105 protein-coding genes, 1 tRNA gene and 1 pseudogene (1 of these 107 only partly in view) are annotated in these 114,001 nt (G+C 60.4%); 44 read left to right on the top strand and 63 right to left on the bottom strand.

All coding sequences use genetic code 11. The annotated features are described in order from the left end of the window. Positions 1-540, top strand: a 540-nt coding sequence (locus NCS28_RS14360) for a plasmid partitioning protein RepB C-terminal domain-containing protein (protein ID WP_284504851.1), incomplete at its 5' end; no start/stop codon positions are given. Positions 541-634: 94 nt separating this feature from the next. Here the strand turns inward: NCS28_RS14360 and NCS28_RS14355 are convergent. After that, the gene (locus tag NCS28_RS14355; protein ID WP_250514420.1) at positions 635-1,333 is read right to left on the bottom strand and encodes a hypothetical protein; all 699 of its coding nucleotides are present in this window, start codon (positions 1,331-1,333) and stop codon (positions 635-637) included. Between the two features lie 175 nt (positions 1,334-1,508). On the opposite strand from NCS28_RS14355, the gene NCS28_RS14350 reads away from it, so the two are divergent. From NCS28_RS14350 to NCS28_RS14340, 4 genes are all read left to right on the top strand, one after another. After that, the gene (locus NCS28_RS14350) at positions 1,509-1,859 is read left to right on the top strand and encodes a hypothetical protein (RefSeq protein WP_250514419.1); all 351 of its coding nucleotides are present in this window, start codon (positions 1,509-1,511) and stop codon (positions 1,857-1,859) included. A 307-nt stretch (positions 1,860-2,166) separates the two neighbouring features. Further along, positions 2,167-2,697 carry a DUF6471 domain-containing protein gene (locus NCS28_RS14345; RefSeq protein ID WP_284504850.1) on the top strand — a complete coding sequence of 177 codons (531 nt, stop codon included), beginning with the start codon at positions 2,167-2,169 and terminating at the stop codon, positions 2,695-2,697. Between the two features lie 422 nt (positions 2,698-3,119). After that, the gene (locus NCS28_RS33190) at positions 3,120-3,491 is read left to right on the top strand and encodes a BPSL0761 family protein (RefSeq protein ID WP_350029785.1); all 372 of its coding nucleotides are present in this window, start codon (positions 3,120-3,122) and stop codon (positions 3,489-3,491) included. 114 nt (positions 3,492-3,605) lie between these two features. After that, positions 3,606-4,148 carry a hypothetical protein gene (locus NCS28_RS14340; RefSeq protein WP_250514417.1) on the top strand — a complete coding sequence of 181 codons (543 nt, stop codon included), beginning with the start codon at positions 3,606-3,608 and terminating at the stop codon, positions 4,146-4,148. Between the two features lie 189 nt (positions 4,149-4,337). Here the strand turns inward: NCS28_RS14340 and NCS28_RS14335 are convergent, their stop codons facing one another. Beyond that, positions 4,338-4,673 (bottom strand): hypothetical protein, encoded by a 336-nt coding sequence (locus NCS28_RS14335; protein ID WP_250514416.1) that lies wholly within the window; start codon positions 4,671-4,673, stop codon positions 4,338-4,340. A 996-nt stretch (positions 4,674-5,669) separates the two neighbouring features. On the opposite strand from NCS28_RS14335, the gene NCS28_RS14330 reads away from it, so the two are divergent. Further along, positions 5,670-6,773, top strand: coding sequence for a hypothetical protein (locus NCS28_RS14330; RefSeq protein ID WP_250514415.1), 1,104 nt, complete (start codon positions 5,670-5,672; stop codon positions 6,771-6,773). Positions 6,774-7,013: 240 nt separating this feature from the next. On the opposite strand, the gene NCS28_RS14325 is transcribed toward NCS28_RS14330, so the two are convergent. From NCS28_RS14325 to NCS28_RS14310, 4 genes are read right to left on the bottom strand one after another with little or no spacing between them, the layout of a single operon-like run. Further along, positions 7,014-8,885, bottom strand: coding sequence for a TniQ family protein (locus NCS28_RS14325; RefSeq protein ID WP_250514414.1), 1,872 nt, complete (start codon positions 8,883-8,885; stop codon positions 7,014-7,016). Then, positions 8,882-9,868, bottom strand: coding sequence for a TniB family NTP-binding protein (locus NCS28_RS14320; RefSeq protein WP_250514413.1), 987 nt, complete (start codon positions 9,866-9,868; stop codon positions 8,882-8,884). Before NCS28_RS14320 ends, NCS28_RS14325 begins: the two co-directional genes overlap by 4 nt. After that, positions 9,865-11,898 carry a TnsB C-terminal domain-containing protein gene (locus tag NCS28_RS14315; protein ID WP_250514412.1) on the bottom strand — a complete coding sequence of 678 codons (2,034 nt, stop codon included), beginning with the start codon at positions 11,896-11,898 and terminating at the stop codon, positions 9,865-9,867. The genes NCS28_RS14320 and NCS28_RS14315 overlap by 4 nt, the downstream gene beginning before the upstream one ends. Continuing rightward, positions 11,895-12,665, bottom strand: a complete 771-nt coding sequence (locus tag NCS28_RS14310) for a hypothetical protein (RefSeq protein ID WP_250514411.1) — start codon at positions 12,663-12,665, stop codon at positions 11,895-11,897. The genes NCS28_RS14315 and NCS28_RS14310 overlap by 4 nt, the downstream gene beginning before the upstream one ends. A gap of 247 nt (positions 12,666-12,912) precedes the next feature. On the opposite strand from NCS28_RS14310, the gene NCS28_RS14305 reads away from it, so the two are divergent. Further along, positions 12,913-13,203, top strand: a complete 291-nt coding sequence (locus NCS28_RS14305) for a DUF6471 domain-containing protein (protein ID WP_250514410.1) — start codon at positions 12,913-12,915, stop codon at positions 13,201-13,203. Positions 13,204-13,579: 376 nt separating this feature from the next. Here NCS28_RS14305 and NCS28_RS14300 read toward each other — a convergent pair whose 3' ends face one another. Next, on the bottom strand, positions 13,580-15,319 hold the full coding sequence (locus tag NCS28_RS14300) for a hypothetical protein (protein ID WP_250514409.1): 1,740 nt from the start codon (positions 15,317-15,319) through the stop codon (positions 13,580-13,582). Positions 15,320-15,323: 4 nt separating this feature from the next. Further along, entirely contained in the window at positions 15,324-17,870 is a 2,547-nt protein-coding gene (locus tag NCS28_RS14295) for a phospholipase D-like domain-containing protein (protein ID WP_250514408.1), read from the bottom strand. 53 nt (positions 17,871-17,923) lie between these two features. On the opposite strand from NCS28_RS14295, the gene NCS28_RS14290 reads away from it, so the two are divergent. Next, the gene (locus NCS28_RS14290) at positions 17,924-18,142 is read left to right on the top strand and encodes a hypothetical protein (RefSeq protein WP_250514407.1); all 219 of its coding nucleotides are present in this window, start codon (positions 17,924-17,926) and stop codon (positions 18,140-18,142) included. Between the two features lie 192 nt (positions 18,143-18,334). Here the strand turns inward: NCS28_RS14290 and NCS28_RS14285 are convergent, their stop codons facing one another. The 5 genes from NCS28_RS14285 to NCS28_RS14265 are packed head-to-tail and all read right to left on the bottom strand — an operon-like array spanning position 18,335 to position 22,869. Then, positions 18,335-18,895: a Pycsar system effector family protein gene (locus NCS28_RS14285; RefSeq protein ID WP_250514406.1), complete on the bottom strand. Its 561-nt coding sequence runs from the start codon at positions 18,893-18,895 to the stop codon at positions 18,335-18,337. After that, entirely contained in the window at positions 18,849-19,547 is a 699-nt protein-coding gene (locus NCS28_RS14280) for an adenylate/guanylate cyclase domain-containing protein (RefSeq protein ID WP_250514405.1), read from the bottom strand. Before NCS28_RS14280 ends, NCS28_RS14285 begins: the two co-directional genes overlap by 47 nt. Positions 19,548-19,587: 40 nt before the next feature. Next, positions 19,588-20,499: a TIR domain-containing protein gene (locus NCS28_RS14275; RefSeq protein ID WP_250514404.1), complete on the bottom strand. Its 912-nt coding sequence runs from the start codon at positions 20,497-20,499 to the stop codon at positions 19,588-19,590. An 11-nt stretch (positions 20,500-20,510) separates the two neighbouring features. Beyond that, a complete protein-coding gene (locus NCS28_RS14270) occupies positions 20,511-21,332 on the bottom strand; it encodes an E2 domain-containing protein (protein ID WP_250514403.1) in 822 nt (273 codons plus the stop codon). 10 nt (positions 21,333-21,342) lie between these two features. Further along, positions 21,343-22,869, bottom strand: a complete 1,527-nt coding sequence (locus NCS28_RS14265; protein WP_250514402.1) for a nucleotidyl cyclase domain-containing protein — start codon at positions 22,867-22,869, stop codon at positions 21,343-21,345. 109 nt (positions 22,870-22,978) lie between these two features. Here NCS28_RS14265 and NCS28_RS14260 point away from each other — a divergent pair, with 109 nt between their 5' ends. The 11 genes from NCS28_RS14260 to brxL all read left to right on the top strand — a co-directional run bounded on the left by NCS28_RS14260 (position 22,979) and on the right by brxL (position 41,287). After that, the gene (locus tag NCS28_RS14260) at positions 22,979-23,854 is read left to right on the top strand and encodes a BrxR family helix-turn-helix transcriptional regulator (RefSeq protein WP_250514401.1); all 876 of its coding nucleotides are present in this window, start codon (positions 22,979-22,981) and stop codon (positions 23,852-23,854) included. A 194-nt stretch (positions 23,855-24,048) separates the two neighbouring features. Further along, the gene (locus tag NCS28_RS14255) at positions 24,049-24,261 is read left to right on the top strand and encodes a hypothetical protein (RefSeq protein WP_250514400.1); all 213 of its coding nucleotides are present in this window, start codon (positions 24,049-24,051) and stop codon (positions 24,259-24,261) included. Further along, positions 24,254-25,054 (top strand): hypothetical protein, encoded by an 801-nt coding sequence (locus NCS28_RS14250; RefSeq protein ID WP_250514399.1) that lies wholly within the window; start codon positions 24,254-24,256, stop codon positions 25,052-25,054. Before NCS28_RS14255 ends, NCS28_RS14250 begins: the two co-directional genes overlap by 8 nt. Continuing rightward, entirely contained in the window at positions 25,044-25,607 is a 564-nt protein-coding gene (locus tag NCS28_RS14245) for a BREX protein BrxB domain-containing protein (protein WP_250514398.1), read from the top strand. Before NCS28_RS14250 ends, NCS28_RS14245 begins: the two co-directional genes overlap by 11 nt. A gap of 34 nt (positions 25,608-25,641) precedes the next feature. Beyond that, entirely contained in the window at positions 25,642-29,103 is a 3,462-nt protein-coding gene (brxC, locus tag NCS28_RS14240) for a BREX system P-loop protein BrxC (protein ID WP_250514397.1), read from the top strand. A gap of 88 nt (positions 29,104-29,191) precedes the next feature. After that, entirely contained in the window at positions 29,192-32,569 is a 3,378-nt protein-coding gene (locus tag NCS28_RS14235) for an Eco57I restriction-modification methylase domain-containing protein (protein ID WP_250514396.1), read from the top strand. A 2-nt stretch (positions 32,570-32,571) separates the two neighbouring features. Then, positions 32,572-33,690, top strand: coding sequence for a hypothetical protein (locus tag NCS28_RS14230; protein WP_250514395.1), 1,119 nt, complete (start codon positions 32,572-32,574; stop codon positions 33,688-33,690). Further along, entirely contained in the window at positions 33,687-35,000 is a 1,314-nt protein-coding gene (locus NCS28_RS14225) for a hypothetical protein (RefSeq protein WP_250514394.1), read from the top strand. Before NCS28_RS14230 ends, NCS28_RS14225 begins: the two co-directional genes overlap by 4 nt. Before the next feature lie 4 nt (positions 35,001-35,004). Next, positions 35,005-36,831, top strand: coding sequence for an Hsp70 family protein (locus tag NCS28_RS14220; protein WP_250514393.1), 1,827 nt, complete (start codon positions 35,005-35,007; stop codon positions 36,829-36,831). Next, entirely contained in the window at positions 36,828-39,164 is a 2,337-nt protein-coding gene (pglZ, locus tag NCS28_RS14215) for a BREX-1 system phosphatase PglZ type B (protein WP_250514392.1), read from the top strand. The genes NCS28_RS14220 and pglZ overlap by 4 nt, the downstream gene beginning before the upstream one ends. 77 nt (positions 39,165-39,241) lie before the next feature. Next, positions 39,242-41,287, top strand: coding sequence for a protease Lon-related BREX system protein BrxL (gene brxL, locus NCS28_RS14210; protein WP_250514391.1), 2,046 nt, complete (start codon positions 39,242-39,244; stop codon positions 41,285-41,287). Between the two features lie 192 nt (positions 41,288-41,479). On the opposite strand, the gene gyrB is transcribed toward brxL, so the two are convergent. The 3 genes from gyrB to dnaA form a co-directional block, all read right to left on the bottom strand. Then, a complete protein-coding gene (gene gyrB / locus NCS28_RS14205; protein ID WP_250514390.1) occupies positions 41,480-43,963 on the bottom strand; it encodes a DNA topoisomerase (ATP-hydrolyzing) subunit B in 2,484 nt (827 codons plus the stop codon). 113 nt (positions 43,964-44,076) lie between these two features. Further along, positions 44,077-45,180, bottom strand: a complete 1,104-nt coding sequence (gene dnaN, locus NCS28_RS14200) for a DNA polymerase III subunit beta (protein ID WP_250514389.1) — start codon at positions 45,178-45,180, stop codon at positions 44,077-44,079. Between the two features lie 265 nt (positions 45,181-45,445). Then, positions 45,446-47,020 (bottom strand): chromosomal replication initiator protein DnaA, encoded by a 1,575-nt coding sequence (dnaA, locus tag NCS28_RS14195; RefSeq protein WP_250514388.1) that lies wholly within the window; start codon positions 47,018-47,020, stop codon positions 45,446-45,448. A gap of 405 nt (positions 47,021-47,425) precedes the next feature. On the opposite strand from dnaA, the gene rpmH reads away from it, so the two are divergent. From rpmH to yidC, 4 genes are read left to right on the top strand one after another with little or no spacing between them, the layout of a single operon-like run. Next, entirely contained in the window at positions 47,426-47,560 is a 135-nt protein-coding gene (rpmH, locus tag NCS28_RS14190; protein WP_004198824.1) for a 50S ribosomal protein L34, read from the top strand. Between the two features lie 23 nt (positions 47,561-47,583). Beyond that, the gene (gene rnpA, locus NCS28_RS14185; RefSeq protein WP_502801188.1) at positions 47,584-48,108 is read left to right on the top strand and encodes a ribonuclease P protein component; all 525 of its coding nucleotides are present in this window, start codon (positions 47,584-47,586) and stop codon (positions 48,106-48,108) included. Between the two features lie 59 nt (positions 48,109-48,167). Continuing rightward, a complete protein-coding gene (yidD, locus tag NCS28_RS14180) occupies positions 48,168-48,485 on the top strand; it encodes a membrane protein insertion efficiency factor YidD (protein ID WP_250514432.1) in 318 nt (105 codons plus the stop codon). Between the two features lie 8 nt (positions 48,486-48,493). Beyond that, positions 48,494-50,164 (top strand): membrane protein insertase YidC, encoded by a 1,671-nt coding sequence (yidC, locus tag NCS28_RS14175; RefSeq protein ID WP_250514387.1) that lies wholly within the window; start codon positions 48,494-48,496, stop codon positions 50,162-50,164. Between the two features lie 70 nt (positions 50,165-50,234). Here yidC and NCS28_RS14170 read toward each other — a convergent pair whose 3' ends face one another. Continuing rightward, positions 50,235-50,651, bottom strand: a complete 417-nt coding sequence (locus NCS28_RS14170; RefSeq protein WP_250514386.1) for a transcriptional regulator — start codon at positions 50,649-50,651, stop codon at positions 50,235-50,237. 311 nt (positions 50,652-50,962) lie between these two features. On the opposite strand from NCS28_RS14170, the gene mnmE reads away from it, so the two are divergent. Together mnmE and NCS28_RS14160 are read left to right on the top strand one after the other, a co-directional pair. After that, complete coding sequence (mnmE, locus tag NCS28_RS14165; RefSeq protein WP_250514385.1) at positions 50,963-52,351, top strand: tRNA uridine-5-carboxymethylaminomethyl(34) synthesis GTPase MnmE; 1,389 nt, start codon at positions 50,963-50,965, stop codon at positions 52,349-52,351. Between the two features lie 274 nt (positions 52,352-52,625). Continuing rightward, entirely contained in the window at positions 52,626-53,762 is a 1,137-nt protein-coding gene (locus NCS28_RS14160; protein ID WP_250514384.1) for a sensor histidine kinase, read from the top strand. 58 nt (positions 53,763-53,820) lie between these two features. On the opposite strand, the gene NCS28_RS14155 is transcribed toward NCS28_RS14160, so the two are convergent. Then, positions 53,821-54,297, bottom strand: coding sequence for an SgcJ/EcaC family oxidoreductase (locus NCS28_RS14155; protein ID WP_250514383.1), 477 nt, complete (start codon positions 54,295-54,297; stop codon positions 53,821-53,823). Then, on the bottom strand, positions 54,294-54,920 hold the full coding sequence (locus NCS28_RS14150; protein WP_250514382.1) for a LysE family translocator: 627 nt from the start codon (positions 54,918-54,920) through the stop codon (positions 54,294-54,296). Before NCS28_RS14150 ends, NCS28_RS14155 begins: the two co-directional genes overlap by 4 nt. A gap of 386 nt (positions 54,921-55,306) precedes the next feature. On the opposite strand from NCS28_RS14150, the gene sap1 reads away from it, so the two are divergent. Then, complete coding sequence (sap1, locus tag NCS28_RS14145) at positions 55,307-55,651, top strand: surface attachment protein Sap1 (protein ID WP_250514381.1); 345 nt, start codon at positions 55,307-55,309, stop codon at positions 55,649-55,651. A gap of 230 nt (positions 55,652-55,881) precedes the next feature. After that, on the top strand, positions 55,882-56,433 hold the full coding sequence (locus tag NCS28_RS14140) for a YaeQ family protein (RefSeq protein WP_250514380.1): 552 nt from the start codon (positions 55,882-55,884) through the stop codon (positions 56,431-56,433). Between the two features lie 19 nt (positions 56,434-56,452). Here NCS28_RS14140 and NCS28_RS14135 read toward each other — a convergent pair whose 3' ends face one another. Continuing rightward, positions 56,453-56,860 (bottom strand): VOC family protein, encoded by a 408-nt coding sequence (locus NCS28_RS14135; RefSeq protein ID WP_250514379.1) that lies wholly within the window; start codon positions 56,858-56,860, stop codon positions 56,453-56,455. 250 nt (positions 56,861-57,110) lie between these two features. On the opposite strand from NCS28_RS14135, the pseudogene NCS28_RS14130 reads away from it, so the two are divergent. Beyond that, a pseudogene (locus NCS28_RS14130) lies at positions 57,111-58,040 on the top strand (tyrosine-type recombinase/integrase); the annotation flags it as partial. Between the two features lie 929 nt (positions 58,041-58,969). Here NCS28_RS14130 and NCS28_RS14125 read toward each other — a convergent pair. From NCS28_RS14125 to NCS28_RS14065, 13 genes are all read right to left on the bottom strand, one after another. Continuing rightward, entirely contained in the window at positions 58,970-59,785 is an 816-nt protein-coding gene (locus NCS28_RS14125; RefSeq protein WP_250514378.1) for an HNH endonuclease, read from the bottom strand. A gap of 143 nt (positions 59,786-59,928) precedes the next feature. After that, the gene (locus NCS28_RS14120) at positions 59,929-60,357 is read right to left on the bottom strand and encodes a very short patch repair endonuclease (protein ID WP_284504848.1); all 429 of its coding nucleotides are present in this window, start codon (positions 60,355-60,357) and stop codon (positions 59,929-59,931) included. 24 nt (positions 60,358-60,381) lie between these two features. Next, positions 60,382-63,285, bottom strand: coding sequence for an ATP-dependent helicase (locus NCS28_RS14115; protein ID WP_250514377.1), 2,904 nt, complete (start codon positions 63,283-63,285; stop codon positions 60,382-60,384). After that, positions 63,233-64,339, bottom strand: coding sequence for a DNA cytosine methyltransferase (locus NCS28_RS14110; protein ID WP_250514376.1), 1,107 nt, complete (start codon positions 64,337-64,339; stop codon positions 63,233-63,235). The genes NCS28_RS14115 and NCS28_RS14110 overlap by 53 nt, the downstream gene beginning before the upstream one ends. Positions 64,340-64,386: 47 nt before the next feature. Further along, a complete protein-coding gene (locus tag NCS28_RS14105) occupies positions 64,387-66,153 on the bottom strand; it encodes an ATP-dependent nuclease (protein WP_250514375.1) in 1,767 nt (588 codons plus the stop codon). Between the two features lie 482 nt (positions 66,154-66,635). Beyond that, entirely contained in the window at positions 66,636-67,157 is a 522-nt protein-coding gene (locus NCS28_RS14100) for a hypothetical protein (protein ID WP_250514374.1), read from the bottom strand. A 39-nt stretch (positions 67,158-67,196) separates the two neighbouring features. Further along, a complete protein-coding gene (locus tag NCS28_RS14095) occupies positions 67,197-67,427 on the bottom strand; it encodes a type I toxin-antitoxin system ptaRNA1 family toxin (protein WP_250514373.1) in 231 nt (76 codons plus the stop codon). A 67-nt stretch (positions 67,428-67,494) separates the two neighbouring features. Further along, the gene (gene trbL / locus NCS28_RS14090) at positions 67,495-68,916 is read right to left on the bottom strand and encodes a P-type conjugative transfer protein TrbL (protein WP_502801190.1); all 1,422 of its coding nucleotides are present in this window, start codon (positions 68,914-68,916) and stop codon (positions 67,495-67,497) included. 23 nt (positions 68,917-68,939) lie between these two features. Further along, positions 68,940-69,128 (bottom strand): hypothetical protein, encoded by a 189-nt coding sequence (locus tag NCS28_RS14085; protein ID WP_250514371.1) that lies wholly within the window; start codon positions 69,126-69,128, stop codon positions 68,940-68,942. Between the two features lie 10 nt (positions 69,129-69,138). Continuing rightward, positions 69,139-69,915 carry a P-type conjugative transfer protein TrbJ gene (gene trbJ / locus NCS28_RS14080; RefSeq protein WP_284504847.1) on the bottom strand — a complete coding sequence of 259 codons (777 nt, stop codon included), beginning with the start codon at positions 69,913-69,915 and terminating at the stop codon, positions 69,139-69,141. Positions 69,916-69,999: 84 nt separating this feature from the next. Continuing rightward, positions 70,000-70,362 (bottom strand): conjugal transfer transcriptional regulator TraJ, encoded by a 363-nt coding sequence (traJ, locus tag NCS28_RS14075; protein WP_133792381.1) that lies wholly within the window; start codon positions 70,360-70,362, stop codon positions 70,000-70,002. 339 nt (positions 70,363-70,701) lie between these two features. Beyond that, positions 70,702-70,941, bottom strand: coding sequence for a TraK family protein (locus NCS28_RS14070; RefSeq protein ID WP_250514370.1), 240 nt, complete (start codon positions 70,939-70,941; stop codon positions 70,702-70,704). Between the two features lie 188 nt (positions 70,942-71,129). Continuing rightward, positions 71,130-71,414 carry a hypothetical protein gene (locus tag NCS28_RS14065; RefSeq protein ID WP_250514369.1) on the bottom strand — a complete coding sequence of 95 codons (285 nt, stop codon included), beginning with the start codon at positions 71,412-71,414 and terminating at the stop codon, positions 71,130-71,132. Between the two features lie 258 nt (positions 71,415-71,672). Between NCS28_RS14065 and NCS28_RS14060 the strand changes: the two genes are divergently transcribed. Further along, positions 71,673-72,227 carry a hypothetical protein gene (locus NCS28_RS14060; protein WP_250514368.1) on the top strand — a complete coding sequence of 185 codons (555 nt, stop codon included), beginning with the start codon at positions 71,673-71,675 and terminating at the stop codon, positions 72,225-72,227. Between the two features lie 413 nt (positions 72,228-72,640). Here NCS28_RS14060 and NCS28_RS14055 read toward each other — a convergent pair whose 3' ends face one another. The 6 genes from NCS28_RS14055 to NCS28_RS14030 form a co-directional block, all read right to left on the bottom strand. Continuing rightward, on the bottom strand, positions 72,641-73,660 hold the full coding sequence (locus NCS28_RS14055) for a replication initiator protein A (RefSeq protein ID WP_250514367.1): 1,020 nt from the start codon (positions 73,658-73,660) through the stop codon (positions 72,641-72,643). A gap of 638 nt (positions 73,661-74,298) precedes the next feature. After that, positions 74,299-74,374: transfer RNA gene (locus tag NCS28_RS14050), tRNA-Ala, on the bottom strand. A 66-nt stretch (positions 74,375-74,440) separates the two neighbouring features. Further along, on the bottom strand, positions 74,441-74,785 hold the full coding sequence (locus NCS28_RS14045; protein ID WP_250514366.1) for a c-type cytochrome: 345 nt from the start codon (positions 74,783-74,785) through the stop codon (positions 74,441-74,443). Then, positions 74,782-75,588 carry a BON domain-containing protein gene (locus NCS28_RS14040; protein WP_250514365.1) on the bottom strand — a complete coding sequence of 269 codons (807 nt, stop codon included), beginning with the start codon at positions 75,586-75,588 and terminating at the stop codon, positions 74,782-74,784. Before NCS28_RS14040 ends, NCS28_RS14045 begins: the two co-directional genes overlap by 4 nt. 23 nt (positions 75,589-75,611) lie before the next feature. After that, entirely contained in the window at positions 75,612-76,199 is a 588-nt protein-coding gene (locus NCS28_RS14035; protein ID WP_250514364.1) for a phosphoheptose isomerase, read from the bottom strand. 103 nt (positions 76,200-76,302) lie between these two features. Next, positions 76,303-76,656, bottom strand: a complete 354-nt coding sequence (locus tag NCS28_RS14030) for a YraN family protein (protein ID WP_250514363.1) — start codon at positions 76,654-76,656, stop codon at positions 76,303-76,305. An 80-nt stretch (positions 76,657-76,736) separates the two neighbouring features. On the opposite strand from NCS28_RS14030, the gene rsmI reads away from it, so the two are divergent. Continuing rightward, positions 76,737-77,627: a 16S rRNA (cytidine(1402)-2'-O)-methyltransferase gene (gene rsmI / locus NCS28_RS14025; RefSeq protein ID WP_250514430.1), complete on the top strand. Its 891-nt coding sequence runs from the start codon at positions 76,737-76,739 to the stop codon at positions 77,625-77,627. Between the two features lie 54 nt (positions 77,628-77,681). Here the strand turns inward: rsmI and NCS28_RS14020 are convergent, their stop codons facing one another. Continuing rightward, positions 77,682-78,290, bottom strand: a complete 609-nt coding sequence (locus NCS28_RS14020) for a septal ring lytic transglycosylase RlpA family protein (protein WP_250514362.1) — start codon at positions 78,288-78,290, stop codon at positions 77,682-77,684. Between the two features lie 663 nt (positions 78,291-78,953). On the opposite strand from NCS28_RS14020, the gene NCS28_RS14015 reads away from it, so the two are divergent. The 3 genes from NCS28_RS14015 (at position 78,954) to NCS28_RS14005 (ending at position 80,785) form a co-directional block, all read left to right on the top strand. Then, on the top strand, positions 78,954-79,598 hold the full coding sequence (locus NCS28_RS14015) for an MBL fold metallo-hydrolase (RefSeq protein ID WP_250514361.1): 645 nt from the start codon (positions 78,954-78,956) through the stop codon (positions 79,596-79,598). After that, entirely contained in the window at positions 79,595-80,209 is a 615-nt protein-coding gene (locus NCS28_RS14010; RefSeq protein ID WP_250514360.1) for a 3'-5' exonuclease family protein, read from the top strand. The genes NCS28_RS14015 and NCS28_RS14010 overlap by 4 nt, the downstream gene beginning before the upstream one ends. 117 nt (positions 80,210-80,326) lie before the next feature. Then, positions 80,327-80,785 carry an Lrp/AsnC family transcriptional regulator gene (locus tag NCS28_RS14005; protein WP_008352298.1) on the top strand — a complete coding sequence of 153 codons (459 nt, stop codon included), beginning with the start codon at positions 80,327-80,329 and terminating at the stop codon, positions 80,783-80,785. A 7-nt stretch (positions 80,786-80,792) separates the two neighbouring features. Here the strand turns inward: NCS28_RS14005 and NCS28_RS14000 are convergent, their stop codons facing one another. From NCS28_RS14000 to NCS28_RS13990, 3 genes are all read right to left on the bottom strand, one after another. Next, positions 80,793-81,980, bottom strand: coding sequence for a cation diffusion facilitator family transporter (locus NCS28_RS14000; RefSeq protein WP_250514429.1), 1,188 nt, complete (start codon positions 81,978-81,980; stop codon positions 80,793-80,795). A 144-nt stretch (positions 81,981-82,124) separates the two neighbouring features. Further along, a complete protein-coding gene (locus NCS28_RS13995) occupies positions 82,125-82,427 on the bottom strand; it encodes an H-NS histone family protein (protein ID WP_061158677.1) in 303 nt (100 codons plus the stop codon). 358 nt (positions 82,428-82,785) lie between these two features. Further along, positions 82,786-83,466 carry a HugZ family pyridoxamine 5'-phosphate oxidase gene (locus NCS28_RS13990; RefSeq protein WP_250514359.1) on the bottom strand — a complete coding sequence of 227 codons (681 nt, stop codon included), beginning with the start codon at positions 83,464-83,466 and terminating at the stop codon, positions 82,786-82,788. A gap of 154 nt (positions 83,467-83,620) precedes the next feature. On the opposite strand from NCS28_RS13990, the gene NCS28_RS13985 reads away from it, so the two are divergent. Then, positions 83,621-84,844, top strand: coding sequence for an MFS transporter (locus NCS28_RS13985; protein WP_250514358.1), 1,224 nt, complete (start codon positions 83,621-83,623; stop codon positions 84,842-84,844). A gap of 54 nt (positions 84,845-84,898) precedes the next feature. On the opposite strand, the gene NCS28_RS13980 is transcribed toward NCS28_RS13985, so the two are convergent. Further along, positions 84,899-86,044: a branched-chain amino acid ABC transporter substrate-binding protein gene (locus NCS28_RS13980; RefSeq protein ID WP_250477250.1), complete on the bottom strand. Its 1,146-nt coding sequence runs from the start codon at positions 86,042-86,044 to the stop codon at positions 84,899-84,901. Positions 86,045-86,586: 542 nt separating this feature from the next. Between NCS28_RS13980 and NCS28_RS13975 the strand changes: the two genes are divergently transcribed. Beyond that, entirely contained in the window at positions 86,587-87,291 is a 705-nt protein-coding gene (locus tag NCS28_RS13975) for a dienelactone hydrolase family protein (RefSeq protein WP_250514357.1), read from the top strand. A 42-nt stretch (positions 87,292-87,333) separates the two neighbouring features. Here NCS28_RS13975 and NCS28_RS13970 read toward each other — a convergent pair whose 3' ends face one another. Both NCS28_RS13970 and NCS28_RS13965 read right to left on the bottom strand, forming a co-directional pair. Further along, on the bottom strand, positions 87,334-87,516 hold the full coding sequence (locus tag NCS28_RS13970; RefSeq protein WP_016346751.1) for a hypothetical protein: 183 nt from the start codon (positions 87,514-87,516) through the stop codon (positions 87,334-87,336). A gap of 217 nt (positions 87,517-87,733) precedes the next feature. Continuing rightward, positions 87,734-88,996 (bottom strand): MFS transporter, encoded by a 1,263-nt coding sequence (locus tag NCS28_RS13965; RefSeq protein WP_250514356.1) that lies wholly within the window; start codon positions 88,994-88,996, stop codon positions 87,734-87,736. A gap of 322 nt (positions 88,997-89,318) precedes the next feature. Here NCS28_RS13965 and NCS28_RS13960 point away from each other — a divergent pair, with 322 nt between their 5' ends. The 3 genes from NCS28_RS13960 to NCS28_RS13950 all read left to right on the top strand — a co-directional run bounded on the left by NCS28_RS13960 (position 89,319) and on the right by NCS28_RS13950 (position 91,528). After that, positions 89,319-89,531, top strand: coding sequence for a hypothetical protein (locus tag NCS28_RS13960; RefSeq protein WP_008352308.1), 213 nt, complete (start codon positions 89,319-89,321; stop codon positions 89,529-89,531). A gap of 61 nt (positions 89,532-89,592) precedes the next feature. Next, positions 89,593-90,624, top strand: coding sequence for a serine/threonine protein kinase (locus tag NCS28_RS13955; protein ID WP_250514355.1), 1,032 nt, complete (start codon positions 89,593-89,595; stop codon positions 90,622-90,624). A gap of 175 nt (positions 90,625-90,799) precedes the next feature. Continuing rightward, the gene (locus NCS28_RS13950) at positions 90,800-91,528 is read left to right on the top strand and encodes a PepSY-associated TM helix domain-containing protein (RefSeq protein ID WP_250514354.1); all 729 of its coding nucleotides are present in this window, start codon (positions 90,800-90,802) and stop codon (positions 91,526-91,528) included. A gap of 7 nt (positions 91,529-91,535) precedes the next feature. Here the strand turns inward: NCS28_RS13950 and NCS28_RS13945 are convergent, their stop codons facing one another. The 14 genes from NCS28_RS13945 to mgrA all read right to left on the bottom strand — a co-directional run bounded on the left by NCS28_RS13945 (position 91,536) and on the right by mgrA (position 106,272). Further along, positions 91,536-92,762, bottom strand: a complete 1,227-nt coding sequence (locus tag NCS28_RS13945) for a PepSY-associated TM helix domain-containing protein (protein WP_250514353.1) — start codon at positions 92,760-92,762, stop codon at positions 91,536-91,538. Between the two features lie 95 nt (positions 92,763-92,857). Next, complete coding sequence (locus tag NCS28_RS13940) at positions 92,858-93,877, bottom strand: XdhC family protein (protein ID WP_250514352.1); 1,020 nt, start codon at positions 93,875-93,877, stop codon at positions 92,858-92,860. Further along, the gene (locus tag NCS28_RS13935) at positions 93,850-94,401 is read right to left on the bottom strand and encodes an SRPBCC family protein (protein WP_250514351.1); all 552 of its coding nucleotides are present in this window, start codon (positions 94,399-94,401) and stop codon (positions 93,850-93,852) included. Before NCS28_RS13935 ends, NCS28_RS13940 begins: the two co-directional genes overlap by 28 nt. After that, on the bottom strand, positions 94,392-95,582 hold the full coding sequence (locus tag NCS28_RS13930; RefSeq protein ID WP_502801187.1) for a vWA domain-containing protein: 1,191 nt from the start codon (positions 95,580-95,582) through the stop codon (positions 94,392-94,394). Before NCS28_RS13930 ends, NCS28_RS13935 begins: the two co-directional genes overlap by 10 nt. After that, positions 95,579-96,472 carry an AAA family ATPase gene (locus NCS28_RS13925; RefSeq protein ID WP_250514349.1) on the bottom strand — a complete coding sequence of 298 codons (894 nt, stop codon included), beginning with the start codon at positions 96,470-96,472 and terminating at the stop codon, positions 95,579-95,581. The genes NCS28_RS13930 and NCS28_RS13925 overlap by 4 nt, the downstream gene beginning before the upstream one ends. Positions 96,473-96,477: 5 nt before the next feature. After that, positions 96,478-97,278, bottom strand: coding sequence for an FAD binding domain-containing protein (locus tag NCS28_RS13920; RefSeq protein WP_250514348.1), 801 nt, complete (start codon positions 97,276-97,278; stop codon positions 96,478-96,480). A 12-nt stretch (positions 97,279-97,290) separates the two neighbouring features. After that, positions 97,291-99,672 (bottom strand): xanthine dehydrogenase family protein molybdopterin-binding subunit, encoded by a 2,382-nt coding sequence (locus NCS28_RS13915; RefSeq protein WP_250514347.1) that lies wholly within the window; start codon positions 99,670-99,672, stop codon positions 97,291-97,293. 55 nt (positions 99,673-99,727) lie between these two features. Beyond that, positions 99,728-100,204, bottom strand: coding sequence for a (2Fe-2S)-binding protein (locus tag NCS28_RS13910; RefSeq protein ID WP_250514346.1), 477 nt, complete (start codon positions 100,202-100,204; stop codon positions 99,728-99,730). A 278-nt stretch (positions 100,205-100,482) separates the two neighbouring features. Further along, positions 100,483-101,928 carry a branched-chain amino acid transporter BcaP gene (gene bcaP, locus NCS28_RS13905; protein ID WP_284504846.1) on the bottom strand — a complete coding sequence of 482 codons (1,446 nt, stop codon included), beginning with the start codon at positions 101,926-101,928 and terminating at the stop codon, positions 100,483-100,485. Between the two features lie 157 nt (positions 101,929-102,085). Then, positions 102,086-102,739: a response regulator transcription factor RqpR gene (gene rqpR, locus NCS28_RS13900; RefSeq protein WP_250514345.1), complete on the bottom strand. Its 654-nt coding sequence runs from the start codon at positions 102,737-102,739 to the stop codon at positions 102,086-102,088. An 11-nt stretch (positions 102,740-102,750) separates the two neighbouring features. Beyond that, positions 102,751-103,623 (bottom strand): sensor histidine kinase, encoded by an 873-nt coding sequence (locus NCS28_RS13895; protein WP_250514344.1) that lies wholly within the window; start codon positions 103,621-103,623, stop codon positions 102,751-102,753. Between the two features lie 346 nt (positions 103,624-103,969). Further along, positions 103,970-104,740, bottom strand: coding sequence for a ferredoxin--NADP reductase (locus NCS28_RS13890; RefSeq protein ID WP_250514343.1), 771 nt, complete (start codon positions 104,738-104,740; stop codon positions 103,970-103,972). A 105-nt stretch (positions 104,741-104,845) separates the two neighbouring features. Next, positions 104,846-105,049 (bottom strand): hypothetical protein, encoded by a 204-nt coding sequence (locus NCS28_RS13885; protein WP_250514342.1) that lies wholly within the window; start codon positions 105,047-105,049, stop codon positions 104,846-104,848. A gap of 179 nt (positions 105,050-105,228) precedes the next feature. Beyond that, on the bottom strand, positions 105,229-106,272 hold the full coding sequence (gene mgrA, locus NCS28_RS13880; protein WP_250514341.1) for an L-glyceraldehyde 3-phosphate reductase: 1,044 nt from the start codon (positions 106,270-106,272) through the stop codon (positions 105,229-105,231). A 232-nt stretch (positions 106,273-106,504) separates the two neighbouring features. Here mgrA and NCS28_RS13875 point away from each other — a divergent pair, with 232 nt between their 5' ends. Together NCS28_RS13875 and NCS28_RS13870 are read left to right on the top strand one after the other, a co-directional pair. After that, complete coding sequence (locus NCS28_RS13875; RefSeq protein WP_250514340.1) at positions 106,505-107,302, top strand: mechanosensitive ion channel family protein; 798 nt, start codon at positions 106,505-106,507, stop codon at positions 107,300-107,302. Positions 107,303-107,366: 64 nt separating this feature from the next. Further along, positions 107,367-107,573 (top strand): DUF3185 family protein, encoded by a 207-nt coding sequence (locus NCS28_RS13870; RefSeq protein ID WP_250514339.1) that lies wholly within the window; start codon positions 107,367-107,369, stop codon positions 107,571-107,573. Positions 107,574-107,577: 4 nt separating this feature from the next. Here NCS28_RS13870 and NCS28_RS13865 read toward each other — a convergent pair whose 3' ends face one another. Next, positions 107,578-108,354 (bottom strand): phytanoyl-CoA dioxygenase family protein, encoded by a 777-nt coding sequence (locus tag NCS28_RS13865; protein ID WP_250514338.1) that lies wholly within the window; start codon positions 108,352-108,354, stop codon positions 107,578-107,580. A gap of 313 nt (positions 108,355-108,667) precedes the next feature. Between NCS28_RS13865 and NCS28_RS13860 the strand changes: the two genes are divergently transcribed. Beyond that, a complete protein-coding gene (locus tag NCS28_RS13860) occupies positions 108,668-109,018 on the top strand; it encodes a hypothetical protein (RefSeq protein WP_250514337.1) in 351 nt (116 codons plus the stop codon). Positions 109,019-109,022: 4 nt separating this feature from the next. Here NCS28_RS13860 and NCS28_RS13855 read toward each other — a convergent pair whose 3' ends face one another. Continuing rightward, the gene (locus NCS28_RS13855; protein WP_250514336.1) at positions 109,023-110,138 is read right to left on the bottom strand and encodes an alkene reductase; all 1,116 of its coding nucleotides are present in this window, start codon (positions 110,136-110,138) and stop codon (positions 109,023-109,025) included. 121 nt (positions 110,139-110,259) lie between these two features. Beyond that, positions 110,260-111,447: a methionine adenosyltransferase gene (gene metK / locus NCS28_RS13850; protein WP_035499461.1), complete on the bottom strand. Its 1,188-nt coding sequence runs from the start codon at positions 111,445-111,447 to the stop codon at positions 110,260-110,262. A gap of 273 nt (positions 111,448-111,720) precedes the next feature. Between metK and NCS28_RS13845 the strand changes: the two genes are divergently transcribed. The 3 genes in view from NCS28_RS13845 to NCS28_RS13835 are tightly spaced (at most 50 nt apart) and all read left to right on the top strand, a layout consistent with a single transcriptional unit that may run on beyond the window. Further along, a complete protein-coding gene (locus tag NCS28_RS13845) occupies positions 111,721-112,605 on the top strand; it encodes a lipid A biosynthesis lauroyl acyltransferase (protein ID WP_250514335.1) in 885 nt (294 codons plus the stop codon). 50 nt (positions 112,606-112,655) lie between these two features. Continuing rightward, a complete protein-coding gene (gene dapF, locus NCS28_RS13840) occupies positions 112,656-113,528 on the top strand; it encodes a diaminopimelate epimerase (RefSeq protein WP_250514334.1) in 873 nt (290 codons plus the stop codon). Between the two features lie 15 nt (positions 113,529-113,543). After that, a protein-coding gene (locus tag NCS28_RS13835; RefSeq protein WP_250514333.1) for a DUF484 family protein crosses the window boundary here: on the top strand, positions 113,544-114,001 show its 5' portion. Its footprint extends 262 nt past the window's final position; the window shows 458 of its 720 coding nt (coding positions 1-458); its start codon is at positions 113,544-113,546; the stop codon falls past the right edge of the window.

Below are 114,001 nucleotides of genomic sequence, written 5' to 3'. Positions count from 1 at the left end.
TCGCCGGAGCGGTTGGCAAAAGCACTTTCCGTGGACGTATCCCAAATCATGAAGAAGATGTCGCTCCTCGATGGCGTATGCCCGGAAGCGGCCGAACTTCTCGGCGACCGCCAGTTTTCGGCGGAACTTGTTCGCGCTATCCGCAAAATGAAGCCGACGAGACAAGTTGAATGCGTCGAGCTGATGGTGGCTGCGAACAATGTGTCCGTTGCGTACGCCGAGGCATTACTGGTTGCTACGCCAGCGGGGCTTCTCGTGGAGGGCAAAAAGCCGCGCAAACTGACCGGGGTCAGCCCGGAGCAGATGGCAAAAATGGAGCGGGAAATGAGCAACTTGCAAGGGCAATACAAACTGGTGGAGCAGAATTACGGTCAGGACGTGCTCAATCTGGTGCTCGCCAAAGGGTATCTCGCTAAGCTCCTCGAAAACGAATCGGCACGCCAGTACATTGCCCAGCGCCATCCGGACTTGATGAGTGAGTTCGAGTCCATCATTGCAACCATTTCACTGGACCAGCAGCAATTCAGCGCGGCACTGTAGCCGAGCCCCGATGTTGAGGCTGGACACCTCAGCTCGCGCTTTCGATACCCTCCAGGTCCGTAAGCAGCGAGAGCGCCAAACAGTAATTTTTCTGTTATTCGGGAAACAGCCATTTCCTAGTTTCAGCCTCAATCGCAGCTTTTTTTTCCGAATCTGCGGTGGTGGTGAGGAAACAGCGGGAAATGTTTAGATTCGATGTGCAGTAGTGCAGCCGCTCTGCAGACATCATGTCCAAAGCAATGGTGCATGCTCGAACCTTGCGCGTATCAGCACTTTCCCCTTGAGCGTCTGCCACCTTTAGGGCCTCGTACTGCAGGTCGTTAATTTCCTCGATAGATTGAGTTATCTGGCGAGCCGCTCCGTCAAGTTTTTGCGACGCGGCTACCCCGCCGATGAAACCCCAACCGGCAGCTATAACTGATAGCGCGGTTAAGGCGGACGTCACCACGACGGTCAATCCGTCTCTATACTCTTCGAAAGCAGTCTTTACAAGCCAAAGGACGGCTAGAACGACCACTATCCAAGGTGCAGTTAAATCGGGGGTATTGTGCTCAATCGAATGGACGGCCGACATGGTCTGAGCAGCGGTTTCGCTCATCCGCTGAATCCCATATAGGTTCGTCATCAGCGGATTGTCGATGTTGCAAGCAATCGTCTTCGGCGGGCGCGCGCCCACTATCGTGTCGTATAAGCAGTAGACGGCCGCCGCAAGATTGGCAACGGCTAGAAAGAGCCAATTCCATACGAAATGCCATACATTCGCAATAGCTTTGCAGACGACTTTAATCGACATCTCTTAGGCGACTGTGAGCAAAACCGTTATATCGGCCCCTATCGCGGAAAATTGAGGAGGACTTGACCAAGCTACAGGCGTTGGCAAACCCTTGCCGTTGCAGTCGCACCCTGCGCTGCTAATGTCGATGTTTGCTCTGGTTGACTGGAACAGACGCTCATACGACTCACCGTGGATGCTGCTCGAACACGCGATGGCGACGCTGGCCGAACGCGACGGAGATGTCGGCGCGCTCACCTGCATCCGCTCGACGGACTTGTCGGGCCCGTGCCGCTTTCTGCTGGTTACGGAGCTTCGTGTGAAGTACGTTCGTCGGGAACAGAGGCTCGCATGGGCCGAGCGCGGTATCACGGAGTCAGGCCAAAGCATTGGCCAGCGTCTGCTCGACTCCTGCATCGCGGCGTATCTGCGGTGCAGCGAATTCGACAAAGCCGATGCCTATGCGTGGCGACGTTCGAGATGCGTCCGAGGCCTTTGGGACGCGTTCCCCGCAGCAACAAATGCGTCACGCGGTGGCGAGTGGTGAATTGCGAAACCGTGCGCTGGAACGGCGGTCGCCCGCGGGATGGGCGCTTGAAATGGGGCGCCAAGAAGAGGCAGAGTCAGATTGCACGGGGCTGCCAAAGCTTTGCAATGAATCGCCGTAGCGTATAGCAGCGCGTGTGTAAATTTGGCGAATGGTGCGTTGCCCGATATACGTTTGCTGATGGCGATGAGCGCATCGCTTCAGTCCTCACCGCATTCTGTCCAGCCGCACCGGTTGCGGAACGTCACTGCAACATTCACAATCGACGCTCGCGTGTGTTTTTACACGCATTTCATGGTATACGGCTATGCGAAATCATGCGAACCCTGTGACTGTCGAGGCTCTCTGGTCAAAACTCGCCTCACGCGCCATCCGGGTCGCGTTGGCGCGCCGCGACGTGAGTTACGCACAGCTTGCCGACGCGTTGAATACTATGGGCTTGTCCGAATCGTCACGTTCTGTGGAAGGCAAAATCCAGCGCGGCACCTTCCGCTTTTCCTTCTTCCTTCAAAGCTTGGCCGCCTCGGACAACCAATACCCCGAACGATGGAGTGTTCTCCTGCGCAGCAGCACGAGCTGGGAAAAGTGCGCAGCCGACGTCATTCAGGCAGAACTCGCAGCCCAGCCATGGCTGAACCATATCCTGCTTTCTCAGCGCCTGGCCGAAATCGGCGTCCAAGCGGCCCCTGAGGCATTGAAGGGCCAAATAGTGGACGGAACGCTTTCCACTGCATTGTTTCTTCAATGTGCCACGGTCTGCCGATTCCCTGACCTCCATTTCTTTCTCGACAGTCGAGACATGATTGACGCCGCCGTCGCGGGTGCGTCGGGTCGGTAAGCCAGCGCCGCGGACAAAAATTTCTTGATTTTCTTCAAGGCAAGTCTATATTTCGCCTGTGCGGAACGCGTGTAAAAACGCACGGTGACGGTGGCCGGTGGAGACACGTTGCTTGTCGGAGTGCGTCGCGGGCTGCTCCGGCAATGCGGACCGGCATCATATTGCGTGATGGAACGCCCTGCGCCTTGAGACCTGGAGGTGACCATGCCTGTCTGGAGAGTGGCGGATGTGAGCGCTGAGCCTGAGATGTCAATTTCCGACTGGCAAATCCTAGAAACGCAACTTGGCTCCAGGCATTTCGTGGGCTGCGATGTGCGCAACCTCACCGGTCGTGTCAGCACCGCCATTCAAGAGTTCGACCCGGCCGTACTACGCGGCGTCACGTCGTCTGGGCGCGTCTATCAGCTCGTTGGACCTCGTGGATGGTCCGAGAACGGTCGGTATCTCTGGGAACGGTGGTGCAAGGTCAACGACATCACGTCCTACACAGATGTCACGGCCGAGTCGCTAGTGCAGAGGCCGTGATGACCACGCCGGCTGAGCGAACAAAAGCTGTGCTCGGTACCCGCGATTTCCTGGAGATACTTTCGCGCGCGGACGAGGTTACGATTCACGGCCTTGTACAGTCGGTCGCTGCGAGTCTTCTACGGCACTATCCTTTGAAAGTCGACCTCGATTTATCGGCAGCGGTGCTTCCGACAGTCTGGGCGCCGCCATCAACGCCCGGTGGCAAAGGCGAGCAGGTCGCACTCGAGTTCAACCTGGCGCATCAGACATGGACTGTTAAGAAGTAGCATTTCCAGGGAGAAGCAAAGATGGCACGGAAGGCGAGTGATGGAAGCGAAGATAGTCCGCATCACGACGCCCGGGCCTTGCGGGTTATACACATGGCCGCGGTGGCAGCAGTCTTGTTCGACCCCACGGCCGCTGCTGCGCTTCTTGAGATTCCAGATGCAGAGCTGGGCAGGCTTTTCAAAATCCGTCTCATGCGAATCGCTGGCCTGTCCACGGCCTTGAACCTCGAAGTCAGCTCGACTCCTGGTCGAATGCAGTCGGCATCGAATGGCGGCAAACGCGGTTCAAAGCGCGGTAAGCCGGCACGCTACGCCCTTATCGCCAAGGGAAAGCTTCTGCACTTAACAGACTTCCTCACGGCCTCGGGCATCTCCGAGCACAGGCTGGCCAAGGACCTCGCCGCCCGTCGCCTGTTCAGCGTTGAGATTGGGAGGGACGCCTACTATCCGGCGTTCTTCCTGGTCGATGAGCTGGACCGTAAGAGTTTGGCGAAGGTATCGAGAAGGCTGGGTCACCTCACCGGCTGGAGCAAGTGGAGCTACTTTACGACCCCGAACGCGTCGCTCGGCAGTTCGACACCGCTACAGGCACTCATGCGTGGCGATGCAAAGCTTGTACTGCGCAGTGCCGCGGCTTTTGTTGAGCAACGACAGTAGCCTTGCCGACGGGGCGCTGCCGCCAGCATACATTTTTAAGACCTTGAGCACCTTCATAAAATTAGAGGCGAAGACCGGGGAAGAAGATTTCTCGGCGGCGGACGCAAACAGATACTCCCCTCCTGTTGTACGACCAGCCACCCTTCGCGCGAAATCCGCGCAGCCTCTTCGATGACCTGGTAGCTCAGCTCACGATTGCCGATGTCCGTGATGCTCATCAGCGAGGTCGGAAGCAAAGGCTTCTCCATTCGAGATTTTGAAAAGAAGGGCATCGGCGATTGCATCAGCATCGTCCGTGTCGTCGCTGAGAATTTCCTCTGCCACCCGGCAGCGATGCCGACGAGTACCTTCTACTTCTCGGGGTAGGTCAGGAACAGAAACGCCAGACGCTATTCCAACCGTCCGCACCGCCTCGAGACACATGCGAGGACGAAACTGCTCAACCCGCGCCATCTTCTCCGGCTTCGCGGTCTCGTTTTTCCACAGGAGCGCGTCGCCAGCGCCACCGCATTGTTCGTAGACCATTTAATGGGCCGATTCATGGTAGGCAACATTGCGGAGTTCTCGGGCGCCAATCTGTCATGCATCAGCGTGTCTAGCACCCGACCCAATGGCGGTCGCACTGTCGTCCGGTGCTGTGCGGAACAAAGGGCAGGTATGGCACGCCGGGCTAGAGTGCAACTCCGGGCGTTTCGGTGCTCATCGCCCCCTGGTCAGCCAGATGCAGGATGCGAGCTTTCCTGATGCAGACACCCAACTAGAATCACTTCGAACGCCTGGTTGCCCAGACGCGACAACATAGCCGCAGAAAAAAATTCTTGAAGTGCGGTGCGACTGGCTGGCCAAGGAACGACGTTTGACATTAACTTCCGCAGGCAACATGTCACGCCTGGCAATTTCGCCAGGCAGTCTGTCGAGGTCGCGCAATCCGAACACAGCCGATTTGGGTCAGTTGTGTCAGCGCGCTCACGAGGCATCGAAAACTACGCGTTAATGAGGTTCGCGAGTTCCAAGCCCTGCTAGCTCGGCTACATTGATTACTGAGTCTATCAAGACTATGCAAGCCATCAACTCACAATAATGCGATGCGCCGCCGGCCGTTCTCTGCCTGATTTTCCGGACAGCGATGTGGAGTACAAGTTAGAGCGATGCGGGTTACAAGTGCAGGCGATGTACGGTACAAGCTGAACCGATGCGGAGTACAAGTCGAGCGGAAAAAGGCGGTACAAGAATAACTACGCTACTTTGCTTTGATATTTCTGGGTATGGGTCTGCGCCACCAGTGTTGCGCGTTAAACGGCCGTCATTCGCACATATACCGATATATCTCCAACTCGCAAATGTTATCTATGGCCATTTCAGCAACCTCCGTTCACGCGGCCGCTATCTGCCAACCTTCCTCGCCCGGCAGCCGCTTTGTCCGGGATGCACGCCCTCTCCATTCCGCGACATCGGACTTCGTTGACACCGTCGTGCTGTGGGCGCCAACGCAGCGCGCCGCCCATCTCGCGGAGCCGCGCCATGACTAGGTTGCGCATGTCAGAACAGGTCGGCAACAAGGTCGCTGAGTTACGCGAACTCGCGAGCCGCACGGCCGAAGCGGCGCGTACCGCCTTGCCCGGTGAACAATGTACAGTTTTCGATGCGGCGGAACAAATTCACCGTTTCGCCGACGGACTCGAGCGTCGTGCAAAGGCGACACTCGTTGAGCCGGCGATTGCCGACCTCCCATCGAATGCGACGACAGAGGAGGTTCGGACCGCGAGGCGACGACAGGCAACCCGCCGCGGCGCCGAAGTGTTCCTGCCGGCCTGGTCGTCGATGGCACGCGCGTTGCCCAATGCATTTCTTCGTTCGGCGCTGTTTTCTGCCGGGCGAAGGGTGCAGGCCGACAACGGGGGCGTGCTGGCGGGTGACCCGAGCTTGCTCGTCGTGGAAAAGGAAATTGGGTCGTTTCAGAACCTGACTCTGCTTCTCAGCGGATACGAGTTGTGCCAGTTTGACAAGTTGGTCTACGCCACCTGTCTCGACTACTACCGGGAGACACCGCTTTGCCCCGAAGATAGTTCCCGGCATAAACAGACGACCTTCTACGAGTTTGCCCGCCGCATGGGAAACGTATACAGCGTTAAAGCCCACAGGGCAGTTCGGGCCAGCCTCCTTCGTCTCTCCTTTGCTCAACTGCGCGTGCGCTACAACCGCTTAAATATCGAAGTACCGAAGCTTCTGTCCGTGACGTTCGAGGACGGTGACGACGGCGGCGATTTCAAGGCGAGCGATGCACTGCTGCTTCGCGTGACCGCCCCTGTGGCGGAATTGTTTGGCCCGGGCGCCTGGACCGCCGTCGACAATGAAGTGATGAACTATGATGGGTTGCGAGGATGGCTCGCAACCTTCTATGCAGGCCACGCCGGCCCCCAGTGGCTGGGGATTAGCAGCTTACACAAGCTCTCGGGTTACAAATCCCACCCGCGCAATTTCAAGGCCAGCCTGATTCGCGCTCTCGAAAGGCTGAAGGACCCAAAGACACCGACCTGTTGTCGCGTAGCCGCCTATCACTTTTCCAAAGACGGGATGAAGATTCTTGTCACCCGTTCTGAATGGGGCACTGGCCAGGTCGACTGACATCCCACTGCAGGGGCGCTTCATGCACAGTCATCGAAAAGTCTACGGAGCACACGGAAGGGGCGAGCGAATATTTTTTTTCCTCGCCACAACTGTATGCGTGCGTGCGGTCGCGGTGATTGAAATGACGGTAGTCGATACGACCCTCTGGGACTTTTCCGCGTCCCGCCGCGGAAGTACGGATACCTGATGCGTTCAGTGGTCCGAGAATGTGCTGCTGTCTGTGTGACATTTCGTGCCTCAATCGCCATGTTCCGTGACTTCATGCGATGAGGTGGGAGCGGGCACGAACAGGTCGTGTCCGGCTCTCGCGCCGATAACTGCCAGCCGGCCGAGGTCGGCGACACGAATCAGCCCGCCGCGCGTGGCGCCGTCAGGAAGCTGTTTAGCGCCAACCATTTCGATGCCGGGCAGCAAGCGAGCAAGCGCCGAGGACTTGGTACCCATGGCTCGGGCCAGGTCCGCGAGTGGGACATAGCGTTGCCGGAATTCCAGCAACTGGTGCGGCAGCACGACGTGGCAAGGCTGACCACGTCGCTGAATCAGCTCCGAAGCGAGCAGTCCTTTGTCCGCCCAGTTCTGGATGGATTCCCACTTCCACCCGGTCGCTTTGGCCAACTGCTGAATTGACATGCCGGCCTCGAGCAGCGGTGTGCCGAAATACTGCGACACATCCGACCTCAGGAAGGCCATTTCGCCCAGTGTCCGACCACGCGCGACGGCTTTGACCTTGCCGCTCGCGATGGCTAGCATCAGCGATTCAATAGCCTTGCGCTCCCCCATACGCCGGCAGGTTAGGGACGCCCATGTGCACGTTGCATCTTCAATGACCGCAGCGCGCTGGGACAACCGCCCCACGCACTCATGTAAATCGAGGATGGATTGGCGGTTGACCGGACCGCCCTTCATCAGGTCTTCGCGCCATCGAATATCTGACTGTATTACGCAGGCCGCTTTCATGCGCTCAAGTACGACGGGTGTAACGCCCGCCAGTTCGCAGGCGACGACGTCGGAAATCCACCCCTCACGTTGTCTCTGGATGCGCTCAACTTCGCTGCACGGAATTTCGAACAACTGGCCACGCGTGCCGGTACGTCGTGCGCGGTGCTCACACTCGCCCGCGGCAATGGAGTCGTGAAGACGTGAGACGCTAACGCCGATAGCTTTTGCCGCATCTGGCGCGCGCATGTATCCGCTCGCGTCCTCGGCAATTCCCTTGGCTGAATCCAGGCCCAGGACACAATCGGATTTCCTGGCAGCGACGTCGATGATGATTTCGAGCAACGGCTCGAGGGTCGTGCCCTGGCAGGCCTTTCGAAGACTCACGTACCAGTCACCGAGCAACGTGTTCAGCGTACGCGCTTCTTTTCGGCCGGAGGCAATGCGCTGCTCGACGTGATTGCGGAAACCCGTTGGCCAGTCAGAGAGCAAGGATTCAAGCGGTGAAAGAAATTCGACCGCTTCGGTAACGAATTTTGGCACCGCCGCGCCGCGCGGCAAACCCGGGCGCGTCGAGTCTGCGTATTGGCACAACGTTCGGACGACCTTCACCAGCACATTGATGTCGACGCCGCGCACAGGCGGCTTCATGCTGCCCGACTGGTGTCCGTTACTCGCAATCAGCGTCGACAGCCAATGCTGCGCCGATGTTGCCGGCACGCGCGGCAGGCAGCGCAGGTCGTGGCCGCACGAACACAAGCCAATGTAGAGCCGCTCCGGCGACAGGTGCTTCCCACAGGCGTCACACTGGTCGATGAGCAGGAATCGATGGTGCGCACATGCCGTGACATAGGCGTGTCCCCAGTATTGTCGCAGGTGAGGTGATTCAGCCAGACACGCCGGGCATACAGCATCAGATTGCCCGCGGTGCAGACGTCCCCAACCCTGACAGAAATTTTCCTGTTTCAGGGCAAATTCGGTCCACGCCAGTTCAAGGTCGAGGTTACGGGCCATATCGTCTGTGCGTGTAAGCAAGGCCCGACGATTACGCTCGACACCCGCGGTACTCGCGAGGTCGCGCCAGTTGAACAGTGCGTTGTCTGCCGCAAGGCGCCGGTAGTAACCCATTCCGGACTCGCCGTCCTTAGGGGCGTATGTGAGAGCAAGGCTCATTGTTTGCCTCCTGATTTTTTGCGAACCGGTACTGACGACGCGTTACTTGTCAGCACATGAACGTACGCCTGCTTCAGCGCCGCCGGTTCCACGCCCACGTCGTCGATGCCAGCATCCTCGAAAGACAGCCTGTGAGGTGACCCGGCATGGTTGACGGATTTAATCGCCTGCTGGCAGTCCGCATATGTGACTGCGCGCGGTGCTTCGTTTCGCATGACGCGAGCTAGCTCTCGCATGAAGTCAGCGAGCAGCCCAATCAGGCCACCAGTGAGCAAATAGCATTGCTGCGTCAGCACGCGCGTGGGAACATCAATCGGATAGCCTGCGGCCGAAAACAGGCGAGCGTAATTTACGACGCACGAGGCGTAGGCTGTCATCTCGTCAGCGTCGGTTGCGTCGTACGGCAGAAAATTTAATGCGGGACAGGCGCGGTTACGCAGTTGCTCATTTGCCGAAAAAAGACGCTCAAGTTTCGGAATGCCGAAGAGAATCAGCGTCAGGCTGAGCGTGTCCGAAAGAGTCTTGAGCCAGTCGCTTGCCGCGCGCGGAGGCACGCGTGCCCCGTCATCGACGAGGTGCGAAATTTCGTCGAAAATCACGACTTTTGTACCGGCTAGGCGCAACTGTGTCACCATCATGTCGAACATCGCGCCCGCCGTCATGCTGCCGGGAACCTGAACGCCCAATGCCCGGAGCACACTTTTAGGAAGAGTTTTCGCCGTGGCGCCGGGAGGTACCTCAACAACGAGTACCGGCACATGGCGCCGTCCGTCGATGCGTTTCGCGGGGTAATCACGAGAAAGACTGGCGATGAGCGACGATTTGCCCGCCCGGCTCGGACCAGGAACGCGAACGATTTTGGGCGCAAACCCGGCGAGGGTGTCATCAATGCGCTCTTTGAGCGTATCAAGGTGCTCCATGAACATCGGATGCGGAAGCTCGCAAGTCTCGATGTCCCGGCGCAGTTGTTGAGCTGGCGTCACAGCAGTTTTTCTCCGGTGTTTCTGTTCACAATGTTCATCAAAGGTGCGTCGTCATACGAGATGTCTTCGGACTGAAGGCCTCCCGTCGGCAACGATGGATTGGTCGAAGGCGAGGGCCCGAATGGCGCCACCGTCGAAAGCGGTCGGTCGATGGAGCGCTGGATGGCCGAGTTATCTTTGGAGCGGCGCACGGTTTCCTTGTTTTCCTCGCGCTTGCCGCGGGTCTTGCCCTTGCTGGCTTTCGCGCTTCCAGTGACCGCCTCGTCCATGTCCTGCTCAAACTGGCGCTTTTCGTCCGGCGTTTGCCACTTCTCCATGCCCGAATCGAGTCGGGCTTTGGCTTCCGCGAAGGTCCATGCAGGCGTGTCATCCCGGACGTGTTCGTGTACTAGCGTGACGAGCGGGAAGTCATCACCCTCGTACACGTAGACTTGGCGGAAATCGTCGGGGTTGTAGACCACGTGGAGTTGCGCATGGTCGCCATACTTGTTGAGCAGGTACGACTTGGCATCGCCGCCGTATCTGAACCCATGCTCAAGCGAGATGCCCGTCTTCGCGCTCAACACGCATGGCTTGTGTTCGAAAAGTGCAGCCATCCATTCGCGCCGCGGCGGCGGCATGGTGATGGGCTGTCCCAGTTCTTCAGTCTGGTATGTCAGACGCTCACGCGGCGTCTTTCCCTTTATCGAGTCGACCAGCAATTCGTCCCAGCGCAGCCGGTCGAGGGGGCTGTTGACCCAGTCCTCATACAGCCACCTGACAATCCACTTCTCGAGCGCATCGATAGTCATCAACTCGTCGCCTAGCGCCTCCGGGTCACGCATCCCGTCTTTTCCTTCAAAGCGGGTACATCCCTGGAGACGTTGCAGTGCTTCCTTGAGCGACCGGTTCAGACGCTCGATGAATGGCTTGCCTTGTGCTTCCTTAGCTTTGCAATGCTTGACGTCCATTCCTAACCGCTCAAGGCGGACAATGCGCCCGCCCTTGGTCTCCGGGCCGTTGTCAAAAATTACCTGTGCTGGCGTGCCGTAAACGTTCAGCGCATGAGTAATGCCGAGCGCCTTGAAGCGGGCAGCCTTGGCAGGCGTCAGGTACATCTCGAGGCACAACAGAGAGTCCATTTCGCGCGGCGAACCAATGACCAGTCGCCAGCCCACCGGATAGCCCGTGCAGACATCAATTGCGAGGACCAGATAGACGGTCCGAGCGATTCCATGAGGCGTGGTTACAACGAATGGCAGGTGCACAGCATCCTGCTCAACACGGGCGAACGGAAATGCCGCCCGAATGCGATTTTTCGCGAACGATTTGCCTGCGACCCGTTTAAGTGGGTCCATCCGGTCGTAATCGGCGTCGGGCGTCAGGTCATCAATCCTGGCGCATACGAATTTACGGCTAATTGAGTGCGGGGCAACATGCAAGCCAAGGCGACGAGCTTCACGGTCGATGTAATTCGTCAGGTCGAGGACTGTCCACCTCGATTCCGTGACCAGAAACTGGTCCTTGATAACCTCGTGGACAAATTCGACAAGCTCTACTGAATACCTGGCTGTTCTATTGCCTTTATTTTCGTCGCCCTTGAGAACTGGCAGACCAAGCTGTTGATTATTGTGAGCCCTATACAGGGTCGCGCGCGATGGAAAGGGGCGGACCAGCAGTTGACCCACCCGCTCTTTTGCATAGGCATCGCGAGCGAGCGGAATGGCCGCATTAAACGACAGGCCGCGTTGCTGACGGATTTCATCAATGCGCCGTAGAACGTAAGTCAGAAGGCGTATGTGGTCATGCAATTCCGGATTGTCGTACTGAGCAGCAACGCTGACGCGCGACATCCCCTTTCGATGCAGGACCAAAGCGCCTTCCGAAATCCGCGCGCGGATGTCGTCGTAGTCGACGTATTGGTCCGCACGCTTTTCTGCGTCGAATAGATGGATGGAGCCAGCATGCAAGCGGGCATCCAGCACCTCAAAGTAGCTTTCAGGTTTGCCGGGCAGTGCCAGCTTGTCTCCGGCGCGCAGGTCGGCCATCATGGCCGCAGCACCTCAATCAGACAGAGGTGGCTCAGGTCTCCATATGCGGCCGAGAGTTGAAGCGTGGCACAGATATGGTGATGCACGAGGTCGGCCTGCAACACACCCGTGGCGAGTAGCGGAGGAATCAGACCCGTCGGAATCTGAAGGTCGGCGCATAGCGCGCGCTGCAGCACGGGGCCGGGTTCGCAGTAGCGTTCGACCCGGCTGATGATGTCTGGCGTTAGGTAATCGCGGGCGCGCATTGCGGCAGGCTTTAACAATTGCGCGTTGACCACGACCGGATGCCGTTCATTCCTGGGCACAACTACGGTGAATAGCGGATAGCAGTACGCCTCCATAATTTCGCGCGCTCGCTTAACCTTGGCCCAGTACCGGTCGTCGCCCTCAAAGCCCTGAAGCTTGACCTCGTAAGCGCGCTGCAGGCCGTCCGCCTGAACGGTTGCAAAGTCTGGCGTGTACTCTGCCTCCCCGGTGCGACTGCCACGTAACCTACGCGCTTCCGACAGTTCCTTACTTGTGAACAGTAGCCGTCCAGCAACCAGGTCAACCGTGAACGGCTGCGGCCGGAAAGAGCGCACGCGCGGGTCGACGCACAGCATGTGCGCTACCAGGCGTTCAGGGTCGGCTTCAACGGTGATGTGTCCGTCGGCTTTTTCGGCATACGTGCCGATGCGGGCCTTGCCGTACGTCCGCGCCGTGAGTCGAACGCCGGCGTTCGCAGCACTCAGACGACTACGGACGCCATATGACGGTGCGCTTCTCATTTCGCACCTCCGACCGAAGCCTGCCGTCGGCAGTGCATCTGCCTATTGGCCCGGGATGCAGTTACGCTCCGTCGGGACGTCAAATTTGGTTGTAACGTTATTGTCAGCATTCTGTTCTCGCAAAAAATGGCTTGCTGAGAACGTGTAGAGATACCGGCCCGCAGACCGGTCGTATACGACCGAAATTGGCTATGAGAAAATTCCAGCAGCAAAAAGGTGAAGGCTCGAATGACGTCGAGAGGGAACGATGGAAGAAACGCCTAACGACCGTGGCCGGCTGAAACTCGAGCCGTATGGCGAGTGGGAAGAAGAAGCAAAAGGACTGATAGAAGAGGAAATGGTGCGTCGGGGCATCCGCTACAAGCAACTTTCCCGACTGCTCGAAAAGCTGGGCGTCTACGAATCGCCCGACCAGCTCAACCGCAAAATCAATCGTAAGCGCTTCTCGGCAGCCTTCCTCATAGCTTGTCTGCGCGCCATGGGCGTGGAGACCATCGCGCTCTACCAGTTCAAACAGGAGCAGAACAAAGAGGTGTAGGCGACTGCTTACCGCCGTCGCCAAATTCGCCCGCAGCCAGACTCGTTTCATCGCCCGCTCCCGCTGTACCCTCTCATAAAATGGGGGCCTGACCTGGCGGGCGGTCAACGCGACTAATAAAGGCGCATTACTGGTACTGCGTGCCGGCATTGCACCGGCCTCGGTTTACCAACGTAGGCAATAGCAGGGGAATTTTCAAGCCTGCTTAAATCCCACCGGCACCGGGGATTAACGCTTCTCATCAGACCGCCGCGTGGTCGCGCGGGAGTTCAAGACCAAGGCTGCAGTCAAAAAGCACTGAAGGGTATCGACTATGACCGCACCTTCGGCACAGCATCCAAACCGTTCAACTGACTCGCCTTGGACCCAGCCTCATCTACGCTGCCTCAACATGGCTGAAGTCGGGTATGCCGCGCTCAAGGCGCTGCCGTCCGGCTCTCGTCAACTCAAAGGTCTCACCCTCATCCGATGTCTCCACGAAACCGCACTGCGCCAGGAGAACTAGGGCCTGCCGTAACCGGTTGCGTGCAAGTCCCAAATCCACGCCGTGGAGCGCGCCTTTCGTTGTGACCCGCTCCATGCCATTTTCGCCAATAGTGAAAATGAAGCGGTTACGTCCGTCGCCCGACTGGATAGTCCGGTCACGCGCAACGGTGAAATGCAGCAGGACGACGTAGAACTGTACGATGTGAGCAAGGAACGCAGACGGGCGCGCATCTTCGAAGCGCTCAAGAATGTCGCGCAACGCCTTGAACGAAAGCCGGTCCACGGGCGGCACCGTCTGTTGGACGTACGGATTCGAAAGAAGCTGCCGCGCCTCGAGTGCGCAATACACTAGCGCTTCATAGGCAGACACCAGCGCCGCGGATTCCTGGGGCGTACGCTGCTTGAAATTTGACACATCGAGCAGCTTGCCGAGCACCTCCTCGATGCGCAGCGCCGGAACTCGAAAACCCGCTTCGTAGAATGTTTCTGACTTGCCGCGCAGTTCTTCGAGATGGGCCACATAACTGCTCACCCGTGCGCGGTACGCTTCAGGCAATGCGCGCTCCATACGCTCGCCAAGGCCTTCGACGCACGCGACGATGTCGCGACGCGGACGTTCATCCACCACGGCGTCATGAATCCAGCTCGCTACGTTGCGCGAGAGACTATCGAGTGCGAGTCGGGAAAGCTCTTTCAGGTGCACGGTCATCCACCATCCGTGAACCTCATCGAGCCCTTCAAGATTAACTGGCACGCCCTGGAGCGTCATGCCCCGCGCCATCGTGTAGCGAATCGTGTCGACATCGAGTCCACGTTGTCCCGGCTCGCGCAGACTGTTCTGCTCGGCGAGCAGCGCGCGCAAAACCAGCGTAATGCCATTGCATCGGTATGGCACCTTTGCGCCAGTCACATCTTCTATGCTTTCCGGATAGTAGGCTTTCGCAAACACCTGCCGTTCCTGCTGCGACGGTAATCGCATATCCAGCAGGTCGCCCATCTCTGCAACCTCGTCACGGCAGATTGTCACCCGGTTGAGATTAGACAGCCAGTCATACCATTTCGAGCCTGAAATTGCGTCGTCATAGGCCTGCGCAAGTTTTGTCCCCACGTCGGTCAGGACATACGTCCCCCGGGCCAGGGGGTTCGGATTGCCCTTGATAAAGGCAAGACCTCCCTCAAGACTTGGCCCGTACTGTACGGGAGTCAGGTAGTGCGCACCTGGGTCAGAGATTTCGGCATCAGGATTCGCCGCAAGCATGGCAGCGACTTTCTTGCTGGGAATTGCATCGAAACTCAGCGTCACTCGACTGTTATCCGGAGGGAAAAGCCGGTTCGTGCCCGCGAGTCCCTTGACGCCCTGCGCCACGTTGTACCAGGTCAGGAGCAGCTGCATTTTCTCCAGGCCCGTTTTCGACAGTGCAACCATGTCCGTCCCCGGCGTCGCCTTTCCCGTCACCTCAATCCGGCGAATCATCCAGCAGAGCGCGGCATAGATACGCACGAACTCAACTACATTGTTGATGCCTGGAAACACCGAGCGGTAAAAGGCCTCAATTAAAGCGCCGGTGCCCAGTGCGTCAGCACCGTCGGTGTCGTCCACCATTCGCGTGTAATGCGGCGTTGTGAGCATCGGATTACCCCTTGTAGCGGCCTGCAAGGCCTTTTTTTGCGAGTTCAGCCTTGTCCAGCCCCATGAACAGCGCGCGTTTGCAGTTCGTGCACAACATCGCGCGCTGCGTGACGGTGTCGTTCAACTCGTCGGTTTTGATGGTATGGAAGCAACACGGGCATGCCGTTGATTTTGGGTGCAGATTGCCAAAAACCCTTCCCTGCTTATTCCCGCGGTGTTGCCGTACGGCCGACATGACCCTTTCGAACTCTCGCGGAATATATGGCTTCTCGGTGGGCTTGTTGACGATAATCTCAATGAGGTCCTCGAGTTGCTGCGTCAGCGTCAGGCACAGGGCAATAACCCGGCCACTCGTTGCAACGCGTTCATGGTCCGCTTTCGGAACACGTTCGAACCATCGGGAGTGGAGCGCCATGTGCGCAAGTTCTTCGATTTCTTCCTCTGGCACCGCACGGCCGGCCGCCCGGTGAAGCGCTTCCTTGACCGCCTGAAGCGACGAATCTTGATGGTAGTGCGCCGCGCAACAAGCCATTGCACAAAAAAACGGCAGCAACTTCTCTCGGTTCTGCGCGCTATAGTCGAATTTCGAATAGCGCGTCAGCCAGCCGTCAATGACCAGCAACTCCGAAAGCACACTCGGGTCCGCCTTACGCGGCTGATTGTGTGACAGCGCGCGCCTGAGCGCCGCACAGCCCGACAGCTCTACAATCATCGGCACGATGGCGGATTGGGCGTCCAGCTCAAGCACGCGAGGCAGGCTCGCGATGAACTTCTGCAGCAACGCATTGCCCGCCTCTTCAACCTGCGCGCGACCGGCTTCTTCGTCCTCATTGTCGTAGTCGTCGTCATACTCGGCGCGGTCGCTCATGAGGAGCTTCAATCGCGGCGTGCCGGCCGCCGCAGCGTCTTTCGGCTTGCTCTCTTTGTGCGCATCGTGAGCAGCCGTGTCGCCTATCGGCAGCTCGCTCGTCAGGTCTGAATTCACCCAGTGCAGCGCGGCTTCGAGCGATACCCGCGTAACGGACGCAGATGCGCCCAATTGCGTCAGGTCTTCGAACCCGCGCCGCCACTCCTCGTAGCTCATGGTTTTGCGAGGGATGCCAGTCGCCCCATCCGGCGCGTCGTCCTTGGTACGCCCTTCCGGCGAGGCTTGCTCACGCCGTTTCGAGCCAAGCGTCTGCACGTAGGAAATAATCGCGTCCATGTCGGCGAGATTAAGTTCGCCCGCACGCATGCGGTTGGCCGCACGGAGCAGTTTGCGCTCCGCATCATTTGCCGTGAGCTGAAGCTCGACATTCAGCCAGCCTGATGCCGTCATCTCCTCGCCCGTCAATACCAGGCGCAACGCGCGCGTGTTCTCGAGGTCGTCATGCACGAGAACATCGAACGCACCCTCTTCGGTAAGCCATACGGCAGGGATAGTCTTGAGACAAGCTTCACCTTCCCAGATGGCCAGGGCGACATTCATGGCGCCCGGTGCCGGCGTAACCGTTCCTACGATGTGCTGTGACGCACGCCACGTAGCCTGAACAGCCGGATTGCGCGTCGTGAGCGACATTGACCTGAAATCACACGGCACGTAAGCCGTGGGTTCGATGGCTGTCCAGGTAAAGGGCGACTCACTGAGACGGCGCACCAGTGCCACTTCGACGTTGGTAGTGCTCTCGAGGCTCTGGGAAGTCGCATTGACCGACCCCGTCATGACCAGCACACCGTCTCCGCCCTGCAATTCAAAGCACTTCGCATGCGGGAACCGGTAGCTATCCCTGGTGTCGGCGACAACATATTCAACCGGCTCGCAAAAACAGGTCGACCATTCCTCAAACGGCGCATGCGCCGTGACACGGCTGATACCGACTCGCATGCTGGACGCTCGGACGGCGGCTGCCAGGTTCTGTATGGGCTCGCCGGAGGGTGAGTGATACGGAGCGAGCACCGTCAGCGTCTCAGGTCGCGAAAGGCGGTCTGCCAGCGCGGCAAACTGGTCAGCGGCGGCTTGAGTCATCGTGTGGATGAGCCAGCACGTGCGCGCGTATTCGTCGATGTCGCCTGCCGCAGCGCGCAACACTTGCGCACGGCGCTCGTAGGTGCGCAGAATCGCGGCGTTCTCCGGTGCAAAATCATATTTGCCGAGTAGTGCATTGACGAATTCGGCGAACTCGCCGAAGACGGCTGGCTCTTGATACGACGACACCGCGTCAATCACTTCCAGGTTCTTGCCATGCCCGGCGAGTGTCAGGTTCGCGCTCGACACTACGAGATGGTCGTGCTCAATACCCTGCATGTACACAAGCTTCGGATGGAACACGGCCGAACCTTGCATGCTGACGGGAATGACGCGATAAGCATTGCCCGCGTGCAGGCAGGTCGCCTCCTCTGTGGACTTGCAAGCTTCGGTCGCGTCGACCAGAACGTCAATCTGTTCGCATCCGACGTTGCGCAGTGCGGGCAGGACAAATGTCTCGAACCAGCTGACGCTGAAAGTGTAAGTGGTGAACAGCGCGCGACGAGGCCTAGCCTCGTTGATGAGCGACAAAAGTGTTTTCTGCATGTACCCCGTCCTTCAGAAGACGCGCCGGGTCGCCCGTCGATTGGCCTCGTTGCTTGCGTATTCATGTGCCTGAAAGCACTATTTTTTGGCTGCCGTTATCGCGTCGCGCGCTCGGCGCGAACAACCGGTATTCGCCATATCGGCACTTTGAGTTTGAACTCAAGGACGGCGAGCTCAAAAATCGTGAGCAACGCCGGCGGTATCAGGTCGAACCGCAAATCTCTGTGGCTTTTCTGACTTTCATCGCACCTGCCGCGCTGCGCGGGCGGTGATGCTACCTTTGCTGGAGTACGAAGCGGGCTTTACGGACTGGACTAATACCGCCAACGCGAGTCTTACCCGTAATCCGAAATTTGACGGCACCTCTCGAGCAGGTCACGAATCGCTACTGTATGATTGTTCTCATTTACAACTTGGATAGCCTGACGTCGACATGTGGGAAAAACTGGCGTCGGCGGGCAACACTATACGAGCTTCATAGAGAGGACCAGCGCAATCAACCATGGGGGGACGCCCAATAGAGCTGCAATCATCGCGCGTCGAACCCATATATGCTTTTCACAGGCTATTTGTGCGTTGCGATGAATCTGCATTGAGCAGTCGCGAAGAATTTCGGCATCGGTGGCATCTCTAAGGGCATCGGCGTAACGCCAGTTATCGTGGGCCGCGATACGACCAAAGAAAATGAGAGACTCATTTGGTCCGGCGACTCTTGGTATCACGGCCATAGCCGCGCACACAAGTGCGACAATCACCAAGAGGGCGGCACTTGCTGTCGTCGCGTAAGCCCATGGCGACTTGACTGCGGCAGCGCCGAACGCAGCCGCGAGTCCGCCCAGCATGGCGATACCCATTGTTGTCACAACGCCAACCTTAATTTCAGCGGCCGCTATCCAGCCGAGATTTCGCTCGAGCACCCACTGGGAGAAGAGGAGGCGAGTCCTGTTTTGCTCGGCGGTTGGGTTATTGGAATCAACGTCAAGCAATTGCCCACCTCCAGTTAGAGCGATAAATAATGCGGTCATCGAAGCCGTTCCAGCGAACAGCTTCCCACATGTCCCGGCCGTCAGCGGACACCTTCAATGCGGGCTGCAGGGCCTTGAAAACATCTTCTGAGATATAGCTTGAATGCGAGTGTGGCAGTGACGACAATTTTGCGGCGTGATTCGCGGCGCGCCCAACCCAAACGAGGTCGTTTGCTCCACGCACTCCGGTCTTGGCCACAAACAGGCTGCTAGTGTCTATGCCGACCACGTGGTTCAATTTGAACGTCGTACCCTCATACTGCTTCACGAGTGCCGGAGCAATGACTTCTCGGCGAGCCCAGTGAATTTTCATTGCTGTGCGGGCCGCGCGGGTATTCTTCAACTCGCCGATAAATACAGCCATTACCCGGTCGCCGTCGTACGCGGTAATCTCACCACCCTCCGAGCGAATTATCTTCGCGGCGCAAGCGAGGAATGACTTGTAAATCTCCGCAGCGAAGAATGGACGGAAGTTATCAACAAGATGCGTCGAGTCCGCCATGTCCGCATATAGAACGGTCGCGTCTATCTTGACAGCATCGTTGCCGAGCTGCACCGAGGTATCTTCTGGAATCTGCCTGCCTTCACGCTCAGTCCACTCCTGAAAAAAGACGTCGTGGACAGTCTCTTCAAGATGCTGTCTGAGGCTCATGGTCGAATTGCTCTGTAGTGGCGAAGGTGGCAGCGAAGGACTACCTGAAGACACCGAGTTCATTGATGAGCGACCGCAGTCGGTTGCATGCTGGTCCCATCGCCGCCGCCAGTCCTTTCCCGTCCGCATATTTGTACGGTATCGTTGTAATCCCCGACAGGTCCGTCGGCAAAGAGACTTCTTCGCCTCTCGGTTCCATCAGGATGGCGCGTTCGCGACCCAGTCTGCCCATAAAAAAACCCAGTTCGAAAATCACATTATCACGCGGCACGGCACGGTCTTCTCCGCGCATCTTTGTGACATCGTCCGGTTGTACGATAGCAATCGCGAAGTCGCTTACATCTAGTTCCGCCTCAAGCGACTCGATGGGATAGCGGGACGCTTTGAAGACATCATGGGTCCACAGCGTTACGTTATAGTCGTCGTATTCAAAGGCATTCTCGACTGCCCGCGCAATGGGAAGGGCCTCGACCGATGAGATGACAAATATCCGAATCTTTTCCCGTGCTTCCGCAACCAACCGATTGCGCTGAAGCAAGCGGCGCGACAACTCTTTGGCAATCCAGCGCCAGATGTCCGGATAAGCCTTACCGAGAGAGACGAGCTGCGGTTCCGTCAGTTTGCCGACGACGCCGCCATCGACGGAAATGACACTTGCGGACCGAAGCTGGAATGGCAAAAGCGCAGCCATCTCGCCTACATGGTCTCCTGCCGAGCGCTGAGCCACCTTCTTCCCATTAACGGAAACATCGAAGGTTCCTCCGAGCAGGAAATACATATCGTTATCGTCGGCGCCCTGCTCGATAAGCGCGTCGCCAGCCTTGATGTCAACGAGTTCGAGGAGGTTGGCCAGGTCTGTCGCGAGTTGTTCGTTACCGGCAACGGTGCGCTGTTCGCGCAGAGCTTCTATAAGGCGGCGACGGCCAGCTTCGCCTTCAAATCGTTCTTTCATGTTTGTCCAAATCAAGTCAGCAGCTCAGCGCGTTCCGGCTCTGCAGCGGTATCGACATTCTTTCGCAATGGGCAATCGTCGCAAGTGCCACAGCACGTGGCGTCCGTGAAGACGTCCCAGAACGCGGCTTCGGCTTCCTTCCATTCGAGCATTGAAGTCGCGAATCGAGCAGCTTGCAAAGCATGGTCGCCACATGAGCGAAACTTGTTGCGGCGCCCTATTTTTTTCCGTGCGCAAATGCACGGCTGCTGTTTGTTGGTGATGCGCCCCATTTTTCTCCAGACCGTGTAGATATGGACGCCGTCGAGGTACACGCGAAGAGTCGGGCCATTAGGATGGGGCACTTTGGGCCCTGCCTTCACCAGCAGGCGATTTTCTTGCAGCGCTTCCGACATGGGTCGACCTAGCGCTGCCGCGGCCGTTTCTGCTTCGTTCTGATGATGCGCAGCCGAGCCGTGCGCCCATCCATCTCCGGGCCAGCGCCGCAACTTTGCGACGCGTTCCTGCAGCAAAAGAAACTCGCGCAGTGTCTGCCACCACAGATGCGCTGCCTCGGTATCAGCGACTCCCATTGCGTCATGTTCCTGCCAGTACAGGCAGAAAGACCCGTTGCTATTTATGTGTCGCTCAGGGCAAAACGCGGGTAGCCGAGAGGGAGTCTTTTCTCTTGCGAACACATCGTCGCCGTTTTGATAGGCGACGATGTCGTAGCTAACCACGCGCCCATCGGCACGATGTATGTTTACCGTCAGTTCGACTTCGCTCGGAGCCAAGTGCGTAACTGTCGCCGAATAGTCGGCGGCCACGTCGGCGACGAAGCTAAGTGCAGACATGAGGGAGAACTCAACCTTTCGCGTGCGGGCGAACGGAACGTTCAGCTGGGCGGGGAGCCGCAGGCGTACTTGTGTATGCCGCCCGTTTCGCTGCTTCGCCGGTATCGTCTCCCTTGTCTGCAAGAGCTTCGACCGCTTCGTTATAGTCGAGGTTCTTGCGCTTCCGTGTACTGCCGAACAGCTTGCGAACCGCGTCTGACGCGACTTCATAGGCCTCGGGGCCGAGGGCCGTCTCGACCCCGTTGCAGCGCATTTGCTGTGCTTCAGATGCAAGAACGCCGCGGCTCACGGAACAACGTACACGGTCACCGTGGATTCCGAGTCTCGTAAGTGTCATCGGGCCATATTCGAAACCGATGCTAAGACCAAGGTTCCCAGTTTCGTAACCAGCGTCTGTGAGTTTCTCAAGCGCGAGGTCAAAACTGCTTCGGAGTGCACCGGCCAACAGCGTGGCGTTCCCTACCGTCGCCTTTTCGTCAGTTGTTTGCGCGGTTCCTTCACAAATCAGCCCATGAATGCAGTCGCCGATGAAGCGCACCCGGCGCCCTTTGAAATCGCTGGTCAGGACGCGTTCAAGCTCAGCCCGAACAACGTGCAAGACGCGAACGACATCGCCAGTGTTGTCATCAATATGGTCGCTCACGTATCGCGTGAACCCATCAATGTCGGCGTAGATGCTGATGGACTCCTGGCGTCGCGAGTTTTTCGGCGTGAGCTTGACAATGTCGATGTCACAGAAAGGCGGAGTGTGTCGACTAAATTCGAATGCCCCAATCGGATTGTTGTCGAGGTCCTCACGCCATTCTTCGACAATCTTGTCCGACGCGACTTCCAGCGCAGCGGCCTCTTCGCACTCTTCGATTTCCTGCCGGGTCAATCGTGTCGTCTTCGGCTCTTCGACCTCTGGCAGGTCAAGTGCTCGTCGGGCTTCGTTTGTCAAATAGATGCCTTCGGCCGAACCACCGCCGGCAAGTTTCGCGGCATGGTTCGCTGGGTCGCCCAAGAAGAGCGGCTCACGGTATCCGTTCCGCCCGTTGTTGACGGCGAGCGACTTGCCACTGTCGATACCGACGCGGACACGTGCCGCGGGAATCTTGTCCTCGTCGTCGCCCGTTTCTTTCAGCACGTCGATAATCAGTTGAGCGATGGCCACAGCGCGGCGGACACGCTTGGCTCCGGCGTCGGTCTCGGTGTTGTACGGCTTGGCGACGAGAGAATGCAACCGCTGATTGTGGAAGTCGACCCGGCGCGCGTCGACGCGGCTCAGGATGCGGCTTACGGCCCGGTAGTGAAGGTTCAAGAACCGCAACGTACGTTTGTGGCAAGTTTCGCCTTCCGTGACCGTAGAGTTCAGCATGTCGTCAAGGTTGATGATGTCCGCATAGAGATGCACTCCATCAACCCGATAGGCCTTGTTCGTCGGAATGTTTTCCAGCGCCAGTTCGCGGACGTAGTCGGCGACAACGACGTTCTTAACGTCATCAATCTTGGCTTTGATGTGTTTCTCCGCGCGGTCGTAACTCCATGTTCCTGCCATTTCCAATCTCCGTTCAAGGTGAGACCCGCATGGACAGGTACTGCGCAGACGGGTATAGTTTTAATATACATACAGTAACTTTTCCCGTCAAGTTTCTATACCCATCAAGATGACTGATGCAACACCTAAGATGAGATGGGGGACAGAACGTCGCCTCGAATTTATTGAATTCCGTGTTTTCTGGGACGGTGGCGTCAACCGGAGCGATTTGACAGAGCGATTTGGGGTGTCGGTCCCACAGGCGTCAACCGACCTCAGCCTCTATCAGAAGCTCGCGCCAGACAATCTGGCCTATGACGCCAGCGAAAAGCGATACACGGCGTCGCCAGCTTTTGCTCCGCAGTTCCTTAACCCGAGTGCAGATGCTTATCTCGCTCAACTTCGGTCGGTGGCGGAAGGGCTTATTGACCCGACGGACACGTGGCTACAACGCGTGCCATCCATAGACGCAATGCCGATTCCACTGCGACGCATTGAGCCAGCGGTACTGCAAAGCATGCTTGAGATGATGCGAAGCAGGCGCTCAATCGAGATTAACTACCTGTCGATGAGCATGTCGCGTACAGGAGAGATGTGGCGACGGATTACACCACACGCCTTCGGGTTTGACGGCGTGCGTTGGCACGCAAGAGCGTTCTGTCACATCGATAAACGATTCAAGGACTTTGTCCTGTCAAGGTGCAGCGCGACTCGTGAGCCGGGTCCGGCGGGTGCAAATCCGGAGGCAGACCGCGACTGGAATGAGCATTTTGAGATTCAGCTTATTCCAAATCCAAACCTGGGCGCCGCCCAGCAGCGAACGGTCGCATTCGATTACGCCATGGGCGACGATGGCATGAGACTGCCCGTGCGTCGTGCACTCCTGTACTACTTCTATAGGCGCCTTGGGCTCGACTACATTGCGCTTGACCCCGACCCTAATCGTAGTCCGGTGGTGGTCGCAAATCGCGAGGAATTGATGAAAGCTCTCGGCCTTAATGTCTAGTAGAGGCGCGACCCACGAGAGCAATACGGAGGGGACGATGACGCGGTAGCCCGCATCTGTCATGAGCGTGCTCGTGCATTTGCTTGAACGCGATGCTGAAGCATGGGACTCGTCGTTGCCTTTCCTCTGGTTAAATCGACTCATGCTGCGGTATGCTAGCGTAACGCTAGCATTTTACTCACAGGAATCGCATAATGGCCGTCGCCAAATCCGAAGTGGTCAGTGTCAGAGTGGAGCCGCACATCAAGTCGGCGCTGCAATCGGCAGCTGAGCGCGAAATGCGCAGCCTGGCCAACATGATTGAGGTCATGGTGGTGACCTACTGTCGTTCCCAGGGCTACCCGCTAGATGGGGTTCCAAACGACACGCTGCCCAACACGATGCCGAAGGAACAGCAACGTGACTGAGCAGCGCGAAGCTCTTTTGTTAAAGCTGGGGTTTCGGTTCGGCATCAATGGTCCGCATGCAGCTCGCACCATGATGCTGGACGACCTGCGCCTGTTGCTGTCGCACACTCCTCCAGACGCCACCCGTGCAGACTATATGACCGCAGTGGTCGACGACAATGTATTGGGCAAGCCCACTCGCAAGGCGCGAGAACTGGCGTTGCGCCACCTTGCGGCACTGTACGCGCTGGACTTGTCTAACCCCATTTTTCGCGCTTTGCGCCGCCTGTGGGACTTGGACGAAGCCGCCCAGCCGCTGATTGCCCTAGCAGTTGCGCTGGCGCGCGACCCGCTGCTATCGGCCACTCAAACATTCGTTTTAGCGCAGGCCCCCGGTGCGGTGGTCGCACGCGAGTCTATCGAGAGCTTTATCGAAGCCAGGAACCCCGGGCGCTTCAGCGCAGAATCGCTTAAGGCCTTTGCGCAGCGCATTGGCGGTACTTGGACTGCTGCTGGCTACCTGCAGGGTAAGGTTAGGAAGATGCGCGTCGTTCCGAAAGCTCACCCCGAATCCGTGGCGCTGCTGTTGTTTCTCGGCTATTTGGAGGGTCGAACAGGCCAGCGCCTGTTTTCATCAGAGTGGTTCAATCTGCTGGGTATAACACCCGACGAGCTGGAGGCGCTTGCAAGCTCGGCGTCTCACAGGGGACTGCTCGTTTTTATGAACGCTGGTGGCGTGAAGGAAGTGCGCTTCCCTGGTTACCTTACCCCCGAAGAAGAACAAATTCGTCAGGAGGCTTCGCATGTCGTCTAAGGTCACCAAACTGGTGTCCGCCTACCGCCAACACCTCACCGTGCCCTGGCAGGCAGGTCTCGCGGCCATCCAGCGCGTCATCTTCGCCGTCTACGATAAGGCTGACGAGCTGCGTCTGCGCGCCAATGTTGGCGAGTTTGAACTTGCTTCTCAGCAAGCTGGCAAACAATGGTTGTTGCTGGATGTGACGAATGCCTTCCCTGAGTGGATGGCGGCGCAGGAGTATCGCGATGCCTACTTCGAGGCCCCCGAGGATTTGGCCGGCTATCAGGCCGGCGAGCTGACCGAATTTGTGTCCGACCTCAACGCCAGGCTGAAAGGCCGCATCAGCAGCGAAGCCGGACCCGATACTGTCGTGGCATTGCTGGGGGTTGGCACGCTTTTCGGTTTGGCGCGTGTTTCGTCAGTGGTTGAAGGCATCAAGGAAGCCGTTGAAGGACGGCTTTTGGTCTTCTTTCCAGGCGAGTACCAACCCGAAAACCACACGTATCGCTTACTGGATGCGCGCGACGGCTGGAATTACCTCGCGGTACCGCTTCTCGCTCAAGACTGATAGTTGATACCCGAAGACAAGACTAAGGACCGCCATGCTGAACAGGGACATTTACAACAAACCCCCGAAGGAGAATCGCCTCGTTAATAACGGCGTTGCCGAGGTTTCTGAAGACCACTCTGATGCTGCCCAGGCCATACTGCGCTACGAGCTGGAAACCTTCGTTTGTGATGGCCAGTATGAGAAGGGTCTTGAGACCATTCTCGACAAATTCCTGCTTAATCTGGACGCGGGTACCGAGCAGCCGGGCGTCTGGATTTCCGGCTTTTACGGCAGTGGTAAATCGCACCTAGCCAAGATGTTGCGGACGCTCTGGACCGACTACCAGTTCGCCGATGGCGCCACTGCTCGCAGTCTGGCCAAGTTACCAACTGGCGTGTTCGAGCATCTGAAGGAACTCAGCACTCAAGGCAAACGTCACGGTGCCCTGCACGCGGCAGCGGGCAAGCTCGGCTCCGGTGCCGGTAACAACATTCGCCTCGCGTTACTTGGCGTCGTCTTCAAGTCCAAAGGGCTCCCCGCGCAATACAACCAAGCCCAGTTGTACATGTGGCTGATGCGCGAAGGCATTTTGGAAGCAGTGCGTGCTGACCTTGAAGCCGAAGGGCGCAGTCTCGAAAAGACGTTGGCTGAAATGTACGTTTCAATGCCGCTGGCTCAGTCGCTCCTGAAGCATCGGCCCGACCTTGCGGCGAGTCAGAAAGACCTGAGACTGATTCTGAAGAACCAATTCCCCGAAGTTACTGACATCACAAGCGACCAACTGGTCGATGCCATTGATGCCGCGCTGTCAGTGGATGGCAAATTCCCTCTGACCTTGGTCGTGCTTGACGAAGTGCAGCAATATATCGGCGCCGACGCCGAGAAGGCCTTCCAGGTGCAGGAGGTCACCGAGACCCTGTCCAAGCACTTCAACGGCAAGCTACTCTTCGTCGGCACCGGTCAGTCCGCGCTCTCCGGCATGCCCAATCTGCAGCGACTGATGGGCCGCTTCCCAGTGCAGGTAATGCTCGGCGACTGGGACGTTGAGAACGTTACTCGCCAAATCATTCTGGCCAAGAAGCCGACGGCCCAGCCTGAGGTCGAGCACGTGTGGCGAGCCAACCTAGGCGAGATTTCGCGGCACCTGCGCGGGACCAAACTTGAGTACGTCACTGATGACGAGGACGTCATGACCTCGGACTACCCGCTGCTCCCGGTGCGCCGCAGATTTTGGGAACGCGTTCTCCGAACCATCGACACTACCGGCACGGTGTCTCAGCTGCGCAGTCAATTGCGCGTGGTGCATGAGGCTGTGCTGGCCACTGCCGATGTACCTCTAGGCCATGTGGTCCCCGGCGACTTTCTTTACGACCAGATTGCCGCGAGCTTGGTTTCTACCGCGCAACTGCCCAAAGAGGTGTTCGAGAACGTCCAGCGCTTCGCCGCTGCCGATGCCGATGGCCAGCTCAAGGCCAGCCTGCTCAAGCTCGTCTATCTCATCAACAAGCTTCCCGCAGACGCTGCTCTGGACATCGGCATCAAGGCAACCGAAGACGCGCTGGCCGACCTGCTGGTAACCGACCTCGCGGCGGGTTCTGCCGAGCTTCGCAAGAAGCTGCCCGCGCTGCTGGACGAGCTGCAGAACAAGGACCGCCTCGTCATGGCCCTGGTTGGCGGCAGTGGCACCGAATACCGACTACAGACCCGCGAATCCAGCGCTTGGTACGACGAGTTCCGCGCCCAAGAGGCAGAACTGAAGGCCGCGCCGCAGCGCGTGGAGCAAAAACGTTCGGACTTGCTGAAGTCCCGCTTCGGTGAGGTGCTAAAAAAAGTGCGCGTTGTGCAGGGAAAAGACAACGTTGAGCGTCGCCTGACGCCCACCTATGACGACATGCTGCCCAAGGACCACGCCCAGAACCTCTACCTGTGGATACAGGATGGCTGGCAAGCCGAGGAGAAGTCTGTCATCGCCGAGGCTAGGGCCAAGGCGACCGATAACCCGACGTTGTTCGCTTTTCTGCCCGCGCAGCACAAAACCGAAATCGCCAACGCCATTGTGGCGCTGGAAGCCGCGCGCACGACGCTGCAGAAGAAGGGCAGTCCCTCTACCGAAGAGGGCCGCGACGCGCAACGCTCAATGGAGAGCCGTCAGCGCGCCGCGGAAAAGGAGCTAATTGAACTGCTGGAACTGCTCTTCGGGGGAGCGCGCGTGTTTCAGGCAGGTGGCCAGGAAGCGCAAGACGGCAACGACCTTGCCGACCGAATCAACCGCGCCGCCAAAGCTTCTGCAATTCGCTTATATAGCCAGTTCGACGCAGCTGACCACGACCAGTGGAGCAAGGTGTTGGACGAGGCTCGCAAAGGCAATCTGGAAGCCCTCAAGGCTGTGGGGCACAGCCAAGAAGCCGACAAGCATCCGGTCTGCCAGAAGCTGCTTGCGTTTATCGGCGCCGGCAAGAAGGGGGGCGAGATTCGCGACAACTTTGATGCTCCACCGTATGGCTGGCCGCGTGATTCTATTGACGGTGCCCTATATGCATTGCTGGCCGCTGGTCATATCAAGGCGACCGATGCATCCTCCAAATCTGTCGATGCAAAAAGCCTTGACCGCGCCAAGCTGACGCAGTCGTCTTTCCAGCGCGAGAGCGTCAACATCACGCCGCCGCAGCTTATCAAGATTCGCTCGTTGTTCAGCATGGTGGGCGTGCCATGCCAGCCGAAGGAAGAGTTGACTAAGGCGCCCGCATTGTTGGCCAAGCTACGTGAGCAGGCGGCTAAGGCTGGTGGCTTCGCGCCCGCGCCGCAAATGCCTAAGCCAGCGTTCATCGAATCCCTCGAAGGCCAATCGGGCAATGCGCAGCTACTGGCTCTCTTTGAAGGTTTTGATGAAATCGTCGGTCTGTCCAAGTCTTGGGTTCAAATAGCTGACGCTATTGCCAAGCGCCTACCTGCCTGGCGCCAGCTCACTGAACTGCTACGCCACGCTAAAGACTTGGGACCCTATGCGGAGCTGAAGGCGGAAATGGATGCCATCGAGGTTCAGCGCAGTCTGCTGGCTGAGCCCGACCCGGTGCGCCCGCTGCTCGACAAGGTTGTGGACCTGCTGCGCCAAGCACTGAAGGCGAAGCTCGATGCGTTCGAACAGAAGTTCTCACAGCAGCAGGCGCATTTGCAGGCCGACGCCGACTGGGCAAAGCTCACCGAAGTTCAACGCACCGAGCTTACTCAGGTCCATCATCTGAACACACCGACTAAGACTGCGCTGGGCACGCCCGAGCAGTTGCAAGACGCGCTGGACGAGTGCGACCTTGGTCATTGGAGCGCCAAAACGCAGGCCCTGGCAAGCCGCTTTGAGTCCGCTCGTCATGCCGCGGTGCAGTTGCTTAAGCCAAATGTGGTGCACGTGACTATCCCACGCAGAACCTTGAATGACGAGGCGGAGCTGCAGGCTTGGCTGGTGGAGGTGGAGGATTTATTGACGGAGAAACTCAAGCACGGGCCAGTGGCTCTCTAAAATATAACCAGGGAACGGGTAACAGTTCTTCAAATACCCGAGTTTCGACACAGATAAGACATAAAAGACATTAAAAGACATAAAGGCCATGCCGACACACAGCATCAATAACCAACCGCTGCCCAAGCCACTGCGCGCCCAATTGGAAAACACCATCAAGGCGGCTCGCGACGTGGCCGAGAAAGGCGCGGGTGCCGCGCTAGCCCAGATGGCGGTGGCGGAAGCCAAGGCTCCCGATTACCTGACCGACGAGTTTAAGGCTCTGCGCCGCCGCCTGCGTGCTCACGGCCGTGCGTTGGGTGATGTGAAGGCCAGTAATGACACGCAGGGTGTCCAACACCTAGTGTGGGAAGTGGCCTTTGAGCACTGGCATCGCATGCTGTTTGCACGTTTCCTAGCCGAGAATGGGCTGCTGTTATGGGAACCCGGTGCTGCTGTCTCCTTGGATGATTGCGAAGCGCTGGCGCAGGAGGCCGACCCAGCAATGAACCTGGGCGCCAAGACCAAGTGGGAATTGGCAGGCAAGTTGGCCGCTCGCATGTTGCCGCAGGTCTTCAAGCCACTTAGCCCGGTGTTCGGGTTAGCCTTCGCCCCCGAACACCAACGCGAGATGGAACGTCTGCTGGCCGCGTTATCCAATGAGGTTTTCAAGGCCAGTGACAGCTTGGGTTGGGTCTATCAGTTCTGGCAGGCGAAGCGCAAGGACGAGGTCAACGCCTCGGAAGTGAAGATTGGTGCCGACGAGTTGCCCGCCGTCACTCAACTCTTCACCGAACCGTATATGGTGGACTTCCTGCTTCACAACTCGCTGGGCGCTTGGTGGGTGACGCGCCACCCAGGCAAAGCCTGTCCTGTGCCGCTGACCTATCTGCGCACCTTGGGTGACGGTATGCCCGCCGCCGGCAACTTCGAAGGCTGGCCCGACCTCCTGCAAAATTTCAAGCTGCTCGACCCCTGCTGCGGCTCGGGCCACTTCCTCGTAGCAGCCTTCCTGATGCTGGTGCCCATGCGCATGGTTGCCGAGGACTTGGGCGCGAGCGAGGCAGTGGATGCCGTGCTGTCCGACAACCTTTACGGCCTTGAGCTGGACGCTCGCTGCGTGGAAATCGCTGTCTTTGCGCTGGCCCTCGCCGCTTGGCGCTTTCCGGACGAGAACGGTTATCCGCTGGGTGTGCGCGCCGAAATGCCGGTACCGCAGGTGGCCTGCTGCGGCTTGAAGGTGGCGGCTAAGGCCGAGGATTGGATGGCACTCGTGTCTGACGACGCGCCAAACGCCGAATATCTTCGGCAGGAGCTGCGCCTGCTGCACGCCAGCTTTGCCAAGGCACCGTTGCTAGGCAGCCTACTGGACCCGGCGCGAAGCCTGAAGAACGACTTGGCCACGTCGAGCTTCGACACCTTGCGCGAACTGCTCGAGAGTGCCTTGGCTACAGAACGCCCGGCCACGCTGTGGGGGCAGGCCAGCGAGCTGCAGGACGATACTTGGGACTTGGCCCTGACCGCTCGTGGCTTGCTGGATGCCGCCCGGCTGCTGGAAGCGCGTTATCACCTCGTTTTGACCAACGTGCCTTATCTGACGCGCGGAAAGCAGCAAGACACTCTGAAGGACTTCTGCGAAAGCCATTATCCCGAGGCAAAGAACGACCTGGCCAACGTGTTCTTGGAGCGATGTTTGGAACTCGCGCGCGAGCCTGAAGGCAGCACGGGCGCAGGTGTGGTGCAAATCGTGATGCCGCAGAACTGGCTGTTCCTTAGCAGCTATAGGAAACAGCGCGAATCGCTGCTTAAGCTCGCGCAGTGGAACCTGTTGGCTCGGCTGGGCTCTGGCGCCTTCGAAACCATCAGCGGAGAGGTAGTGCAGGCGATACTCCTCACCCAAAGCCACGCCCCGGTGGGAGACGGTTTTCGGATGCGCGGCGTTGATGCGAGTGCGCCTAGGTTGGCTCAGGAGAAGGCGGCGCTGCTGCGCGAAGGCGAGGTTGTGGAAGTAAGCCAGAAGGGGCAGTTCGGAAACCCTGAGGCTCGAGTCCTCCTTACTGAAACGAGTGAAGTCACGTTGCTTGAGCGGTACGCGCGGTCCTACCAAGGGATTAAGACCGGGGACGACGGACGCTTTCGTGCCAAGGTTTGGGAAGTGAGCCTAGACGGGAATAGCTGGATTCCGTTTCAAAGTCCGTCAAGAGGTGGTTTCGAATATGACGGTCTTGACAGCTGCCTCCGATGGGAGTCAGAGGGCGACGGACTTGCGCGACGCCAAGGACTGTCGGCGTGGGGCACGAAGGGCGTCGCTGTCGGCCAAATGGCAAGTCTTCCTGCCTCGCTTTATTTGGGTGCAGCCTTTGACAGCAACATGGGCCCCATAGTCCCGACTGACGCAAACCATCTATCTGCAATTTGGTGTTTCTGCGCGTCCGACGAGTACATGCAGGCTATTCGACGCATCGACAACAAGATGTCCGTCGCAAACGCGACGCTTACAAAGGTTCCGTTCGACCTTCTCCATTGGCAAGAAGTCGCATCCAAGCGCTACCCCTTCGGCCTACCGCAACCCTATTCTGACGCGCCCACCCAATGGCTGTTTCACGGTCACCCGCAGCCCTCCACTTACCCGCTGCAAGTGGCCGTCGCCCGTCTGGCGGGCTATCGCTGGCCAGCGGAATCTGACGCATCGATGGAGCTGGCCGACGAGGCCCGCACCTGGATTGCCCGCTGCGAGCAGTTGGCTGAGCACGTCGACGACGACGGCATCATTTGCCTACCCACCGTGCGCGGCGAACCGCCCGCACATGAGCGCATGCTGAAGCTGCTGATTTCCGCCTGGGAGACCGTGAAGCCCGGCAGCTGGAAGCCAGCCATACTCGACAAACTACTGGCCGATGCCGACTGTGTCGGCAAGGGGCTAGATGTCTGGCTACGCGACAAGTTCTTCGAGCAGCACGTTAAGTGCTTCCAGCACCGCCCCTTCATCTGGCACGTCTGGGACGGCCTGAAGGACGGTTTTGCCGCACTGGTGAACTACCACACCCTTGACGCGAAAAACCTCGAGCGCCTCATTCACACTTACCTGGGCGATTGGATTCGCCAGCAAGAGGCCGGCGTACGCGAGGGTGTCGATGGTGCCCAAACGCGCCTGGAGTACGCACGAAACCTGAAGCAGCGCTTGGAGCTTATCCTCGAAGGCGAGGCACCATACGACATTTTCGTGCGATGGAAGTCGCTGGCTGAACAGCCCATCGGCTGGAACCCCGACCTCAACGACGGCGTGCGCCTGAACATCCGTCCATTCATGACCGCCGAGGTCCTACGCCACAATAAGAAGCCCAAACTCAACATCAACTGGGACAAGGACCGCGGGAAGGACGTGGAAAGCGCACCATGGTACCAAGTGTTCAAGGGTGAGCGCGTCAATGACCATCATTTGTCGGTGGCCGAGAAGCGCAAAGCGCGAGCCAAGTCGGGGGATTGACCATGGGCTTCTGGCACACTGGGTATATCGAGTTTCATCAGCCCGTAGGACTGGACGAATTCGTCTATCAACCCCCGCCGCCTGCTCGTTACGTCTGCGAGCAATGTGCGCAGCACTTCGCGAACCTGGAGGCACTGCGCCGCCACCGGTTTGAGCAACATCCACTGAGGCAGCCCTCGCTCCTTGTGCGTGGTCGCGCCGTAGGCCAGTTGCCCCTGAAAGTGATGACGCCGCTGCAGCCCGCGGATGTCGTTGTTGAGGACGTCACGCACAGCCGGGTCAACGGGAAAGCCGTAGCGCCAGCCTCGTTGGGCACATACTTGGCGATGATGACCCAAGAGTTCGTCGACATCGAGCTAGGCAATGAGGGCGCCGACTCACGTTGCGTGCTCGACTTTCGCATCGCGGACGAAGCCCACCTGGTCGGCGTCGAAAGTTCCTTCCTGCGAATGGCGCGTGACCATGTACTAACAATCGACGCGGTGGCACGCTTCATCCAGGACTGCCGTAGCTTTGCCAGCGCCCTGCCCTATTGCGATGGTGTTTGTCAGTATCTTTACGGGGTGATGGCCAAGGAACGGGCTCCGGACAGTGGCTTGCGCCCGGACCAATATACCGAGAAATTCTTGCAATCGACGGACCTCCTGTCAGGATTCGACCGCCCTCTGGCGAGGAGTGTGCGGGCGCTGGTGGCTTTTCATTTCAACCAGTTCCACGACGCTGAGTTGTTGTCGCCTGAAGGCCCATTGCGGCACGCTTCCGGTGCGTTTGCCGGTCTGCTGCAAGGTGTGCCGTGGCACTTCGAGACGGCGTTTGCCCCCTCGCCCGTTGGTACGATTGAGCACCTCCTGACGGACCAGGACACGCTGCAAGTGTTGGCAGATGCTGGCCGTGGTTTGGGCGCTTTGAAGATGGTCGCCGATGAATTGCAAGTCCGCCTGCGCCGCGCCCCCGCGGGCTACGACCGCCTCAAACGCGCGTTGTTGGCCGTCGAAGTGCTGGCTGCCCGTGACGATGCGGCGTCGCATGGTCAGGCACGCAAACTGGCTCGAGAGTGGGTTGGTACCGCCGACACCAGCGTGTGGGCCCAGACAATGCTCGAGAGACTAGGAACACCATGAACACCGACCACAAACGACAGGTCCCGATTATCAACGCCAAGACTGGTGAGGTGAGGCTTTCCGAGCCGGTGCCAGTGCGTGCGCCTCGCGCAACGGACGAAATGTCAGCACAGCCAGCTTCCGTGACGAGCGCGGCTCCGATGCCTTCAACGGACCTGGCATCAACAGTCTCGGAAAGCACCTCGGGTACGGGACTGCTGGACGCGGTGACTCAGCCCTCCACGACTGCACCGGCTACCTCCAGAGGAGAAGCCGAGACCTCCGAGCCGGATGCGAAAGGAAGCGGACCGGCTAAAGTCAAGCCAGACATCGAAACGCTCGAGCAATTCATCGCACATGTCTACGCCCGAAAGGGTCAGCGTGTGGCGCTGAAACCGAAGGTCACACGTATCATCGCTGGAAGCCCGCGCCTGGACGAGGCTGCCGCTGCACGTCTGATGGTATTAGCCGACGCAGATGTTCTCTTATCGGTGCCGCGTCAGTTGCTGCTATTGAGCCGTGAAGTGGAGGGCTTCCCTGCCTTGCGCGGGGCGCTCGCCTCATTCGTCAAGGAAGTGATGCTGCGGCACGCAGCTTTCGCTACCCCTGATGTCCAAGATGCGGTGTGCAACCTGCCCGAAGGACCTTCAATGGGCGATGCAATGGCCACGTTGGCTCGGTTCGAGCCGAAGAATATTGAAGGAAAACGCGAGCTCAAGCCCGCAGACCTACAGGTGCTTCGGCGAAATTCCGTGAACCTTCTGGCGACTTGGTTTGCATGCAATCGGGGGGTGAACCTAGAGGAGTTGGCATCGCTGCTCCTGCACGCGCTCTGGGCTCCCGCCGCGCGCGAGTTGGCCGATGACAATGCTCGTCTGCGTGCGCTCACTGAGGTAGAACAGTCCGCCGGCGTTGGTCTGGTTTGCCAACGCTTCCGTCAACGCGCTTCCGAGGCGCATGCGGCACAGGAGGTTGCCGAGCGCGACACGGGTACGCTGCGCTCTCAAGTATCACAACTTGAGGAGCAATTGGAGCAAGCTACCTTGGCGCTTGATGCACGTATAGCTGAGCTGGCGGCTCTGCGCGCCAGCACCGCCGATGAGCTGGCTCAACAGGGTCAGGCGCAGGAGGCCGAACGCATGCACCTTCGGCATGAATTGGAGCGACTACGGGGAAGGCTCGTGCGGCGGCTCGACAATAGCATCGAGATGCTTGAAGTAGGTCTGACGGCGCTACGTAACAAGACGCCGCGCATCGAGGTCATGCTTGAGCGCGCCGAGCACGTGGTTGACGCCCTGCGTGCCGAGAAAAGCAACCTAAAGGGGGAGTAAGAGGATGGCTGGCAACGATTTGGTCCTTGGTTTCGATTTCGGGACGACAAATAGCTTGGCGTCGGCCGTCGTCGGCGACGCGGTCATTACTTTTCTGGACAATGAGCAGCCGACCCCCTCGGTTGTGAGCTTCGAGGGCGGCAAGGTGGAGGTCGGGCGGAAGGCTCGGGACAAACTTACGAGCGCAGGTCTGGGCGTCCAGGGCAGTACGGTTCGCTCCCCCAAGACGCTGCTTGGGCGCGATGAACTTATCATCGACGGCGTCCGGCGGGACCCTGTGCAGATTGTCGAGTACGTGCTCGACCATGTCCGTCGCTTCGTTTTGCAGACTGACGCTGGCCATCACCTCAAGATGGACCGTGTCGTTGCGACTATCCCGGTCAATATGGAAGGCCGACGGCGTGCGCTGCTTCGTCAGGCATTCAGGCAGGCTGGTATGAGTGTGGTGCAGTTCGTTCACGAGCCACTGGCAGCCCTGTATGGCTACCTCCGCTCCTCGGAAGGCACCCAGGGCCTGATTAAGCGTTATAACGGAAAGCTGCTGCTGGTCTTCGACTGGGGAGGCGGTACGCTGGACCTAACGCTGTGCCGCGTGCTCGACGGGTTGCTGGTGCAAGTGGCCAACGACGGTACCGATGAGGTCGGTGGCGACGTGTTCGATGAAGAGCTTAGCAACGAAGTGGAGCGGCGTTCGCGGGCAGCGCAAGTTTTAGCAGACGATGTTGAGGTGCTGCCCGAGGCGCGCAAGCGCCTGCTGCACCAGTGCGAGGAGGCCAAGATTCAACTGAGCGGCCGAAATACCTGGACCGTCTACGTCGACCCGTACTATCAAAGCGACGAACAGGCCGTCCTAGAGGTGACGCTATCGCGCGACGACCTTCAGGACATCGTGGGACACTTGGTACGTAAGGGGGTGTCCCGAATCGAGCGACTGCTGGAGCGCGAAGGCTATTCATCGGCGTCGGTCGAACTCTGCCTGGCCACGGGCGGCATGGTGAACATGCCGCTGGTGAAAAACCGTCTCGACGAGCTGTTCGGGCCAGGCCGAGTCCATGTCTCGCGTAAAAGCGCTTCTGCCATCGCCGACGGAGCCGCATGGGTAGCCCATGACCAGGCGCGTCTGCATTTGGCCAAGAACGTGGAGCTCACGCTGGCGCGCAATTCCTACTTGCCGCTGCTCCAGGCCGGCCTGGAAATGCCGCTGGAGCGGGAACAGCGAAGCGAACGTTTCTCGCTGTACTGCGTTGACCCGAGCGATGGATTCGGAAAGTTCAATCTGGTTAGCCCGCACCGGCCAGGGCCTCGTGTGCTGCCTGATGACAGGCGTCGTCCGCTGTGCAACATGTTGCTGAAGGTGGATGCTAATGCTCGTCCGTTCAGGGAGCGACTCGAACTTGACATCAGCATCGACGAGAACCTCGTGCTGAAGATTCAAGCGTGGTCCATGAATCAGAAGGGGCGCGCCGAGAATGAGGTGCATGACCTCGAATTTGCGCTCGCCACTCCCTGCCTCAATGCAGGATGGGTGCGCTCGGGCTTGTTAGATTCCGAAGTCAACGCAGGTGCCCCTACCGAACCCGGCGACCTCATGGTGCGCTCGAATTTGGGAGCGCGGGAAGATAACGGCCTCGTGCCGGGTGAGGTGATGGCTCGGGTGAACCCGAGTTACTTCTGGACCCATACGGGCACCCGCCCACCGCAGATTCAGGTGGAAGAGCGCCTTTACTATGAGCCGTGCGCGGTCTGTAAGCGGGCTTCGAACGACCCCTTGTGTCGTTGCGCGACGTCCGCGTTGCAGTTCACTGAACCCCATGCGAGGCCGGCAGTATGAGTGACACAGTTTTGAGTCGCTTGGCCAACGCGCTGGGCAAAGCAGCGGCAGGCAACAGCCACGCGGCGGCCCCTACGACAGTCGTGCTGTGGCCGGACAAGGAACGGCTATGGGAGTCGGTCCTTGAGCGCGCCATGACGGTGATGCCCGAGTTGGTGGTACTGGGCTCCTACGAACCCGAGCGACGCTGTGGCCCCGCCATATGGTTGAAATGCGTGGTTGCTCGTACGCTGAGCATTGTGCCAGCTGGCGCGGTGCCAGTGATTTATCTACCGGGCGTCAGTCGTGCAGACCTGCGCGCTATCGAAAGTTGTTCGCGCGACCTGCAACCCTTGGCGGAACTTCAGTATCGTGGTGCATATTGGAGCCAGGCGAATGCAAAGGACTGGACTCCGAGCGCCTTTCTGGCATCGAAGAACGGTGGTTTGGGTCTGGACGTGGCGCAAGACAAGGCCACGCAAGAAGCCCTTGGCCAGGCTTTGAAGGCCGGGGTGTTACTGGACCGAAGCGTGGACGGGCTTAACGAGCGGCAAATTAACGCCGAGTGGCTTTATAGCCTGTTGGCGCCCAATCCCACACGTGACCTGCTGGTCTGGCTGAACGACCCCGACAGCGCCCGGAGTCAGTGGAAAGGTGTTCGTTGGGACGTGTTTGCGAAGCGGTGTAAGTCGGACTTTGGAGTCGACCCCGTCTCCGCCGGAACGCTTGTGGCGGCCGAGCTGTTGGCCAAAGCCGAGGGAAAATGGACTGCGGTCGCCGAGCTCTACAGAGACTCGTACACCAGCTTTCCAAACATTTTCAAACTGCTTGTTACGGCACAGCCCCCACAGATGGGACTGTTTCCTGACGTTGGTAAATTGGCCGGTTACCCGCTGGCGAATGAACAGAGTGAGTCCGCGCTGCGAATTGCCCTGTTGGCCTGCGCTCCCATGGATGCGCACGAAGCGCGCACCGCGATTCTCGATGCCGAGAAGGAACATGGCATCCGCCGCAGCTGGCTATGGAACCGTATGGGTCGCGCACCGCTTGCGGCAGCGCTGGCGCATCTGTCCAAAGTTGCTGAGCTTAGCGTGACTGTTCCCATCGGCCAAAAGCCTGCCGAGCTCGCAGCGAGCTATCAGCAGTCGGCCTGGCAGGTTGACGATGCTGCGCTGCTTGCGCTGGGCGCCGTGCAGTTAAAGTCTGATGTGGACGCAGTCTCGGCTGCCCTTCGCGCCGTCTACCTGCCTTGGGTGGAGGAAGCGGCCAGGCGGCTGCAGGAGGCCATCAAGGTCACTGGTGGGCTGGCGCCTTTGTCTGCGGAGTCAGTCGGGGAGCAAAGCGCCGGCACCTGCACGCTGTTCGTCGATGGCTTGCGCTTCGATGTGGCGGTTCGCCTGCGCGAGCGTCTGTCAGGGCTCGGCGAGATGAGACTTTCTACCCGTTGGACCAGCCTGCCGTCGGTGACCGCTTCCGGCAAGGCCTGGTGTTCGCCCGTTGCAGACCAGGTGTCAGGCACAGCTGACGATGTGGAGTTCGAGCCCCGCATAGCCAAAGACGGGAAACCGCTGTCGGGCCACAATTTCCGCAAGCTGCTGGCCGAGCACGGCGTACAGCCTTTGGATAAGCACGAAACCGGAGACCCGCAGGGCCGCGCGTGGACCGAGGCGGGCGACCTAGACCACTACGGCCACGAACACGGCGTGCGGCTGGCGCGAGACCTAGAGACTCAGTTGGACCATGTGGTGGAGCGGGTTTCCGAGCTGTGCCAAGCCGGCTGGAAGCGTGTGCGCATCGTGACCGACCACGGTTGGTTGCTGCTTCCCGGCGGCTTGCCAAAGACCGAACTGCCCAAGCACCGGGCGGAGACCCGCTGGGGCCGCTGCGCGGTACTGAAGGACACCGCCCATGGCACCTCGCTGACGTTCGGCTGGGATTGGTGCAAGGACGTCCAAGTAGCCTACGCTCCGGGGGTAACATCTTTCAAAGCGGGGGACGAGTACGCCCATGGTGGCATCAGTCTCCAGGAATGCCTAGTGCCAATACTCGAACTCAAGGCAACGGGCGCGGCCATGACCACGACCGTACTGGCGGTTACCATCAAAGCCGTCACCTGGAAAGGCCTGAGATGCGTCGTCGAAGTGGATAGCGCTTCCCCGGGGTTGAAAGTCGATATTCGCACCAAGCCCGCGCTGGCATCCACGTCGTTGGCGGCAAGTCCAAAGCCAGTGGATGGCACCAAGGCTAACGTAGCCGTTGCCGACGACGGCCAAATGGGCTCTGCTGCCGTGGTGGTGGTCCTTAGTCCAACTGGCGACGTGCTGCAGAAGCAGGCGACGACGGTCGGGGGATGATGGCTTGAGGCGTTGCCACTAGGAAAACACAACGTAGGATTCGGGTTACCACGAAGGCACAAGGATAGGTAGAAAAGATGCAACTCGATGACTTGGACAAAAAAGCTACGACGGCCTTCGAGGGTTATGTAGTGCGGAAGGACCTTGTGCGCACGTTTAGTCGCCAGTTTCCTGTGCCAACCTATGTTGTCGAGTTTTTGCTGGGCCGCTACTGCGCGACAACAGACGAGGCCGAAATTCAGGAGGGCCTCGACATTGTCCAGCGTCAGTTGGCCTCCCGCACGGTCAAGGCAGGCGAAGAGGAGCTGTTCAAGGCACGGGCCCGTGAGTCGGGTTCCGTGAAAATCATCGACATAATTACTGCGCGCCTGGATGCGAAGACCGACTCCTACATCGCCACACTTCCGAGCTTGCGCCTCACGGATGTCCGGTTGACGCCAGAGATGGTCAAGGACAACGAACGCATGTTGACTGGCGGCTTTTACGCCGAGGTCACACTTGGCTACGACGCGTCGATTGCGCAGGAGAAAGGCGGCAGGCCCTTTGGCGTCGACGCGCTGCGTGCCATCCAGCTGTCCAAGCGCGAGGTGCTGGACGTGCTGGCCAAGGGACGCGAGAGCTTTTCGACCCCCGAGTGGCGCGACCTGCTGCTTCGCAGCGTGGGCTTTGAGCCGGAGACTTTGCCCGAGCGCGCGAAGGATGCGCTGCTGCTCCGCATGGTGCCTTTCGTCGAGCGCAACTACAACCTCGTTGAGTTGGGTCCGCGTGGCACCGGCAAGTCGCACCTGTTCCAGCAGGTCTCGCCCTACGCGCACCTGATTTCCGGTGGCAAGGCTACCGTGGCGCGCATGTTCGTCAACAACGCCAACGGGCAGCGTGGCCTGGTGTGCCAGTACGACGTGGTTTGCTTCGACGAGGTGTCTGGCGTTTCCTTCGACCAGAAGGACGGCGTGAACATCATGAAGGGCTACATGGAGAGCGGTGAGTTCTCTCGCGGCAAGGAAAGCATCCGTGCCGACGGCTCCATTGTGCTGGTGGGTAACTTCGATGTGGACGTCGAGCACCAGCAACGTATCGGCCACCTTTTTGGCCCGCTGCCCCCGGAGATGCGCGACGACACGGCCTTTATGGACCGCATTCACTGCTTCCTGCCAGGCTGGGACGTGCCCAAGCTGAACCCGAGCCTGTTCACCGAACACTTCGGCTTGGTGAGTGACTTCCTCTCCGAGTGTTTCACCCAGTTACGCAACCAGAGCCGTGTCTCGACGCTGCAGGGTCGAGTCTATTGGGGGGGCGCCTTATCCGGCCGCGACCTGAATGGCGTCAACAAGACTGTCAGCGGTCTGCTCAAGCTGCTCTACCCGAACGCTGAAACGCCGGTGAGTGATGAAGACCTGGAGTGGGCGGTACGACTGGCCCTGGAGGTGCGACGCCGCGTGAAGGAGCAGCAGAAGCGCATTGGCGCGGCCGAGTTCCGCAACACGCATTTCAGCTACACCATGGGCGCGGAAGGTGTCGAAAAGTTTGTGAGCACGCCCGAACTTCAAAGTCAGGGCGGCATTGGCGATGAGCCGCTGGAGTGCGGGCAGATTTGGACACTCAGTCCCGGCGGACAGGACGAGCACCCAGGGCTGTTTCGGCTAGAAGCCACTGAGGGACCGGGCAGCGGCGTGAGGGTGCTTAATAATCCGGTGCCCGGTGCCTTCAAGGAATCAATTCGCTGCGCCGAGCAGAATCTCTATGCGAGGGCGCAGCAACTGGTGGGGGACCGAGACCCGCGGTCGCACGAATTTTCTGTGCAGCTACGAGGGTTCGATGCCGCCAAGTCCGGGGCCAAGACCAGCGTGGCCGCACTCATCGCGCTGGCTAGCGCACTGTTGAAGAAGTCGGTTCGCGGTGGTCTGGTAGTGGTGGGCGAAGTGACCTTGGGCGGCACCGTCGAACCCATCCACAACGCAGTTATCCTAGCGGAGATAGCCGTGGAGAAAGGTGCTAAGTCGTTGCTCTTACCAGTATCGTGCCGGCGCCAATTGTTTGACCTGTCGGACGAGATGGCAACCAAGTTGGACGTTGAGTTTTATCAGGACGGACGGGACGCGTTGTTGAAGGCGCTTGCCGAATAACGGCCTCACCCGCAATAAATGTCACCCCTATAGAGAAAATGGCCTGTAAGTATCTCGACTTACAGACCCAGCGGACTCTGTTCTGAGCCATCTATGCCACCAAATATCAATGGCTATTGAAAAGCGAAATCCATAAATTTCTCAGTTTATGCGTCCGCTTTTCTCAGGTTATGAGGCTATCTACACACCGCCTCAAACATCGATATTGCCCGCCCGCAGCGCATTGCTCTCGATAAACGCTCTCCGCGGCTCCACGTCATCGCCCATGAGCGTAGTGAAGATGCCGTCGGCAGCAATCGCGTCCTCGATCTGCACGCGCAACAAACGCCGCACGTTCGGATCCATCGTCGTTTCCCAGAGCTGCTCGGGATTCATCTCACCCAAGCCCTTATATCGCTGCTTGCTGACATTGCGTTCCGCATCGGCGATCAGCCACTTCATCGCGGTCTTGAAATCGGTCACGGCCATCGACCGTTCACCGCGCTTGATCAGTGCGCCCTCGCCGATCAATCCCTTGAACGTGTCCGCCGTCGACACGAGCTGCTTGTAATCCGCCGTCAGCTGAAGGTCTTCGTCGAGCACCGTAACCTTCACGTTGCCGTGATGACGCCGCTTCACATGCAGCGAACGCAACTCGCGCACTTGATCGTACGCGGGCTCGACGCTCACTTCAGGCTTCAGCGGATCGGCACGCAGCCGCTCTTCCAGACGCTTCGCCGACGCTTCCGCCGCTTCCTGCGACGAAAGATCGATGACGACGCCATCCATCACCGCTTCCAGCGCAGCAGCGTCGTAAATCCGGCTCAAACGATCGACGACAGCCTGCGCGAGCAAATACGCACGCGCGAGCTCACCCAAGGCATCGCCGGAAATGGGATCGGCGCCCTCGCTCGGAACGAGTTCGGATCCCTGGAGCGCCAGCTTCAACATATGCTGATTGAGCTCGTGCGCGTCCTTCATATACCGCTCGTCCTTGCCTGCCTTGATCTTGTAAAGCGGCGGCTGCGCGATATAGATGAACCCGCGCTCGACGATCTCCGGCATCTGCCGATAGAAGAACGTCAGCAGCAGCGTGCGGATGTGTGCGCCGTCGACATCCGCGTCGGTCATGATGATGATGCGGTGATAGCGCAGCTTGTCGAGGTTGTAATCGTCCTTGCCGATGCCGCACCCGAGCGCCGTCACCAGCGTGACGATCTGCTCGGACGAAATTAGCTTGTCGAAGCGTGCCTTCTCGACGTTCAGCACCTTCCCGCGCAACGGCAAAATGGCCTGGAACTTACGGTCACGCCCTTGCTTGGCCGACCCGCCCGCCGAGTCGCCCTCTACGATATAAATCTCCGACTTCGCCGGATCCTTCTCCTGGCAATCCGCGAGCTTGCCCGGCAAACCGATGCCGTCGAGCACGCCCTTTCGACGCGTCATCTCACGCGCCTTGCGCGCCGCATCGCGAGCACGCGCCGCATCGACGATCTTGCCCGTGATGATCTTCGCGTCGCTCGGCGTTTCCTGCAGATAGTCCTCGAGCGCCTTCGCAACGACTTCCTCGACCGGCGCGCGCACTTCCGACGACACCAGCTTGTCCTTCGTCTGCGAGCTGAACTTCGGCTCCGGCACCTTCACCGACAGCACGCACGAGAGACCCTCGCGCATATCGTCGCCGGTCGTTTCGACCTTCGCCTTCTTCGCGATATCGTTATCGACGATGTACTTGTTGATGACACGCGTCATCGCCGCGCGCAGTCCGGTCAAATGCGTGCCGCCGTCGCGCTGCGGAATGTTGTTCGTGAAGCACAGCACGCTCTCGTTGAAGCTGTCGTTCCACTGCATCGCCACTTCGACGGTCACGTTCTCGCGCTCGCCAACCGCGTGGAACACGGTCGGATGCAGCACCTGCTTCGCCTTGTTGATGTACTCGACGAAACCCTTCACGCCGCCCGCGAATGCGAAATCGTCTTCCTTGCCGGTGCGCTGATCCGTCAAACGGATACGCACGCCGTTGTTCAGGAACGAGAGTTCGCGCATGCGCTTCGCGAGAATGTCGTAGTGAAATTCGACATTGCCGAAAATCGTCGCGTCTGCGAGGAAGTGCACTTCGGTGCCGCGATTTTCCGTATCGCCGACGACAGGCATCGGCGAATACTGCACGCCGTCCTCTTCGACGATCTCGCGGTTCTGCACCACGCCGCGCGCGAATTCCATGAAGTGCTTCTTGCCGTCGCGGCGCACCGTGAGGCGCAGCCATTCCGACAGCGCATTCACGCACGACACGCCCACGCCGTGCAGGCCGCCCGACACCTTGTAGCTGTTCTGGTCGAACTTGCCGCCCGCATGCAGCTCGGTCATCACGATTTCGGCGGCGCTGCGCTTCGGATCGTGCTTGTCGTCGCGCTTCAGTCCGGTCGGCACGCCGCGGCCGTTGTCGGTCACGGAAATGGAGTTGTCCGCGTGAATGACGACGTGAATGTCGTCGCAATAGCCGGCGAGCGCTTCGTCGATGGAGTTGTCCAGCACTTCGAAAACGAGGTGATGCAAACCGGTGCCATCCGACGTATCGCCGATGTACATGCCCGGGCGCTTGCGCACCGCCTCCAGACCTTCGAGGATCTGAATGGACGATGCACCGTAGCTGTTGTCAGGCTTGTTGTCGGGCTGCGAATTTGTGTTTTCAGTCATGGAAATTTTCCGGTTCTGCGTCACTGCCTGGGTTACTGCTCGAACTTTTCAAATCACCTTAAAAACGCCAAAGGGGCGCGCCGCCCCTTGGAGTGTTCTCGGTATTGCGTGCGTCAGATACGCATCGGCATCACCACGTACTTGAATTCCTCGTTTTCGGGAATCGTGATGAGCGCGCTGGAATTGGCATCGCCGAGGCTCACTTTGAGCGTGTCGATCTTCAGATTCGCGAGCACATCGAGCAGATACGTGACGTTGAATCCGATATCGACGGTGTCGCCCTGATATGCGATCTCCAGTTCTTCCTGCGCCTCTTCCTGGTCGGCGTTGGTCGACATGATCTTGAGCTGGCCCGGCTCGACCAGGCAACGCACACCCTTGAACTTGTCGGAAGTCAGAATGGCCGCGCGCTGCAGCGAACGCTGTAATTCTTCGCGGCCGATTTCGAACGTGTTCTTGTGCGACTTCGGAATCACGCGCTGGAAGTCGGGGAACTTGCCCTCGACCAACTTCGACACGAGTTCCACCTGGCCGAAGCTGAACTTCACCTGCGTCGCGGCGATGTCGATCTTCAAGGGATCGTCGATGTCTTCGAGCAGGCGCTGGAGCTCGAGAATCGTCTTGCGCGGAATGATCACTTCCTGGCGCGCGAACGAGCCTTCGATCTTCATCGACGAAAACGCGAGACGGTGGCCGTCGGTCGCGACCGCCATCAGCTGGTCGCCATCCACCACGAGCAGCATGCCGTTCAGGTAGTAGCGGATGTCCTGCTGGGCCATCGCGAAATAGACCATGCCGAGCAACTGGCGGAAAGTCTTCTGGGGAACCGAAAGGCTCGCGCCGAAGTCAGTAGCCTGGTTGACGGTAGGAAATTCGTCGGCGGCGAGCGTCTGCAATGCGAAGCGGCTTTTGCCGGAACGCACCGTGAGGCGCTTGTCTGAGAGATCGAGCACCACTTCGCCCGAAGGCATCGCGCGCAGAATGTCGAGCAGCTTGCGCGCGGCGACGGTGGTGGCAACCTGGTCGCTGCCGACGCCGAAATCGGCGCGCGTCGTGATCTGGAGTTCGAGGTCGGTCGAGAGGAACGACACATCGGCGCCGTTCTTGGTAATGAGCAAATTCGCGAGGATCGGCAACGTATGGCGGCGTTCTACGATTCCGCTCACGGTTTGCAGCGGCCTTAGAAGATTATCTCGTTCGGTCTTGACCAGTTGCATAGAGTTCCTTCGTTGATGTGACGGCCTGTCCGCGGATTTCGCCACCAGATTTGCCCAACGGACAACCTCGTAACACGCGTTGCCGGCCCCCCGCCGGTCACTCGCGAAAACTGCGCTCGAAAGCCGCCCAGGCCACGGACGGCTAAACCTATATTGTGCCTCAAAACGGAACCGCCCCCTAAAAATGGGGGCGTTTTCATCAAAAAACAGGCGCTCGAACGCAATAAATGACGCGTGCGTTCGCAGCAAAGCGTCCGCCGGCTCCTTAGCCCTTGAGCGTCTGTTCGAGCACGTGCAGTTCGTGGTTCAACTGGGCATCGGTGCCGCGCTCGGCCGCGATCTTGCGCACCGCGTGCAGCACGGTCGTGTGGTCGCGTCCGCCGAACAGTTCGCCGATCTCGGGCAGGCTCTTCTGCGTCAGCTCCTTCGCCAGATACATCGCGATCTGGCGCGGGCGCGCAATGTTCGCCGGCCGCTTTTTCGAGTACATGTCGGCGACCTTGATGTTGTAGAAGTCGGCCACCGTCTTCTGGATGTTCTCCACCGAGATCTGCCGGTTCTGCACCGTCAACAGGTCTTTGAGCGCTTCCTTGGTCAGCTCGATCGTGATGTCGCGGCCATGAAACTTCGAGTACGCGAGAATCTTGCGCAACGCGCCTTCGAGCTCGCGCACGTTCGAGCGCAGATGTTTCGCGACGAAAAACGCAACGTCCTCCGAAAGACTCACGCCTTCGGACTGCGCCTTCCTCATCAGAATCGCGACGCGCATTTCCAGCTCGGGCGGCTCGATTGCGACCGTCAAGCCGGAGTCGAAGCGCGAGATCAGGCGATCGTCGATTCCGGAAATTTCCTTCGGATACGTATCGCTCGTGATGATGACCTGCGCCTTGTTCGCGACGAGCGCCTCGAACGCGTAGAAAAACTCTTCCTGCGTGCGCGACTTGCCGGAGAAAAACTGAATATCGTCGATGAGCAGCAAATCGAGCGAATGGTAGTAGCGCTTGAAGTCGTCGAACGCCTTGCGCTGATACGCCTTCACCACATCCGATACATACTGCTCCGCGTGGATATAGCGGATGCGTGCGCCCGCCTTGTCCATCAGCAACTGATTGCCGATAGCGTGAATCAGGTGCGTCTTGCCGAGGCCCACGCCGCCGTACAGGAAGAGCGGGTTGTACGAGATGCCGGGATTGTCGGCGACCTGGATGGCGGCCGCGCGAGCGAGCTGGTTCGCCTTACCGGTGACGAAGTTGTCGAACGTTAGCACCGGGTTGAGTTTGGAACGCTCGTAGGCGGAATCGGTTTCACCGCCCGCCGACGGAGCGCCGCCCGGGCGCCACGTGCGCCGGCCGGCGGCGGCTTCGTTGGCGTCGAGGCTCGGGAGATCGAGATCGGCCCGGTCGTCCTGCGTGGCTTGGGCCTGCTGCGCCGCTTCGGCTGCGAGCGCGTTGATGTGCGCGGTGGCGTTCGCGTGCGCAACGACGGACGGCGCCTGCGGCACGGCCGCCGACGGCGCGCGCGGCGCGACGGGCGCGCTCGCGGTCGGGCGCGGCGCGGCGGTGAGGCCGCCGCCGATCGCGTTGCGTGCGGTCGCTTTGGGATCGAGCACGAATTGAACATCGATAGGCGCGCTGAAGAAGTCGCGCGCCACATCGGCGATGCGGCCCGAGAACTGGCTCTTTACCCAGTCGAGCTTGAAGCGGTTGGGAGCGGCGATGCGCAGGGTGTTCGCGTCGGCATCGAAGTCGACCGGGGTCAGCGGCTTGATCCACGTGACGTACTGCTGCGGCGTGAGTTCGCGCGCAAGCAGTGCGGAACAGTGTTCCCAGAAATCGTTCATCGGGTGCGGTCGTTATGGTTGCTCCGCACCTGCGAGGCCGTGCTTGCCGAACGTTCGGACAAGTCCCGGCACGGCCGAGCAAGCATGCTCCGGAGGCTTACGCCGCAAGGGTTTGCGGGCGAACGGCGGGCCGAAGCAGCGGGCGGATATTTGGGAGTAAGGCGAGATTCTAACGCCAAACGAGGGCGGCGCGCGAGTTATCCACAGGGTCAAATCAGCACGTCGAGGAGGCCGGAAAACTGCCGGATTACGCGTTCGCTGGCGCTAAACTATTGACGGTCAATAGGAAAACGGTTTAAATAGCGGGTTCCGCGAAAACAGAATTCCTGAACCTCCGGCCATCGCGCTTGCAGTGACCACACTGGAGCCAAGCCCGCGCGGTCAATCAACTCAAGTGAGAGCACCATGAAACGTACTTACCAACCTTCCGTGACGCGCCGCAAGCGCACCCATGGCTTCCGCGTTCGCATGAAGACCGCTGGCGGCCGCAAGGTCATCAACGCTCGCCGTGCGAAAGGCCGCAAGCGCCTGGCAATCTAAGTCTGCCGAGTGCCCGCTCGCGGTTGGATCTTGCACTCGACGGCGAGCCGCTCACGCGCCGCACAGAAGTCTTGAGACAGGACATCGTTCAGTTGCCGGCGCAGGCCGCGTTCCCCAAGGCCGCAAGGCTGCTGAAAACGGATGAGTTCTCATCCGTTTTTCGTTTGCGGCCCTGGCGGCGTTCGCCGCACTTCGTTCTGTACGGGAAGCCGTCCGGGAATGAAGCGCGGCTCGGGCTGGTGATCGGCAAAAAGCAGGCGCCGCGCGCCGTCACACGCAATCTGATCAAACGGCTTGCGCGCGACATGTTCCGGCTGCGGCGCGCGCAGTTGAACGGATTCGATATCCTCGTGCGGCTGCACGCGAAGATCGACCGCAAGGCAATGCCGAGCGCGAGTTCGCCGCCGCTCAGGGCGCTCATCGGCAGCGAGCTGGAAACATTGTTCGACCGTGCCGTGCGCGAAGCCGCGCGCCGCAGGGCCGAAACCGTGGCGGCGCCGCCCGAGGCGCCCGCCGTCGACGAATCATCCGGCCCGTCAGGGTCATGAAGCGCGGTTGCGCCAGAGTCCTCCCTTTTACGGCGGCTTCGGTGTACGGCGCGAAGACTATGCAAACGGCACTCATCGCGTTGTTGCGCTTCTACAAGGTTGCTGTGAGCCCGCTGCTCGGCAACCGGTGCCGTTTTTATCCTTCCTGTTCCGACTACGCGCGCGAGGCAATCCAGTATCATGGCGCCGCGCATGGCACGTATCTCGCCGTGAAACGGCTGTGCCGCTGCCATCCTCTTTCGGCGGGCGGCGTCGATCTCGTGCCGCCTCCCCGCGGACACGTCGCCTCTGACGACGCGTCCGAATCGCGCCCGGACTCGGGGCAAGACAAGCTTTCAACACTAAACGGCGCTGAAGCGCTTTCCGATCGACACTGAGACAACGCATGGATATCAAACGCACCGTCCTATGGGTCATCTTCTTCGTGTCAGTTGTCCTGCTGTTCGACAACTGGCAACGGGACCATGGGCGCCCGTCGATGTTCTTCCCGAGCGCGACGCAACCGGCCAAGACCGTCAGCAACCCGGCACCGGGCTCGGCCGCATCCGGCGCACAGCCGTCCGAGCTGCCGAACACGCCCGCGGGCACGGCCGCGCCCGGCACGACGACGCCCCCGACCACGGCGCAAGCCCAGCTCGTCAAGTTCACGACGGACGTGTACTCCGGTGAAATCGACACGCGCGGCGGCACGCTCTCGAAGCTCGCGCTGATGAAGGAAGGCGACGGCAAGCAGCCGAACCTCTATATCACGCTGTTCGATCACACCGCGAACCACACGTACCTCGCGCGTACGGGCCTCCTCGGCGGCGACTTCCCGAACCACAACGACATCTTCACGCCGGTGCCCGGCCAGACGTCGCTGACGGGCGACGAAAAGACGCTGAAGATCGCGCTTGAATCGCCGGTGAAGGGCGGCGTGAAGGTCATCAAGACCTATACGTTCACGCGCGGCAGCTACGTGATCAACGTCGATACGAAGATCGAGAACGTCGGCACCGCGCCGGTCTCGCCGAAGCTCTATATGGAGCTCGTGCGCGACAACACGCCGGTCGAGACGCCGCGTTTCTCGCATACGTTCATCGGACCGGCGGTCTACACGGATCAGAAGCACTTCCAGAAGATCGACTTCTCCGACATCGACAAGAACAAGGCGACGTTCGAGCCTTCGTCGGATAACGGCTGGGTCGCGATGGTGCAGCACTACTTCGCGTCCGCGTGGATTCCGCAGCAAGGCGTGAAGCGCGACATCTACGTGCAGAAGATCGATCCGGAACTGTATCGCGTCGGCATGACGCTGCCCGCGCAGACGATCGCGCCGGGACAGACCGTGAACGTCGATGCGCGTCTCTTTGCCGGTCCGGAAGAAGAGCGCATGCTCGAAGGCATCGCGCCGGGTCTGGAACTCGTGAAGGACTACGGCATGGTGACGATCATCGCCAAGCCGCTCTTCTGGTTGCTCGAAAAGATCCACAGCTATGTCGGCAACTGGGGCTGGGCGATCGTGCTTCTCACGCTGCTCATCAAGGCCGTGTTCTTCCCGCTGTCGGCGGCGAGCTACAAGTCGATGGCGCGCATGAAGGAAATCACGCCGCGCATGCAGCAGCTCCGCGAGCGCTTCAAGAGCGACCCGCAGAAAATGAACGCCGCGCTGATGGAGCTCTACAAGACGGAGAAGGTGAATCCGTTCGGCGGCTGTCTGCCGGTCGTCGTGCAGATTCCGGTGTTCATCTCGCTGTACTGGGTGCTGCTGTCGTCGGTGGAAATGCGCGGCGCGCCGTGGATTCTCTGGATTCACGATCTGTCGCAGCAGGACCCGTACTTCATCCTGCCGGTGCTGATGGCCGTCTCGATGTTCGTGCAGACCAAGCTGAACCCGACGCCGCCGGACCCCGTTCAGGCGAAGATGATGATGTTCATGCCGATCGCGTTCTCGGTCATGTTCTTCTTCTTCCCGGCTGGCCTCGTGTTGTATTACGTGGTGAACAACGTGCTGTCGATCGCGCAGCAGTACTACATCACGCGCATGATGGGCAAGAGCAGGAAGAAGCCGGCGTAAGCGACTGCTTTGGTCTCGCAAATGCGGAAACGCCCGGCTTGCCGGGCGTTTTTGTTTGGTGGGACAGGATTTACCGCTTCATCGAACCATAAAACTGCTCGATGAGTTCTTCGAGCAAATACCGATGATGCGGCGACAGCGCCTCGATCTTCGTCGCCAGTTCGAGCGTCTCCTCGGACGCGGGATACCGCTCGTCGCGCGCCAGCGGCTTCGGCGTCGCTTGCGGATTGCCGCTCGGCGGCGGCCCGTAATGCAGCCAGTGCTGATCGACCTTGAACCAATCGGCGAGGGTCTTCAGCTTGTCGACGGTGGGAATCGAGCGTCCGGTGAGCCACTTGTGCGCCGTCTGCGGCGAAACCGATTCGCCTTGATAGCGCAGGTTGAAATGCAATGCGAGATCAGTCGCGCCGCGCATCTTTTCGGGTGCACGGGTCATCGAGAATTTGAGCCGCTCGGAGAATTCGGCCTTTTCTTGTGGTGTAGGCATGGACTGGATTGTGCGAGGCAATCGCTGCTTACCAGTCAACCAATCGGGCTAGATTTGGCGCGGATCCGCGCGCTTTTATCTTGAACACGCACGCGATTTGTTTGCCATCAGGCAGCATATTTTTTGGCACAGTGCGAGTGACCACGCGCCTCATCCATCCAGCGGGAGGAAAGTTTCTGTTTCAGTGCAAGTGTAATTTTCTATCTCAAAGAAGCTAATGTTCTCGCTGTGCCGGCGCTAGCGCACGGCGGCTGGTTCGCACCCCGCGCTACAATGCCCGCACTCCGAAATCACCCGACTGCACCACCGACATGCTGAGCAACGACACCGATCCGATCGTCGCAATCGCCACCGCGCCCGGGCGAGGGGGAATCGGCGTCGTGCGTCTGTCGTTCGGCCGTGCGGGCGAAGCCGCCGCGGAGAAGGCGATGCATGCGTTGTGCGGCCATGCGCTGGCGCCGCGTCACGCGAGCTACGTTCCGTTCATCGACGGCAATGGCGAAGCGCTCGATCGCGGCATCGCCCTCTATTTCCCGGCTCCGCATTCGTACACGGGAGAGCACGTGCTGGAACTGCAGGGCCATGGCGGCCCGATCGTGCTGCAACTGGTGCTGCAACGGGCGCTCGAAGCCAGTCGCGATTTCGGCCTGCGGCTCGCCGAGCCCGGCGAATTCACGCGACGCGCTTTTCTGAACGACAAGCTCGATCTCGCACAGGCGGAAGCCGTCGCCGATCTGATCGAAGCCAGCACAGAAGCCGCAGCCCGCTCGGCCGGCCGTTCGCTGGAAGGCGCGTTCTCGCGCGAGATTCATGCGCTCGTCGAAGACGTGATCAATCTGCGCATGCTCGTCGAAGCGACGCTGGATTTTCCCGAGGAAGAAATCGACTTCCTCGAAGCGGCCGATGCGCGCGGCAAACTCGCACGCATCCGGCAGCGGCTCGACACCGTGCTCGCCGATGCGCGTCAGGGCGCGCTTTTGCGGGAAGGCTTGTCGGTGGTGCTCGCGGGGCAGCCGAACGTCGGCAAGTCGTCGCTGTTGAACGCGCTCGCCGGCGCGGAGCTAGCCATCGTCACGCCGATCGCAGGCACGACGCGCGACAAGGTCGCGCAGACGATTCAGGTCGAAGGGATACCGCTGCATATCATCGACACGGCCGGACTGCGTGAAACACAGGACGAGGTGGAGCGAATCGGCATCGAGCGTACTTGGGGCGAGATCGAGCGCGCCGACGTCGTGCTGCATCTGCTTGACGCGCGCGAGGGCGTGACGCCGGAAGATCGGGCCATCGCGGCGCGCTTTCCGGCGGGCGTGCCCGTTGTGCGCGTGATGAACAAGACGGATCTCGCGGGCGTGCCGTCGGCGGTGCATGACGGTGAAGGTCACGCGCGCGAAGTGAACCTGTCGGCGAAAACCGGCGACGGCATTTCGCTGCTTCGCGACGAACTGTTGAAAATCGCAGGCTGGCAGGCGGGCGCGGAAAGCGTGTATCTCGCGCGTGAACGGCATTTGATTGCGCTGCGCGAGGCGCGCGATCACCTCGCTCTCGCCGCCGAACATGCCGGCCAGCATTCGCAAGTGCTCGATCTGTTTGCGGAAGAGCTGCGGCTCGCGCAGGACAATCTCAACGCGATCACGGGAGAATTTACGTCGGACGATTTGTTGGGGGTGATTTTCAGCCGCTTTTGCATCGGAAAATAACAGGTCTTGCCTGGATGATCGGAGCGCGGCTCTGGGCATGACCCAAGCGCCACATCCATATAGGCGTCTTTTTTGCTGCGATTATTCAAGCCCTTCCCGATGCCGATCCATCGGAAACCTGGCTTTTTCTCTCGTATGAAAACGCCCGTGTTCGCCTAACGCCGCGCCGCAAATCCATGTCTTCTGATCGACGCTTGCGGGCGCATCAGTCCGCCTTACCGGTGAAGAACGGCGAGTCCTGAAATCTAATGGCATCCACCGTGCAGGAGGCGCCATGCTTCACACATTTCTGGCAAATAACCGCGACGAGCTGATCGTTCGATGCAGGACGAAGGTCGCGCAGCGGCCAACGCGTGGCGCATCCGTTCTGCAACTCGAAAACGGCGTCCCGATCTTTCTCGAACAACTGATCGAGACGCTGAGAATCGAGCAGACAGACCGCCCGGCAGACAGCGTAATCGTGTCAGGCTCGTCGGGAGGTAATTCCGGCCGTTCGGAGATTGGAGAGGCGGCGGCCCAGCACGGACACGAATTGCTGCGGTTGGGTTACACGGTCGATCAGGTCGTCCATGATTACGGAGATCTGTGTCAGGCCATCACCGACCTGGCACACGAACGCGATGCTCCGTTTTCGATCGAGGAATTTCGCACGCTGAACCGCTGCCTCGATAATGCAATCGCCGACGCTGTCACCGAGTTCAGCTATCAGCGCGATTTCAAGATGGCGACGCAACATGCACTGGAAGAAGGCGAGCGCATGGGGTCCTTCGCGCACGAGCTTCGCAACTTTTTGCACACGGCAACCCTCGCGTTCGCCGCCGCGAAAGCCGGAAATTTGCCGCTGTTCGGCGCCACGGGCGCGGTCCTGGAGCGAAGCCTGGCGGGTTTGGGAAAGCTGATCGAGCATTCGATCGAAGACGCCCGTATTCCCTCTGGGGACAGCGCGAAATGGACGCTGTTCTCACTTTCCGACTTCATCAACGAAACCAAGCACGCGGCAAATCTGGCCGCACAGCTACGCGGTTGCGGCTTTGTGGTGACGCCAGTCGATCCCCGGCTCGCTGTCAGCGGCAATCGCGATCTTCTTTATTCGGCGCTCGGCAATCTCATTCAGAACGCCTTCAAATTTACTCGACCCAATACCGATGTCTCACTGAACGCCTATGCCATCGCCGACAAGATTCTCATCGAAGTGAAGGATCATGGCGGCGGCCTTCCTCCGGGCAAGGCAGAGCAAATGTTTTTGCCGTTCACCCAGTTTGGCGCCGATAAATCGGGACTTGGGCTGGGCCTGTCGATAGCACGCCGCAGCGTCGAACTGAATGACGGCATTTTGAGCGTGCGCGATATTCCAGGCGACGGATGCATATTCACGATCAGCCTTCCGCGACACGCGTTGATGAAGAAGTAGCCGAATTCTTGCTGATCTATGAACGTCCGTTGATTTCGGCAGACACGCGCCAGCGTGCTCAAAATCCAGCGCCCGCCGGTTTGCCGACCTCCCGCAATTCCGCGTTCAATTTATCGGCCTCCTCCGGCCGCCCATGAAACGCCGCCGGCGTGTTCTGAAACATCTCGATGCGATACACGCCGTCGCAAAGCGACAACACCATGGTCTGAATCGCGCTCAGGCTTGGCTCGAGTTCTGTAGCGCCGCGCGGCCACATTCCGGCGACGGCGCGCAACAGCAGCGTCTGCCCGTTCGCCATAAGCCTCACCTCGCACACCTTGGCGACGAAGCGCGGCGTCGGATGTTGGGCGAAGATCGGCCGAAGATGCGCCTCGATGGACGCGCGCCCATCGATAGCGCTGCCGTCGAAGCCGACGAGGCTGCCGCGCACGGTGAAACGCGATGCCATCGCGGCTGCGTCCTGCCGGTTCCAGTCGTCGAGCAAGCCGTAATACACGCGCCGCGCGCTCGCGGACCAATCGTCGTGCTGACTCACGTCGCCTTCTTCCACGCGGCCGCGAAAACGCCCGCGCCCATCAGCAGCGCGCCTCCCGTGCGGTTCACCGCTCGCTGCACGGAGGGCTTGCGAATCGCCTTGCGCGCACCGGACGCGAGCAGCGCGTAAGCGAACGCATTGGCCGCCGCGAGCCCGACAAAGGTCGCTTCGAGAATCGCGATCTGCGACACGCTTGCCGTGTGCGCATCGACGAATTGCGGCACGAACGCGACGAAGAAAATGATGCTCTTCGGATTCAGCGTCGTGACAGCGTACGCGTGCGCCATGATGCGGCCCGTGCGCAGCTCGCCGGTGGGCTGCACGGCGTCCGTATCGACGACGGGCGCGCTCCACAACTTGATGCCGAGGTAGACGAGATACGCCGCGCCGATCCACTTCACCACCATGAACAGCTCAGCCGATGCCGCCAGCAGCACGCCGAGGCCGAGCATCGACGCGGTCATCGCGGTAAGGTCGCCGAGCGCGACGCCGAGGGTCGTCGCGAACGCGTACTTGCGGCCGTGGCCGAGCGCGTAGGACACGACGAGCAGCACGGTCGGGCCGGGAATCGCGACGAGGATCGCCGACGCGATCGCGAACGGCAGCCATTGAGCGAGGGTCATGCTTGTTCTCCTGAGTTGGAAGCGTCGATTTATCCATGAACGCAGGGCGCTTGCAATAGGCCGTTCAGCCAGCTTGACGTCGCCGCAGCTCCGCCCGCGGAGTGTTCGATACGCTTACCGGTTCACTTAACGCGGCGCACCAAGACGCAATGGAGCAAATTGTCGCAGTATTGCGCACCCAGGCGCGAGCTTCATTCCGCCAAAGCCTGATTTCGATGATTTTTAATTCGTATGCCATTCTTTAAAACAGGTGCGACATTCTGACGTGTTGCGGACGCACACAACATATGCTTGCAAGTTTGTGTCACTCATCTAGCATGAGTTTTGCGGTCTACGCTTTTAAATACATAGCTAATTTCGAAACGGCTTCGTTTGGGAGGCTATACATGCAGAAACGCGCCGGTGCTCTCTTCGCGATGATCGGTTTGTTTGCAGCCGTTTCCACGGCGCAAGCGCAGGACAGCGTAATCCAGGCTCAACAGACCTTTACCTTCCGGCCTAATTCGTATGGCTGCCTGTCCAAGGACAAGTTCGATTCAGCCGACCAGCACGCGAAAGCCGGCGAGCACCAGAAGATGCGGCAGCTTTTCGAGGGCTTCGAATGCATTTCTACTCCGGTCGATTCGCATTTTCGCGTGATTCGCGTGGTGGGCCATGACGTTGAATTCGTCAACGCCGCCAATAGCGACACGCAAGGTATGTGGACGGCGGATCGATTCATCGATCAATAAGCGGTTTCAACCATTCGACAGTCCGGCGCGATTTTCGCATCGCGTCGGTGCTTCGGTTATTCGCCGCGAATAATCATCGGCGTCATTCTCCGCCGCGCTTTTGGGCCGGTGTCTCCGGTCACCTTCCACATTTCCACCGATTCGCCGCACAATGTCGGTTTCGCGCGCGCTCGACCGCGGCGCTTCGACCTTCCTTTTCCGCCGGTCAAAGAACCGGCGCCTCACGCTGAATGGCTCTCAAATCCACCATCTACAAGGCAGACCTTCAAGTTGCCGACATGGATCGCCACTACTATGGCGATCAGTCACTGACCATTGCACGCCATCCGTCTGAGACCGACGAACGGATGATGGTCCGCGTCGCCGCGTTCGGGCTATTCGCCGACGAGCGACTCGAATTCTGCAAAGGGCTCTCCGATACCGACGAGCCCGATCTCTGGCAAAAGGATCTCACCGGCCAGATTCAGACCTGGATCGAAGTCGGTCAGCCCGACGAGCGACGCATCTCGAAGGCGAGCGGCCGTTCGGAGCGCGTGATTGTCATCGCTTATGCCGGTAAGACCGTGGATATCTGGTGGAACGGCGTGAAGGGCAAGGTCGATCGGCTGCAAAACGTGACGGTGTGGTCGCTCGCCGAAGGCGTCGCCGAAGCGCTCGGCAGATTGGCCGAACGGACGATGCGCTTGCAGATGATGGTGCAGGATGGGGACGTGACGCTGAGCAGCGAGACCGTCGATCCCGTTGCGATTCGGTGGAACGTGCTTAAGGCGGGCGCGGCCTGATCGCCTGATCGCCGACGTTTCAGGCTTCGGGCGGCCCCTTGAGCTCAACCATGTTGCCTTCAGGATCGAACAAATAGAGCGACGGGCCGAAGCCTTCGGCGCCGTAGCGACGCGCGTGTTCGCCGACGCGCACGCCGTGCTGTTCCAGATGTGCGCGCAACGCATCCGCATCGAACGGCTCGACGCGCACGCAGAGATGGTCCATGTTGCGGCCCGCGCCCGGCTCGCCGCTCTCCGGACGATCTATCTTCGCGCCGACGGCCAGCAAATCGATCAGCGAGTGGCCCGCGCGCATCTGCACGAGGCCGAGATCGCGCTGCTCTTTCTCGACCGGACAGCCCAACACGGTGCGATAGAAATTCACCATGTTGTCGAGATTGGCGCAGCGGATCACGACGTGATCGATCCCGCGAATGCTGATGTGCATGTCGTCCTCTCACATCGACGTGGGATTCAGTCTAGCGCGAATGGGGGATGAGGCTGGAGGGCGGATAAATGAAAAAGGGCTTGGCGTTCCAGCCAAGCCCTTTGAATTCGTGGTGGAGAGGAGGAGGATCGAACTCCCGACCTTCGCATTGCGAATGTAAAAACAGCTACCGATAATTCAAGAGCTTGGCGGAAAATTGCGCTTTTATGGCACAATTTTGGCACACTGAGCTCAAGATGATTTTTCTCTCATGGCTGCCATTACGAAACGAGGTCCGTACCAGTGGCGCGCGCAGGTGCGACGGCACGGCTACCCAGCACAGAGCAAGACGTTCAATACGAAGGCAGAGGCGGAAGCTTGGGCGAACATGATCGAGTCCGAAATGGCGCGGGGAGTGTGGGTCAGCCGAAGCGAAGCTGAAGCGACAACGCTCTACGAGGCATTGACGCGGTATGAAGAAGAGGTGTCTCAGGCGAAAAAGGGCTCTGCTCAGGAAGCGTCAGTCCTCAAGATGTGCAAGGCCATTGACCTAGCGAAGCGGCCCTTGGCAGCAATTCGGAGCGCCGATGTGGCAAAACTCCGAGACCATTGGTTGAAGAACTATAAACCTGCCACGGTGCTGCGCCGCTTAGCTATTCTTTCGCATGTATTCAATGTCGCCCGCAAAGAATGGGGCATGGAAAGTCTATCGAATCCGGTCGAACTGGTCAGAAAGCCGCAGCCGAACAACGCGCGGAAGCGGCGCATCGCCAGCAGCGATGAGCCTGCACTGGATTTGCCAGATGGCGGGGATCCCGGATCAGAGCGCGGCGCTCAGGATGACGAACTTGAGCGGGTTATTGCGGCCAGCAGCTCGACGCTGCTGCCCGCCATCATCTGGCTGGCTGTCGAAACGGCAATGCGCCGAGGCGAAATTGTGTCGCTGCAATGGGACAACGTAGATCTCAAGCGCAGGGTGGCACATCTACCCGCAACTAAAAACGGGGACGCAAGAGATGTTCCATTGTCGTCCCGGGCTGTCACGGTCCTTCAGGCCCTCAAAGAGGATCTCGGCGAAGTTGAAGTTGCCCCCAAAGATGCCCCCACGTATGACGCGTTGGGCGGCCGAACAACGAGCGTATTCAAAATTCGGAGCGACGCGGTCACCAGGGCCTTTGAGCGTGCCGTAGCCGTCAAGCGAATTTCTGCTGCTGGCTTTCATGTCATCGTGAATGAAACCATTGACGTGAGCGATGGAGGCGTCTCGGGCGTTCTGGAAGGCGGCATTATGGAGTTTGCCCCCGACGACACGCCTCGGTGCGTAGAAAAGCCTGGTGTTGCGTCCTTACCCCGTCGCCAAGCCATTGAATTACTGACGTTGGTTTACGGGTTGCCGGACGCGATCATTGCGGACGTCCTCGACACCTTCAACTATCTCCGTGAGCGACTTGGCCCAGTTCGCTTCGAGTGGGTGCATGATGGCGGGAAGGTCTGGATTGTCCAGCTGCATCGAGGCGCGACGCAGAGCACAGAGGGCGTGCTAGTGCCCGGCGAAGCACAGGTATGGAACCGCTTCTACGTTTCGACGGGGCTCAATGCCCTGCGGAATGCGCTTGAGACACTCTCTGAAAACGAGGGGATTGTGCTGGTCGGAGAGATCGGCCTGACAAGTCACATTGCTGACGTTGTGCGAAAAGCCGGCAAGCCCGCAAGAAATGTCGTGCTTGAAGATTCCGTCGCCTGACGCTCGCGGTACCTGCGGATTATGATTCGGCGTGTGACGCGGTAAGTTGTTGAAAATTAGCGCTATTTCACCGTAAACATGCGAAACCAAAACCTGTTTAGCGTCAGTAGTTTACCGTAATTTCGAGGGTATCGGAAAAACTGGGCGTTGCACTGAGGCTGCACCTAATCGCTGCATATTCTGGTGCCCTCAAGTATCCGATTACGCGCACGTTGACATTTGAGGGATCACAAGCTGGAGGCCTCAGAAGGGGGCACCGGGCGGCTTGTTCACTGGTCCCCCAAGTGTCAACGAAGTTGCCGAGGCGATGACGGAGCGCGGGAAATATGTACCTCAAACTGACGTGTTGTGCTCGACACACTGAGAACGTTCAGAGTGTTTCCCCGTTAGGACTGGTAGAGGTGTGGATCAGCTGACAAAATGGCCTTAATTTGAGAATAAGCGAGCCCTTCTTTTTTCATATAAATGTGTACCGCTCTATGGCAGTTCGGGCAGAGAAGGGCGAAATCGGACGTGCTTACTTTCGATGTTGATGCATACGTTGAAATGGGAATTTTGTGGTGAGCTTCTATATACTTAACCCCGTATTTAGATTCGAAGTCCGCGCGGCATATGTCGCAAACCCACGGCTCAGACGATTTTAGGGCATCTACAACGCCTTTATTTCTTTCGGCAAGCAAATGGGTTACATACTTTCGTCCACCCACCGAATACTTGGTTTCACCGGGGATATCGTTAATTTCTACCGAAGGGCTTCCACGCTGAAGAATGACAAATTTCTCTTCGAGATCGGAGACGTAGAATGATCCCTCAAAGCACCAGTTATTCGTATTTTCGGTAAATAAAAAGATTGGATAAAGATATTCTGGTTGCTGGATTAGAACGGCGTTGGCTTTTTCTGCGGGGTTGATGTTGCCATTTTGCGCTTTAAAGGAATAGTGGTACACCATCTTGTCTTCATTAGACCATCCATCATCAGCGTATGAACCCGGGCGTGCCTTGATAATTATTGCATGAAGTGATGGTGGTCGCCCAATCCAATTTATTCCCTGCTGGGGTGTATTCCCCACGATAAATTCGGGGCCTGACCAATAATCCGATCCCTCGACTTTCGAATACTGTATAAGATCGAAGAGATTTCTTTTCGAGATGAGCTGGCCGGTTGAAAGGGTGAAAATATCCTGTACTTTTTTCAGTTGCATGTGCCGTCCATTTCAGCGTTACACGCTTCTAGTATTGTGAAGTCGTAGTCGAATAACTGCAGTGTCACTGACGTCTAGATATTCTGTGTTCTGGATGCCGCTCAGGGATAGGGGTTGGAGCACCAATTGCAGTCGTTATTGTGTCAATTCAACTCGATTTGTTGTATCTGTGGAAACGCTTTTGCTAAGGTTCGAGCAAGCTCCGTCTTTTCCCGGGTTTTACACTCCCATATCACTAGAACTCGCCAACCTAATGCCCTGAGTCGACGAATCGCTTCCGCGTCCCGGCGACGATTAAGCGTTTGTTTCTTCAGCCAGAAGTCGATGCGCGTCGTTGGCAACTTACCTCTGGGGCAATGATGGCCGTGCCAAAAGCATCCGTTTACCATGATTATGGTGGCATGCTTTCTCAGCACTATGTCGGGAGTGCCTGGCAACGACCGGTCGTGCAGTCGGAAACGTAGACCTGCCGCGTGGAGCATCACTCTGACGCGACGCTCCGGAGCGGTGTCGCGATTGCGCACAGCCGCCATCATGCGGCTTCGTGTCGACTGCGTTACGTTGTCCGTCATTGCTGCACCGATCCAACAGTCCTTTCACAGTGCCGACGCACTCATGGGGCCGAGCGGCGTCATGATGGGGGGCGGGACACCGGCATCGGCGCGAAATTGCTGAGGCGTTTTAGGGCACAGTCGGTTGAAGTCGCAGTTTGCGCATTTTTCTTTGCTCGGCCTACTTGGATAGTCCTTCGCCAAAATGCCCCGAACAGCCCACTCGATGTTCGCAACCGCGGCTTGTATTGCGGCATCATCGATCGGTACGTCAACTCGTTTGTTGTCCTTCAGCAGATGGATCGATCCCGTAGCCGCATTTTCATTGAAGACTTCGCGCGCCGCCTTAGCGTACAACTGCACCTGAAGCGAAAGTTCACGCCAGTCTAGCTGCATATTCTTAGATGGGTCGTCTCCGCCTTGCATCGTTTTAAAATCTACGACGTGAGCTTCAACGATATCGCCTTTCGTGTTGTAACGCATGAGTAGATCGATGGAGCCTGTGATGAGGCATCCCTGTGCTGGAATCTCGAAACGCACTTCAACCTGTTTTTGTTGAGCAAAGTCCGAGGCAAATCTCGTAACATAGTCCGCTGCGATTTCCTGTGCCTTGTTCATCGCTTGCTCGTAAGCGCCTGGACGGTTTTCGGGATCGCGACTCCGCGCAACATGCTTCAGGTGGAAATGATCGGCGGCGATCTGGCTCGCTTCCGCTGGCGTGGGAGCGGCCCCTGAGAAATGCTCGTGCAGTTTCTCGATGGCGACGTGAACTACGCGGCCGTACCCGAACAGTTCCGGGACAGGTGGGCTAAACCCGAAGCCCTTGCGGAACCGATAGTCCATGGGGCAATGCAGGTAATATTTGATGTCGCTAAACGACGTGGGCAACGTCGACTCGTCTTCTCTCTGCCGCGGCGCGGCCCGACTTAATTCAGGAGGCGTTTGCAGCGGATCAACGATCAGCTCGACATCTTGCAGCGCTGCGGCGAACTCCGACTGGCGGTTAGTGCGCTTCCCGTTCGGAAGAGACGCGGCGCCAGTAACGTACAGGTAGCGTTCCGCGCGCGTGAGGGCCGTGTAAAACAGTCGTGCTTCGGCTTCGCGTGTGTTGGAGTACGCGCCGCGTGCGATTGCGCTCGCGAGAAGATCTGCCGGTAGCAGTCCGCTGTAATTTGAACGCTTGCCCGGAAATCGCCCTGGGACGACATCGACGACAAACACGACCGGGAATTCTAGTCCTTTCACCTGATGCACCGTAGAGACGGTAACTGCGTCGGGCCGTGATACTACGTCCTCTGTACTGATGTTATAGCCTTCCTCGGCGACTTGCTGCAGGAACCGCACGACAGATGTGAATCGACCGCTCGAGTCGATGCTCAGATATACACTTTCGACGTCTTGCAGCATCCGGCTGAAAAGGCCGATCTCACGCATCACTTCGTCTGGGAGCGAGCTATGTGCCACGTCGAATGCGTCCAAAAGGTCATTCAGTAGCTGCTGCGGAAACAGTCGCTGCCGGGCTGCGCCTAGCGGCGCATGTATCCGCCGTCCCCAGTCCGCGAGCACGGCGTATGTTTTTGTTGGGCTAACACGAGGGTATGCTGGCCTGATGTGATCGTCGATCAGGCGAGTAGCGTCGGGTCGAGAGATTGGCCCATTCTCGAGCGCGATAAATGTTTCTCGCAGTGCAGCTACGCACGGCCGATCAAAAACCGAACCGCCGGCGTTTAACGTGTAACGTATGTTAAGCGCATCTAGTTCACGTGTGAACGCGTGATGTCGCGGATTGTCGTCCTGCTCTGGCGTCTTTGTTGAACGCATAAGGATGGCGAAGTCACCCGGCGTGAGACCTCGGACCGTCCCATCCGATTGGACGTATTCTGTTCCCAGCAGATGTTTAATACGTTGTGCCACCCATTCGGCTTCTTCAGGGCGAGTCGCAAAATGATGCACGGCGAGATGTCGCGGAGTGAGATCGACATGTTCACGCGGTTGCTTATAGAGCCGCTGAGGACCCAATTGCGATGCGACGAACGCGTTGGTCGCGGCCACAATAGCGCGGGTGCTTCGAAAGTTCGTGGCGAGGACGTGTTCGCTCACGCCCTTGTACCTAGTAACGAAATTAAGGATATTCGAAACGTGAGCGCCGCGGAATCCGTAAATCGACTGGTCGTCATCGCCCACCACGAAGAGATTAGCCCCTAATTCGTGAATCGTCGCAATTAGCTCCTCCTGAGAGCCGGACACGTCCTGATATTCGTCAACTAGTAAATGCCGAATACGACCGAGACGTGCTCGAACGTTGACATTGCTTTTGGCCCGTTCGGCGGTCTCGCGGACCATCGATGAGAAGTCAAGGAATTGGTCGCGTATTAAGCGTTGCCCGATCTCTCTTAGTACAAGGCCAACCTCCGGATCGTGCGTCTCGATTTCATCTATGGATAGCCCCTCATCCCGGAATACGTTCCACGCGTGCTGGACCTGTGACAGAGTCTCAAAGTATCGGTCCTTAAACCGCGGTTTGAGTGTATTGATTCCCAGTTCGGGATATCTGGACATCAAATACAGCGTGAAGCGGTTGTCATCGAGTACATCGTACTGACGGAAAATGGCGTCCGAGTCACCCAGCACATTCTGACAAAATGCGTGGATAGTGCCGATGTACATCTGACCGATCAGGTTCGCGCTGAGGCCGCATCTGACCAGAACTTTGGCTACGCGACGCTTGATCGAATCAGCGGCTTTTTCGGTGAAGGTTATCGCCACGATCGAAGTGGCTGGCGTCCCTTCGGATATCAGACGTGCAATCCGATAGGCGAGGGTTTGCGACTTACCGGAACCCGCACAAGCTATGCACAGAACGGTCGCTGATGTATCTGCCGCGGCTGCTGCCTGTTCAGCAGTCAGTCCCTCGGCGCGAAGCTCGTCCACGGTTGAAATTTTTTTCATCGCGTTTCCCCGTCAAAATGCCGTCGCGCAACGCACGAGCCTGAGCCTCGATAAAGGGCGGTGGCAGCGCGTTGCCGATCATCAAGGCTATTGCCTCTTTCCCGTGTGATACGTCGAATTTGTACTTCGGCGGAAAGCCTTGCAACAATGCCGCTTCCCTGAGCGTGATGGTGCGGTCCTGCATGGGATGCAGGAATCGGCCCTTCGACGGGTTGATGCATCCACTGGTAATCGTGGGAGCTAAATCGTTCCATGCCATGCGACCATACACGTCGCGGAAGCCGTCACTACGTTTGTGGCACTCGAGTTGCCGTTCGGCAGGCAAGTCGGTACGGCTTCCGCCATCGCGCGGAATCAGCCGGATTAGCTCCATGACCTGTTTCGAGCGCTTTTCTGGGACCGCGTGCAACGCGTCGCGGGTCACTGACGGGGCTTCCAGGTGCCGGATGACATCCCCCACTGTTTTGCGCTGCTCCGATTTCGGGGCGATAGCCGGGAGGTGTACTTTCGACGCAAGCAAGATGAGACGCTTGCGTCTCTGAGCAACCGAATAGTCGGCAGCGTTCAGCACGTGAACGACGAGCTTGTATTTCATCGCTTTCAAGGCCTCGCAAAGCGAGGTGAAGCGTTCGTCATTCTCCAGTGCAGGTACGTTTTCGAGCATTACTGTTTTCGGACGCAGGACGCGTACAAACCGAAGAAAGTCGCGTACTAGATTGTTCCGAGGGTCGTCGACAGAGTCGGCCTGATTAAGCGTCCTCAGCCTCGAGAATCCTTGACATGGAGGGCATCCTGCAAGCAAGTCTAGCTCGCCGGCGGAAAGACTCAAATCTCGCATGACTTTGCGAACACTCAGCTTCCGAATGTCGCTGCCATACAGCTTGACGCCTGGATGGTTTAGCTTGTAGGTCCGTTGCGCCTTATCATCGATCTCAACGGCCGCGCAGACGCGAAATCCAGCCTGCTCTAGGCCGGTACTCAACCCGCCGCACCCGCTAAACAGGTCTATAGCACTAGGGCGGTGCTTTTGCGGAGATGTCGTTCTAGAAGCCATTTTATAAAATTAACCGGAGAACAGTCCGATGTGGGGCCTGCGAACCTTCACGCCGCTAGGCCGTGTAGCCATTGCTTTAATTGGTCCCGCACTTGGATCAAGTCTGCATTATCCTTCGCCAGCTTTGCGACCGCCAGTTCTTCGATGCCTGCCACTGCGGCATCCGATACCTCTGCATCACCGATGAGCTTCTTGCGTAGCTCAGCTTTCGCTTGGCCGCTGGTTGTAGCTTCCTGTGCATCGGGGTACAGGGCGTGAAGTAGTACCTGCTCGGGGCAAAGTTTCGGTAGGTACGAAAGTCGACTCCGCACCCAGTTTAGGAAGTCAAGATAGCATTGAGCTTTAGCCGCGTCGTGCCCTTGCTGGTCGTTGCCGCCGGCGACGAGAAACTTTGGTTCGTATCCCGACTCCTTGACCAGCAGTTCTCTCAAGGATGCATATTTCGCCAGCGGAATATGCAAGGGGTCCGTGAACGCGTCGACCTTGCGCTGATCGCCGTCAAGCATGACGAATACGTCGTCGCCCGACGTCATCGCGGCGGGTATGTGGTGGCCTACGAGTGCAGCGGCGCCGCCGGGCGCCACGATTACCTCCAATGCTTGGGCCTCGCCTGCGTCTAACTCGGCCATTGCCCTCTTCACAAGGAGCTGTGCGAGGTTATCCTCGACTAGGATGCGCTTCTTCGCCGGCGGCAACTTGCCAAGGCGGTTCAGAGCCACGTATGGCGAACAACTACCGAGTACGCGGGCCTGCCCGTTGCCATTGTCTTCAAAAACCTTGATAGCTACAGGCGGTAACCCTTCCAGAAATTCCGGGGAATGTGTTGCGACGACGATTTGGTGTTTCTTGAGCTTGATTTGTTCAAGTAAAAACCGCAGAAGCGCCCGCTGAGCACCGGGGTGAAGAGATGTTTCAGGTTCATCAAGCAAAATGAGTGAATACTCCGGCGCCATTAATACCTGAGTGACAGCACTGACCGCAGCAACTTCACCGCTACCGGCGAACGCCTCAGAATACTGTCGTCCGCGTTCGAACACTACACTAAGATCCTCGCCGCGATTGCCGGGATAGAGCGAATGGCGCACGATACGAGCTGACAAATAATCGCGTCCCAGAATCCGACACACCCACGATAACTCCTCCTGCGTCAACAGCCGGTTCTCGAATACTCGCTGGTAGCCCATCGTGTAGCTTTGTCGATTTTGCGAAACGATGGTTTTGAGCCGCCGGGCCTCCCGGAGCATTGCCTGCCGCTTTTCGTCGCTCTTTTGTCCGTCGTCAAAATAGAAATAGCGATCGAACGAGCCAAATGTAGCTTTGAAATTGATGTAAACGTTGGTGCGCTGGACAGGATTCCACCGATCCTTTGATTTTCCTTCATATGCTTTTGCCGGAACCGGATCCATTCCATCAGCTACGCTTGCGCGATAGGGCTCCCAGTAATCCTGCTTGCGTCCTATGCGCGCTTTACGCGTTTCGACGATCCCGCCGAAGCTTTCATTCCAGTGTCCGTAAATGTAGCGCTGCGGTTCCTTCCGGTCACCTGCGATAGGGTCGAGCTCTGTCGCGAACCAGAATTTATTCGTCGAATATCGCAGCGGCATGCCCCACAAAGCGTGGAGTACGGAGCTTTTGCCGCCACCGTTTGCTCCGACCAATGCGGTGAATGGAAATGGAAAGTCGATGCGCGTGTGCGGTTCTATGTTCTTGAACAATGGGAAGCGTGCGTGGCTGATATAGTGTTTCAGCGGTGCTCCCGGTTTGAACTTAGACAGCACCTTCACGAGTGAACTAATGGCTTCCGAATCATTCATTGCTTACACTGGTTATCGTTTTGAGCAATGCATCAAGCGGCCCTGATCCACGGCCACAGATATGCCCGGTAGCCGGCCTGCACGAATGCGACCCTTCGTAGCTTCAGATTCCCCAACGCTAATTGTAACAAGAAAATGATTCGTCTACGGGCTTGGAACCGGTGTTTGAGCGGCGATTCGGCCTAGATGGTCGACTAACAGCTATGCTGGATGGCTCATGCGGGAGGTCTGCCGCTCGGGCGTTCGTCGCAACGATAGCGTGGTGCTTGCAAACGCAACGCAGCAGCCATGTCGTGCAATGCGCACAGCATGAAGCGGGGATCCATTCGTATGACCCTAATTTTCGGACATTTTCGACACCACTCGCGTTGCGATCGAGCCGTCGTAGATGCTAGGCGTTTCGCAGCGTGCCGGTCGTGAGGGAGAGCGGCAAAGGCTTCTCCTCGCGAGTCGACGTATCCGATCTTCACCGACTCCGTGCGTTACATGTTTGCCGGACGGTTCGCTCTGGCTCGAAGGTCATTCGGGGTAGCTCTCGGTAACGAGATGAAGTCGCGCTCGGCTATTGTCTCGTAGGTGCCTCGAAAGGGTAGGTAGACCTCCACAACCCACGAATCAGATTCTTTTCGCCCTGCAAAAGGGTGAAGAACTTCGCCATCTGGACGCTTGCGGTCAAATCGCAGAACCCCTTCGTGCGGATACGGGTGTGCGTTCCGAATCTCCATCATCCGTGTGACGACTTCATGGGGAAAGCCAGGATGCGCGGAAGTACGCGCGGCGTGGACCGCCGCACGAATCGATTCCTCGACTGCAAGGTGACAACGTGCAATGTCCTCCTCATCGAACACCTCTTCTTTGACGATATAGGGCGGCCCTTCATACCAGTGCGGATCGTCGTGCTCCAACCGGATCGCCAGGATGGTTCGCGCCCCGACATCGGTGCAACGCCACCATCCGGTGCAATCCATGAAGACCAGGCCGATATTAAAGTCGATGTGGTTCACGGAAACTCCTTGTGCCGATAGATGCCGCTCGCCAGCGACTCAATGGTGCTGCAAGGTTTCGCGTACAGCAGCCATTGCCTCACTGAAATCCAGGCGCGTCGCTCGTCCAGTTTCGGCCTGGTAGAAAACGACCATGAACAAGTTCGCAACTGCCTCGGCCATTTTCGATAGCTCCCGAGCGGTGCGCTGGTCCATGAAGTCCAGGTCAGCGAGTTGCATTGCGGCGTGATGGATAACTTGCTGCGCTTCGGTATTATGCGTAGTTGCCATGCTTCACCTCTCTTGCAGGTGTTGATACGTGGAAGTGCCGGCCGGTTGCCGCCGGCCGGTGCGCTTTCTAAGCATCGTCTTGCGTTGGGCGTTGCCTGTTCACGAACGCGGTTACCTCGTCGTTCGTGGTGGTGCCGGCCGTCGCATTTTGCTGACCTCCACCGAGACTGTCGCCGGCGAAACTCGGTCCGGCGTCGATGCCGGCGCCGCTCTTGCTCGAAATTGCCGATGCGATTTTGCCGCCCGTCGTCAGCGCGACTCGTTCCTTGGCGGTATCCGCGATGTTCGCGGCTTTGCCCTTGGCGATTTCGCCTGCACCCTTGGCGAGATTCCCGCCCATGTCAGCCGCGAACCGACCGGCCGTGCTCATCGCCGATGCGAAGCCACCGCTGCCACTCGAACCACCAAGCGAAGCACCGCCCGAACCACCGCTGATACCGCTCGAGCTGCCGCCGTCCGAGAACATGCCGCGCCCCTCGGCCATGTTCTGCTGCGCTGACTGAAACGCTGCCTTAAGCGCCGACGCCCCACCGGCCGCGCTTGTCGCGCCAGTCATCGCAGCAGAACCGACCGAAGCTGCCGCGCTCGCGGTCATGGCGGCTGCGCCCATCACCGAAGCAACCCCTACGCCACCTATGGACCCAGCGCCGCCAACCCCGACGATGCCTGCGATCCTCGGCGGCACCTTGTTCGTGAGATACATCAGCACGAATGCGGCGATGAGCATGATCGCCATTTCCTTGAGGTCGATGCCGGCTCTCATGCTGGCGTAGTACTCGTTGATGAACGTTCTGCCGATGCCGATGAGCAGCAGCATCACCATCATCTCGGCACCGATCGCCAGGACATGCTTGTAGTAGCTGATTGCGATGTCCGACGTCCAGCGCGCCCCGCCAAAGCCTAGGAAGAACACTCCGCCGTAGATCATGATCCAGGCCGACACGAAGACCAGCAGCAGGTTCACACCGACAATCGTGAGAACAATCATCACCACCAACGCCATGAGAAGGCCGACCACGCTGTCCGTTGGCGACCAGACCGACGACTGATCGAACGCCTTGGTAAAGATGTCGTAGCCGATTTGCACGATACCTCCTGGCGTAAAATCGGTTGACTGGCCAATGGCCTTGGCACCGATCATCCACATCGACTTTACGATGGAGTCGGCAATCGCGGGGCCATTGAACAGAATCCACCAGAAGAAGCCGAGCACGGCGAAGAAGCGAACGATTTCGGCAAACGCCTCCTGAATGCCGGCGTTTCGCAACGCCATCATTCCGAAGGTCCACACCATGCTTATCAGCGCGAGGCCCCAAAAGAGCCACGATGCGTAACTGACCATGACGCTGCCCCACGCGCTGGCTGCGGCCTGGTATTTCCCCATCACCGAATCGACCACATCGGCATTCATCGGCGCGGCCGTCACAGTCGCCGAGTACGCGACGGCCATCAAGCCGAGCACTGAGAGTTTGCCGCCGTTGGAAAACATCGTTTTCATAGTGCTGTCCTTCGTCATTGATCGCTTTTCTGCGGTTGTGACGGCGTATCGCCCCATGACCAGTTTTTTGGAGACGGGGTGACGATGTTGCTGCCATCATGCAGTTGTTTCGCGGCGGCAGCCCGCTGGGAATCGGTCTGGGTGCTCTTGTCATTGCAGCCTGCAAGGAGCCCGATCAATGAGAGCGAGATAATGAATTTCATCGTCGCCCCCTTATTGGAAGCTCCAGTTTTTCGGTGTCGGGGTGGTGATGTTGCTGCCATCACGAAGCTGCTTTGCCGATGCCGCCTGCTGAGCCTCTCGATCTGCAATCACCTGCGCGCGGGTGGCGGCCGCTGTTGCCTGCGCTGTCAGCATGCCCCGGATTTGCATGAGCTGGTTTGTCTGCGCGCTAGCGAGCTGGTTCGCTGCCTGCAGCGCCTGCATTTGTCCCTGCGCACTCGTCGCTTGTGACTGCAACTGGCGAAGGTTCGCGGCGTCTGTCGCAAGCGTTTGTTGCTGCTGATCGACGCCCTTCAATACGGCATCGTTCGCCTTTTTTTGCGCCTCAGAGCCGTTCGCTTGCGCATCAAGCAATGCTTGCCGCTGCGCGTCTGTGCAACCAGTCGAGGTGAAGCACGGCGACGAGCGGTAATAGGCCACGTCTTGGTAACGCGACAGATACCCGTCGATGCTCCCAGCCTGGTTCTTGTAGTAGTTCAGCGTGTCCTGTGCTTGCAGGAGCTTGCTGATGGTCTGGTTTGCCTGATCCCACACGTAGGCAGCCGGCGCGAGCGTGTTTTGCAGCATGTTTTGGTATTGCTGCAACTGCGTCTCGTACTGCTGAATCTGTTTCGTGACCGCAGCCACGTTTTGCATGGCACTGATCGTCGTTTGAACAACGTTCGTCGCGTCGATAACGGGGATGCCGGCGTGTACCGGGCCACCGAATGCTGCTGTGATTCCGATAGCCAATGCCATCTTGGCGGCCTGGCGCGTTGCTCTACGCATCTTGTTTCTCCTTCGATTTGTGAGACGCCGCGCCGCGAACCGAACATCAGTAGCGTCCGGTGCTCGTTTTAGCGGCCAAAAAATTCATCCGTGCACTATTCGACTCATGACAGCCCGCAATTCGTCCTGCGTGGTCTCGATCTTCGCCAGCAGGGCGCGGATGGTCGCTGGTGTGAATCCGGCCGTCCGCTCGTCGTTCGTCAGCCAGAGCTTCAACAGGCCACCGAGGCGACCGAGGTCGCCATTGACTCGGGCCAAATCTTGGACCTGAACGAGATCGAGGATGCCGCGAACCTCATAGCCCACACCCACGTTGCGCAAGTAGGCGGCGATGCTCAAGCCAGTGGCCGCCGCGTTGCGCTTTATTGCTGCCTCTTCGTCGGGCAAGACGGGCACGCGGAGGTGACGACCATGCTTGCGCGTTGTCATCTTTTTCTCGTCGTTCATCGCTTCTCCAAGCCGGTGTGAACCGGCACTAATCGGCGGTAGCCGCTGCCTCGCAGAGCAGGATTCCCGTTGAGCGCCGAGGGCGCGAATAAGGGGAGTGAAGATAGATAGCCGGCTTGCCGGTTAGCTAACTTCACCTATCCTGCCCCGAGATTGACTCTGTATTTTTCGGGGGAAGGTCTGCAACGAAGCGTGTCCCCCCTGTCGAAAACGTTGCATTTGGCTGCTTTTTTTCGATTGATCGAAAGAACAACGTGCGAATACCGCATTGGTCGAAAAAGGACATGTCTTGTTCGACTCCAGGAAGGCAATGGCCGAATGCAGCAAGGTCGCTGACCATTACCGAGCCATTTCCTGATTGCGCGTCAACTCGCCGGCGTATCTGCGGAAAGCCTGGTAGCCGTAGCGGATGTGTCCTTCCTCTACCAGTGCCTCCCAGATGCTCATCAGTGAATGCCCGTCATCGATGGCTGCTTGAATTTCGGTGCGCATAAGAAGAAACGCTGCGCGGTTTCTTGCATTTCGTCCAATGGACTGCCTCAAGGCGCGCTCCGCAATTCGTTCCGACAGCGATTTCATAGCTTCAAACCTCGTAGCCGTGCGACGACAGCACCTGAGCCACGTTCGCACCTTCCCAACTTCCCGGGCGGCTGATCACCATGCCGGCATCTTCCGCAAGCATCGCCAGCAACGTTGAAGGCGTCAGATCGCCGTGACTTGTGAATCCTTCTCGCATCTTGTTCGACCGCGTACAGCGAATAGTCAGCTCACGAAGATTTGCCGCCGTCTCCTCGGATACTTCGATCGACATTCGCTTCATCACGTCGCTCCCCTTCCGTTGCGATTCCTGCATCGAACAGGCGCGCGACTGCCTCGGTGGGAAAGTACATGCGGCGGCCGATGTAAACCTTCTGGGCATTGAGAGATCGCGCCCATTCGCTCTTCGACTTCAGCAGGGCCATTCGCAAGCCTTCTGGTTTCCGGCTTAATGTCGCGGCCAATTGCTCGAGAGTCATGACAGCGCCGTACCGCTCTTTCAAGATGTCGAACATTGAACTCACACACTGGGCTTGATTCCGGTTGATTGACGTTGTTGCATGAATTCTTGGGCAAGCAGGAATAGAATTGCATTGCGAATAATCAGGCGTTTTCTTACTAGGGTTTAAAGACCTATGGCGCGACCTGCACGAAGCGATTCAGAAAAACGGCAAGGCGGCATGCGCGCGGCTGCGCTCCTGCACATACTCGCTGCTCGCGTGGGGGCAGAGAACCCACACCAATTCGCAGCGCGCTTTGACGATAAGGTTGGCATGCTGACCCAACAGTCCGGAAAGTGGCGGCCGAACTTCAGCGGAGAAAAGCCGCTGTCCGCACAACAAAGAGCGCTGCTGACGCGCCTCGACGCCGACGCGGATGTCCTGCATGAGAACGGCCCGGCAGATCTGTGGAAAGCGATGTGGGGACGGCTGGACGAGTTGCAGTCGATACTATCCGGCGAGCTGAAAGAGTGGCGAACGCTTGATATGGTGCTCGCAGAATTCGAGGCCGATATGCTACTGGCCGAGCGTGATCGTGCGCCCGTTGCCCTTGCATATTTGGCGAAGGCAGTTGCCTTATACCGGCTGCACCAAGAGGTCGAGGCCATCGTTCCCGTTGGTCTCGATGGCGAGGGAATTTGCCGATGCCTGCGGCTCTGTCTGGATAACGACCACGTACAGCAGGAGCTCTCCCATCTTGGCGTCAAACAAGCTGTTGATGCGGAGCTCACGAACTGGATCGTCTCGCGGCCCGATATGGAGATAGCGTGGGCACCGGCCGAGGCGCGATGGAATGTCCTCGCTTTTCGGCTGGATTGGGTCCATTGAACGTGCCGAGAAATTTAGCGGCTAAAATTCCGCTGCTCGCGTCCCTCAAGTGTCAATGAAATGCATTCGGCGACGACTCTTCGATGTAGCGGCGAGACCCACGCGCAGGGCGGATGAACGAAAACTTCGGTTACCGAAACGAAGCTTCTTGACAGATGAGGGACAAGTTGAGGGGCGAGCGCGGTAGCACAACGCAACGACTACTTGCTTGTGCTACCGCGCGAAGAGCGTCGGCGGAACGTTAAAGGTTTTATATAGAGTTATATCGCGCGCGCGCGTTACGGTTTTTGAAACCCTTGCCGTACAAGGCGATTCGGGACGTGCTCATCCTTAAAAGCACGAGGAGGCGCATCCCCAAAAGCACGTGGCAAGCCACAGCGCTGCATCCCTAAAGGCACGTGATAATTCACAGGTCAGATTAAGTTATCCACAACGGTACGCACGTAGTTTGCCGGACATTTGGGCCCACCTCGCTTGCGAACACATGCCTTCTCACGAGCCTTGGCCGAGGTGGGAGGCAGCCCCTTCACGATAGCCGCGATTTCAGCTCGGTAGCCTTTCGGGCCGTTAGCGTAGAACGCTACCGCGTCGGCCTTAGGGTCATAGGCCATGCGGTAGTCAGGTAGCTCGCCGGAGGCGGCCAGCGCCTTGATAGCCGCCCGAAATTTGAATAGCTTGTCGGCACTGCCGCTCTTCTCATGCAGCGTGGCGATACTAGGCTTCCAGGTCGGTTGCCTGCCACAGTGCTTGCGGGCGAGTTCGTATATGCGCCGGTCAAGAGGCTTGCGCAGGCGGAAGTAGTCTGGTGACAGGGTTAGCACGTGCATAGCGTCCACGCTGCGAAACAGCCAGTCTGGCAAGGTCACTTCCACGGCCACCATGCGGTTATCGCCGTCGCGTTCAACGACCTTGGCCGAATCGATCAATCCGAAGAACCCGCGTTCGCGCTTACCCGCCGTCTCGATGTTGGTTTCGATGCGCGTGCCGGTGAGTCGTGCGAGCATCTCTCCCATGCGGATATAGGCACGGCCGCTGGCGTCGCGATTTGTCGTGTGCAGAAAGTCGTAGGCAGTGAAACGTACGGTGCGTGCAATCTCGCGGCCACGGTTCTTCGCCTCAACCAACTGGCTGATGCAGTAGATCCATAGGTCTTTGTCATGAATCGTCGCGCAGCCGTCGATCCCAGGTTTTACTGTTACCGTAGTCCCGTTTCGCTCGTACATTCGTACACGCCGGTCACCGGCGCGTAAAGCGAATAAGGGGTGCTCCATGCTTGCCACGTCGTCCTTCGGTGAAGCATCGAGAATGTCAGCAACGAAGAAATCTCGTTGCTGATGCCTGTGCGGTGCAAGGCGCGAGTGCGTCGATGCGGACGCATCGCAAGCACCGCCAGGCGACGCCAGCGGCGTCGCCTCGACGATGAATGCTTGCATGGCTTACACCTCGGCCGCGACTTCGTCGGACGAGGATCGGATGCCGGATTGCTTATGATGTTGGCTCCGCTGTCGTGCAATCTGCTCAGCCTTGGTAGGCCGGCCTCGGCGCGATCGCGAATCTTCCGCGACCACCGAGGCCACGGGTCGAGAGATACCCTCGACATGCGAGGCTAGCCAGCGTTCAACGTCCTCAACACGCCAGAGTAGGCGCTTGGTGCTCGGAAGACGACAGATAGGAGGAAGAGATTGTGGATTGCGGGTCGCATCGCTTCGGATGCTCGCAACGGACTTGTGCAGATAGGCGGACAGCTGCTCGACCGTGATCAGTTCTTTCATCAAAGAGATCCCACGGCGGGTCGACAAGAAACCCGGCCGGATACTCTCTCCGCGCGCGATTGATGAAAGACGGTGCCAGCCGTCTGCTGCCGATGTAATCGGCTCGCGGATAAATCATACAACGAATCGAAGGATGCTGAGCATACGTGCGCACTTGATCGCAGCCCGGAAGACGCAGGGTCGTGGCGCGAGCGTTGCCGATTGGCACAAATTTGGCACACACGATGTGCCAAAACCTGCTTCCGAATGCAAAACAACGTACATCGCAAGACGTAGTGCGTTGTTATTATTGAAACTTTTGGTGGAGAGGAGGAGGATCGAACTCCCGACCTTCGCATTGCGAACGCGACGCTCTCCCAGCTGAGCTACCCCCCCAACGAACCGAAATTGTATCACAGCCAAACCGGCGACAAGCAAGCCCCCGGACGATTCGACACGCGCTTACTTCTGTGGCGCCCCCGCCAGAACCCACGCGACGACCGCCTTGATATCCGCATCGTTCATCCTGGGATGCGACGGCATCGGAATGGAGCCCCACACGCCCGCACCACCATTCTTCACCTTCTTCTCAAGCTTCGCGCCCGCCTGCGGATCGCCCTTGTACTTCTCGGCGACCTGCTGAAACGACGGTCCCACGAGCTTGCGATCGATCGCATGACACCCCATGCACGCATTGCTTCGCGCAATCGCAATCGCATTCGCCGATGAACCCGGCTGCTCCGCCGCGAACGCACCAAAAGACGCCGCGATCAACACCGCGCCGACAATCAGACGCGCCGTACTCATTTCGCCGCAGGACCCGGGTTAGGATTACCCGGATGCACATCCGAGTTCTTCACGGGCGCGGGCGACTGCATATCGAGCGGACGCGACGTCACGCCCGAATCGGGCACAGTGCCGACCGTCGCATCGGCAGGAGCGGGGGAGCTCGCCGCAGAAACCGCGCTCGCATCGGATGCAGCTGCCGCTTCCAGCGCTTGTGCCTCTTCAGGCTTGATGTACTGGAACACCTTCACGACCTGCTCCACGCCCGGCACGCGCGCGGCGACATCCGCGCCATGCGCGCCTTCGTCCGTCGTGACGAGACCCATCAGATAAACGACGCTGCGCTCACACACCACCTTGTAGTAGTTCGCGCGCAAGTCCTTCTCGCCGACCATCGCGGTCTTCACACGAGTCTCAAGATACGAGTCGTTCGCGCGCGACGAGATCGAACTCGCGCCCTGAATCGCCAGTTCGTTGACGATGCTGCCCACGTTATTGATGTCGCGCACGACGGCTTCGGCCTTCTGCTTCGACGCCTCGTCGGGCACCTCGCCGGTCAGCAGCACGCGCCGGTTGAACACGGTCACGTTGACATGCGCCGTATCGGGCAGATTGTCGTTGATCCGCGAAAGCGCCTTCACCTGAATCTCGCGGTCTTCGGTCTGCGCACCGAGCGTGCGGCGATCCGTGGCGATCAACGTGCCGCCGGCCGCCGCGCCGACGACTGCGAGCGCACAGCCCTGCAACGTCAATGCGACTCCCGACAACATGCTCACCACGAGCGTGGCTTGGGCCAGCGTCGCCTTGACGCGTGTCTTGTTCATCAACTCCGTTCCCCCTTTCAGTTTCAGTCGTCGCCGAGCAGCATCGAATCGATGCCGTCGCACAGACAATGAATGGTCAGCAGATGGACTTCCTGGATGCGCGCCGTTCGATCGGACGGCACGCAGATGTGAATATCGGTTTCGGCGAGTACGTCGGACATCGCGCCGCCGCCCTTACCGGACAGCGCGATCACGATCATCTCGCGCTCGTGCGCTTCCTGAATCGCCGCGAGCACGTTGACCGAGTTGCCCGACGTGCTGATCGCAAGCAGCACATCGCCCGACTGGCCGAGCGCGCGGACCTGGTTCGAGAAGATCTGCTCGAACGCATAGTCATTGCCGATGGCCGTGAGAATCGACGTATCGGTCGTCAACGCGATGGCCGGCAAGCCCGGACGCTCGCGCTCGAAGCGGCCGATCAGCTGTGCGGCGAAGCGTTGCGCATCGGCAGCGGAACCGCCGTTGCCGCAGACGAGAATCTTGTTGCCGTTGGCGAGTGCGCCGAAGAGCGTGTCGACGGCGGCCGCGATCGGAACCGCCAGCGCGTCGAGTGCTTCGAGTTTGAGTGCCGCGCTGTCGCGGAATTGCTGTTGAATACGTTCGATTGACATCGACTCTCGATCATCGGCCGCGGCGCGCGGCGGTATGTGGCTTGAACGCTCAAAGCGTCGGTTGTTGCGCAGTTTACCGCATGCATCACGCGACGAACCTCGCTCATGCGTCATCGGCGCGAAACGCATCGGGCAGCCAGTGCACGCGACCCGTATCGAACGCGACGACATCGAAGCGGCACGCCGGCAACGCGCCGCGCCAGGTCGCGAGAAAATGCTGCGCGGCATGCACGAGGCGGGCGCGCTTTCTCGCATCGACACTCGCGGCGGCATTCGCGTAACGCCTGCTCTTCCTCGCGCGAACTTCGACGAACACGAGCGCTCCGCAAGCATCGAGCATCACGAGATCGATCTCGCCGCCCCGGCACGTCACATTGCGCGCGACGAGACGCATGCGCTGCCGCTGCAGAAATTCCAGCGCACGCGACTCGAAAACATCGCCGAGCGTTTTGGACAAGACTCCTCCATAAAAGTTGTCGGCGAGCCATACGGATCGCGCGTGGCAAAATGACGTTCTTTCCTTCGACGCCCGCGCTCATGCTTCAGATCTCCGAACTCGCCGCCGGGCAGCACTATCCGACGAGCGCGCTCTATGTGGTCGCGACGCCGATCGGCAACGCGGCGGACATCACCGTGCGCGCGCTGCATGTGTTGCAACTCGCGGATCGCATCGCCGCCGAAGACACACGCAACACCGCGCAACTGCTCGCGCGCTACGGCATCTCGAAGCCATCGATCGCCGTGCACGAGCACAACGAGCGCAGCGCCGCCGAACGCGTCATCGAGCATCTCAGGAACGGCGAGCGCATCGCGTGCGTATCCGACGCCGGCACGCCCGGCATCTCCGATCCCGGCGCGCGTCTCGTCGACGCCGTACGCGACGCCGGTCTGCCCGTCATTCCGCTGCCAGGCGCGAGCGCGCTCACGACCGCGCTCTCCGCGGCGGGCGCGTGGGTGAGCGGCTTCTCGTTCATCGGCTTCCTGCCGACGAAGGCGAAGCAGCGCGCCACGCAACTGCGCACGCTCGCGAAGCATCCGATGGCGCTGGTGTTCTACGAGGCGCCGCATCGCATCGTCGAAACGACGCGCGCGCTCGGCGAGGCGCTCGGCGGCGACAGGCAAGTGCTGATCGCTCGTGAGCTGACGAAGTTACATGAGAGCCTGCATCGCTGCACCCTGGCCGAAGGGCCAACGTGGCTCGAAGCCGACGCGAATCGTCAGCGCGGGGAATTCGTTCTGGTGGTGGAAGGCGCGCCCGAAGCGCAGGACGCCGACGACGCGCACGATGCGCTGCTCTCGACGCTGCTGGAAGAGTTGTCGGTGAAGAGTGCGGCGCGCATCGCCGCGACGTTGACGGGCGCATCGCGCAACGCGCTGTACGAGCGCGCGCTCAAGCTCGCGAAGCTCGACGAAAGCGAAGAGGAATAGCAAACGGGCCGTCGCAAGACGGCCCGTTCCATTTCTGCAAGGCGCGACGTGCGATCAGTTCACGTTGTTGTCGTCGGCAAGCGATTGCGCCTGCTCTTCGCGCGCCGCACGCGCTTCCTGCTGCGTGAGGCCTTCGATCTTCACCTTCTGCGTGCCGGCGCCGCGCATGCCGAGCACCGCCGCGGCGGCGTACGACAAGTCGATCACGCGCCCGCGCACATACGGACCCCGATCGTTGATCTTCACGACCACCGTCTTGTGGTTGGCCTCGTTCGTCACGCGCACCCACGACGCGAGCGGCAGCGTGCGGTGCGCCGCGGTCATCGCGTTCATGTTGAACTTCTCGCCGCTCGCGGTCTTGCGGCCATGGAACATGCGGCCGTACCACGACGCCTTGCCCTTCTGTTCGAAGTTGCCGGCGTCCGGACCGGTCGTGATCGGCTCGGCGCTCGAAAGCGATTGCGCCTGGCTCGGCTTGTCGGCCGGAAGCGCGGAGAGGTGCGAATCGAACGCGAGCTGCGCCGGCGAGCGGGCATTGCTCGTGCTCAGAGAGTCTGTCTTCTGAGGATTGGCTGCGACATCGCCCGAACCCGGCGCGGCGCAACCCGCCAGCACGCCGACTGCTAGCAGGCTTCCGACATGTCGAATAAATCGAGCATTCATAGACGTGTTTACGATAAAAGGAGCAGCCGCGCTGCGCCGGTCGGCGCGCGCATGACTACTCGAGGCTTTGCCGTGCAAAGCAGTACGCCGCTCGGTCAAGCGAACGGCGAAACTGTGCTCGGATGCGGCGCACTCGTGCCGCAAACGCCCGGTTATTGTTCACGTCTGGCGCAACCTGTCCCCGGCAGCCTGACCAGACCCCACAAGCCGCCATCGAACATGGCATCAGTTCGTGCGCTGGAAAATCTTTGTGAGCGCAGGAACGGCGGCGTAGGCCTCATCCGGCATGACGGCTGCAAAGGCCATCAGACAGACGCGCGGCGTCTGGCCGGACAAGACGTGTGCACCTACTGAAGGTGCTTGAGTTGCAAGTACGAGGCTTTTGGCCCCGAACAGCGTACTGACAGCGATTGTAAAAACGCACTAGCGTTTCGGCATTCGCCTATTGACGGCATGGTTAGCTCCATGCACAAGTAGTGTCATTATACAAAAAAACAGCGGTCCGTCTCGCCGGACCCATCAATCTCTCATTGATTTTCACTATGGTCGTAAGAATTGCCGGTCGGTAGCGAATTTAGAGGACGCAGACCGACATCGTTGCACGCGTTATGGCGCCGGTACAATGAACGTTTTTACAGGCCCGCGTGCACCGACGACAGTCATATGAAAGTCATTCTCGTTCCCGTGACGCCTTTTCAGCAGAACTGCTCCATCGCAATCTGCGAAGCGACGAATCGCGCCGCCGTCGTGGACCCGGGCGGCGACATCGAACGCATCATCGCGGAAGTGGAACGGCAAGGCGTGACCGTCGACAAGATTCTCCTGACGCATGGCCACCTCGATCACTGCGGTGGCGCCAAGGCGCTCGCCGCGCATTACGGTATACAGATAGAAGGACCGCATCGTGAGGACGCGTTCTGGATCGACCAGTTGCCCGCGCAGACGCAGCGCTTCGGATTCTCGAACGCCGAGGCGTTCACGCCGGAACGCTGGCTGGCCGACGGCGACACCGTGCAATTCGGCAACGAGTCGATGGAAGTCTACTTCTGTCCGGGCCACACGCCGGGCCACGTCGTGTTCTTCAGCCGGGAACACAAGCTCGCCTTCGTGGGCGATGTACTGTTCGCCGGTTCCATCGGCCGCACGGATTTTCCGCGCGGCAATCATGCGGAGCTCATCCGGTCGATCCGCGAAAAGCTCTGGCCGCTCGGCGACGACGTCACCTTCGTTCCCGGTCACGGCCCGGCATCGACATTCGGCGAGGAGCGGCGCACCAACCCGTTCGTGCGCGACGGAGTGACAGCGTGAACGCGATTCCCGAAATTTACGTCAGCACGGACGTCGAGGCCGATGGCCCGATTCCCGGCCCGCATTCCATGCTGAGCTTCGCGTCGGCTGCCTTCACGGCCGACAAGCAGCTCATCGGCACGTTCTCCGCGAATCTCGAAACATTGGAAGGCGCCGCGCCGCATCCGGTTCAGGCCGCATGGTGGAAAACGCAGCCCGATGCGTGGGTCGCGTGCCGAAAGGATCTGCAGAAGCCGGAGATCGCGCTGCCGGCTTATGTCGAATGGGTGGAGGCGCTGCCGGGCAAGCCGGTGTTCGTCGCGTATCCGGCGGGTTTCGATTTCACTTATATGTTCTGGTACATGATGCGTTTCGCTGAGCGCTGCCCGTTCTCGTGGTCGGCGCTCGACATCAAGACGCTCGCCTTCGCGATGACTGGCCTGCCGTACCGCAAGGCGATCAAGCCGCGTCTGCCGAAACATTGGTTCGACGAGCTGCCGCACACGCATGTCGCGCTCGACGACGCAATCGAGCAAGGCGCGCTCTTTTGCAACATGCTCGCGGAACTGCGGGCGTCGCAGGCGGCGCTGGCGCGGACATCGGCAGAATCGAACGACGACGCCGAAGGGTAAAACCGCGCAGTCAAGCCGATGAGTTAGGGAAACTCCCTCAGTGCGGCCGCATTGCATTGCGTTTCTTTTCTGGCGCCTCTACCATGAGAGTCAAATCGCGACCGAACGGAGGCGCAGTTGACTCTCGATACATTCTCACAAAAAATCCTGCGTCTTCTGCAGCTCGACGCACGGCGCTCCGTTCAGGAAATTTCCGACCAGGTCGGCTTGTCCAGCACGCCGTGCTGGCGCCGTATCAAGGACATGGAGCAATCGGGCGTCATTCAGCGCTATACGGCGCTGCTCGACCGCGAGAAGCTCGGCCTTCACGTCTGCGCGCTCGCGCATATCCATCTGACGCGTCACACCGAGGGCGGCGTCGAGCAATTCGAGCGCGAAATCGCCACCTGTCCGGAAGTGACCGAGTGCTACAGCACGACGGGCGAGTCCGATTACATCCTCAAGATCGTCGCGCCGGATATCAAGGCGTACGACGCCTTCCTGCACGACCGCATCTTCAAAATCCCTGCCGTCGCGCAAGTGCGAACGAGCGTCGTGCTTCGCGAAATCAAGTTCGACACGCAATTGCCGCTCTGAGCGGCGTTCAGCGTGGCGTATCGATCGCGCGCTTCGTCGTCGAGGCAGGCGCGGGATCGAGCGCTTGCGCGACGTGAATCTCACGCGCGCCGATCTTGCGCCTGAGCGCGTCGAGATCTATCGACTTCAGCTTCACGGCCGTGTACGTTGCACCCGGCGCGGGCAGCGTGACATCGACGTTGAAACCGCTGCTCAGGTAATGCAGGTTCAGAGTCTCGACCAGCAAGCCCTGTTGCGCGAACGCCGCGCGCACGGCGTCGCTGACCGTTGAGCGCAACGGAAAATTGCCTGGCAGCGGATTGAGTTCATCGAGTTCGGGATCGACGTGAATGAGTGCGTCGATGACGCGCGTGTCGGCCAGCATGTTCGCGCGCGCCGATTCGGCAATGTAATGGCCTTCCGAAACCGAAATCATCGGATCGACGAGTATGTGCGCATCCACGATGGCGAGATCGCCCATTTTGCGCGTACGGAATTCGTGGACTTCGCGCACGCCGGGCGTCGTTAGCAAAATGGTTCGCAAATCGTCGGTGGTGGTTTGATCGAGTGCGCGATCTGAAAGATCTTGTAATGCGTCCCACGCGAACGTCCATCCCATTTTGCCGATCAGGAATCCGACCAGCGCGGCGGCGATCGGGTCCAAAACCCGAAATCCCGCCAAACTTCCGATAATGCCGAGCGCGACGACCAAAGAAGAAGCGGCATCCGACCGCGCATGCCACGCATTTGCGACGAGCATCGCCGAGCGAACTCGTTCAGCGGCGCGCAGCATATAGCGAAAGAGCGCTTCCTTGGAAACGAGCACGATTATCGCGACCGCCAGCGCGCCCGCTTTTACGGGCGGAATATCCTGAAGGTTGACGATTCGGGTTCCTGCCCGCCACAGCATTCCGACGCCCACCGCGACGAGTAATCCGCCGAGGAATAATGACGCCACCGTTTCATACCGGCTATGGCCGTAGTTATGATCTACGTCGGGCGCGGCGCCTGCATGCTTGTTCGCAATCAGCACGATAAAATCAGACACGATGTCCGCCAGCGAATGAACGCCATCGGCAATCAGTGCCTGAGAGTGCGCAACAAAGCCTACGACGAGTTGCGCCGTGGTTAGCCCGCTATTTAGCGCGATGCTCGTCCAGGTGGTTCTTCGGGCGACCTCCTGCTTTTCCGAAGCGTGTGTAGTTGAAAGCGGCATGTAATTAAACTCAGGCCTTTGACCTACCCAGTTTATCAACCGGTACGTGGCGGCGCTTTTGAAAACCGCCGTGGCTGTTCGCGGAATAAGAAACAAAAGGCCGCGTCATGCGACGCGGCCTTTAGACTTCATCCAGCTCCAACCTTACTTGCCGATCAGGAAGTTGTCCCGATCCTGTCCGGCGATCCACTTCGGCGGCTTGCCGCGGCCCGACCACGTGCTGCCGCTTTCCGGATCGCGGTATTTCGGCGCGACGCCGGAACGGCTGCGTGCCGCCTTCGCGCCTTTTGCACTTCGACCGCCAGCCAGTTCCTGAAGCGTGATTCCATAATCCGCCATTTTCTGCTTGATCTCATTAAGCACTTCGGCGTATTCGCGCGACTTCGCTTCTTCAATCTGACGTTCGAGAGACTCGCGTTGTGCGAGGAGTTCCTTGTATGACGGCATGGCAATTCCCTAAGTGGTTTGCTGACTTGCGAATCAATGCGCTCGCTTTCAGTTATCAGTATAGCCTCGGACTGGCACGCAGATTAACACAGTTCTCATTATTGCGGCATGTGCGAATTGCCACTTAATAAAAAGATTCGCAACTTTCTTCGTAACATTTGCCGAAAATTCCGAAGTTTCGAACGGCTGTTGATCCGATGTAAAAAGTCATGATTCATTGAGCCGCTGGCGGCGTGGTGGCATCGGATGAAAACAACGGCAATAAAATCCGCCGGAAAGTTTCATGGCGTGACAACTTGCCCGGATTCATTGAGCCAACTGTTCGCTCAACGCGAAATCGGGCCGCAACGACTCGGATTTATCGCTGTGAAATCTTGCCTTGCCGCTCAAAGCAATCGATGAGCGCCGCCTTCAAATCTTCGTTCGTCAGTTTGGGGTAATCGAATGTAAAACGATTGCGCGTGCCGTTAAGTAGCAAATCGCAACCGTACCGGTCTACCCCCAATAAGCGAAGATTCTCTGGCCGACCGTCGTACGCATCAAAATATTCGCAAAGCGACGATTGCTCCGCTGCGCAAACCGGCGGCAGCGAATCGAGTTCGCCGCCGGCGAGCCATCCCATCGCGCCGAATCCGCCGATAAACCGCATGCGTTCCAGCGACATCACCCAGAAAGAGAAATCGCCGAGTTCCAGATAACGCGCCGCGTCCGGGTGATAGCGCAAATAACGCCGCGCAAGCTCGTCGCTTTCCTCGGGCCGCGCAGGCGCGAAACTGCCGAGCATCGTCAGGCGCTGACCGTCGAGCACGCCGCCGTCCGCTGCATGCGCGACCAGAAAACCGGCGCGCGCATCGGCGTGAAGATTGCGCGTGTGCTCGGCGAGATGGCTGATGAGAAGCATCGGCACGTGGCGCGCGGTGGGCGCGAACGGCAGCGCTGTCGGATAGGGAAAGCCGCGCGGCTCGCGCGAATGCGTGGCGAGCGTGCCTTCTGACACGCGATGCAGCAAATGGAGCGGCGCTTGCGGCGGAATGTTCATCCGGGTCTCGTGCGTTGGTCGATCGTCGGACGATGGTAATGCAGCGTGTCCGAGCGTGTCGCCTGGCCGTTCGATAGAATCGAAAGCCTTCGCGTCCGATGGCATCATTTCCGGTCGCCCTCCCGTTTCACGCAACTTTAAAACGGCTTCTCTCGTGTCCGACTCGACTACCGCCTCCGCCGCCTGCGATCCCAATCCGACGCTCGCGCTGCATCGCAGCCTGCCGCGTGCCACGCGCGTTCGCGCGCGCTACGCGACGATGGCCGTATTCTTCATCGCGGGCATGATGTACGCGTCGTGGGGCGTGCACGTGCCGACCGTGCGGGACAAGTTCGCGCTCAGCCCGGGCATGCTCTCGATCGCGCTGCTGGCCGTCGCGGGCGGCTCGATCTTCGCGATGCTCACGACCGGATCGTGGATCGCGCGCGCCGGCACGCGCACCGCCTGCCTGGCGGGCGGCATCACGATGATGCTCTGCGGCTCGCTGATCCTCGTGACACCTTCGTATTGGCTGCTGCTGATCGTGCTTGCGATCTTCGGCTTCGGCATGGCGACGCTCGACGTCGCAATGAACGCCGAAGCGAGCGCGGTCGAGCAGGCGCTGGGGCGTCCGATCATGTCTTCGCTGCACGGCATGTTCAGCATCGGCGGGATGGCGGGCGCGGCGGTGGGCGGCGCGCTCCTCGCGCACGGGCTCGCACCCGCCGCGCATCTCGCGCTGGCATCGGCCGTGAGCCTCATCGTCCTGCTCGTTTCGATGCCCGCGGTGCTGCCGCACGTCCCTCATCGCGACGAGCACGCGAAGGCGTCGTCGTCGAATCGCTGGCGCTCGGGCGCGCTGTGGGCACTCGGCGGTTTGGCGCTGATCGCGCTGATCGCGGAAGGCGCGATGTACGACTGGGCCACCGTGTATATGCGCGATATCGTCGGGGCCACGCCGTCGGTGTCGAGCGCGGCCTACGCGGCGTTCTCCGGCGGCATGGCGGCCGGACGATTCGGCGGCGACGCCGTGCGCGCGCGTTTCGGCGCGCCGCAACTGATCTTCGGCAGCGCGGGTCTCGCATTCATCGGCATGGCGATGGCGCTCTTGTTGCCGAACACCATCGTCACGATGACCGGCTTCACGCTGATGGGCCTCGGTCTCGCGAACATGATGCCGGTGCTGTTCGCGGCGGCGGCGCGCGTCGAAGGCGTGACGGCGGCGGAAGGACTTGCACAGGTCGCGGGCCTCGCGTACTTCGGCCTGCTGCTCGGGCCGGTGCTGATCGGCGGCGTCGCGCAGATCAGCACGCTGCCAATCGGCCTGTGCGTCGTGGCGGCGTGCTGCCTGATCATCACGGTGATCGGGCCGCGCATTCTGAAGCGCTGGAAAATATAAAGCGCGCGGGCCTTTCGGCTCCGCGCGCTTTTCGAGACCGAAGTCCCGCGTCGCTTACATCTTTACGACGTCGAGCAGCGTCTTCTTGCCGCCCTTGTAGTTGTACAGCGAGATCACGCCGTGCTTCAGATCGCCCTTCGAATCGAAGGTCGTCTGGCCGATCACGCCCTTGTAGTCCGTGTTCGGCATCGCGGCGACGATCTTGGCCGGATCGGTCGAGTTGGCGCGCTTCATCGCGTCGACGATGATGTACACCGCGTCATACGTGAACGGCGCGTAGATCTGGATCGGCTGGCCGAAGCGCTTCTGGAACTTGTCCGCGAACTGCTTGCCGCCGTCCATCTTCTCGAGCGCCATGCCCGCTTCCGAGCACACGACGTTGTCGGTCGCGTCGCCGGCCAGATCCGACAGCTTTTCGGTACAGACGCCGTCGCCCGCGAGAACCTTCGCGCGCAGGCCGAGCTGCTTGGCTTGCTTGGCGAACGGGCCGCCGGTCGCGTCCATGCCGCCGTACATCACGGCGTCGGGGTTTTCGCCCTTGATCTTGGTCAGAATGGCGCGGAAGTCGACAGCCTTGTCGTTGGTCGCGTCGTGCGAGATCACCTTGAGGCCGAGCGACTTGGCGGTCTTCTCGAATTCGTTCGCGAGACCCTGGCCGTAAGCGGTCGAATCGTCGACCACGGCAACCGTCTTCACCTTCAGGCTCTTCGCCGCGTAGTTGGCGAGCGCCGGGCCTTGCTGCGCATCGGTCGCGACCACGCGATACGTCGTCTTGAAGCCTTGCTGCGTGTAGGTCGGGTTCGTCGCCGACGGGGAGATCTGGACGATGCCCGCGTCGCTGTAAATCTTCGAAGCCGGAATGGACGTACCGGAGTTCAAGTGACCGACGACGCCGACGACCTTGTCATCGACCAGCTTCTGCGCCACCTGCGTGGCGGTGCGCGGGTCGGCTGCGTCGTCCTGCGCGTCGAGTTCCAGCGTGATCTTCTGGCCGCCGATCGTCAGACCCTTGGCGTTGATCTCTTCGACTGCGAGCCGCGCGCCGTTTTCGTTATCCTTGCCCAGGTGAGCAATGCCGCCGGTCAGCGGAGCGACGTGACCGATCTTGACGACCTGGTCGGCTGCTGCGGACGTTGCCAACGTAGCGAACAGCACGGCTGCGGCGCTGATCGGCAACAGTTTGTGAAGCTTGGTGTTCATGTAAGTCTCCAGTTTCGGTCCCAAAAACAACGTAATCGCCCTGTGCCCCGTCTTTCATCACGATCGCTCAGTCCCGTGGACGACCACGCCGGATGCATCGTCATGCACTTGGCAAGTCCTTCCGGCAGGCCGTTCGTGGCAGCCGCCATCCGCACTGCGCGCAAGTGTAGGGTTGTCAAATTAATTTAGGGAAGTTTTTTAAGATACTGGTGTCACTACCGATTAACGGCCAGTTGTGATGCGCCGCCGTTTGTGGTGGTGTCGCGCGAAGACGCCCAGTACATGCGGGTTTCCGAGCTATCGGCGCCGGAAGGTTTGGCCGTCATTCAAGTTTGACGGGCACCCGCCGATAATCCCCGCCCGCCGGCATCATTAGCCTGTTCTTTTAAGGCTGCTTTTTACCTTGCGTTTAGATCGGAGGCTCTAAAACCCGTCCGCACGTCAAACGGCATGCCAGCCGCGCGCCGGCGTTCAGGGCGACTGAAAGGGAAAGCTGGCAAACTCACCCGGCCGACCATTTCACATACGCAAGGAGTATCGACGTGACCGTATCCGTAACTTCCCGCTGGATCGACATTCCCGCCGATGGCGAGAGCTTCCAGGGCTATCTCGCGTTACCCAAGACCGGCACCGGACCTGCCGTGATCATCCTGCAGGAGATCTTCGGCGTGAATGCCCACATTCGCAGCGTCGCCGATCAGTACGCCGCCGATGGCTATGTCGCGCTCGCGCCCGATGTCTTCTGGCGCACGCAGCCGCGCGTCGAGCTGGGCTACGAAGGCGCGGATCGCGAAAAGGCGATGGAACTGCTGCAAAAGACCCAGCTCGATGCCGCCGTCGCCGATGTCGGCGCAGCCGCGAACGCGCTGCGCGCGCTGCCCGAAGTGACGGGCAAGATCGCGGCAATCGGCTATTGCTTCGGCGGCCGGCTCGCATATCTCGCGGCGGCGCAGGGTTCGGTGGATGTGGCGGTGGCCTACTACGGCGGCGGCATTCAGAACGCGCTCGATAAGGCCGATCAGGTGAAGGTTCCGATGCAATTCCATTACGGCGAACTCGACGCGCACATTCCGCCCGATGCTGTGGACGCGGTGCGCCAGAAGTTCGCGGGCCGCCAGGATTCGGCGCTGTACGTCTACTCGCAGGCCGATCATGGTTTCAACTGCGGCGACCGCGCGTCGTATAACGCGAAGGCATCCGCGCTCGCGCACGGACGCACGCTGACCTTCCTCGGCGAGTATCTGTAAAAGCAGCCTGCTTTTAGCGAGCGCGCCCCCGAGGGGCGCTCGCTAAATCAGCGCCGGCAAGCCTTCGACGAGCAGAAAGGCGGCGAGCACGCCGAGCAGCGCGCCGAAGACACGCAGCGCGTTGTTCTTGAAATGCGTCGCGCAGGGAATGGCCCCGAGGAACAGCGCGCCAGCCAGCGCCATCGGGATGATCAGGATGAAGTCGCCGATCGTGAAGTACGTCATAGTGCGTCTCCCTTCGTCTTGCTGATCGTCGCGCGTTGAAAAGCTGCATCGACGATTCGAGTATAGGCCGCTCCGTGGAAGGCGTCGGCCGATCTTCGTGCGATGGGAGACCGCAGCGATTTGTGAAAGCCTTGCGCAACAAGGATTTGCGGTCGCCCATTTTTAAGCGGACGCGGAAAACCCTTAGTCTCGTTTCATTTCAACCGGCTTTCGAATTTCATGCGACCGTCGCGCGCTCGCGCCGGTTCAGATAAGCCGCGCCCGCCAGTCCGACGAGCAGCAATGCGGCGATCAGCCCGGCGACGCCCGCCCATCCGAACGCGGTCCAGAAGTGGCCGCCATACGATCCGATCAAGCTCGATCCGATGTAATACGCGAGCAGATAAAGCGCCGCCGCCTGTCCTTTTGCCTGCGCGGCGAGCCGCCCGACCCAGCCGCTCGCGACCGCGTGCCCGGCGAAGAAACCGAACGTCAGGCACGAGATCCCGCCGATGATCACCGGCAACGCGTTCGACAAAGTCAGCGCAATGCCGAGCATCATCAAGAGGAGACTCGCGATCAGCACGCGGCCGCGTCCGAAGACATCGGCCATCTTGCCGGACCACGGCGACGCAACGACGCCCGTCAGATACACGGTGAAGATCGCGCCGATCTGCGTCTGATTCAGTTGGAACGGCGCGCCGAGCAGCCGGTAGCCGACGTAGTTGTAGAGCGTGACGAAGCTGCCCATCAGCACGAAGCCGATGAGAAACAGAAACGGCAAACCGCCATGCCGCAGATGGCCGGCAAGCGAGCGCCGATGATGCGCAAACCCGACGCCGCGCCGAGGCTCGAACCGTCGCGACGGCGGCAAGAGCGAGCGAAACGCGAGCGTGGCGAGCAACCCAAGCAGCCCGATACCGCCGATCGCGACGCGCCAGCCGAACAGATCCGCGAGGATGCCGCTGATGACGCGCCCGGCCATCCCGCCGATGGCCGTCCCGCCGACATACAGGCCCATCGCGAGCCCTAGGCCTTCCGGGTGCACTTCCTCCGCAAGATACGCCATCGCGACGGCGGGCACGCCGCCGAGCGCGAAACCTTCGAGCGCGCGCACGACGAGCAGCGCGTGCCAATCGGGCAGCACGGCGGCGGCGACGGTCAGCACCGACGACGCAAGCAGCGAAAGCGTCATCAATCGGTGGCGGCTCCAGCTTTCCGAGACGAATCCCGCGATGAAGATCGCGATCGCTAGCGCCGCAGTGCTCACCGACACTGTGAGTGCGCTCACCGCCGGACTGACGCCGAACGCCTTCGTGAACTCGGGAAGCAGCGGCTGCACACAGTACAGCAGCGAGAACGTCGCGTACCCGGCGAACAGCAGCGCGAGCGACGCTCGCCAGTATGCGCGCGATCCGCGTTCGAGATAGGACGCTGCGTCGGAGGCCTGGTTTGCGTTAGCGTCGGCATTCGGGCGCTGCGGCGCCGGTGAAGCGTTCACGAATGAAGTCTCCGCTGAAAAACCCTAAACGATACGCTGATCCTAAGGGTTTTTCCTGATACGACACACACGCATTGGCGACGATCACCAGTAATTACTGCGAGTCGTCTGCGATCGGCAACATAACGAGGCGAATGGCGTCGCGCCGACGCGCCGCGATGCGCTAAAGTAAGAGCACAATCGTTCATGAAAGCCGCGCATGTCGCGCTTCCCGCAACAAAGACGCGGCGATTGTCTGGTGCACGAGCCGTGAAAAGCCTGTGCTTGGTGAAATATATGACCGGCGTTCCATCCTCAGCCGGCGTTGAAACGGGGATTCATCATGCAAATCGGTTCGATTGTCCGCTCCGTGCATATTGCCGTGCCTCAGGGCGCGCGCGGCATCGTGATGCGCATTCTCGGCGACATGGCGATGGTCGCCTGGTACGCGGGCGAGCCCGGCGTGACCAAACTGCTCAATACGGAGCCGTTCTTTCTCGAAGACCTGATCGATACGGGCGATGTCGTGCGCCCGTCGAACACGGTCGTTCATTGAACGGTGCCCCACGCATCGATGTCATGATGCCGCCCGCGCGAAGGCGCGGCACAATGCCGGGATGAACTCAATCGATCCCGATTCCCCCGGCGCGCCTGCCGACGACGCGCCGCCCTTCGCCGGCCTCACGCCCGAGTGCGTGCTCGATGCGCTCGACAGCGTGCTGCTTCCCGTGGGCGCACGCACCGACGGCCGCCTGCTGCCGCTCAACAGTTACGAAAACCGCGTGTATCAGGTGGGCGTCGAAGACGGCGCGCCGGTCGTCGCGAAGTTTTATCGTCCGAAACGTTGGTCGAACACGGCGATTCTCGAAGAACATGCGTTTGTCGCCAGTCTCGTCGAGCGCGAGATTCCAGCGGTTCCGGCGCGCGTGCTCGAAGGCGCGACGCTGCACGAATTCGACGGGTTTCGCTTTTCAGTCTTCGAGCGGCGTGGCGGACGCGCGCCCGATCTCGACCGCAGCGATACCCTCGAATGGCTCGGGCGCTTCATCGGGCGCATTCACGCGGTGGGCGCGATCGAGCCTTATCGCGAGCGGCCGACGCTCGATACCGAGACATTCGGTTTCGAGCCGCGCGACTTTCTGCTGACGCACGGCTTCATTCCCGCCGATGTGTGCGAAGCCTGGGAAACCGTCATGTCGATGGCGCTCGAAGGCGTCGCGCAATGCTTCGACCGCGCGGGCGACGTGCGGCGTCTGCGTGTGCACGGCGACTGTCATCCGAGCAACGTGCTCTGGACCGACGCGGGCCCGCATTTCGTCGATTTCGACGACAGCCGCATGGCTCCGGCAATCCAGGATCTATGGCTGCTGCTGCCCGCCGGACGGGCGGACGCATCGCGCGCGCTCACCGAACTGCTAGCCGGATACGAAGATTTCTGCGAGTTCGATCCGCGCGAACTGCATCTGATCGAAGCCTTGCGCACGCTCCGGCTGATCCACTACTCGGCGTGGCTCGCGCGCCGCTGGAACGATCCGGCGTTTCCCGCCGCCTTTCCGTGGTTCAACACGCAGCGCTATTGGGAAGACCGCATCCTCGAATTGCGCGAGCAAGTCGGCGCGATGCAGGAAGGCCCGCTCTGGCCCGTCTGAAATTTTTTGTGACATTCGCGCCCTGTCAGGCAATCGCAAAGCATTGAAAAGCGCTTTTGCGCATGTAATGATAACAATTCTCATTTGCCCGCCTGTAGTCGATCGCCGCGCGTTTGTTCGCGAATAGCCGATCGGGGCGCGGCTTTGCCTGCCAACGCCCGATCTGGAGAGACGCGTGAACGCGCCTGACACCCTCAATCCGCAGCCGCCCGCGACGAGCGGCCCGACGCACTATCGTCCGCATGGGCGCCTCATCGACGATGCCGAGCAGTTCGTGCGCAAGAACCGCTCGCGCCGCTCGACTTTTTTGAAGTGGCTGCGCAAGGTGCACGGCTGGATTGGCTTGTGGGGCGCGCTGCTCGGCCTGCTGTTCGGCGTGACGGGTTTTCTGCTGAATCACCGCGCACCGCCGCTGCGCATTCCTACCGGCGAGCCGCAGGTTTCGCAGATGCAGATGCCGCTTCCAGCCGCTGGCTTCAAGACGCCGCGCGACATGGGCGTGTGGCTGAAGAAGGAATTGAAGATCGACGGCAACCTCGGGCGCGCGCGCCGCGAGCCGGCGCATCCGGTCGGCTGGGGCGACAAGAGCACGATGCAGCCGGAGCAGTGGTCGGTGATGGTGGCGTCGCCGGGCGGCAGCGTGATGGCCGAGTACTGGGTGGGCAACAACTTCGTGTCGGTGAAGCGCACCGAAAACACCTTCCTCGCGATGATGACGAACCTGCACAAAGGCGTGGGCCTGAGCGTGGGCTGGGTGCTGCTCATCGATACGTTCGCGGGCAGCATTATTCTGTTGTCGCTGACCGGCGTGCTGCTGTGGACCGAGCTGAACAAGAAACGCACGGCGGGCGTGGTGATCGTGGCGGCGTCGCTGATCGCGGCGATTGTTTGCGGGTTGATGTGACTTCGGGCTACGCGGCGCGCTTTCCCTTCCCCGGGTTATGCCGCGTAAGCCACAAGTAAAGCCCGCTCCCTAGCACCACAATCGTCAGCACATCGCACGCCGCCCAGAAGATCTTGAGCGGCATACCGCCGAAATCGCCGAAATGCAGCGGCTGCGAGCCCAGCAGCACCTTCAGATACCACGGTAGTTCGCGTGCGTCGGTGAGCGCGCCCGTCGATGCATCGACGAGCACCGGCCGCAGCATGCGCGTCGTGAGGATGCCGTCGCCGCGCATCCATACGGCATAGTGATGCGGACTGGCAAAACGCGTCCCCGGAAACGCGACGAACGACGGAATCATGTCCGGCGCGACCTGCCGCGCGGTCTTCACGGCATCGTCGACGGAAGCGCGCACGATCGCCGGCGGCTGTCCCCGATACGGCGCGACCATCTGCGCGAGCTGATCGTTGCGCCACGCTTCGAGCATCAGATCGGCGAGCGTGTTGATCGAACCCGTCGCGCCGACGAGCAACGCCCACGCGAGCGTCGACATGCCGATCGCGTTATGCCAGTCGAGCCAGACGATGCGCCGCTTCTTCTTCATGCGCACGCGCCCCAGCCCGACCTTGCGCCAGAACGGCAAATAGACGACGACGCCCGACACGATCGCCGCGAGAAACACGACGCCCATCGCGCCGAGAAAGAGTTTGCCGAAGAGTCCGGCGAACATGTCGACGTGCAGTTTCAACAGGACGAACTTGAGCGAGCCTTTGCCCGGCGGCATGCCGAGCGGCCGCGCGGTGCGTGCGTCGATGGTGGTGCTCGAGGTATCGTCGGGCGGCGTGTCGGCGTGCGGCGCCGTGACGACGATCGGCAGAAGCGGATCGTCCGGCTCCCAGATCATGTATTGCGGCACATGGGCGGGATGCTGCGCGAGCGCGGCGCGCAGCACGGCGTCGTAGCTCGCGCGTGCATCCGCCTGCGATGCGGGCAGTTCAGGCGCTTCGATCGCATCGCCGGTGAGAATATCGAGTTCGTGGCCGAACACGAGCGGCAGCCCCGTCAGACACAGCAGCAACATGAACGCCGTGCAGACGAGACTCGTCCAGCGATGCACGATCGACCATGCACGCAGCGCGCGCTGACTCATATGGCGCTTCGTACCGTGTTCGACGGTCGCGCGTGGCGAAGCGGGCGACGCATCGGCGCGATCGGCGACGTGCCGGTCATCGCCGATCAAAACCTTGCCGGGCATTCGATGAAGACGTTGGGCTGAGAGAAAAAGGTATCGCGCGAGCCGATAAGGCCGCGCAAATGAGAACGACTATTATATAGCCGCCCGCTACGCGCTCACACGCCGCACACCTCGCCCCTCCCCGCGACCTCGCGCGCCGCCTTCGCGCCTTCGACCTGCAACAACTCGGGCAGCGACACGCCGTTCTTCGCCGCCGTGACCTCCGCGAGAATCGACACGGCAATTTCCGGCGGCGTCCTGCTGCCGATGTAGATGCCCACCGGCCCGTGCAGCCGCGCGAGTTCGGCCTCGCTCAGATCGAACTCCTTCAGACGCTCGCGGCGCGCCGCGTTATTGCGCCGCGAACCGAGCGCGCCGACATAGAACGCGGGCGTCTTCAGCGCTTCCATCAGCGCGAGATCGTCCAGTTTGGGATCGTGCGTGAGCGCGATCACCGCGCAGCGCTCGTCGAGCTTCATGTCCATGACGGTGTCGTCGGGCATGGTGCGCACGATCGTCGTGCCCGGCACGTTCCACTCTTCCGTGTATTCCTCGCGCGGATCGCAGACAGTCACCTGATAGTCCAGCCCCACCGCGATGCTGCACAGATACCGCGACAACTGCCCCGCGCCGATCACCAGCATGCGGTAGCGCGGGCCGTGAATCGTCAAGAGCCGCTCGTCGTCGAAGAGCACGCCGTCGGTAGCTCGCGCGGCTTCGAGGCGCGCGACGCCCGTCGCCATGTCGAGCGTGCGCGCGACGAGCCTGCCGCTTTCCACCGCCGCGCACAGTTCGGCGACGCCACTCGACATCGTCAAGGGTTCCAGCACGAGCTGGATCGTGCCGCCGCACGGCAAGCCGAACCGATGCGCCTCTTCCGCGCTGATGCCGTACTTCACCGCTTCCGGCTTCGTCTGTTCGATGCCCCGTTGCCGCACGCGCTCGATGAGATCGTCCTCGATGCATCCGCCCGACACCGAGCCGACGACATGACCGTCGCCGCGCACGGCGAGCATCGCGCCCTCGGGCCTCGGCGACGAGCCCCACGTCTTCACCACCGTCACGAGCAACACGCGATGTCCCTCTTCGAGCCATCGCGCGCTGTTCTTCAGGACTTCGAGATCCACGCTGTCCATGATTTCTTTCCTTTCTCCTGCCCTTCCTGCACGTCCGCGCCGTTTTCGCCGGCGGCGGCTGCGTCCTGCGATTCCTGCCCGCCCTGCAACTGCGCGCTGAATCGTTTGAAAAATTCCCCCGCAATCTTACGCGCCGCGCCGTCGACGAGCCGCGAGCCGATTTGCGCGAGCTTGCCGCCGACCTGCGCGCTCGCACTGTAGCTGAGCTTCGTCGTGTCGGCTTCGTCGCCGGGCTCGAGGTTGACGGTCGCGCTGCCCTTGCTGAAGCCGGCCGCGCCGCCCTGCCCTTCGAACACGATCGTGTAAGTATGCGGGGCGTCGATATTCGTCAGCTCCATTCTGCCCTTGAAGCGCGCCTTCACCGGCCCGACCGCCGCCGTCATCGCGACGTTGTAGGCATTTTCGCCGTCGGCGTCGATGCTGTCGCAGCCGGGAATGCAGTCCTTCAGCACCGACGTGTCGTTGAGCGCTTCCCACGCGCGCGCCTGCGGCACGGGCAACGTGTGTGTTTCGGTCAGTTCCATCGCGGGCCTCCCAAGGGCTTGTGTTGCGACAGAACGGCGAGTTCGCGGCCCACTGCGCCGAGGCTGTCGAGGTTATGGGCCGCGAGCATCGCATCGACGTGCGGCAGGATCGCACGCACGCCTCGCGCGCGCGGCGTGAAATCGGCGAAGCGCAACAGCGGGTTGAGCCACACTAGCCGATGCGCGAAGCGTCTGAGCCGTTGCATCTCGGCATCGAGCACGTCGATGGCTTCGTGATCGAGGCCATCGGTGACGAGCAGCACCGTCGCACGCCCCGACAGCACGCGGCGCGCCCAGCGTCGATTGAACTCTGCGAGCGCTGCGCCGATGCGCGTGCCGCCCGACCAGTCCGCCACGTTCTGTCCGAGCGTCGCGATGGCGACATCGGGATCGCGTTCGCGCAATGCGCGTGTCGCATTGGTGAGGCGCGTGCCGAACAGGAATACCTGCAGCCGTTCGCGCGACTGCAACAGCGCGTGGCAGAAGTAGAGCACGGCGCGCGAGTACGCGCTCATCGAGCCGGAAATGTCGAGCAGCAAAACGAGCGGCGGCCGGCGCTCGACCGCCGCGCGATATTTCCATACGGTCCAGTCGCCGCCCGAGCGGACGGCATGTCGCGCGCTCGCCTTGAGATCCGCATGCGTGCCGCGCGACGCCGCCTTCAGCCTGCGCGTCGGTTCGGTCGCGAGCGGCATCCGGTGCGCGCGGATCTGATGCCGCAGCGTGCGCCATTCGTCGGCGCTGAGCGTGTCGAAATCGCGATGACTCAGGCGTTCCTGCGAGCTGAACGTGATGCGCGCGTGCGCGGCTTCGGGTTTCGATTCCGACGCCTGCGCCTTCGATGCCGCGGCGCGCGTCGCCAAAGCATCGGCGAGTCGGTTGCTGCGCTTCGGCGGCGGCATGCCGTTCTTCACCTTCGGCAGCAACAGCGCGCGCAGCTTGCCTTCCCAGTCGGGATCGCGCCAGAAGAGATCGAACGCGGCGTCGAAGATATCGCGCTCGTCGCTCGCGTGAACGAGCAGGCATGCGAGCGTCGCGCGTACGTCGTCGCGGCGATGCAGATCGACGAAGCGCAGCGCGTCGAGCGCGTCCACCGCGTGCGCGGGCGACATGCCGAGACCCGCGCCCCGCAGGAGCCTCACGAAATGCACGACATTGCGGGCGAACGGTTCCATCGTCATGGCGTGGCGGAGAGACAGTGCGCGAGCGTGTCGGCGTCCATGCGCGCGAGATCGTCCTGATACTTCAGCAGCACGCCGAGCGTGTCCCGAACCGATTGCGGATCGAGCTCCGACACCGACAACGCCGCGAGCGCGCGGCACCAGTCGATCGTCTCCGCGACGCCCGGCGCCTTGAACAGATCCAGCGTGCGCAGTCGATGCACGAACGCGACCGCCCTCGCCTGCAACGCGCTGCCCGCTTCCGGCGCGCGCGCCGCGACGATCGCGAGTTCCACGTCCCGCTCGGGATAACCGATCCACTGATAAAGACAACGGCGCTTCAACGCATCGTGGACTTCGCGCGTGCGGTTCGACGTCATCACGACGAGCGGCGGCCGCGCCGCGCGCACCGTGCCGTACTCCGGAATCGATACCTGAAAATCCGAAAGCAGTTCGAGCAGAAACGCTTCGAACGGCTCGTCGGCGCGATCGATTTCGTCGATCAGCAAAACGCGGCGCGCGTCGGGATTCGCGGGATCGGGCAGCAGCGCCTGAAGCAGCGGACGCTTCAGAAGAAACTCGCCGCGATACAGCGAATCGTTCGAGGGCGTTTCGCCCGATGCCTCCGCGAGCCGCAGCGCCATGATCTGCCGCGGATAGTCCCACTCGTAGAGCGCGCTCGCCGTATCGAGACCTTCGTAGCATTGCAGGCGCAACAATGTGGTGCCGCACAGCCCCGCCGCCGCTTTCGCGAGCTCGGTCTTGCCGACGCCCGGCTCGCCTTCGAGAAAGAGCGGCCGCTGCATCTTGAACGCGAGAAAGAGCGCCGTCGCGAGCTCGCGGTTCGCGAAGTACCGATGCTCGCGCAAACGCGCGAGCGTGTCGTCGATGGAACCGCGCTCGCCCTGCATCGCGATCAGAAGGACATCGCGCGCTCGATCGCGCGGCCCGCGAGCACCGGAATCAGATGCGCACGATATTCGGCGCTCGCGTGCATGTCCGAGTTCAGTTCGTCGGGCAGGATCTTGACGCCGCGCGCCGCTGCCACCGAAAAGTCCTTCGACAACGCCGCTTCCAGCTCGGCCGGGCGAAACACCGAAGACGCCGCGCCCGTCACGCCGACGCGCACGCCGTCCCCGAACTTCGCGACGAACACGCCGACGAGCGCGAAGTGCGACGCGGGGTTGCGAAACTTCTCGTACGCCGCGCGCTCGGCGAGCGGAAACTCGACGGCCGTGATCAGCTCATCGGGTTCGAGCGCGGTCGTGTACATGTCGATGAAAAAATCGTCCGCGCCGATGCGCCTTCTGTCCGTCACGACGGTTGCGTTCAGCGCGAGCACGGCGGACGGATAGCACGCCGCCGGATCGTCGTTTGCGAGCGAGCCGCCGATCGTGCCGCGCTCGCGCACCTGTCGATCGCCGATGCGCCCCGCGAGATCCGCGAGGCCGGGCAGCGCTTTTTTCACGTCGGCGTTCGACGCGACCTCCGCATGACAAACCGCGCCGCCGATGGTGAGTTTGCCGCCATCGAGCGTGACGTTTTTCATCGACGCGATGCGCGTCACGTCGATCAGCGCCGATGGCTGCGCGAGGCGCAGGCGCATTGTCGGAAGAAGACTCTGGCCGCCCGCGAGAAACCGTGCGTCGCCGTTCGCGCCGAGCGCGCCGACCGCCGCCTTCGCTTCGTTCGGCCGTTGATAGTCGAATGAGTACATTTTTCGGTCTCCTCAGGCGTGTTGGGCATTGTGCATCGCGGTCCAGACGCGGTGCGGCGTCGCGGGCATCTGCAAGTCTTTCACGCCGAGCGGCGTGAGCGCATCGAGAATCGCGTTGATGACGGCCGGCGGCGAGCCGATCGCGCCCGCCTCGCCGCAACCCTTCACACCGAGCGGATTGTGCGTGCACGGCGTGCCCTTCGCGGTTTCCACGGTGAAGTTCGGCAGATCGATCGCGTGCGGCATCGCGTAATCCATGAACGAGCCGGACAACAACTGGCCGGTGCTGTCGTCGTAGACGCAGCGTTCGAGCATCGCCTGGCCGATACCCTGCCCCAGTCCGCCGTGCACTTGCCCTTCCACGATCATCGGGTTGATCACGTTGCCGAAGTCGTCGACGGCCGTGAATTTCTGGATGCGCGTCTCGCCCGTGTCCTGATCGACTTCGACTTCGCACACATACGCGCCCGACGGATACGTGAAGTTGGTCGGATCGTAGAACGCGTTTTCGTTGAGGCCCGGCTCCATCGTCTCGAGCGGGAAGTTGTGCGGCACGTACGCGGCGAGCGATACATCGGCGAACGACTTCGTGCGGTCCGTGCCCGCGACGCTGAATACGCCATTCTTGAATTCGATGTCCTCGGCCGCCGCTTCGAGCAGATGCGCGGCGATCTTCTTCGCCTTCGCTTCGACCTTGTCGAGCGCCTTCATGATCGCCGAGCCGCCGACGGAGATCGAGCGCGAGCCGTACGTGCCCATGCCGAACGGAATGCGGCCGGTATCGCCGTGAATGATCTCGACGTTCTCGATCGACATGCCGAGCCGGTCCGCGACGACTTGCGCGAAAGTCGTTTCGTGCCCTTGCCCGTGGCTGTGCGAGCCGGTAAAGACGGTGACCGAGCCGGTCGGATGAACGCGCACTTCGCCCGCTTCGAAGAGCCCCGCGCGCGCGCCCAGCGCCCCCGCCACATTCGACGGCGCGAGCCCGCACGCCTCGATGTAGCACGAGTAACCGATGCCGCGCAGCTTGCCGTTCTTCTGCGATTCTTCCTTGCGCGCCGCGAAGCCTTTCACGTCGGCGAGTTCGAGCGCGCGATCGAGACACGCGTCGTAATCGCCGGTGTCGTAGGTGAGACCGACCGGCGTCGCGTACGGAAACTCGCGAATGAAGTTGCGGCGGCGCAATTCGACCGGATCCATGTTTAGCTCGCGCGCCGCCGTTTCCACGAGACGCTCGACGACATACGTCGCTTCCGGACGGCCCGCACCGCGATAGGCATCGACGGGCACCGTGTTCGTGAAGACCGCTTTGACTTCGGCGTAGATCGCGGGCGTCGTGTATTGACCGGCGAGCAGCGTCGCGTAAAGCACGGTCGGAATCGACGATGCGAACGTCGACAGATACGCGCCCATGTTCGCCGTCGTGTGCACGCGCATGCCGATGAACTTGCCGTCCTTGTCCAGCGCGAGTTCGGCTTTGGTCACGTGATCGCGGCCGTGCGCGTCGGAGAGGAATGCTTCGGAACGCTCGGCGGTCCATTTGATCGGCCGCCCGACTTTCTTCGATGCCCACGTCAGCGCGACATCTTCCGGATACAGGAAGATTTTCGAGCCGAAGCCGCCGCCCACGTCCGGCGCGATCACGCGCAGCTTCGATTCCGGCAGTTGCAGCACGAACGCCGCCATCAGCAGACGCTCGACGTGCGGGTTCTGATTCGCGACATAGACCGTGTAGCTGTCGTCGTGCCTCGAATAGCTCGCGTTGACGGCGCGTGGCTCGATTGCGTTCGGCACGAGGCGCTGGTTCACGATATCGAGCGTCGTCACGTGCGCGGCCTGAGCGAACGCGGCGTCGGTTTTCGCCTTGTCGCCGTGGCCCCAGTTGTAGCAGACGTTGTTCGGCACGCTGTCGTGCACGAGCGGCTGGCCGGCATCCGATGCGCTCGCCGTATCGACGGTCGCGGGCAACTGGTCATAGTCGACCTCGATCAGTTCGAGCGCGTCCTTCGCCTCCTTCACCGATTCCGCGACGACGAGCGCGACCTGATCGCCCACGTGCAACACCTTGTCGTGCGCGATGACGGGATGCGGCGGCTCGTGCATCGGCGAGCCGTCGGTGCTGTGGATGAGCCAGCCGCACGGCAGGCCGCCGACGTTCTCGCCCGCCATATCCTTGCCGGTGAAAATGCCGATCACGCCCGGCGACTTCATCGCCGCCTCGATGTCGATACGCGCGATCTTCGCGTGCGCGTGCGGCGAACGCAGGAATACGCCGTAGCTTTGCTGCGGCATGACGACGTCGTCGGTGTACTGGCCCGCGCCCGTCAGGAAGCGATAGTCTTCCTTGCGCTTGACGCCGGCGCCGATCAGTTTCTGTTGCTCAGGGGCATTCATCGCGGTCTCCTTTTAAGGCGCGATTCATCTTTTCGGAAGGGAGATGGGCGTTGCGTCAGGCGCCGCTTTTCATGGCCTGTGCGCCCTGGAGAACCGCTTTCACGATGTTGTGATACCCCGTACAGCGACACAGATTGCCGTCGAGTTGTTCGCGCACATCTTCTTCGGAAAGTTCGGGCGATTGCGCAGCCAGCGCGCTCGCGCTCATCACCATGCCCGGCGTACAGAAGCCGCACTGCAAGCCGTGACATTCCTTGAAGGCCGCCTGCATCGGATGAAGCTGGCCGTCTTTCGCCATGCCTTCGATGGTCGTCACGCTCATGCCGTCCGCTTGCGCGGCGAGGATGTTGCACGACTTGATCGCGCGGCCCTCAAGATGAACGGTGCATGCGCCGCACTGCGCGGTGTCGCAGCCGACGTGCGTGCCGGTGAGCCTGAGTTGATCGCGGAGAAACTGGACGAGCAGAAGATGCGGTTCGACGGTGGCGGTCACGGATTTCCCGTTGACCGTCAGGCTGATGCTGAGCGCCATTTTCACTGTCTCCTTGGTCGATCAGAGCGGGCGCTTTCAGCGCCTTGCTTTGATCCCATGCAGTTTTGCTGCAGTGGGGTGGAAACCAGCCTTGCGTCACGCACCTGCCTACTGCCGCCGTGAGCGTTCAGCCGGATTGGGTGTTATGTGTTTGTGGCATTGAGTAAAACACAAATCGGCGGGGCTCGCTATCCGCGCGAACGTCCGTCCCAAATGCAAAGCGCCGCCTCTCGGGCGGCGCTTTCGCGAGCGATGATGTCGTTCAGTGCGTCACGGCTTCACGCGCCTTCCGCACGTTTGGCCGCCGACGCGACGGCGCGCGGCGCATCGAGTGGCGCGCGTCCGAGCAGCGAGTTGCGACGCGAATACAGGAAGTAGATCGCGAGGCCGATCACGAGCCACACCGCGAACGCGACCCACGTCATCGGCTGAAGATTCATCATCAGGAACAGGCACGATGCGACGGCGAGAAGGGGCACCACCGGCACGCCCGGGCAGCGGAACGCGCGCGGCAGGTCCGGATGCGTGCGGCGCAGAATCAGCACGGCGATGGAGACCATCGAGAACGCGGCCAGCGTGCCGATGTTGATCAACTCGGCGAGCACGTTGAGCGGCACGAGCGCGCCGATCAAACCGAAGAAGATGCCGACCAGCCACGTCGTGAAGAACGGCGTCGCGAAGCGCGGATGCACCTTCGACAGCCTTGCTGGCAAGAGGCCGTCGCGCGACATCGCGTAGATGATGCGCGTCTGGCCGTAGCTCATCACGAGGATCACGGTGAGCATGCCGAGCACGGCGCCGAGATCGATGAAACCCGCGACCCAGTTCTGGCCGGCCACCTGGAGCGCGAACGAAACCGGGTGCGGATTGTTGGCGAACTGCGCCGCCGGCACGATGCCCGTCACGACAGCCGCGACCGCCACGTACAGCACCGCGCACACCGCGAGCGACGAGATGATGCCGATGGGCAGATCGCGCTTCGGATTCTTCACTTCCTCCGCCGCCGACGACACCGAATCGAAGCCGATGAACGCGAAGAACATGACCGCCGCCGCACCGAACACGCCGGACCAGCCGTTCGGCATGAACGGATGCCAATTCGCCGGCTTGACATGGAACACGCCCACGGCGATCACAAGCAGCACGACCGTCACCTTGATCGCGACCATGATGTTGTTGATGCGCGTGGATTCCTTCACGCCGACCGAGAGCAGCGCCGTGATCGCCATCATCACGAGGAACGCGGGCAGGTTGAAAAACGTAACGTGGCCGGGCAGGGCGCCCGGGGCGGCGGAGAGCGCGGTCGGCAGCGAAATGCCGAACCCCGACAGCAGCGATTGCAGATAGCCCGACCAGCCGACCGACACCGCCGACGTCGCCAGCCCGTATTCGAGCATCAGATCCCAGCCGATGATCCACGCGGCAAGCTCGCCGAGCGTCGCATACGAATAGGTGTAGATGGAGCCGGCGACGGGAATCGTCGAGGAAAATTCGGCGTAGGCGAGGGCGGCGAAACAGCACGCGATCGCCGCGACGATAAACGAAATCATGAGCGCCGGACCGGCCTGCACGGCGCCGGTGCCGGTCAGCACGAAAATCCCCGTGCCGATGATGGCCCCGATGCCGAGGAAAGTCAGATCGAGGGCGCCGAGCGTCTTTTTGAGCGACGTGCTTTGCGCGCCGGCCAGCATGTGCTCGATGTTTTTCTTGCGGAACAACGACATTTCGATGAGTCTCCTTCTGGCGCGCGGGCGCCCTGCTGCGGGAAAACCCGATATTTTATCGGAGACTCAGAGATTGCCCGGTAATTAGGCACGGAAGGCGGTTTGCGTCGATTTTCTACAGATCGCTTTTTAGATTTATCTTGTTCAAGATAAATTTTTATCCCGCGATGGCCGGGTTCATATCGACGAGACGGTTGCTCATCACATAGAACGTGAGCTCGGCGTTGTTGGCGAGCTTCATCTTCTCCAACAACCGCGCGCGATAAACACTCACCGTTTTAACCGAAAGCGATAAAGCATCGGCGATGTCGGTCAGCCGTTTGCCCGACGCCAGCATGCAAAGCGTCTGGTATTCGCGGTCCGAAAGTTTCTCGTGCGGCAGGCGGTCGGTGTCGAGCGAAACGTAGGTCGCGAGCGCTTCGGCCATTTCGGGACTCACGTACTTGCGACCGGCCGCGACCTGCTGGATCGCGCCGATCATCAGCGCCGGGTCCGCCGTTTTCGACAAATAGCCCGACGCGCCCGCCTTCAGCGCGCGCACCGCGTATTGATCTTCCCGATACATCGAAAACATCAGCACCGGCAAACGCGGGTTTTCGCGCTTGAGACGCTTCAGCACGTCGATACCGTTGACGTCGGGCAGCGAGATATCGAGCATGGCGACATCGAGCGGACGGCGCGCGGCCAGCGCAAGCGCCTGCATGCCGGACTCCGCCTCCGACACTTCAGAAGCCACGCCGCGCTCCAGGAGCAATTGTGCGACGCCGCGGCGCACGATGGCGTGGTCGTCGGCGAGCAGGATTCGCAGCATCGCGGGCGGCCTCAGGCGCTGAACGGGAGCGGCGTGACGTGCGCGAAAAGACCGCCGCGTGCCGCCGTCCACGGCAGACGGGCGCGCACGCATGCGCCGACGGGCTTCGCCGCCGCAACGCGCAGACTGCCGCCGAGCGCCTCGCAGCGCGCGCGCATCCCCGAAAGGCCGAAGCGCCCGCTCTTGCGCCGCGCCGCCGCGCTGATGCCAACGCCGTCGTCGGTGACGGCGAGCGTCACGCCTTGGCTATCGAGCGAAACGGACACGCTCGCGCGCGCGGCCTGCGCGTGTCGCGCGACGTTGCCGAGCGCTTCCTGCATCACCCGAAAGAGCGCGAGCGACATATCGTGCGACATGCGATCGAGCCGCGCATCGTCGGGGCAGGAAAAGTCGACGGAAATCGCCGTGCGCGCGCCGAAGCTCGCGATCCACTCCGCGAGCGTGGCCGCGAAGTTCGCGTCAAAGGCCGGCGTCTGCAATCCTTCGACGATGCGATGACTCGTCTCGCAGACTTCCGCCAGCGCGGCGCGCGCCTGATGCAGCGCGTCGCCGAGCGCGGCGGGCGCATCCGCGGGCAGCCGGTGCTCGACGCGCGCGAGGGCCAGGTTGGCGACGGTGAGCGCCGCGCCGGTTTCGTCGTGAAGATCCTGTGCAAGCGCCTGGCGCGCGCGCTCTTCCGTGGAGGCGAGCAGCGCGGCGAGTTCCTGGACGCGGGCGGTGAGCCGCTGGATCTGACGATCGCCCTTGAGCTTGGCGTCGATCAGGGCGGAATAAGGCGAGGCAAACGATGCGCCGGAGCGTTCCGGCGCCGGCGACGCAACCGCGCGCAGCGGGGCGCGGCGAGTCGGGCTCTCATCGAGCGTGATCGTGGCCGACGGATTCATTCACTATCCTCGCGTTGAGCGCAACTGGAGCTACGTCCTCGGCACGCTCACGAGAGGCGTAACTAAATTTACACTCTGTAACATCCATGACAGACTGCGCGGTGGTGCGCGTCGTCTCAGCGTAAACGGATCATATCTCAAAAATATGATAAATCCATGTCGGACAAGGGCTCGACAAACGAACTTGATGTCATTTGCCAAGTCCGCTGCGCATAATGCGTAGGAAAAACACCTACTGACGACCGACAAATTTGTAACCACGCGGCCTGCGCGGCGCGTTGCGGTGAGGCGAAAAAAAAACCGGAGCGCATGGCTCCGGTCTCTGCGAAGGTGCTGTCGCGCCGATTCAGCCGACGAACGCTTTCTCCACGACATAATGGCCAGGATGATTGTTGCTGCCTTCCTGGAAGCCCATTGCGTCGAGCAACTCGCGCGTATCGCGCAGCATATGCGGGCTGCCGCAGAGCATCACGCGATCGTTCTCAATGGAGAACGGTTCGAGCGCGAGATCGGCGAACAGCTTCTTCGTTTCGATCAGATCGGTGATACGGCCGCGGTTCGCGAATTCCTCGCGCGTGACCGTCGGGTAATACACGAGCTTTTCGGAGACGATTTCGCCGATATGCTCGTGCGCCGGCAGATGCTCGGTGATGAAGTCCTTGTACGCGAGTTCGTCGACGAAACGGCAGGTGTGCGTCAGCACGATCTTCTCGTAGCGGTCGTACACGTCCGGATCCTTGATGATCGACATGAACGGCGCGAGGCCGGTGCCGGTCGACAGGAGCCACAGCGTCTTGCCGGGCAGCAGATTGTCGGCGACGAGCGTGCCCGTCGGCTTCTTGCCGATCAGCACCGAATCGCCGACCTTCAGATGTTGCAGGCGCGAGGTCAGCGGGCCGTCGGGAACCTTGATGCTCAGAAATTCGAGATGCTCTTCGTAGTTCGCGCTCGCGAGGCTGTAGGCGCGCAGAAGCGGCTTGCCTTCGACTTCGAGACCCACCATCGTGAACTGGCCGTTCTCGAAGCGGAACGAACTGTCGCGGGTGCAGGTGAAACTGAAAAGCGTGTCGGTCCAGTGGTGGACGCTCAGAACGGTTTGAGAATTAAGGTTGCTCATGGCTTCTTGAACTGTGCTCTAACTGTGCGAAAGCGGTGACGCTCTGACGCTCGCGGCTGAATTGCGGCCAATGCCACGCCGGGCCGGCGTCGAACATCAGGCGCGCTACGAGGCGCTGCGCTGCCCGAACAGGATGATCGAATGGTGAAGGTCGCCGATTGATCCGAAACCTGGAATTCGAAGACAGCGTTTCACGCCGCGCCATGCGTGAACGTCGCGCAAAAAACCAGACAGCCCGGCGCAATCGCCTATTTTAACCCGATAGTCGTTTCGCGGTCCGAACGTCGTTTCGGCGGCAAAGGCGCGCACGTTCTGCCTCGTGGGCGAACGCGCGTGCTGAAGAAGTGCACTTTCGGCTGGCCGCGCGGCCGGCGGCAACCGGCGACATTGGTGGCGATCGAAATCGCTGCCGAAAAGCCGCCGAGCCCGCATGATAGCAACGGACGCCGTCCTTATCCCGAAATACCCTTCTGGCGAAAGGTTGCGCGTCAGATGCGTTGATCCGTCGACGGCTTTTCCCACAGGTTGATGCCGCCTTCCTGCGCGTGTTGATCGATCTCCGCGAGTTCTTCCTTCGTGAACTCGAGGTTCTTCAGCGCGCCGACGTTCTCCGCGACCTGTTCCGCGCGGCTCGCGCCGATCAGCACCGACGTCACGCGCCCGCCGCGCAGCGCCCACGCGAGCGCCATCTGGGCGAGGCTCTGGCCGCGCTTCTGCGCGAGTTCGTTGAGCTTGCGCACGTGCGCGAGGTTCGCGTCGCTCAAATGCTCCTGCTTGAGCGACCCGCCGCCCGGTTTGTTCACGCGCGCGTCCTGCGGCACGCCGTTCAAGTATTTGCTCGTCAGAAGACCTTGTGCGAGCGGCGTGAACGCGATGCTACCGGCGCCGATATCGTCGAGCGTGTCGAGCAGTTCCTCTTCGATCCAGCGGTTCAGCATGTTGTACGACGGCTGATGGATCAAGAGCGGCACCTTGTGCTCCGCGAGCAGCTTCGCCATTTCACGCGTCTTCGTCGCGGAATACGACGAGATGCCGACATAGAGCGCCTTGCCCGAGTGCACGGCGGTCGCGAGCGCGCCGGCGGTTTCTTCGAGCGGCGTGTCGGCGTCGAAGCGGTGCGAGTAGAAGATGTCGACGTAATCTAGGCCCATGCGCTTCAGGCTCTGGTCGAGGCTCGCGAGCACGTACTTGCGCGAGCCGCCGCCCTGGCCATACGGACCGGGCCACATGTCCCAGCCCGCTTTCGACGAAATCAGCAATTCGTCGCGATACGGCCGGAAGTCGTCCTTGAAGATGCGCCCGAAGTTCGCCTCGGCGCTGCCGTACGGCGGGCCGTAGTTGTTGGCGAGATCGAAATGGGTGATGCCGAGATCGAACGCGGCGCGAAGAATTTCGCGCTGCGTGGAGATCGGCGTGGTATCGCCGAAGTTGTGCCACAAACCCAGCGACAACGCGGGCAGCTTCAGCCCGCTCTTGCCGCAGGTGCGGTATTGCATCTGCGTATATCGCTCGGATGCTGCTTCGTAGGCCATGTCGGATTCCTCTGGGGATTGCTGATTGAACGGGCGGCGACGGACACAAGAACAGTACGCGATGCGCACGCGCACGCGCCCTGTCGAGGGCGTCAATGGTAAGCCAATCGGCCTCAAGCGCGCACGACGCGCTTCGCGGTCCCGCTATTCGGCATCGGCTGAATGGCCAGCAAGGGGAACGATCCAGCGCGAATCCGGCCCAATGCAGATTCTTTTGCAAGGAGCTTCATTCATGGATTCGATCGACAGACTGCGCCCCGCCTACGATTCCGTCACCGCGATCGCGGTGACGTACGGCATCGACATCTTGCTGGCGGTCCTGATTCTCGCGGTCGGATGGTGGATTTCGAACGCCGTCGCGAACGCGATGCGCCGCGCGCTCGGCCGCACGAATGTCGACGCGACGCTCACCCCGGTGCTGGCCAGTCTGGCGATGTGGGCGATCCGCGTGGTCGCCATCGTCGCGGCGCTCGGCAAGTTCGGCATCGCCGCGGCCAGCATCCTGACCGTGCTCGGCGCCGCTGGCCTCGCCATCGGCCTCGCGCTGCAGGGAACGCTGCAGAATATCGCAGCCGGCCTGATGCTTCTGTTGCTGCGGCCGTTTCGCGTGGGCGATTACATCGAAGGCGTCGGCACGACGGCGGGCACCGTCAACGAAATCGGCCTTTTCACGACGCGTCTCACGAAAGCCGACGGCATCGTCATGTTCGTGCCTAACAGCCTGATCTGGGCGAATGCAATCACGAACTACAGCGCGAACGATCGCCGGCGCGTGGTCATCAACTTTCAGGCGCAGCACGGGCTGAAGGTCGAAACGGTGCTCGCGGAATTGCGCAAGCTGATGAGCGAAGACGCGCGCATCGTGCAGGACGGGCCGTCGGCGCCGTGGGTCGCGGTCACCGATTACACCGATACCGGCGTCAAGTACAACCTCGGCGCATGGACGAGCCGGAGCGATCACCAATACGTGATGGCCGATCTGCTGCGCAAGATCCAGCCGTACACGCGCGAAGAGGCGAAAGCCGCCTGAGCGGAGTGGACGCGCGCGCGCAGACCCGCTAACCTGACGCGCCCTCAAATCACGAGAACACGATATGACCCGAGCGATTTCCGTTGCGCTGCTTGTCGGCGGCGTCGTGCTGCTGTATTTCGGCGGCCAGTCGTTTCATTCGCCCTCCAACGACGTCGCACGCTTTTTCACTGGCTCGCCCACGAACAAGACCATCTGGCTGATCGCGGGCGGGATTGTTGCGACGCTCGCGGGGCTGATCGGTCTCGCGATGCCTTCTTCGAAGCGCTGACCGCTCAGACCAGCGGCACTTCCGGTTTCGACGCCGAACGAGTGCCGGGCAGCGCCACGTTGCTCGCGCCGCGATACGTGAAGACGAGCGAGAACTTCACCTGATCGGTGAGGTTCTTGCCCGCCGAATGCAGCGTGTTGCAGTGGAAGAAGACGACATCGCCCGCTTCCAGTTCCGGCGACACCGCCGTGCGGATCAGCGCCGCGTTCTCGGGCAGATCGGAACGGAAGAACTTGGCTTCGTCGAAGCGATCGGACGTGAACGGCAGCTTGTGCGACGTCGGCACGAACCACAGCGCGCCGTTATCCACCTTTTCGTCGCCGAGTGCGACCCAAGCGGACACCAGATCGTCGCGCTCGAACGCCCAGTAGCGCACGTCGCGATGCCAGCCCGTCAAGCTGCCGTACGCCGGGTGCTTCGTCATCATGCAGTTGTGATGCGCGCGCGACAGATACGGCGTTTCGCCGAAATACAGTTCCATCCAGCCGCGCACGTCGGGCGAGGTCGCGAACTCCGCGAAGAGCGGATGCCGCGAGTAGGCGTCGAGAAGACGGCGCACCGTATGACCGCCGGGTGCGTCCTTCGAATCGGGCGCGCCGGGATATTTCAAATCTGCCTCGAACTCCAGCGGCGCGGCGGCCTCGGCGAGCTGCTGGCGCGCCACTTCGCGCATCGCGTCGCAACGTTCTTTCGGCACGAGACTTTTGACGATCACGTAGCCTTTCTCGCGCAGCTCGCGCACCTGTTCTTTTTTCGATTTCAACGCGTTTTGATCTGACATTTCAGTTCTTGCCTCCAACGGCTTTCGAATTTATTCATGCCGTCGACGCTATATCCGGAATTGGGGCGAATACGACGATTGTAAATCCGGCAGCGCCGGAAGGCCCGCGCGGCAATGCATCGGCTGATTCTTATCAGCGGCCGCTTCGTAAAACGGCAGGGAAAACGCGGACTTACCCGGGTAATAAAGGTCTTGTACATTGAGCGCGTCATTTCGGTGCAACTAAGCAAACGCTGTTGAATCGAAACCTTGAACGCTATTTTTGAGACGACTATCGTCGAGTGTGCTTCCACGCAATCGACCATCCGCCGACATGAACCACCGAATCGCTATTGGCCTGACTCACGTTGCCTCGCGAGCGGCGCGCCCTGCCCGCCGCGGCATGATCCGCGCGCTGCGCCATCACTCCGCCCGCACTCAGGTGCTCGCCGAGCAATTGAAGAACGTGCATCCGGTCGATGGCATCCGGTCGTGGTTCCGCGGTTTCTTCTTCAATCTGCGCGTGCGCACCGCCTCGCGCCGAGTGTCGTTGCGAGCGCTGTTGCGGCGTCCGGTGCAGTTGCGCGCGCCCACGCCCAAGCCGAAGGCCGCCGCGTTGACGAGCCGCCGTCCGCGCCGCGTGTCGACGAGCAGCGCCGGCTGGTACGCATTCGCCGCGCGCTGACGGCTCAAGCGGGCTTGGCGTCGTCGAGCGCCGGGTAGTCGGTGTAGCCTTTTTCTCCGCCGCCGTAGAACGTCGCCTCGTCGGGCGTGTTGAGCGGCGCGTTTGCGGCGAAGCGCTCGACCAGATCCGGATTCGCGATATACGCGCGGCCGAAAGCCACGGCATCGGCCTCGCCTCGCTCGATACGCGCATTCGCTTCCTCCGCCGTGTACTCGCCGCAAACGATGATCGCGCCGTCGTAAGCCTCGCGCAGCGCGCGGCGATAGTCTTCCGAAAGCGGCGCGCCGCCTGCCCAGTCGCCTTCTGCCAGATGCAGATACGCGATGCCGATGCGCTTCAACTCCTGCGCCAGATACAGCGAAGAAGCCTCGCCTTCGTCGTCCTGCAAGTCGAATCCCGTGAAGTTCGGCGAAATGCGGATGCCCACGCGATTCGCGCCCATTACGCCGGCCACGGCCTCCAGCACATCGACGACCAGTCGCACGCGATCTTCGATTGCGCCGCCGTAGTCGTCCGTGCGCCGGTTGGTGCCCGTTGCCATGAACTGATGCAACAGATAGCCATTGGCCGCGTGCACTTCGATCATGTCGAAGCCGGCACGTTTGGCGCGCTGCGCGGCATCGACGAATTGCAGCACGATGCCCGGCAGCTCGTCGGCTTCGAGCGCGCGGGGCTCGTCGGCGTCGGTCATGCCAAAAGAGCCGTCTTCGTGTCTGATGAACACCTGCGTATCGCGCGCGCGAACTGCGGACGGCGCGACGGGCGCTGTGCCGTCTTCCTGAAGCGATCGATGCGATATTCGCCCCACATGCCAAAGCTGCGACGCAATGCGTCCGTGCCGGGCGTGCACCGCGCCCACGACGGACTTCCAGCCGGCTTCCTGCGCGTCCGAATAGATGCCGGGCGTCGCGAAATAGCCCTGACCTTGCCGCGAAACCTGCGTCGCCTCGGTGACGATAAGTCCCGCGCTCGCGCGCTGCGCGTAATAGTGCACGTTCATTTCGGATGGCACATCGCCCGGTTGCGACGCGCGGTTGCGTGTGAGCGGCGCCATCACGACGCGATTCGGCAACGCCAGATTGCCGATGGTGACGGGCGAAAGAAGCGAGTCGTACGGCATGGCGGTTCCATTGGCGGCGATTGTGTTGCCGCAAAAAGTCGCAAGAACCGCGCCGTGAGGGCAAAAAAAACGGCGAGCGCAATGCTCGCCGTCTCTCGTGCCGCCCGTTCTACGAATGGCGTTACGCCACGCTCGCGACCGGTTCCGTGCCGGCAGCTTCGGCCAGGATGAGCGCCTTGTCCGCGGCTTCCCACGAGAATTCCGGCTCTTCGCGGCCGAAATGGCCGTATGCCGCCGTCTTTTCGTAGATCGGGCGCAGCAGATCGAGCATCTGGATGATGCCCTTCGGACGCAGATCGAAATGCTCCTGAACGAGCTTCGTGATCTCGGCGTCGGACACGCGGCCCGTGCCGAACGTATTCACCATCACGGAGGTCGGACGCGCGACGCCGATCGCGTACGACACCTGAATCAGCGCACGCGATGCGAGACCTGCCGCGACGATGTTCTTCGCGACATAACGGCCCGCGTAAGCCGCCGAGCGGTCGACCTTCGACGGATCCTTGCCCGAGAACGCGCCGCCGCCGTGCGGAGCCGCGCCGCCGTACGTATCGACGATGATCTTGCGGCCCGTGAGACCGCAGTCGCCTTGCGGACCGCCGATGACGAAACGGCCCGTCGGGTTCACCAGGAACTTGATGTCGCCCTTGATGAGCTCTTTCGGCAGCGTCGGCTTGATGACTTCCTCGATGACCGCTTCGCGCAGCTGCGACAGATCGATGTCCGGCGAGTGCTGCGTCGAGAGCACGACGGTATCGATGGAATGCGCCTTGCCGTCGACGTAACGCACGGTGACTTGCGACTTCGCGTCCGGACGCAGCCAGGGCAGACGGCCGTCGCGGCGCAGATCGGCCTGACGCTCGACGAGGCGGTGCGAAAGGTGGATCGGCAGCGGCATCAGTTCGGGCGTTTCGTCGCACGCGTAGCCGAACATCAGGCCTTGGTCGCCGGCGCCTTGATCGAGGTTGTCGTCGTGCGCCTTGTTCACGCCTTGTGCGATATCCGGCGATTGCTTGTCATACGCGACGAGCACCGCGCAGCCGCGATAGTCGATGCCGAAGTCCGTATTGTCATAGCCGATGCGCTTGATGGTGTCGCGCGCGACCTGGATGTAATCGACGTTGGCGGTGGTCGTGATTTCGCCCGCGAGGACGACGAGACCGGTGTTGCAGAGCGTTTCCGCCGCGACGCGCGAATATTTGTCCTGCGACAGGATGGCGTCGAGGATGGCGTCGGAGATTTGATCGGCGACCTTGTCCGGGTGGCCTTCGGAAACGGATTCGGAAGTAAAGAGATAGTCGTTTGACACGCTTCAGACTCCATTCGAGTACGGTTGATATTCACGTAGCCGTCTTCGTTTGGAGTCTGAAGCGGCGACGCTTTAGCGGATGTTTTCCAGGCCGGCGACTTTCAGAAGTTAAGAAGTCTCCGACCCGCTTCGCCCCGCAAGTTGTCCATTAACTCGGCGAAGGTTTTATTATACCGGTTTCCCTTGTTTTCACAGAGCCGAACGCTTGTCGCTATCCGCCACGCATCAATCAGCCGCACGTCGCGGCAGTCAGTCCGCTCGCCGGAGCCGCTCATGCTAGGGCGCATCGGTGTGGCGCTCGCCATCGGCTTTCTCAAGTTCCTGGCGCTCATTCCCTACGGCATCACCGCGCGTTTCGGCGACGGCCTCGGCTGGCTGCTCTATCAGATTCCGAGCCGGCGCAAGCGCATCGTGCACACGAATCTGAAGCTGTGCTTCCCCGAGTGGTCCGGCGAAAAGCGCGAGGACATCGCGCAGAAGCATTTCCGGCACGCGATCCGCAGTTATGTCGAGCGCAGCGTGCAATGGTTCGGCTCGGCGAAAAAGCTCGAAACGCTGATCCAGGTTGAGAGCGCCGTCGATCTCACCGATCCCGATCTGCCGCCCACGCTTTTTCTCGGCCTGCATTTCGTCGGCATCGAAGCGGGATCCATTTTTCTGAACTATTCGCTGCATCGTCGATGCGGATCGCTGTATCAGCCGTTTTCGAATCCGCAGATCGAAGAGCTCGCCAAGACTCAGCGCGCCCGTTTCGGCGCGGACATGGCGAGCCGCGCCGACAGCGCGCGCATCGTGCTGCGCTGGCTGCGCGACCGCAAACCGGTGATGCTCGGCGCGGACATGGACTACGGCATGCGCAACTCCACGTTCGTGCCGTTCTTCGGCATTCCGACCTGCACGCTGACGGCCGTCGGCCGGCTCGCCAAGACGGGCCGCGCGCAGGTCGTGCCGTTCATCGGCGAGGTGCTGCCGGACTATAAGGGTTATCGGCTGAAGATCTTCGAGCCGTGGGACAACTACCCGACCGGCGACGACGAAGCCGACGCGCGCCGCATGAACGCGTTCCTGGAAGAGCAGATTCCGCACATGCCCGAGCAGTACTACTGGGTGCACAAGCGCTTCAAGACGCGTCCGCCAGGCGAGCCGGGCTTTTACTGAAGCGTGCGCGGCGCGAAACGCCGCACTGACGGGTCACATACAATAGCGCCATGAAACTTAAATTCACCAAGATGCAAGGCGCGGGTAACGACTTCGTCGTGCTCGACGGCTACACGCGGGCGCTCGATCTGACCGCGCAGCAAGTGCGCGCGCTCGCGAACCGCCATTTCGGCGTGGGCGCGGACCAGTTGCTGCTCGTGGAAAAGCCGACCGTCGAGGGCGTCGACTTCAAGTACCGCATCTTCAATTGCGATGGCGGCGAAGTCGAGCATTGCGGCAACGGCGCGCGCTGCTTCGTGAAGTTCGTGCGCGACCGCGGGCTGACCGACGCATCCACCGTGCGCGTGCAGGTGCAGAACGGCATCGTCACGCTGACGATGCAGGAGAACGGCGAAGTCGTCGTCGATATGAGCACGCCGGTATTCGATCCGCCCCGCGTTCCGTTCGACGCGCAAGGGCTCGAAGGCCGCAAGGAAGGAAACGACACGCTCTGGCCGCTCGACGTGAACGGTGAGACGCGCCTGATCTCCGTCGTGTCGATGGGCAATCCGCACGCGGTGCAGATCGTCGACGATGTCGAGGCGTATCCCGTCCTGAGCGAAGGTCCGCTCGTCGAGCGCCACGCGCGCTTTCCGAAGCGCGTCAACGCGGGTTTCATGCAGATCGTCGATCGCCACTCGGGGAAGCTGCGCGTCTACGAGCGCGGCGCGGGCGAAACGCTCGCATGCGGCACGGGCGCGTGCGCGGCGGTGGCCGCCGGCATCCGCCGCGGCGTGCTCGACACACCGGTGCGCGTCGAAACGCATGGCGGCACGCTCACGATAAGCTGGGACGGCGCGCGCGACGAATCCGCCGCGCTCTTCATGGCAGGCCCCGCCGCGACCGTTTTCGAGGGCGAAATCGAGCTCGATCGCATCGTTTAACGCACACACGTCACCATGAATCCACGCGAAGTCGCCGACTATCTGCTCGACAACCCCGATTTCTTCGCCGAGCACGCGGAACTGCTCGGCACCATCCGGCTCTCGAATCCGCACGGCAAGGCCGCCGTGTCGCTTCAGGAACGCCAGATGGAAATGCTGCGCGACAAGAACAAGCAACTCGAACGGCGTCTCGCCGAGCTGCTGCGCTACGGCCACGAAAACGACAGCATTTCGACCAAGTTCAACCGCTGGACCGTGCGCGTGATTTCGCAGCGCGATCCGTACGCGCTGCCCGCGACGATCAGCAAGGGCTTGTGCGAAGTCTTCGACGTGCCGCACGCCGCGCTGCGCGTCTGGGATATCGACGAAGCGTATCGCCAGGCCGATTTCGCGCGCCAGGTCGGCGAGGAAGTGCGCCTGTTCACGAGCGGTCTCGCGGCGCCGTACTGCGGCGCGAACACGGGCTTCGCGGC

The sequence above is a fragment of the Caballeronia sp. INDeC2 genome (genome assembly GCF_023631325.1).
GTDB lineage: Bacteria > Pseudomonadota > Gammaproteobacteria > Burkholderiales > Burkholderiaceae > Caballeronia.
This window is presented reverse-complemented; position numbering and strand designations above follow the sequence as displayed.

Coding starts and splice junctions, on each gene's coding strand:
- NCS28_RS14355 (WP_250514420.1), bottom strand. CDS start 1,333: ATGTCGATTAAAGTCGTCTGCAAAGCTATTGCGAATGTATGGCATTTC.
- NCS28_RS14350 (WP_250514419.1), top strand. CDS start 1,509: ATGCTGCTCGAACACGCGATGGCGACGCTGGCCGAACGCGACGGAGAT.
- NCS28_RS14345 (WP_284504850.1), top strand. CDS start 2,167: ATGCGAAATCATGCGAACCCTGTGACTGTCGAGGCTCTCTGGTCAAAA.
- NCS28_RS33190 (WP_350029785.1), top strand. CDS start 3,120: ATGGTCCGAGAACGGTCGGTATCTCTGGGAACGGTGGTGCAAGGTCAA.
- NCS28_RS14335 (WP_250514416.1), bottom strand. CDS start 4,673: ATGGTCTACGAACAATGCGGTGGCGCTGGCGACGCGCTCCTGTGGAAA.
- NCS28_RS14330 (WP_250514415.1), top strand. CDS start 5,670: ATGACTAGGTTGCGCATGTCAGAACAGGTCGGCAACAAGGTCGCTGAG.
- NCS28_RS14325 (WP_250514414.1), bottom strand. CDS start 8,885: ATGAGCCTTGCTCTCACATACGCCCCTAAGGACGGCGAGTCCGGAATG.
- NCS28_RS14315 (WP_250514412.1), bottom strand. CDS start 11,898: ATGATGGCCGACCTGCGCGCCGGAGACAAGCTGGCACTGCCCGGCAAA.
- NCS28_RS14310 (WP_250514411.1), bottom strand. CDS start 12,665: ATGAGAAGCGCACCGTCATATGGCGTCCGTAGTCGTCTGAGTGCTGCG.
- NCS28_RS14305 (WP_250514410.1), top strand. CDS start 12,913: ATGGAAGAAACGCCTAACGACCGTGGCCGGCTGAAACTCGAGCCGTAT.
- NCS28_RS14300 (WP_250514409.1), bottom strand. CDS start 15,319: ATGCTCACAACGCCGCATTACACGCGAATGGTGGACGACACCGACGGT.
- NCS28_RS14295 (WP_250514408.1), bottom strand. CDS start 17,870: ATGCAGAAAACACTTTTGTCGCTCATCAACGAGGCTAGGCCTCGTCGC.
- NCS28_RS14285 (WP_250514406.1), bottom strand. CDS start 18,895: ATGACCGCATTATTTATCGCTCTAACTGGAGGTGGGCAATTGCTTGAC.
- NCS28_RS14280 (WP_250514405.1), bottom strand. CDS start 19,547: ATGAGCCTCAGACAGCATCTTGAAGAGACTGTCCACGACGTCTTTTTT.
- NCS28_RS14275 (WP_250514404.1), bottom strand. CDS start 20,499: ATGAAAGAACGATTTGAAGGCGAAGCTGGCCGTCGCCGCCTTATAGAA.
- NCS28_RS14270 (WP_250514403.1), bottom strand. CDS start 21,332: ATGTCTGCACTTAGCTTCGTCGCCGACGTGGCCGCCGACTATTCGGCG.
- NCS28_RS14265 (WP_250514402.1), bottom strand. CDS start 22,869: ATGGCAGGAACATGGAGTTACGACCGCGCGGAGAAACACATCAAAGCC.
- NCS28_RS14260 (WP_250514401.1), top strand. CDS start 22,979: ATGACTGATGCAACACCTAAGATGAGATGGGGGACAGAACGTCGCCTC.
- NCS28_RS14255 (WP_250514400.1), top strand. CDS start 24,049: ATGGCCGTCGCCAAATCCGAAGTGGTCAGTGTCAGAGTGGAGCCGCAC.
- NCS28_RS14245 (WP_250514398.1), top strand. CDS start 25,044: ATGTCGTCTAAGGTCACCAAACTGGTGTCCGCCTACCGCCAACACCTC.
- brxC (WP_250514397.1), top strand. CDS start 25,642: ATGCTGAACAGGGACATTTACAACAAACCCCCGAAGGAGAATCGCCTC.
- NCS28_RS14235 (WP_250514396.1), top strand. CDS start 29,192: ATGCCGACACACAGCATCAATAACCAACCGCTGCCCAAGCCACTGCGC.
- NCS28_RS14230 (WP_250514395.1), top strand. CDS start 32,572: ATGGGCTTCTGGCACACTGGGTATATCGAGTTTCATCAGCCCGTAGGA.
- NCS28_RS14225 (WP_250514394.1), top strand. CDS start 33,687: ATGAACACCGACCACAAACGACAGGTCCCGATTATCAACGCCAAGACT.
- NCS28_RS14220 (WP_250514393.1), top strand. CDS start 35,005: ATGGCTGGCAACGATTTGGTCCTTGGTTTCGATTTCGGGACGACAAAT.
- pglZ (WP_250514392.1), top strand. CDS start 36,828: ATGAGTGACACAGTTTTGAGTCGCTTGGCCAACGCGCTGGGCAAAGCA.
- brxL (WP_250514391.1), top strand. CDS start 39,242: ATGCAACTCGATGACTTGGACAAAAAAGCTACGACGGCCTTCGAGGGT.
- gyrB (WP_250514390.1), bottom strand. CDS start 43,963: ATGACTGAAAACACAAATTCGCAGCCCGACAACAAGCCTGACAACAGC.
- dnaN (WP_250514389.1), bottom strand. CDS start 45,180: ATGCAACTGGTCAAGACCGAACGAGATAATCTTCTAAGGCCGCTGCAA.
- dnaA (WP_250514388.1), bottom strand. CDS start 47,020: ATGAACGATTTCTGGGAACACTGTTCCGCACTGCTTGCGCGCGAACTC.
- rpmH (WP_004198824.1), top strand. CDS start 47,426: ATGAAACGTACTTACCAACCTTCCGTGACGCGCCGCAAGCGCACCCAT.
- yidD (WP_250514432.1), top strand. CDS start 48,168: ATGCAAACGGCACTCATCGCGTTGTTGCGCTTCTACAAGGTTGCTGTG.
- yidC (WP_250514387.1), top strand. CDS start 48,494: ATGGATATCAAACGCACCGTCCTATGGGTCATCTTCTTCGTGTCAGTT.
- NCS28_RS14170 (WP_250514386.1), bottom strand. CDS start 50,651: ATGCCTACACCACAAGAAAAGGCCGAATTCTCCGAGCGGCTCAAATTC.
- mnmE (WP_250514385.1), top strand. CDS start 50,963: ATGCTGAGCAACGACACCGATCCGATCGTCGCAATCGCCACCGCGCCC.
- NCS28_RS14160 (WP_250514384.1), top strand. CDS start 52,626: ATGCTTCACACATTTCTGGCAAATAACCGCGACGAGCTGATCGTTCGA.
- NCS28_RS14150 (WP_250514382.1), bottom strand. CDS start 54,920: ATGACCCTCGCTCAATGGCTGCCGTTCGCGATCGCGTCGGCGATCCTC.
- sap1 (WP_250514381.1), top strand. CDS start 55,307: ATGCAGAAACGCGCCGGTGCTCTCTTCGCGATGATCGGTTTGTTTGCA.
- NCS28_RS14140 (WP_250514380.1), top strand. CDS start 55,882: ATGGCTCTCAAATCCACCATCTACAAGGCAGACCTTCAAGTTGCCGAC.
- NCS28_RS14135 (WP_250514379.1), bottom strand. CDS start 56,860: ATGCACATCAGCATTCGCGGGATCGATCACGTCGTGATCCGCTGCGCC.
- NCS28_RS14125 (WP_250514378.1), bottom strand. CDS start 59,785: ATGCAACTGAAAAAAGTACAGGATATTTTCACCCTTTCAACCGGCCAG.
- NCS28_RS14120 (WP_284504848.1), bottom strand. CDS start 60,357: ATGACGGACAACGTAACGCAGTCGACACGAAGCCGCATGATGGCGGCT.
- NCS28_RS14115 (WP_250514377.1), bottom strand. CDS start 63,285: ATGAAAAAAATTTCAACCGTGGACGAGCTTCGCGCCGAGGGACTGACT.
- NCS28_RS14110 (WP_250514376.1), bottom strand. CDS start 64,339: ATGGCTTCTAGAACGACATCTCCGCAAAAGCACCGCCCTAGTGCTATA.
- NCS28_RS14105 (WP_250514375.1), bottom strand. CDS start 66,153: ATGAATGATTCGGAAGCCATTAGTTCACTCGTGAAGGTGCTGTCTAAG.
- NCS28_RS14095 (WP_250514373.1), bottom strand. CDS start 67,427: ATGGCAACTACGCATAATACCGAAGCGCAGCAAGTTATCCATCACGCC.
- trbL (WP_502801190.1), bottom strand. CDS start 68,916: ATGTTTTCCAACGGCGGCAAACTCTCAGTGCTCGGCTTGATGGCCGTC.
- NCS28_RS14085 (WP_250514371.1), bottom strand. CDS start 69,128: ATGAAATTCATTATCTCGCTCTCATTGATCGGGCTCCTTGCAGGCTGC.
- trbJ (WP_284504847.1), bottom strand. CDS start 69,915: ATGCGTAGAGCAACGCGCCAGGCCGCCAAGATGGCATTGGCTATCGGA.
- traJ (WP_133792381.1), bottom strand. CDS start 70,362: ATGAACGACGAGAAAAAGATGACAACGCGCAAGCATGGTCGTCACCTC.
- NCS28_RS14070 (WP_250514370.1), bottom strand. CDS start 70,941: ATGAAATCGCTGTCGGAACGAATTGCGGAGCGCGCCTTGAGGCAGTCC.
- NCS28_RS14065 (WP_250514369.1), bottom strand. CDS start 71,414: ATGTTCGACATCTTGAAAGAGCGGTACGGCGCTGTCATGACTCTCGAG.
- NCS28_RS14060 (WP_250514368.1), top strand. CDS start 71,673: ATGCTGACCCAACAGTCCGGAAAGTGGCGGCCGAACTTCAGCGGAGAA.
- NCS28_RS14055 (WP_250514367.1), bottom strand. CDS start 73,660: ATGCAAGCATTCATCGTCGAGGCGACGCCGCTGGCGTCGCCTGGCGGT.
- NCS28_RS14045 (WP_250514366.1), bottom strand. CDS start 74,785: ATGAGTACGGCGCGTCTGATTGTCGGCGCGGTGTTGATCGCGGCGTCT.
- NCS28_RS14040 (WP_250514365.1), bottom strand. CDS start 75,588: ATGAACAAGACACGCGTCAAGGCGACGCTGGCCCAAGCCACGCTCGTG.
- NCS28_RS14035 (WP_250514364.1), bottom strand. CDS start 76,199: ATGTCAATCGAACGTATTCAACAGCAATTCCGCGACAGCGCGGCACTC.
- rsmI (WP_250514430.1), top strand. CDS start 76,737: ATGCTTCAGATCTCCGAACTCGCCGCCGGGCAGCACTATCCGACGAGC.
- NCS28_RS14020 (WP_250514362.1), bottom strand. CDS start 78,290: ATGAATGCTCGATTTATTCGACATGTCGGAAGCCTGCTAGCAGTCGGC.
- NCS28_RS14015 (WP_250514361.1), top strand. CDS start 78,954: ATGAAAGTCATTCTCGTTCCCGTGACGCCTTTTCAGCAGAACTGCTCC.
- NCS28_RS14000 (WP_250514429.1), bottom strand. CDS start 81,980: ATGCCGCTTTCAACTACACACGCTTCGGAAAAGCAGGAGGTCGCCCGA.
- NCS28_RS13995 (WP_061158677.1), bottom strand. CDS start 82,427: ATGCCGTCATACAAGGAACTCCTCGCACAACGCGAGTCTCTCGAACGT.
- NCS28_RS13990 (WP_250514359.1), bottom strand. CDS start 83,466: ATGAACATTCCGCCGCAAGCGCCGCTCCATTTGCTGCATCGCGTGTCA.
- NCS28_RS13980 (WP_250477250.1), bottom strand. CDS start 86,044: ATGAACACCAAGCTTCACAAACTGTTGCCGATCAGCGCCGCAGCCGTG.
- NCS28_RS13970 (WP_016346751.1), bottom strand. CDS start 87,516: ATGACGTACTTCACGATCGGCGACTTCATCCTGATCATCCCGATGGCG.
- NCS28_RS13960 (WP_008352308.1), top strand. CDS start 89,319: ATGCAAATCGGTTCGATTGTCCGCTCCGTGCATATTGCCGTGCCTCAG.
- NCS28_RS13955 (WP_250514355.1), top strand. CDS start 89,593: ATGAACTCAATCGATCCCGATTCCCCCGGCGCGCCTGCCGACGACGCG.
- NCS28_RS13945 (WP_250514353.1), bottom strand. CDS start 92,762: ATGCCCGGCAAGGTTTTGATCGGCGATGACCGGCACGTCGCCGATCGC.
- NCS28_RS13940 (WP_250514352.1), bottom strand. CDS start 93,877: ATGGACAGCGTGGATCTCGAAGTCCTGAAGAACAGCGCGCGATGGCTC.
- NCS28_RS13935 (WP_250514351.1), bottom strand. CDS start 94,401: ATGGAACTGACCGAAACACACACGTTGCCCGTGCCGCAGGCGCGCGCG.
- NCS28_RS13930 (WP_502801187.1), bottom strand. CDS start 95,582: ATGACGATGGAACCGTTCGCCCGCAATGTCGTGCATTTCGTGAGGCTC.
- NCS28_RS13925 (WP_250514349.1), bottom strand. CDS start 96,472: ATGCAGGGCGAGCGCGGTTCCATCGACGACACGCTCGCGCGTTTGCGC.
- NCS28_RS13920 (WP_250514348.1), bottom strand. CDS start 97,278: ATGTACTCATTCGACTATCAACGGCCGAACGAAGCGAAGGCGGCGGTC.
- NCS28_RS13915 (WP_250514347.1), bottom strand. CDS start 99,672: ATGAATGCCCCTGAGCAACAGAAACTGATCGGCGCCGGCGTCAAGCGC.
- NCS28_RS13910 (WP_250514346.1), bottom strand. CDS start 100,204: ATGGCGCTCAGCATCAGCCTGACGGTCAACGGGAAATCCGTGACCGCC.
- bcaP (WP_284504846.1), bottom strand. CDS start 101,928: ATGTCGTTGTTCCGCAAGAAAAACATCGAGCACATGCTGGCCGGCGCG.
- rqpR (WP_250514345.1), bottom strand. CDS start 102,739: ATGCTGCGAATCCTGCTCGCCGACGACCACGCCATCGTGCGCCGCGGC.
- NCS28_RS13895 (WP_250514344.1), bottom strand. CDS start 103,623: ATGAATCCGTCGGCCACGATCACGCTCGATGAGAGCCCGACTCGCCGC.
- NCS28_RS13890 (WP_250514343.1), bottom strand. CDS start 104,740: ATGAGCAACCTTAATTCTCAAACCGTTCTGAGCGTCCACCACTGGACC.
- mgrA (WP_250514341.1), bottom strand. CDS start 106,272: ATGGCCTACGAAGCAGCATCCGAGCGATATACGCAGATGCAATACCGC.
- NCS28_RS13875 (WP_250514340.1), top strand. CDS start 106,505: ATGGATTCGATCGACAGACTGCGCCCCGCCTACGATTCCGTCACCGCG.
- NCS28_RS13870 (WP_250514339.1), top strand. CDS start 107,367: ATGACCCGAGCGATTTCCGTTGCGCTGCTTGTCGGCGGCGTCGTGCTG.
- NCS28_RS13865 (WP_250514338.1), bottom strand. CDS start 108,354: ATGTCAGATCAAAACGCGTTGAAATCGAAAAAAGAACAGGTGCGCGAG.
- NCS28_RS13860 (WP_250514337.1), top strand. CDS start 108,668: ATGAACCACCGAATCGCTATTGGCCTGACTCACGTTGCCTCGCGAGCG.
- NCS28_RS13855 (WP_250514336.1), bottom strand. CDS start 110,138: ATGCCGTACGACTCGCTTCTTTCGCCCGTCACCATCGGCAATCTGGCG.
- NCS28_RS13845 (WP_250514335.1), top strand. CDS start 111,721: ATGCTAGGGCGCATCGGTGTGGCGCTCGCCATCGGCTTTCTCAAGTTC.
- dapF (WP_250514334.1), top strand. CDS start 112,656: ATGAAACTTAAATTCACCAAGATGCAAGGCGCGGGTAACGACTTCGTC.